119 protein-coding genes, 1 tRNA gene and 3 pseudogenes (2 of these 123 only partly in view) are annotated in these 112,126 nt (G+C 63.0%); 88 read left to right on the forward strand and 35 right to left on the reverse strand.

Annotated elements, in window-relative coordinates; translation table 11 throughout:
• Positions 1-135 carry the 5' portion of a chemotaxis protein CheB gene (locus F1609_RS14195; RefSeq protein ID WP_196785438.1) on the reverse strand. It extends 903 nt beyond the left edge of the window, so the window shows 135 of its 1,038 coding nt (coding positions 1-135); its start codon is at positions 133-135; its stop codon lies beyond the left edge, outside the window.
• A 168-nt stretch (positions 136-303) separates the two neighbouring features.
• Here F1609_RS14195 and F1609_RS14200 point away from each other — a divergent pair, with 168 nt between their 5' ends.
• Entirely contained in the window at positions 304-1,845 is a 1,542-nt protein-coding gene (locus F1609_RS14200; protein WP_167077076.1) for a cryptochrome/photolyase family protein, read from the forward strand.
• Positions 1,846-1,882: 37 nt separating this feature from the next.
• Positions 1,883-2,809, forward strand: a complete 927-nt coding sequence (locus F1609_RS14205; RefSeq protein ID WP_167077077.1) for a pyridoxal-phosphate dependent enzyme — start codon at positions 1,883-1,885, stop codon at positions 2,807-2,809.
• Between the two features lie 22 nt (positions 2,810-2,831).
• Here F1609_RS14205 and F1609_RS14210 read toward each other — a convergent pair whose 3' ends face one another.
• Positions 2,832-4,166, reverse strand: coding sequence for an esterase/lipase family protein (locus F1609_RS14210; RefSeq protein WP_167077078.1), 1,335 nt, complete (start codon positions 4,164-4,166; stop codon positions 2,832-2,834).
• A 95-nt stretch (positions 4,167-4,261) separates the two neighbouring features.
• Positions 4,262-5,461 carry a dienelactone hydrolase family protein gene (locus tag F1609_RS14215; RefSeq protein ID WP_370661628.1) on the reverse strand — a complete coding sequence of 400 codons (1,200 nt, stop codon included), beginning with the start codon at positions 5,459-5,461 and terminating at the stop codon, positions 4,262-4,264.
• Positions 5,462-5,812: 351 nt separating this feature from the next.
• On the opposite strand from F1609_RS14215, the gene F1609_RS14220 reads away from it, so the two are divergent.
• The 3 genes from F1609_RS14220 to F1609_RS14230 all read left to right on the forward strand — a co-directional run bounded on the left by F1609_RS14220 (position 5,813) and on the right by F1609_RS14230 (position 9,459).
• On the forward strand, positions 5,813-7,393 hold the full coding sequence (locus F1609_RS14220) for a methyl-accepting chemotaxis protein (RefSeq protein ID WP_167077079.1): 1,581 nt from the start codon (positions 5,813-5,815) through the stop codon (positions 7,391-7,393).
• A 230-nt stretch (positions 7,394-7,623) separates the two neighbouring features.
• On the forward strand, positions 7,624-8,220 hold the full coding sequence (locus tag F1609_RS14225) for a tRNA-uridine aminocarboxypropyltransferase (protein WP_370661629.1): 597 nt from the start codon (positions 7,624-7,626) through the stop codon (positions 8,218-8,220).
• Between the two features lie 105 nt (positions 8,221-8,325).
• Entirely contained in the window at positions 8,326-9,459 is a 1,134-nt protein-coding gene (locus tag F1609_RS14230; RefSeq protein WP_167077081.1) for a PA0069 family radical SAM protein, read from the forward strand.
• A gap of 416 nt (positions 9,460-9,875) precedes the next feature.
• Here the strand turns inward: F1609_RS14230 and F1609_RS14235 are convergent, their stop codons facing one another.
• Entirely contained in the window at positions 9,876-10,283 is a 408-nt protein-coding gene (locus tag F1609_RS14235; protein WP_167077082.1) for a PaaI family thioesterase, read from the reverse strand.
• 294 nt (positions 10,284-10,577) lie between these two features.
• On the opposite strand from F1609_RS14235, the gene F1609_RS14240 reads away from it, so the two are divergent.
• Positions 10,578-10,814 carry a radical SAM domain protein gene (locus tag F1609_RS14240; protein WP_187363026.1) on the forward strand — a complete coding sequence of 79 codons (237 nt, stop codon included), beginning with the start codon at positions 10,578-10,580 and terminating at the stop codon, positions 10,812-10,814.
• 58 nt (positions 10,815-10,872) lie between these two features.
• Here F1609_RS14240 and F1609_RS14245 read toward each other — a convergent pair whose 3' ends face one another.
• Positions 10,873-11,439, reverse strand: a complete 567-nt coding sequence (locus tag F1609_RS14245; protein ID WP_167077083.1) for a gamma-glutamylcyclotransferase — start codon at positions 11,437-11,439, stop codon at positions 10,873-10,875.
• 127 nt (positions 11,440-11,566) lie between these two features.
• Complete coding sequence (locus tag F1609_RS14250; protein ID WP_167077084.1) at positions 11,567-12,499, reverse strand: LysR family transcriptional regulator; 933 nt, start codon at positions 12,497-12,499, stop codon at positions 11,567-11,569.
• 88 nt (positions 12,500-12,587) lie between these two features.
• On the opposite strand from F1609_RS14250, the gene F1609_RS14255 reads away from it, so the two are divergent.
• The 3 genes from F1609_RS14255 to maiA are packed head-to-tail and all read left to right on the forward strand — an operon-like array spanning position 12,588 to position 14,804.
• The gene (locus tag F1609_RS14255; RefSeq protein ID WP_167077085.1) at positions 12,588-13,130 is read left to right on the forward strand and encodes a VOC family protein; all 543 of its coding nucleotides are present in this window, start codon (positions 12,588-12,590) and stop codon (positions 13,128-13,130) included.
• A gap of 7 nt (positions 13,131-13,137) precedes the next feature.
• Positions 13,138-14,163, forward strand: a complete 1,026-nt coding sequence (locus tag F1609_RS14260; protein ID WP_167077086.1) for a fumarylacetoacetate hydrolase family protein — start codon at positions 13,138-13,140, stop codon at positions 14,161-14,163.
• Complete coding sequence (gene maiA / locus F1609_RS14265) at positions 14,160-14,804, forward strand: maleylacetoacetate isomerase (protein WP_167077087.1); 645 nt, start codon at positions 14,160-14,162, stop codon at positions 14,802-14,804. Before F1609_RS14260 ends, maiA begins: the two co-directional genes overlap by 4 nt.
• 7 nt (positions 14,805-14,811) lie before the next feature.
• Here maiA and F1609_RS14270 read toward each other — a convergent pair whose 3' ends face one another.
• Positions 14,812-15,024, reverse strand: a complete 213-nt coding sequence (locus F1609_RS14270) for a DUF2970 domain-containing protein (protein ID WP_167077088.1) — start codon at positions 15,022-15,024, stop codon at positions 14,812-14,814.
• A gap of 311 nt (positions 15,025-15,335) precedes the next feature.
• Here F1609_RS14270 and F1609_RS14275 point away from each other — a divergent pair, with 311 nt between their 5' ends.
• Complete coding sequence (locus F1609_RS14275; protein WP_167077089.1) at positions 15,336-15,923, forward strand: NAD(P)H-dependent oxidoreductase; 588 nt, start codon at positions 15,336-15,338, stop codon at positions 15,921-15,923.
• Between the two features lie 183 nt (positions 15,924-16,106).
• On the opposite strand, the gene F1609_RS14280 is transcribed toward F1609_RS14275, so the two are convergent.
• Positions 16,107-16,541 (reverse strand): CBS domain-containing protein, encoded by a 435-nt coding sequence (locus F1609_RS14280; protein ID WP_167077090.1) that lies wholly within the window; start codon positions 16,539-16,541, stop codon positions 16,107-16,109.
• Positions 16,542-16,706: 165 nt separating this feature from the next.
• On the opposite strand from F1609_RS14280, the gene F1609_RS14285 reads away from it, so the two are divergent.
• The 13 genes from F1609_RS14285 to F1609_RS14345 all read left to right on the forward strand — a co-directional run bounded on the left by F1609_RS14285 (position 16,707) and on the right by F1609_RS14345 (position 26,766).
• Entirely contained in the window at positions 16,707-17,489 is a 783-nt protein-coding gene (locus F1609_RS14285; protein WP_167077091.1) for a uracil-DNA glycosylase family protein, read from the forward strand.
• A gap of 42 nt (positions 17,490-17,531) precedes the next feature.
• Positions 17,532-18,158 (forward strand): hypothetical protein, encoded by a 627-nt coding sequence (locus tag F1609_RS14290; protein ID WP_167077092.1) that lies wholly within the window; start codon positions 17,532-17,534, stop codon positions 18,156-18,158.
• A gap of 212 nt (positions 18,159-18,370) precedes the next feature.
• Positions 18,371-18,853 (forward strand): Fe-S cluster assembly transcriptional regulator IscR, encoded by a 483-nt coding sequence (gene iscR / locus F1609_RS14295; protein ID WP_166876672.1) that lies wholly within the window; start codon positions 18,371-18,373, stop codon positions 18,851-18,853.
• 19 nt (positions 18,854-18,872) lie between these two features.
• Positions 18,873-20,129 (forward strand): IscS subfamily cysteine desulfurase, encoded by a 1,257-nt coding sequence (locus F1609_RS14300; RefSeq protein ID WP_167077093.1) that lies wholly within the window; start codon positions 18,873-18,875, stop codon positions 20,127-20,129.
• Positions 20,130-20,156: 27 nt separating this feature from the next.
• The gene (gene iscU, locus F1609_RS14305) at positions 20,157-20,546 is read left to right on the forward strand and encodes a Fe-S cluster assembly scaffold IscU (protein WP_099876445.1); all 390 of its coding nucleotides are present in this window, start codon (positions 20,157-20,159) and stop codon (positions 20,544-20,546) included.
• 34 nt (positions 20,547-20,580) lie between these two features.
• Positions 20,581-20,904 (forward strand): iron-sulfur cluster assembly protein IscA, encoded by a 324-nt coding sequence (gene iscA / locus F1609_RS14310; protein WP_166876663.1) that lies wholly within the window; start codon positions 20,581-20,583, stop codon positions 20,902-20,904.
• Between the two features lie 22 nt (positions 20,905-20,926).
• Positions 20,927-21,442, forward strand: coding sequence for a Fe-S protein assembly co-chaperone HscB (gene hscB, locus F1609_RS14315; RefSeq protein ID WP_167077094.1), 516 nt, complete (start codon positions 20,927-20,929; stop codon positions 21,440-21,442).
• Positions 21,443-21,614: 172 nt separating this feature from the next.
• Positions 21,615-23,504 carry a Fe-S protein assembly chaperone HscA gene (gene hscA, locus F1609_RS14320; RefSeq protein WP_167077095.1) on the forward strand — a complete coding sequence of 630 codons (1,890 nt, stop codon included), beginning with the start codon at positions 21,615-21,617 and terminating at the stop codon, positions 23,502-23,504.
• 55 nt (positions 23,505-23,559) lie between these two features.
• Positions 23,560-23,901 (forward strand): ISC system 2Fe-2S type ferredoxin, encoded by a 342-nt coding sequence (gene fdx / locus F1609_RS14325; protein WP_166876655.1) that lies wholly within the window; start codon positions 23,560-23,562, stop codon positions 23,899-23,901.
• A gap of 13 nt (positions 23,902-23,914) precedes the next feature.
• The gene (gene iscX / locus F1609_RS14330; protein ID WP_167077096.1) at positions 23,915-24,109 is read left to right on the forward strand and encodes a Fe-S cluster assembly protein IscX; all 195 of its coding nucleotides are present in this window, start codon (positions 23,915-23,917) and stop codon (positions 24,107-24,109) included.
• Positions 24,096-24,998: a class I SAM-dependent methyltransferase gene (locus tag F1609_RS14335; protein WP_167077097.1), complete on the forward strand. Its 903-nt coding sequence runs from the start codon at positions 24,096-24,098 to the stop codon at positions 24,996-24,998. Before iscX ends, F1609_RS14335 begins: the two co-directional genes overlap by 14 nt.
• On the forward strand, positions 24,995-26,035 hold the full coding sequence (ltaE, locus tag F1609_RS14340; protein WP_167077098.1) for a low-specificity L-threonine aldolase: 1,041 nt from the start codon (positions 24,995-24,997) through the stop codon (positions 26,033-26,035). Before F1609_RS14335 ends, ltaE begins: the two co-directional genes overlap by 4 nt.
• Complete coding sequence (locus tag F1609_RS14345; protein WP_167077099.1) at positions 26,032-26,766, forward strand: rRNA pseudouridine synthase; 735 nt, start codon at positions 26,032-26,034, stop codon at positions 26,764-26,766. Before ltaE ends, F1609_RS14345 begins: the two co-directional genes overlap by 4 nt.
• 9 nt (positions 26,767-26,775) lie before the next feature.
• Here the strand turns inward: F1609_RS14345 and F1609_RS14350 are convergent, their stop codons facing one another.
• The 6 genes from F1609_RS14350 to F1609_RS14375 form a co-directional block, all read right to left on the reverse strand.
• Complete coding sequence (locus tag F1609_RS14350) at positions 26,776-29,367, reverse strand: MXAN_6230/SCO0854 family RING domain-containing protein (RefSeq protein WP_167077100.1); 2,592 nt, start codon at positions 29,365-29,367, stop codon at positions 26,776-26,778.
• Between the two features lie 164 nt (positions 29,368-29,531).
• Entirely contained in the window at positions 29,532-29,822 is a 291-nt protein-coding gene (locus F1609_RS14355; protein WP_167077101.1) for a hypothetical protein, read from the reverse strand.
• A 13-nt stretch (positions 29,823-29,835) separates the two neighbouring features.
• Positions 29,836-30,375 carry an RDD family protein gene (locus tag F1609_RS14360; protein ID WP_167077102.1) on the reverse strand — a complete coding sequence of 180 codons (540 nt, stop codon included), beginning with the start codon at positions 30,373-30,375 and terminating at the stop codon, positions 29,836-29,838.
• On the reverse strand, positions 30,365-31,105 hold the full coding sequence (locus F1609_RS14365) for a DUF3106 domain-containing protein (protein ID WP_229421887.1): 741 nt from the start codon (positions 31,103-31,105) through the stop codon (positions 30,365-30,367). The genes F1609_RS14360 and F1609_RS14365 overlap by 11 nt, the downstream gene beginning before the upstream one ends.
• 50 nt (positions 31,106-31,155) lie before the next feature.
• Positions 31,156-31,548: a DUF3619 family protein gene (locus tag F1609_RS14370; protein WP_167077104.1), complete on the reverse strand. Its 393-nt coding sequence runs from the start codon at positions 31,546-31,548 to the stop codon at positions 31,156-31,158.
• Entirely contained in the window at positions 31,545-32,114 is a 570-nt protein-coding gene (locus F1609_RS14375) for an RNA polymerase sigma factor (RefSeq protein WP_099876475.1), read from the reverse strand. Before F1609_RS14375 ends, F1609_RS14370 begins: the two co-directional genes overlap by 4 nt.
• Before the next feature lie 500 nt (positions 32,115-32,614).
• Between F1609_RS14375 and F1609_RS14380 the strand changes: the two genes are divergently transcribed.
• From F1609_RS14380 to F1609_RS14425, 10 genes are all read left to right on the forward strand, one after another.
• The gene (locus F1609_RS14380) at positions 32,615-34,342 is read left to right on the forward strand and encodes an acetolactate synthase 3 catalytic subunit (RefSeq protein ID WP_167077105.1); all 1,728 of its coding nucleotides are present in this window, start codon (positions 32,615-32,617) and stop codon (positions 34,340-34,342) included.
• Positions 34,342-34,833 (forward strand): acetolactate synthase small subunit, encoded by a 492-nt coding sequence (ilvN, locus tag F1609_RS14385; protein ID WP_054263691.1) that lies wholly within the window; start codon positions 34,342-34,344, stop codon positions 34,831-34,833. Before F1609_RS14380 ends, ilvN begins: the two co-directional genes overlap by 1 nt.
• A 59-nt stretch (positions 34,834-34,892) precedes the next feature.
• Entirely contained in the window at positions 34,893-35,909 is a 1,017-nt protein-coding gene (gene ilvC, locus F1609_RS14390) for a ketol-acid reductoisomerase (protein WP_166876601.1), read from the forward strand.
• A 290-nt stretch (positions 35,910-36,199) separates the two neighbouring features.
• Positions 36,200-36,949 carry an SIMPL domain-containing protein gene (locus F1609_RS14395; protein WP_187363028.1) on the forward strand — a complete coding sequence of 250 codons (750 nt, stop codon included), beginning with the start codon at positions 36,200-36,202 and terminating at the stop codon, positions 36,947-36,949.
• A 113-nt stretch (positions 36,950-37,062) separates the two neighbouring features.
• Positions 37,063-37,929, forward strand: coding sequence for a CDP-diacylglycerol--serine O-phosphatidyltransferase (pssA, locus tag F1609_RS14400; RefSeq protein ID WP_167077106.1), 867 nt, complete (start codon positions 37,063-37,065; stop codon positions 37,927-37,929).
• A gap of 65 nt (positions 37,930-37,994) precedes the next feature.
• Positions 37,995-39,539, forward strand: a complete 1,545-nt coding sequence (locus F1609_RS14405) for a 2-isopropylmalate synthase (RefSeq protein WP_167077107.1) — start codon at positions 37,995-37,997, stop codon at positions 39,537-39,539.
• A 377-nt stretch (positions 39,540-39,916) separates the two neighbouring features.
• The gene (locus F1609_RS14410) at positions 39,917-40,990 is read left to right on the forward strand and encodes a sialidase family protein (protein WP_167077108.1); all 1,074 of its coding nucleotides are present in this window, start codon (positions 39,917-39,919) and stop codon (positions 40,988-40,990) included.
• Positions 40,987-42,345 carry an SWIM zinc finger family protein gene (locus tag F1609_RS14415; protein ID WP_167077109.1) on the forward strand — a complete coding sequence of 453 codons (1,359 nt, stop codon included), beginning with the start codon at positions 40,987-40,989 and terminating at the stop codon, positions 42,343-42,345. Before F1609_RS14410 ends, F1609_RS14415 begins: the two co-directional genes overlap by 4 nt.
• Positions 42,342-43,736, forward strand: a complete 1,395-nt coding sequence (locus F1609_RS14420) for a DUF6493 family protein (RefSeq protein WP_167077110.1) — start codon at positions 42,342-42,344, stop codon at positions 43,734-43,736. Before F1609_RS14415 ends, F1609_RS14420 begins: the two co-directional genes overlap by 4 nt.
• Before the next feature lie 24 nt (positions 43,737-43,760).
• Positions 43,761-45,050, forward strand: a complete 1,290-nt coding sequence (locus F1609_RS14425) for a DUF6493 family protein (RefSeq protein ID WP_167077111.1) — start codon at positions 43,761-43,763, stop codon at positions 45,048-45,050.
• Positions 45,051-45,059: 9 nt separating this feature from the next.
• Here the strand turns inward: F1609_RS14425 and F1609_RS14430 are convergent, their stop codons facing one another.
• Complete coding sequence (locus F1609_RS14430) at positions 45,060-45,776, reverse strand: hypothetical protein (RefSeq protein WP_167077112.1); 717 nt, start codon at positions 45,774-45,776, stop codon at positions 45,060-45,062.
• Positions 45,777-45,969: 193 nt separating this feature from the next.
• On the opposite strand from F1609_RS14430, the gene F1609_RS14435 reads away from it, so the two are divergent.
• Positions 45,970-46,731, forward strand: a complete 762-nt coding sequence (locus F1609_RS14435; protein WP_167077113.1) for a substrate-binding periplasmic protein — start codon at positions 45,970-45,972, stop codon at positions 46,729-46,731.
• Between the two features lie 84 nt (positions 46,732-46,815).
• On the forward strand, positions 46,816-47,439 hold the full coding sequence (locus F1609_RS14440) for a hypothetical protein (RefSeq protein WP_167077114.1): 624 nt from the start codon (positions 46,816-46,818) through the stop codon (positions 47,437-47,439).
• Here the strand turns inward: F1609_RS14440 and F1609_RS14445 are convergent.
• Positions 47,429-47,932, reverse strand: a complete 504-nt coding sequence (locus tag F1609_RS14445; RefSeq protein ID WP_167077115.1) for a hypothetical protein — start codon at positions 47,930-47,932, stop codon at positions 47,429-47,431. The genes F1609_RS14440 and F1609_RS14445 overlap by 11 nt on opposite strands.
• A gap of 140 nt (positions 47,933-48,072) precedes the next feature.
• On the opposite strand from F1609_RS14445, the gene F1609_RS14450 reads away from it, so the two are divergent.
• From F1609_RS14450 to F1609_RS14465, 4 genes are all read left to right on the forward strand, one after another.
• Positions 48,073-49,044 carry a hypothetical protein gene (locus tag F1609_RS14450; protein ID WP_167077116.1) on the forward strand — a complete coding sequence of 324 codons (972 nt, stop codon included), beginning with the start codon at positions 48,073-48,075 and terminating at the stop codon, positions 49,042-49,044.
• Between the two features lie 225 nt (positions 49,045-49,269).
• The gene (gene rpsO, locus F1609_RS14455) at positions 49,270-49,539 is read left to right on the forward strand and encodes a 30S ribosomal protein S15 (RefSeq protein ID WP_054263682.1); all 270 of its coding nucleotides are present in this window, start codon (positions 49,270-49,272) and stop codon (positions 49,537-49,539) included.
• 166 nt (positions 49,540-49,705) lie between these two features.
• Positions 49,706-51,823, forward strand: coding sequence for a polyribonucleotide nucleotidyltransferase (gene pnp, locus F1609_RS14460; RefSeq protein ID WP_166876583.1), 2,118 nt, complete (start codon positions 49,706-49,708; stop codon positions 51,821-51,823).
• Positions 51,824-51,915: 92 nt separating this feature from the next.
• The gene (locus F1609_RS14465; protein ID WP_167077117.1) at positions 51,916-52,311 is read left to right on the forward strand and encodes a DOPA 4,5-dioxygenase family protein; all 396 of its coding nucleotides are present in this window, start codon (positions 51,916-51,918) and stop codon (positions 52,309-52,311) included.
• Positions 52,312-52,330: 19 nt separating this feature from the next.
• Here the strand turns inward: F1609_RS14465 and F1609_RS14470 are convergent, their stop codons facing one another.
• The 5 genes from F1609_RS14470 to F1609_RS14490 form a co-directional block, all read right to left on the reverse strand.
• Positions 52,331-52,633 carry a hypothetical protein gene (locus F1609_RS14470; RefSeq protein WP_167077118.1) on the reverse strand — a complete coding sequence of 101 codons (303 nt, stop codon included), beginning with the start codon at positions 52,631-52,633 and terminating at the stop codon, positions 52,331-52,333.
• Positions 52,634-52,968: 335 nt separating this feature from the next.
• A complete protein-coding gene (locus tag F1609_RS14475) occupies positions 52,969-53,310 on the reverse strand; it encodes a CCDC90 family protein (protein ID WP_167077119.1) in 342 nt (113 codons plus the stop codon).
• A gap of 239 nt (positions 53,311-53,549) precedes the next feature.
• Entirely contained in the window at positions 53,550-53,873 is a 324-nt protein-coding gene (locus tag F1609_RS14480) for a CCDC90 family protein (RefSeq protein ID WP_167077120.1), read from the reverse strand.
• A gap of 85 nt (positions 53,874-53,958) precedes the next feature.
• The gene (locus tag F1609_RS14485) at positions 53,959-54,756 is read right to left on the reverse strand and encodes an isocitrate lyase/PEP mutase family protein (protein WP_167077121.1); all 798 of its coding nucleotides are present in this window, start codon (positions 54,754-54,756) and stop codon (positions 53,959-53,961) included.
• Between the two features lie 68 nt (positions 54,757-54,824).
• Complete coding sequence (locus tag F1609_RS14490; RefSeq protein ID WP_167077122.1) at positions 54,825-55,634, reverse strand: DUF6624 domain-containing protein; 810 nt, start codon at positions 55,632-55,634, stop codon at positions 54,825-54,827.
• Positions 55,635-55,679: 45 nt separating this feature from the next.
• Here F1609_RS14490 and F1609_RS14495 point away from each other — a divergent pair, with 45 nt between their 5' ends.
• The 12 genes from F1609_RS14495 (at position 55,680) to F1609_RS14550 (ending at position 66,621) form a co-directional block, all read left to right on the forward strand.
• Positions 55,680-56,282, forward strand: coding sequence for a hypothetical protein (locus F1609_RS14495; protein WP_167077123.1), 603 nt, complete (start codon positions 55,680-55,682; stop codon positions 56,280-56,282).
• Positions 56,283-56,353: 71 nt separating this feature from the next.
• The gene (locus tag F1609_RS14500) at positions 56,354-57,055 is read left to right on the forward strand and encodes a hypothetical protein (RefSeq protein WP_167077124.1); all 702 of its coding nucleotides are present in this window, start codon (positions 56,354-56,356) and stop codon (positions 57,053-57,055) included.
• Positions 57,056-57,060: 5 nt separating this feature from the next.
• A complete protein-coding gene (locus F1609_RS14505) occupies positions 57,061-58,380 on the forward strand; it encodes a hypothetical protein (RefSeq protein ID WP_167077125.1) in 1,320 nt (439 codons plus the stop codon).
• A 10-nt stretch (positions 58,381-58,390) separates the two neighbouring features.
• Positions 58,391-60,499: a carboxypeptidase-like regulatory domain-containing protein gene (locus F1609_RS14510; RefSeq protein ID WP_167077126.1), complete on the forward strand. Its 2,109-nt coding sequence runs from the start codon at positions 58,391-58,393 to the stop codon at positions 60,497-60,499.
• A gap of 3 nt (positions 60,500-60,502) precedes the next feature.
• Positions 60,503-61,576 (forward strand): aminotransferase class I/II-fold pyridoxal phosphate-dependent enzyme, encoded by a 1,074-nt coding sequence (locus F1609_RS14515; protein WP_167077127.1) that lies wholly within the window; start codon positions 60,503-60,505, stop codon positions 61,574-61,576.
• Entirely contained in the window at positions 61,560-62,180 is a 621-nt protein-coding gene (locus F1609_RS14520) for a GIY-YIG nuclease family protein (protein WP_167077128.1), read from the forward strand. Before F1609_RS14515 ends, F1609_RS14520 begins: the two co-directional genes overlap by 17 nt.
• A 26-nt stretch (positions 62,181-62,206) precedes the next feature.
• Positions 62,207-62,851 carry a hypothetical protein gene (locus tag F1609_RS14525; protein WP_167077129.1) on the forward strand — a complete coding sequence of 215 codons (645 nt, stop codon included), beginning with the start codon at positions 62,207-62,209 and terminating at the stop codon, positions 62,849-62,851.
• Complete coding sequence (locus F1609_RS14530; RefSeq protein WP_167077130.1) at positions 62,848-63,573, forward strand: amidohydrolase family protein; 726 nt, start codon at positions 62,848-62,850, stop codon at positions 63,571-63,573. The genes F1609_RS14525 and F1609_RS14530 overlap by 4 nt, the downstream gene beginning before the upstream one ends.
• A 210-nt stretch (positions 63,574-63,783) precedes the next feature.
• The gene (locus tag F1609_RS14535) at positions 63,784-64,356 is read left to right on the forward strand and encodes a hypothetical protein (RefSeq protein ID WP_167077036.1); all 573 of its coding nucleotides are present in this window, start codon (positions 63,784-63,786) and stop codon (positions 64,354-64,356) included.
• A gap of 67 nt (positions 64,357-64,423) precedes the next feature.
• The gene (locus tag F1609_RS14540) at positions 64,424-64,942 is read left to right on the forward strand and encodes a hypothetical protein (RefSeq protein WP_167077131.1); all 519 of its coding nucleotides are present in this window, start codon (positions 64,424-64,426) and stop codon (positions 64,940-64,942) included.
• A gap of 84 nt (positions 64,943-65,026) precedes the next feature.
• The gene (locus F1609_RS14545; RefSeq protein WP_167077132.1) at positions 65,027-66,139 is read left to right on the forward strand and encodes a SagB/ThcOx family dehydrogenase; all 1,113 of its coding nucleotides are present in this window, start codon (positions 65,027-65,029) and stop codon (positions 66,137-66,139) included.
• On the forward strand, positions 66,136-66,621 hold the full coding sequence (locus F1609_RS14550; RefSeq protein ID WP_167077133.1) for a GNAT family N-acetyltransferase: 486 nt from the start codon (positions 66,136-66,138) through the stop codon (positions 66,619-66,621). Before F1609_RS14545 ends, F1609_RS14550 begins: the two co-directional genes overlap by 4 nt.
• Positions 66,622-66,625: 4 nt before the next feature.
• Here F1609_RS14550 and F1609_RS14555 read toward each other — a convergent pair whose 3' ends face one another.
• The 7 genes from F1609_RS14555 to F1609_RS14585 form a co-directional block, all read right to left on the reverse strand.
• The gene (locus tag F1609_RS14555) at positions 66,626-67,987 is read right to left on the reverse strand and encodes a sigma-54-dependent transcriptional regulator (RefSeq protein ID WP_167077134.1); all 1,362 of its coding nucleotides are present in this window, start codon (positions 67,985-67,987) and stop codon (positions 66,626-66,628) included.
• Between the two features lie 190 nt (positions 67,988-68,177).
• Complete coding sequence (locus tag F1609_RS14560; RefSeq protein WP_167077135.1) at positions 68,178-68,618, reverse strand: hypothetical protein; 441 nt, start codon at positions 68,616-68,618, stop codon at positions 68,178-68,180.
• A complete protein-coding gene (locus F1609_RS14565) occupies positions 68,615-69,049 on the reverse strand; it encodes a CC0125/CC1285 family lipoprotein (RefSeq protein ID WP_167077136.1) in 435 nt (144 codons plus the stop codon). Before F1609_RS14565 ends, F1609_RS14560 begins: the two co-directional genes overlap by 4 nt.
• A gap of 33 nt (positions 69,050-69,082) precedes the next feature.
• On the reverse strand, positions 69,083-69,622 hold the full coding sequence (locus tag F1609_RS14570) for a hypothetical protein (RefSeq protein WP_167077137.1): 540 nt from the start codon (positions 69,620-69,622) through the stop codon (positions 69,083-69,085).
• 312 nt (positions 69,623-69,934) lie between these two features.
• Positions 69,935-71,359, reverse strand: coding sequence for a M16 family metallopeptidase (locus tag F1609_RS14575; protein WP_167077138.1), 1,425 nt, complete (start codon positions 71,357-71,359; stop codon positions 69,935-69,937).
• An 11-nt stretch (positions 71,360-71,370) separates the two neighbouring features.
• Positions 71,371-72,771 carry a M16 family metallopeptidase gene (locus F1609_RS14580; RefSeq protein WP_229421888.1) on the reverse strand — a complete coding sequence of 467 codons (1,401 nt, stop codon included), beginning with the start codon at positions 72,769-72,771 and terminating at the stop codon, positions 71,371-71,373.
• Between the two features lie 183 nt (positions 72,772-72,954).
• Positions 72,955-73,509 (reverse strand): FxDxF family PEP-CTERM protein, encoded by a 555-nt coding sequence (locus tag F1609_RS14585; protein WP_167077140.1) that lies wholly within the window; start codon positions 73,507-73,509, stop codon positions 72,955-72,957.
• A 521-nt stretch (positions 73,510-74,030) separates the two neighbouring features.
• Between F1609_RS14585 and F1609_RS14590 the strand changes: the two genes are divergently transcribed.
• Entirely contained in the window at positions 74,031-74,717 is a 687-nt protein-coding gene (locus F1609_RS14590) for a methyl-accepting chemotaxis protein (RefSeq protein WP_167077141.1), read from the forward strand.
• Between the two features lie 17 nt (positions 74,718-74,734).
• Here the strand turns inward: F1609_RS14590 and F1609_RS14595 are convergent, their stop codons facing one another.
• Complete coding sequence (locus F1609_RS14595) at positions 74,735-76,030, reverse strand: GMC family oxidoreductase N-terminal domain-containing protein (protein ID WP_167077142.1); 1,296 nt, start codon at positions 76,028-76,030, stop codon at positions 74,735-74,737.
• Positions 76,031-76,220: 190 nt separating this feature from the next.
• Here F1609_RS14595 and F1609_RS14600 point away from each other — a divergent pair, with 190 nt between their 5' ends.
• From F1609_RS14600 to F1609_RS14635, 8 genes and pseudogenes are all read left to right on the forward strand, one after another.
• Complete coding sequence (locus tag F1609_RS14600; protein ID WP_167077143.1) at positions 76,221-76,427, forward strand: hypothetical protein; 207 nt, start codon at positions 76,221-76,223, stop codon at positions 76,425-76,427.
• 28 nt (positions 76,428-76,455) lie between these two features.
• Positions 76,456-77,208 (forward strand): GIN domain-containing protein, encoded by a 753-nt coding sequence (locus F1609_RS14605; RefSeq protein WP_167077144.1) that lies wholly within the window; start codon positions 76,456-76,458, stop codon positions 77,206-77,208.
• Positions 77,205-77,855 carry a tetratricopeptide repeat protein gene (locus F1609_RS14610; protein ID WP_307730470.1) on the forward strand — a complete coding sequence of 217 codons (651 nt, stop codon included), beginning with the start codon at positions 77,205-77,207 and terminating at the stop codon, positions 77,853-77,855. The genes F1609_RS14605 and F1609_RS14610 overlap by 4 nt, the downstream gene beginning before the upstream one ends.
• Positions 77,856-78,095: 240 nt before the next feature.
• Positions 78,096-78,368, forward strand: a complete 273-nt coding sequence (locus F1609_RS14615) for a hypothetical protein (protein ID WP_167077145.1) — start codon at positions 78,096-78,098, stop codon at positions 78,366-78,368.
• Positions 78,369-78,658: 290 nt separating this feature from the next.
• A pseudogene (locus F1609_RS14620) lies at positions 78,659-79,605 on the forward strand (IS5 family transposase).
• Positions 79,606-80,237: 632 nt separating this feature from the next.
• A complete protein-coding gene (locus F1609_RS34590; protein WP_167077146.1) occupies positions 80,238-81,776 on the forward strand; it encodes an ATP-dependent nuclease in 1,539 nt (512 codons plus the stop codon).
• Between the two features lie 11 nt (positions 81,777-81,787).
• Positions 81,788-82,642: an HNH endonuclease gene (locus F1609_RS14630; RefSeq protein ID WP_167077147.1), complete on the forward strand. Its 855-nt coding sequence runs from the start codon at positions 81,788-81,790 to the stop codon at positions 82,640-82,642.
• 218 nt (positions 82,643-82,860) lie between these two features.
• A complete protein-coding gene (locus F1609_RS14635; protein WP_502572659.1) occupies positions 82,861-83,232 on the forward strand; it encodes a transposase in 372 nt (123 codons plus the stop codon).
• A gap of 130 nt (positions 83,233-83,362) precedes the next feature.
• Here the strand turns inward: F1609_RS14635 and F1609_RS14640 are convergent, their stop codons facing one another.
• From F1609_RS14640 to F1609_RS14650, 3 genes and pseudogenes are all read right to left on the reverse strand, one after another.
• A complete protein-coding gene (locus F1609_RS14640) occupies positions 83,363-83,980 on the reverse strand; it encodes an IS630 family transposase (RefSeq protein ID WP_167077148.1) in 618 nt (205 codons plus the stop codon).
• 188 nt (positions 83,981-84,168) lie between these two features.
• A pseudogene (locus F1609_RS14645) lies at positions 84,169-85,352 on the reverse strand (IS3 family transposase); the annotation flags it as partial.
• A gap of 96 nt (positions 85,353-85,448) precedes the next feature.
• Positions 85,449-85,826: a helix-turn-helix domain-containing protein gene (locus F1609_RS14650; protein WP_267876797.1), complete on the reverse strand. Its 378-nt coding sequence runs from the start codon at positions 85,824-85,826 to the stop codon at positions 85,449-85,451.
• Positions 85,827-86,020: 194 nt separating this feature from the next.
• Between F1609_RS14650 and F1609_RS34595 the strand changes: the two are divergent.
• The 25 genes and pseudogenes from F1609_RS34595 to F1609_RS14775 all read left to right on the forward strand — a co-directional run.
• Positions 86,021-86,476: pseudogene (locus F1609_RS34595) on the forward strand (transposase); the annotation flags it as partial.
• Between the two features lie 271 nt (positions 86,477-86,747).
• Positions 86,748-87,728 (forward strand): NAD(P)H-quinone oxidoreductase, encoded by a 981-nt coding sequence (locus F1609_RS14660; protein ID WP_167077151.1) that lies wholly within the window; start codon positions 86,748-86,750, stop codon positions 87,726-87,728.
• An 83-nt stretch (positions 87,729-87,811) separates the two neighbouring features.
• Positions 87,812-88,567, forward strand: coding sequence for a triose-phosphate isomerase (gene tpiA / locus F1609_RS14665; protein ID WP_167077152.1), 756 nt, complete (start codon positions 87,812-87,814; stop codon positions 88,565-88,567).
• Between the two features lie 36 nt (positions 88,568-88,603).
• A complete protein-coding gene (gene secG / locus F1609_RS14670) occupies positions 88,604-89,077 on the forward strand; it encodes a preprotein translocase subunit SecG (RefSeq protein ID WP_167077153.1) in 474 nt (157 codons plus the stop codon).
• 166 nt (positions 89,078-89,243) lie between these two features.
• Positions 89,244-89,330: transfer RNA gene (locus tag F1609_RS14675), tRNA-Leu, on the forward strand.
• A gap of 172 nt (positions 89,331-89,502) precedes the next feature.
• Positions 89,503-89,862: an NADH-quinone oxidoreductase subunit A gene (locus tag F1609_RS14680; RefSeq protein WP_099876556.1), complete on the forward strand. Its 360-nt coding sequence runs from the start codon at positions 89,503-89,505 to the stop codon at positions 89,860-89,862.
• Between the two features lie 3 nt (positions 89,863-89,865).
• Positions 89,866-90,342, forward strand: coding sequence for a NuoB/complex I 20 kDa subunit family protein (locus F1609_RS14685; RefSeq protein ID WP_054263649.1), 477 nt, complete (start codon positions 89,866-89,868; stop codon positions 90,340-90,342).
• A gap of 15 nt (positions 90,343-90,357) precedes the next feature.
• Positions 90,358-90,951, forward strand: coding sequence for an NADH-quinone oxidoreductase subunit C (locus F1609_RS14690; RefSeq protein ID WP_167077154.1), 594 nt, complete (start codon positions 90,358-90,360; stop codon positions 90,949-90,951).
• The gene (locus F1609_RS14695; protein ID WP_167077155.1) at positions 90,951-92,204 is read left to right on the forward strand and encodes an NADH-quinone oxidoreductase subunit D; all 1,254 of its coding nucleotides are present in this window, start codon (positions 90,951-90,953) and stop codon (positions 92,202-92,204) included. The genes F1609_RS14690 and F1609_RS14695 overlap by 1 nt, the downstream gene beginning before the upstream one ends.
• A 25-nt stretch (positions 92,205-92,229) precedes the next feature.
• Positions 92,230-92,709: an NADH-quinone oxidoreductase subunit NuoE gene (gene nuoE, locus F1609_RS14700; protein ID WP_166886563.1), complete on the forward strand. Its 480-nt coding sequence runs from the start codon at positions 92,230-92,232 to the stop codon at positions 92,707-92,709.
• The gene (gene nuoF / locus F1609_RS14705) at positions 92,706-94,001 is read left to right on the forward strand and encodes an NADH-quinone oxidoreductase subunit NuoF (RefSeq protein WP_167077156.1); all 1,296 of its coding nucleotides are present in this window, start codon (positions 92,706-92,708) and stop codon (positions 93,999-94,001) included. The genes nuoE and nuoF overlap by 4 nt, the downstream gene beginning before the upstream one ends.
• A 15-nt stretch (positions 94,002-94,016) precedes the next feature.
• Complete coding sequence (gene nuoG, locus F1609_RS14710) at positions 94,017-96,356, forward strand: NADH-quinone oxidoreductase subunit NuoG (RefSeq protein ID WP_167077157.1); 2,340 nt, start codon at positions 94,017-94,019, stop codon at positions 96,354-96,356.
• Positions 96,356-97,447: an NADH-quinone oxidoreductase subunit NuoH gene (nuoH, locus tag F1609_RS14715; protein WP_167077158.1), complete on the forward strand. Its 1,092-nt coding sequence runs from the start codon at positions 96,356-96,358 to the stop codon at positions 97,445-97,447. The genes nuoG and nuoH overlap by 1 nt, the downstream gene beginning before the upstream one ends.
• A gap of 10 nt (positions 97,448-97,457) precedes the next feature.
• Positions 97,458-97,946, forward strand: coding sequence for an NADH-quinone oxidoreductase subunit NuoI (nuoI, locus tag F1609_RS14720; protein ID WP_099876575.1), 489 nt, complete (start codon positions 97,458-97,460; stop codon positions 97,944-97,946).
• Between the two features lie 54 nt (positions 97,947-98,000).
• On the forward strand, positions 98,001-98,702 hold the full coding sequence (locus F1609_RS14725; protein WP_167077159.1) for an NADH-quinone oxidoreductase subunit J: 702 nt from the start codon (positions 98,001-98,003) through the stop codon (positions 98,700-98,702).
• Complete coding sequence (nuoK, locus tag F1609_RS14730) at positions 98,699-99,007, forward strand: NADH-quinone oxidoreductase subunit NuoK (protein WP_126075091.1); 309 nt, start codon at positions 98,699-98,701, stop codon at positions 99,005-99,007. The genes F1609_RS14725 and nuoK overlap by 4 nt, the downstream gene beginning before the upstream one ends.
• Positions 99,008-99,061: 54 nt before the next feature.
• A complete protein-coding gene (gene nuoL / locus F1609_RS14735; RefSeq protein ID WP_167077160.1) occupies positions 99,062-101,191 on the forward strand; it encodes an NADH-quinone oxidoreductase subunit L in 2,130 nt (709 codons plus the stop codon).
• A gap of 24 nt (positions 101,192-101,215) precedes the next feature.
• Complete coding sequence (locus F1609_RS14740) at positions 101,216-102,718, forward strand: NADH-quinone oxidoreductase subunit M (protein WP_167077161.1); 1,503 nt, start codon at positions 101,216-101,218, stop codon at positions 102,716-102,718.
• Positions 102,719-102,726: 8 nt separating this feature from the next.
• The gene (gene nuoN, locus F1609_RS14745) at positions 102,727-104,244 is read left to right on the forward strand and encodes an NADH-quinone oxidoreductase subunit NuoN (RefSeq protein ID WP_167077162.1); all 1,518 of its coding nucleotides are present in this window, start codon (positions 102,727-102,729) and stop codon (positions 104,242-104,244) included.
• A gap of 5 nt (positions 104,245-104,249) precedes the next feature.
• On the forward strand, positions 104,250-104,564 hold the full coding sequence (locus F1609_RS14750; RefSeq protein WP_167077272.1) for a DUF2818 family protein: 315 nt from the start codon (positions 104,250-104,252) through the stop codon (positions 104,562-104,564).
• Between the two features lie 16 nt (positions 104,565-104,580).
• A complete protein-coding gene (locus tag F1609_RS14755; RefSeq protein WP_167077163.1) occupies positions 104,581-105,138 on the forward strand; it encodes an NUDIX domain-containing protein in 558 nt (185 codons plus the stop codon).
• A gap of 6 nt (positions 105,139-105,144) precedes the next feature.
• Complete coding sequence (locus F1609_RS14760) at positions 105,145-105,843, forward strand: hypothetical protein (RefSeq protein WP_229421889.1); 699 nt, start codon at positions 105,145-105,147, stop codon at positions 105,841-105,843.
• An 11-nt stretch (positions 105,844-105,854) separates the two neighbouring features.
• On the forward strand, positions 105,855-106,550 hold the full coding sequence (gene ispD, locus F1609_RS14765; protein ID WP_167077164.1) for a 2-C-methyl-D-erythritol 4-phosphate cytidylyltransferase: 696 nt from the start codon (positions 105,855-105,857) through the stop codon (positions 106,548-106,550).
• 18 nt (positions 106,551-106,568) lie between these two features.
• Positions 106,569-107,084 (forward strand): 2-C-methyl-D-erythritol 2,4-cyclodiphosphate synthase, encoded by a 516-nt coding sequence (gene ispF, locus F1609_RS14770; RefSeq protein ID WP_166876468.1) that lies wholly within the window; start codon positions 106,569-106,571, stop codon positions 107,082-107,084.
• Between the two features lie 124 nt (positions 107,085-107,208).
• A complete protein-coding gene (locus F1609_RS14775) occupies positions 107,209-108,165 on the forward strand; it encodes a hypothetical protein (RefSeq protein WP_167077165.1) in 957 nt (318 codons plus the stop codon).
• Here the strand turns inward: F1609_RS14775 and F1609_RS14780 are convergent.
• A complete protein-coding gene (locus tag F1609_RS14780) occupies positions 108,152-108,685 on the reverse strand; it encodes a PaaI family thioesterase (protein WP_167077166.1) in 534 nt (177 codons plus the stop codon). The genes F1609_RS14775 and F1609_RS14780 overlap by 14 nt on opposite strands.
• Before the next feature lie 78 nt (positions 108,686-108,763).
• Here F1609_RS14780 and F1609_RS14785 point away from each other — a divergent pair, with 78 nt between their 5' ends.
• The 3 genes from F1609_RS14785 to F1609_RS14795 are packed head-to-tail and all read left to right on the forward strand — an operon-like array spanning position 108,764 to position 110,818.
• A complete protein-coding gene (locus F1609_RS14785; protein ID WP_370661630.1) occupies positions 108,764-109,255 on the forward strand; it encodes a MarR family winged helix-turn-helix transcriptional regulator in 492 nt (163 codons plus the stop codon).
• Complete coding sequence (locus tag F1609_RS14790; protein ID WP_196785439.1) at positions 109,239-110,513, forward strand: MFS transporter; 1,275 nt, start codon at positions 109,239-109,241, stop codon at positions 110,511-110,513. Before F1609_RS14785 ends, F1609_RS14790 begins: the two co-directional genes overlap by 17 nt.
• Positions 110,510-110,818 (forward strand): hypothetical protein, encoded by a 309-nt coding sequence (locus F1609_RS14795; protein WP_167077167.1) that lies wholly within the window; start codon positions 110,510-110,512, stop codon positions 110,816-110,818. Before F1609_RS14790 ends, F1609_RS14795 begins: the two co-directional genes overlap by 4 nt.
• Here the strand turns inward: F1609_RS14795 and F1609_RS14800 are convergent.
• Both F1609_RS14800 and F1609_RS14805 read right to left on the reverse strand, forming a co-directional pair.
• Positions 110,815-111,723, reverse strand: coding sequence for a LysR family transcriptional regulator (locus F1609_RS14800; protein WP_196785440.1), 909 nt, complete (start codon positions 111,721-111,723; stop codon positions 110,815-110,817). The two genes, F1609_RS14795 and F1609_RS14800, sit on opposite strands and share 4 nt — an antisense overlap.
• Before the next feature lie 48 nt (positions 111,724-111,771).
• A protein-coding gene (locus F1609_RS14805) for a S8 family peptidase (protein WP_167077168.1) crosses the window boundary here: on the reverse strand, positions 111,772-112,126 show its 3' portion. Its footprint extends 1,994 nt past the window's final position; only the last 355 of its 2,349 coding nucleotides appear in the window; its start codon lies off the right edge, out of view; it ends in the stop codon at positions 111,772-111,774.

Here is a 112,126-nt window from a genome sequence, read left to right on the forward strand (position 1 = left end):
GGCCGGCAGTTGCGCCACCAGGGCGCCCAGCGCCGCCAGCCCGCCAGCGGAGGCGCCGATCACGATGACCGGAAAGTCGCTGCGCCGCGTCGTGGAACCCGCCTTCGCCATCTTTTTCGTCGTTGCTGCCGTCATACGATTCCGATCTTTGCCAAGGCAGGTGCGCCGTTGGCAATCATGCCACACAAGCGGTCCCGGTAGCGCGCACGAGCGCGCTGACAAGTACGCGCCCGTACCATGTTGCCGGGCGCATGATAGACTCGCTTCCTCTCACCGGACCGGTTTCCCGACCATGTATTTCCCATGCCGCCATCGACGACGACACTGCGCCTGATCCTGGGCGACCAGCTCAATCCCCTGCACAGCTGGTTTGCCGAGCTCCGCGCCGATGTGCTCTACGTGCTCATGGAAGTGCGCCAGGAAACCGACTACGTGCATCACCACGCGCAGAAGATCATCGCCATCTTCGCCGCCATGCGCGCCATGGCGCGCCAGCTCGAACAGGGCGGCCACCGCGTGCATTACCTGCGCATCGACGACCCTGCCAACCTGCAATCGATCCCCGCCAACATCGACGCGCTACTGGCGCATTACGGCGCCAGCGGCTTCGCATACCAGGAGCCGGACGAATACCGGCTCGATGCGCAACTGGCCGAGTACGCGGCGCAGTTGCCGGCGCCCGGCAGCATGGCCGGCAGCGAACATTTTTTAACGGCGCGCGACGAGGCCGGCCGCATCTTCGCCAAGCGCGCGCAGTGGCTGATGGAGTATTTCTACCGCCAGATGCGGCTGGTGCACGGGGTGCTGGTCGAACCGGGCGGCAAGCCGGCCGGCGGCCAGTGGAACTTCGACCACGACAACCGCAAGCCGTGGCGCGGCACGCCGCCGGAGCCGCTTGATGCGCGCGCGCAGCACGACCACTCGGCGCTGTGGGAGAGCATCAAGGCCGCCGGCGTGGCCAGCTTCGGCCGTCCCGATGCCGCCCGCATCGTCTGGCCGCAGGACCGCGCCGAAGCGCTGACCCACCTGGACGCCTTTATCCAGCATGGCCTGCCGCATTTCGGCGACTACCAGGACGCGATGCACACGACGGCCACGCGCCTGTTCCATTCGATGCTCTCGTTCGCCCTCAACACCAAGATGCTGCACCCGCGCGAAGTGATCGCCGAAGCCGAAGACGCCTGGCGCGCCGGCCACGCGCCGCTGCACGCGGTGGAAGGCTTCATCCGCCAGATCCTCGGCTGGCGCGAGTACGTGCGCGGCGTGTACTGGGCCAATATGCCGGGGTACGAACGGCACAATGTGTTCGGCCACGACACGCCGCTGCCGTCCTGGTTCTGGGACGGCAAAACAAAGATGCGCTGCCTCGGCCACGCCATCGGCCAGTCGCTCGACGACGCGCACGCCCACCATATCCAGCGCCTGATGATCATCGGGAATTTCTCGCTGCTGGCGGGCCTCGACCCGCACCAGGTCCATGAGTGGTACCTTGGCGTGTATGTCGACGCCTTCGAGTGGGTGGAGATGCCCAACACGATCGGCATGAGCCAGTTCGCCGACGGCGGCCTGCTGGCGACCAAGCCGTACGTCTCGAGCGCGGCCTACATCGACCGCATGAGCGACTACTGCAAGGGCTGCCACTACGACAAAAAAGCGCGCCTGGGCCAGACGGCCTGCCCGTTCAATGCGCTGTACTGGGATTTTTTCGAGCGCAACGCGGAGCGCCTGGCGGGCAACCAGCGCCTGGGCATGGTGTACCGCAACCTGTTCAAGATGGACGATGAGGCGCGCGCGGCCTGCGCCGAGCAGGCGGCGTCGCTGCGGGCGCGGCTGGAACAACTTTGACTGTCGGTTTACAACTTTACGGGACCTTGAATCAAGCATGACATTACATATCGAAACCCCGCTGATCGCCTCGTCGGCCATGGGCGGCAAGAACGGCCAGACGGTCTGGCTCAAGATGGAAGCGCTGCAGCCGAGCGGCTCGTTCAAGTTGCGCGGCATCGGACACGCCTGTGAAGAATACGCGCGGCGCGGTGCCAAACGCTTCATCTCTTCGTCGGGCGGCAATGCCGGCCTGGCGGTCGCGTGCGCGGGGCGCCAGCTTGGCGTGCCGGTGGTGGTGGTGGCACCCGAAACAACCAGCGAGCGGGCGCGCGAACTGATGCGGCGCGAACAGGCCGAGGTCTTCGTGCACGGCGCCTCGTTTACCGAAGCGAACGCGCTGGCGCTGTCGATGGTGGGCGAGCGCGACGCCTTCATCCACCCCTTCGACGATCCTCTGCTGTGGACCGGGCACGCCACCATGATCGACGAAGTGGCGCATGCGGGCGTGACGCCCGACGCGGTGGTGCTGTCGGTCGGCGGCGGCGGCCTGATGTGCGGCGTGATCGAAGGCCTGCGCCGCAACGGCTGGGACAAGGTGCCGGTGATCGCCGTCGAAACCGACGGCGCCGATTCGCTGGCGCAGTCGATCGAGGCCGACACGCGCATCGAACTGCCGCGCATCGCCAGCATCGCCACCTCGCTCGGCGCGCGCCAGGTGGCGCAGGCGGCGTTCGACTGGACCCACAAGCATCCGATGAACAGCATGGTGGTGACCGACCAGGCGGCGGTGGCGGCCTGCATCCGCTTCATGGACGAGCACCGGGTGGTGGTGGAGCCTGCCTGCGGCGCCTCGCTGGCGGTGGTCTACGCCGGCCACCCCGAACTGGCCGGTTTCAAGAACCTGCTGGTGATCGTGTGCGGCGGCGTGACCGCCACCGTGGCCCAGTTGCAGGACTGGGAACGCACGCTGGCCGCGTCATAGTCAGTACCTTATCGTCCGTACCTCATAGTCCGTACAAAATGGCCGCCACCGCATCGTAGATCGGATACACGCGCGGCCCCGCCTTGGGCCAGCCGATCATGTCGAAGTGGTCGTAGCCCTTGTAGTTTTGCAGGAAGTTCCAGCTGCCGCGCACCGGCGTGCCGTTGTAGTCGCGTACCGGGTGCCCGTTCGGGGCGCGCATGCTGACTGTGTTGACCACGCCATCGTTGCCGAACCAGCTGGCGTCGACCGGCACCCGGCCAAAGCCCGCCATGGTGTACGAGCCCATGCCGCGCCGCCCGGCCGAGGGAATCACCCATTCGCCCGCATACGGGCGCGTGAGCGACGCCATGTCGGCGCGCGGATACTGGAAGGCCGGGTTCTGCAACGGGAACAGCAGGCGGTCGGTGTTGTTGCAGCATGCGCTGCCGGCCTCGGTCGCCTGGTTGCTGATCGAGAAGTAGTACACCGACGGCGAGGTCTTGGCCCAGGCGTTGAAGGTACGCGCGCCGTCTGGCGTCATTTCGGCCTGGGCCGAGTCGAAATTATCCTGGTCCCAGAAGGGCGCCGCCATCACGCGCTGGTGGTAGGCCGCCGACGGCTCGGCCGCGCCGCTGCGCAGGCCGAACTGTTCGAGCCCGAGGTCGTGCGCCGCTTGCGTGACGTTGCCGCCGTTGGCGATGGCCGCGATGCCGGTCGCCAGCTGGGTGAGCGCCGCGCCGCTTTCACCCATGGCGTCGCGCAGGCTGGTGCCGTCGTTGGGCGACGAGATGGTGGTGGCGCTGACCACCCAGCCTTTCTTGCCGCCTTTATACAGTTCGGCGCCGCCTTCGTCGCCGTTGGGCGAACCGTTCTCCAGCAGTTCGATCAGGGCGCGGATGGTCTGGCCGCCCTGGCTGTGGCCGATCAGGTGGATCGGGTGGTTCGCATCCCAGGCCGGATACAGCGCGGCCGGGTAGCCGTTGGGATTATTGGCCGGGTCCGCAGCCCAGCATTTGCCCGCCGGCTGGCGCAGCGCGCCGAACCTGGCCGCGCTGCCGGTATGGGTGGTGCCGTAATCGACGCAGCCCCCTTTGATCTGATAGTACAGTTCGGCGGCGCGGTCCCAGTTGGAACTGATCGCGCCGACCGACGCGGCCCAGACCTGGTGCTGGCCTTTGTGCGTGCGCATGTGGCCGACAATGTCGTCGAAACCGCCCCAGTATTTGAAACCGGTGCGGGTGTACTGCTCCGGCCCGAAGCCGAGGAAGCCGTGGACCAGGACGATCGGATGGTTGTTTGCGGCTGAGGCCGCTTGGAAGGCGCAGGACAGGAACAGGGCGGGGGCGAGGACTGCGCGGAAGATACGTGGCGACATGAAATTCTCTCCATCTGAGAAAAGCGTCGGCACATTGTATAGGCATTTTATGCGCGCACGCGCCCGCTTTTTTGCGGTGTTGCCAAGACATTAAATCAGAGGCTGCCGCTGCCCGCGCCGCCAGTGGCGCTGCTGGCGCTGACGGCCAGCTTGTCGTCAGCCACACCTTGCCACACCACGTAATCGTCGACCGAATACAACTGGCACGTCTGGCCGCTGCTGCGCGCGCAGGCGGCCAGGGCGCGCGCGTGCGGGTCTTCGCCTTCCTCGGCCCAGCACCAGGCGCCGCTGGGCGAGACGGCAAACGCGCGCGGGGTCAGCTTGTGCAGGTACTCGCGGTAAGCGGCGCGCCCGTTCTCGCTCAGGTAAGGCACGGCGGCGATGTCGTCGACGCGCGCGAAGTCGGTGCGCGGCACGCTCGGAGCGTCGGCCACGGCCACGGTTTCGCGGGTCGGCATGCCGATCTGTTCAAGAAAACGTTCGGTTTCGCGCCACCAGATGCGGGCGCCGTCGCGGCTGGCCGCCATGCCGTGCGCGTCGCGCTTGAAGGCGCCGAATTCGACCAGGCGCGCGCTGCCGCCGGCGCGCTCGAAGGCGCTGTGCATGCGCGCCACCAGCTCCGGTCCGAACAGCGAATCGTTGACGCCGTACATCCACAGGCTGGGAATCTTGTTGGCCGCGCCGTAGTTGCCAAAGGCTTGCACCAGTTGCGCGCGCCAGTCGCAGCGCTCGCCATCGTCGCGCAGGCCGCCGGCGAAATTGATCAGGCCGCGCACGCCGGGCACGGCGCGGGTGCCGAGGGCGATCGCGGCCAGGCCACCGTACGATTGTCCGGCCACCACGATGCGCTCGGGATCGGCCCAGCGCTGGCGGCGCGCGAACTCGATGGCGTCCTGCACGTCGCTGGCCTGGGCGTAGCCGTTGGCCGTCATGTTGCAGCCGTGGTCGGCGTAGGCGCCGGTCGAGCCGGCGAACCCGCGCCGCATCGGCACCAGCACCGCGTAGCCGCGCTTCACAAAAGCGGTGGCCATGTAAATGAAACGCTCGCGCGGCTGCTTGCGCGGTTCGCCCGATTCCTTGCCATGGTTGATGATCAGCAGCGGAAACGGGCCGGGGCCGTTCGGCCGGAACAGGGTCGTCTGCAATTCGGACTGCTTGCCGGGACCGGCGGGAATGGCGATCACCGTTTCGTTCAGGCGGAAGTCGACGGGCAATTCTTGCTCGACCGCTATCGAGGGCAGCAGGGTCAGGCCGGACACCAGGGCGGCGAACAGCCGGCGCAGGGCGCGTCGCACTTGCGGGAAAACGGTAGCGATGATGGGCTCCCGGTGAAGAGAATTGCCGAAAAGAATAATTCGATTCTAGGCAGAGAGATTTTCGTGAGCAATACCGGAATGTCAATTCGACCGGCGCCGCGTGAAAAAAAGTTACCGAATGCACGCTTTCTTGCCTTAACGTTCATGCCGATAACGCAATCCGGGTTCATGTCGCAACGCAATGTGGCGTTTTAGCGACGTTGCGGAGGTGGTTTCATCATTCTGTCTACACGAGAAATATTTCCTATAGGAAAAATTGTACTCGCAATACCAGATCGCCGGTGTTAGCATTGGCTTGCCGTCAAATTCAGGCCTCGTGCCCTCGTTCACATGAAAAATCTCAGTATCGGAACCCGTCTGACGCTCGGTTTTGCCGTCGTTCTGTTGTTCCTGGTGGCCCTGACCGGCATCGGCGTATGGCGCATGCAGCAGGCCAGTGTGATGACCGACAACATGGTCAAACAAATCGTGCGCAACGAGCGCCTGATCGACGAGTGGGCCAAGGTGATTGAAGTGAACGCCGCGCGCACCACCACCGCCTGGAAGGTGACCGATCCGGCCGACCAGAAAACGGTGGAAGCGCAGATGAAGCTCTCGTCCGCGCGCGCCACCGAAATCCAGACCGTCCTCGGCGAGAGCGTCAAGCACCCGCGCGCCAGGGCGCTGCTGGAGCAGGTGCTGGAAACGCGCAAGGCTTACACGGCGGCGCGGGCCACGGTGTTCAAACTCAAGGCGGCCGGCGACATGGCCGGCGCGGCCGCCACGTTCGAGACCGACATGGCGCAACGACGCGAAACCTACCTGGCCGCGCTGGCGGCCCTGTCCAGCGAGCAGCGCGGCGTGCTCGACACCACCGCAGCGGCGATTGCCGCCCAGTACGAGAGCGGGCGCAGCATGCTCATCGGCCTGGGCGTGCTGGCCATTGTGATGGGGATTGCCTGCGCGGTATGGATCACCGGCACCATCACGCGCCCGATCCGCGCCGCCGTGCGGGTTGCCGAAACGGTGGCCTCGGGCGACCTGACCAGCCGCATTGAAGTCGACAGCCGCGACGAAACGGGGCAACTGATGCAGTCGCTCAAGCGCATGAACGACAGTCTGGTCGACATCGTCGGCGAGGTACGCGGCGGCACCGACGCCATCGGCACGGCCTCGCGCGAAATTGCCAGCGGCAACCTGGACCTGTCGTCGCGTACCGAAAACCAGGCCAGTTCGCTGCAAGAAACCGCCTCGGCCATGGACCAGCTGACCTCCACCGTCAAACTCAACGCCGACAACGCGCGCGAAGCGAACCAACTGGCCATCAGCGCGGCCGCCGTGGCGATCCGTGGCGGCGCGGTGGTGTCGGACGTGGTCGCGACGATGAGCTCGATCAATGCCTCGTCGACCAAGATTGTCGACATCATCGGCGTGATCGACGGGATTGCCTTCCAGACCAATATTCTCGCGCTCAACGCGGCGGTGGAAGCGGCGCGGGCCGGCGAGCAGGGGCGCGGGTTTGCGGTGGTGGCGTCCGAAGTGCGCACCCTGGCGCAGCGCTCGGCGGCCGCTGCCAAGGAGATCAAGGAACTGATCAGCGATTCGGTCGGCAAGGTCGACAACGGCACGCGCCTGGTGGACCAGGCCGGCAAGACGATGGAAGAAGTCGTGACCAGCATCAACCGCGTCACGCGCATCATGAACGACATCACCAGCGCCAGCGACGAGCAGCGCGACGGCATTGAACAGGTCAACCTGGCGGTGACGCAAATGGACCAGGTGACCCAGCAGAACGCGGCGCTGGTCGAGCAGGCCGCGGCGGCCGCGGCGGCGATGCAGGAGCAGGCGGCGCAACTGTCTCAGGTGGTCGGGGTGTTCAAGCTCGGCCAGATGACGGCCGGGCGGCGCGAGCTGGCGCTGCTGGGGCAGTGAGCGTAGGTTCGCCGCCATGCAATGCTGCTGACGCGGCGGTCGCGCCTGTGCCGCCCGTGCCTGTGCACGAGCAAGCCGGGCCTGCACCGCACCCGGAACACACCGCATCCGCGCCTAAGCCGGGACCAGCCGCGCCCATGACTGCGCCGGTGCAAGCCGCGTCGGCACCTCTGCCGCGAAAAGCCGCGCCTGAACCTGCGCAGGCGCAATCCGCACCGGCGCGGCGTAGCGTGTGCGCCCTGTGCGCGCGCCCGGCGGCGGCGTGCATCTGCCGCTGGATTCGCCCGGTCGCCAGCGACGTGCGCGTGCTGATCCTGCAGCATCCGCTGGAGGTGAGCAACGCCAAGGGCAGCGCGCGCCTGCTGCACCTGAGCGTGGCCGGCAGCACCCTGGTCGCCGGCGAGGTGTTCGACCCGGCGCAGCTATCCACCCTGCTGGCCGTGAAGGGTCGGCAGCCCGTTCTGCTGTACCCGGACACGCCGGACGACCGGTCGCTGGGCATGCCGGCTCCGCCGCCACTGCCGTCTGAGCTGTTGCGCGCGCCTGACAAACTGCTGCTGGTCGTGCTCGACGGCACCTGGCGCAAGAGCCGCAAGATGCTGTACCTCAATCCATTGCTGCATGCCTTGCCGCGCCTGCCGCTGAACGACATGCCGCCCTCGCGCTACCGCATCCGCAAGGCGCATGCACCCGACCAGCTCTCTACGCTGGAAGCGACCTGTTACGCCTTGGGTGAGATCGACGGCGACCACGATAAGTTCCTGCCGCTGAGCCGCGCTTTCGATGATTTGATCGACACCTTTGTGCTGCATCAAGGCCGCCTTTGAACGGTGCTTGAAAAAGCGGCATCGTCGACGTAGTATACTGTATGTTTATACAGTTAAATGGGTGTTCCGGTGACCGATCGCGACAAGGAATTTGAAGAAAGCGTCATGCTCCCGCCGCGTCCGCTTGCGGCGCACAAGGGGCGCGGCGCCGTCACCAACCTGCAGGGCCGCTTCGAGGTCAATGCGCGCGAGCGCTTCGACGATGGCTGGGTGCATGCCGACGACGAGGACGACACCCCGGCGCCGTTCCGCACCCAGGTCACCGACGAATTCGCCAGGACCATCCTGAGCCGCAACAGCTCGCCCGACATTCCCTTCAATGTGTCGCTCAATCCCTACCGCGGTTGCGAGCACGGCTGCATTTACTGCTTTGCACGGCCAAGCCACAGCTATCTGGGCCTGTCGCCGGGGCTGGACTTCGAAAGCCGCCTGTTCGCCAAGGTCAACGCGCCCGAACTGCTGCGGCGCGAGCTGGCCAGGCCGTCCTACGTGCCCGAACCGATCGCGGTAGGCGTCAATACCGACGCCTACCAGCCGTGCGAGCGCGGACTGGGCATTACGCGGCGCGTGCTGGAAGTGCTGCACGACTGCGAGCATCCCGTCGCGCTGATCAGCAAGTCCTCGCTGATCGAGCGCGACATCGACCTGATCGCCGCCATGGCCGCCAAAAACCAGGCGATTGCGGCAGTCACGGTAACCACGCTCGACCCCGCCATCTCGCGCACCTTGGAGCCGCGCGCGGCAACCCCGGCGCGGCGCCTGCGCACGATCCGGCGGCTGACAGACGCCGGCATCCCGGTGCGGGTCAGCGTGGCGCCGGTGATTCCCTTCGTCACCGAGCCCGACCTCGAACGCGTGCTGGAAGCTGCGCGCGACGCCGGGGCAGTGAGCGCGCACTACGTCGTGCTGCGCCTGCCATGGGAGGTCAACCCCCTGTTTCAGGAATGGCTGCGGGCACACTTTCCCGAGCGGGCGCAGCGGGTAATGAACCGGGTGCGCGAGATGCGCGCAGGCAAAGACTACGACAGCGACTTCAGCAAGCGCATGCACGGGGAGGGCGTCTGGGCCGACCTGATCCGGCAACGCTTCATCAAGGCGGTAGACCGGCTGGGCATGAACCTGACCAGCGGGCGGTTTGGCGAGCTGGACACGTCACGCTTCAAGAAGCCGATCATCGTTCCCCCGGCCACGCCCAAACAATGCGGCAACGCCACCGGCCAGCTGGATTTGTTTTCCTGAGCTGCGCTATCAGCAGCACAACAACGCCAACAGGCGTGCAGGGCGTAAAAGACCGACGGCCGCATTGCGCCATGCGTGCGTCAACCTGGCGCATGCAGGGCAACACGGCGCACGCGTGGCGCAATGCGCCCGGCGCCGCCACCGTCGCCTGTCCCGGAGAATATCGAATTCGTTGCAGCTTGATTTTTCCACCGGCCCGTATAGCTGTGCGAACGCGGGGATCGGATCAAGTCCCGCGGCCACGAGAAATTGCTAGCTTAAGTAAGTGCGAATAAATTCTTGCGATTTCTAGCTTCCATAAGTGGCGCCTTGCCGCGTTGCCCACCGCTAGCAGTGCTCGCGCTGCGTCGCGGCGTGCCCCTTGCAATGCATCCGCTTCTGTTCGCTATAAATCACAATAATTTCTGCACACTTACTTAGTCACTGCGCACCACGGTGCCTTGTGCGATAGCACAGATTTTCTCCACCCCGTCTTGCACCGCATAGATCTCCGCCGAGCAAACGGCCTGGCGCTTCCCGACGCTCTTTGCCTGGGCACGAGCGATCAGATGCGTTCCCGTGGCGGGTCTGACGTAGTTGATCTTGTACTCGGATGTCAGGGCATTGCCGCCGAGCGCTACGCCACCAGCGAAGGTAATGGAGTTGTCGGCGAGGTAGCTGACCACCCCGCCATGAACGAAACCATGCTGCTGTTTCAGATTGTCAGTGATGTCGATGCGGATTTCCGCTTCGGTCGGCCCGGTGCTGACGAGCTTGGCCGCCAGGAATTGGCTGAACGGCTGGGCTTCAAAGATTTCGCGTGCAATGTCGTGAATGTCGGGCATGTCAATCTCTTAAAGAAAACGGTAAGAATCGTGGAAATCGTGGGGGCATGCGTTGGCGTACGAGCGGAATTTCAAGCTTGATGTTTTTGCAATATTAGCAAACAATATTCCATGTGGGTGATCATATTTTGTGTGCATCCTCTAGAATATTCCGTGACGATGCACCCCCGCATCGCGCGGTCAATGAAGGGCAAAAACCTCCCAGTGGCAAACCCCGTCAGGGGAAGCTGCGAAAACAAATCCAACTGCCCCGTCGCCTAGTGTGCGCAGCGGGTAAGGAACCGGGTGCGCAAGATGCGCGCAGGCAAAGACTACGACAGCCACTTCAGCAAGCGCATGCACGAGGAGGGCGTCTGGGCCGATCTGGTACGCCAGCGTTTTGTCAAGGCCGTGGAGCGGCTGGGCATGAATGCGACGAGCGGGCGCTTTGCGCAACTTGACGCCTCGCGCTTCAAGCGGCTGCGGGTGGTACCGACGGCGCCGGTCAAGCAGTGCGGCAGTGGGACCAGGCAGCTTGATTTTTTTGGATAGTACCGGTGGTCCGGGGCTTTTGTTGTTGGACCTTTTTGTCGCGACCTTGTTTGTCCGGCTATTCACTCATCTCGATCAAATGCCGCTCAATGTCAAACACATGCGCGTCTTCCATGCCCAGTTCGCGCAGCGCGTGCGCCAGATCGATCAGGTAGTCGCGGTTGGCGCCGCTGGGGCCGTGCGAGCGCGCGATCTGAAGGGCGATATCGAATTCGCTGGCTTCGCCGAGGAAGGCTTCATTGTCTTCGGTCGCAATGTAGACCAGGCCCAGCTCGCTGCTGCCATCGTCGAAGCGGATGTCGATCGCCAGGCGCAGGTAGCCGTTTTTTTCGCGGTGGTCCAGGTGGGTGAACACTTCGGGCGTGATCAGGTACGCCATGCCGGCGGTAACCGCCCCCGCCTGGGCCACCAGGGTGGCGACGCGCCCCGGCGCCGTTTCAGTGCCGCGGTGATCGTGCGAACCTTGCCAGAAGCGCCGGGTCCAATTGCTAATGGTCGCCGGCCGGCGCTCGATGTACGGAAAGTCCGCCTTGAAGATCAGCGAGCCGTAGCCGAACAGCCACACGCGATGGTGACCGTCGAATTGATCCATGCGCTGGTTGATGGCGATGGTGTTAAAGGACATGGGCAGGTTCCGTTGGAAGCGAGCATCAATTATAGGGGCGCTGCGCCATCGGTGCAGCGGCCGGCATCCGGGGCGCCTGCGTTACTGCCGGCTCGCGCGCGGCCCGCGCGCGGCGCCCATCCACTGTCTACGATGCTGGCTGAGCGTGTACCAGCGGAATGTTCCAGTCGTGCGACTCGACGAACTTGAACAGGAAGGCAATAAAACTCTCGGCCGCCGGCGAGAGCGAGCGCTTGTCGCGCGTGTACACAAAAAAGCGCCGCGTCAGTTCCGGCTCGTGCAACTGGCGCATGTGCAGCTGATGCAGGCGCACCAGCGGTTCCGCATATGGCAGGCACACGGTCACGCCCAGGCCGGCGCTGACCATCGCCAGCGCGGTGGTCATGAAGGTGACTTCATTGACCGGGTTGAGCGGCACGTCGCGCAGCGAATGGTGCATGTCGCTCAGCAGGCGCTCGGTGAACTGCCCCTGCAGCGCAATGAACGGGTGCGCCGCCAGGTCCGACCACGTTACCCGTTCGCGCTGCTCCAGCGCGTGCTGCTGCGGAAACACCAGCACGAAGGGCATGTCAAACAGCACTGTCGCCTCGATCTGCGCGGTCGGATCGCGCTCCGGTCCGATGCCGCAGTCGACCTCGCCGCTGAACACGCGCGCCGTCACGTTCTCGACCGCGCAATCGACCAGGCGCACCTGGATTTCCGGATACAGCTTGCGGTAAGCGGCAATCACTTGCGGCAGCAAAGTGCACGACATCAATTGCGGCGCGGCGATCCGCACCACGCCTTTTTTCAGGCGCGTCTGGCTGGCGATGTCGAGCAGCGCGCCGTCGAGGTCGTCTATCATCTTGGAAAACAGGGGCGTCAGTTCGCGTCCGACGTCGGTCAGGGCAATGCGGCGTGTGCTGCGGTCGACCACGCGTACGCCCAGCGTCAGTTCCAGCTCCTTGATCAGGCCCGACAGCGCGGCCTGGGTCACGTGCAAATACTCGGCCGCCAGGGTAAAACTGCCCGTTTTGGCAAGCGCGACAAGGGCGCGCATCTGGCGCAAGGTGGGATTCATAGGATAATCTGATAAATCGCGTTGAAAATATTGTTTGAATGATAGTTCGTTTTGCACTCTAATAGAAGAATCAACAGGGGAGCACAGCATGAAAATCACCAGGATTCACCACGTAGCCTACCGCTGCAAGGATGCCAAAGTAACAGTCGAGTGGTACGTCAAGTACCTCAACATGGAGTTCGTACTGGCGATTGCCGAAGACCAGGTGCCGTCGACCGGCGCGCCCGACCCGTACATGCACGTTTTCCTCGATGCCGGCATGGGCAATGTGCTGGCCTTTTTCGAGCTGCCGAGCCAGGCGCCGATGGGACGCGACGAAAACACCCCGGCCTGGGTCCAGCACCTGGCCCTGGAAGTCGGTTCGATGGACGAGTTGCTCGCTGCCAAGGCGCGCCTTGAAGCGGACGGCATCGAGGTCATCGGCCCGACCAACCACACCATCTTCAAGTCGATTTATTTTTTCGATCCGAACGGGCACCGCCTGGAGCTGGCCGTCAATACCGCCACACCCGAGATGCAACAGAAGCTCGACGCCGTCAAATGGGACATGCTCAACGAGTGGTCGCAGACCCGCAAGGCGCCGAAACATGCGGCCTGGATGCACGAAAAAACTCCAGCGGACCAACACTAAGGCACACATGAAACTTGCAACACTGAAAACAGGCGGGCGTGATGGCTCGCTGGTGGTCGTCAGCCGCGACCTGTCGCGCTACCAAAAAGTACCCAAGATCGCCGCTACCTTGCAGTTCGCGCTCGATCACTGGGATGATGTGCTCGAGCGCCTGCAGGGCGTCTACACCGCGCTGAACGATAACGCGACCTGGGACGCGCAACCCTTCGACGAGGCGCTGTGCCACTCGCCATTGCCGCGCGCCTATCAGTGGGCTGACGGTTCAGCCTATATCAACCACGTCGAACTGGTGCGAAAAGCCCGTAACGCCGAGGTTCCTGCCTCGTTCTACACCGATCCGCTGATGTACCAGGGCGGTTCGGATTCCTTCATCGGCCCGCGCGACCCGATTTATGCCCTGTCCGAGGAGTGGGGCATCGACCTGGAAGCGGAAGTGGCTGTCATCACTGGCGACGTGCCGATGGGCGCCAGCGTCGAGCGTAGCGCGGCTGCCGTGCGTCTGGTGATGCTGGTCAACGATGTGTCGCTGCGCAACCTGATTCCGAACGAGCTGCTCAAGGGTTTTGGCTTTTTCCAGTCGAAAGCGGCCAGCGCATTTTCGCCGGTGTGCGTCACGCCGGATGAACTCGGTGACGCATGGCAGGACACCAAGCTGCGCCTGCCGCTCAACGTGCAGATCAACGACAAGCCTTTCGGCAAGCCGAACGCGGGCAACGACATGACCTTCAACTTCGCGCAACTGGTGGCACATGCGGCCAAAACGCGCGAGCTGGCGGCCGGCACCATCATCGGTTCGGGTACGGTGTCGAACAAGCAGGGCAATCTGCACGGGTCGAGCATCGACAACGGCGGCGTTGGCTACTGCTGCCTGGCCGAAGTGCGCATGTACGAAACCATCGAGCATGGCGCACCCAAAACATCGTTCCTCAAATTCGGCGACAGCGTGCGCATCGAGATGTTCGATGCCGCCGGGGCCAGCATCTTTGGCGCCATCGACCAGACCGTGGCCGTGTACGAGGAGCGCCGGCCATGAAGCTGTACACCTATTTCCGCAGTTCGGCGGCGTACCGCGTACGCATCGCGCTGAATCTGAAAGGCGTCGGTTACGAGGCGGTGCCGGTGCATCTGCTGCGCAATGGCGGCGAGCAACTGGCCCCTGAGTATCTGGCCATCAATCCGAGCGGGCTGGTGCCGAGCCTGCAGGACAAGGGCGCCACCCTGACGCAGTCGATTGCAATCCTGGAATACCTGGAAGAAGTGCATCCGCAAGTGGCCCTGCTGCCGCGCGATGCGCTGGGACGGGCAAGGGTGCGTTCGCTGGCGCTGATGGTGGCCTGCGACATTCATCCGCTGACCAACCTGCGCGTGCTGCGCCATCTGGTGCACCAGGTCGGCTTGCCGGAAGAAGCCAAGACCGAGTGGTACGTGCACTGGTTGCGCGAGGGCATGGCCGCGATTGAGGCGCATCTGGCCAATTCGCCGGACACGGGGCGTTTTTGCCACGGCGATACGCCGACCATGGCCGACTGCTGCCTGGTGCCGCAAGTGTTCAATGCGCGCCGTTTTCACGTGGATCTGGCGCCGTATCCCACCATTGCCCGCATCGACGCCATGTGTGCGGCGCTGCCGGCGTTTGCCGAGGCGCATCCTTCGCGCCAGCCCGACGCCGAGTAAGGCGGAGTCAGCGGGTGGCGAAGGCCACCACGCCGACCAGGGTGGCGATGAACAGCGCCACGCCGATCAGGCCGGCCAGAATCACATACACGGGATTGAGGGCCGTCACGTCGCGGTCGAAGTCCGCCTTGCGGCGCAGGCCCACGAACGACCAGGCGATTGCCGCCAGGGTCGCGAGAAAAGACCGTTCGGTGGCCGGGCCAAGATTCTTGTCAAGCATGTTGCTCTCCTTTCGATGCAGCGCGCGGGGCACGCGCCCCGATTCCTTCGAGCATAGCTGCTGCGCCGCGCGCGCAACAGGAGCAGATCGGTACGCAAGACCATATCAAAAATCCGGGAACCAAGCTGGCGCTGGTGCGGTCATATAAACAGGCCAGCAAACAGGCCAGCAAACAGGCCAGCAAACAGGCCAGCAAACAGGCCAGCCGATTGTTTGCCGTGCCGGGAAGGCAAATATGATCAAGCAGGTTCAATTCACTGCGCCGGGGCAGGGCACTGCCCCCGTGGGCGGTCGCATGCGGGGGTGGCGCCGTGCCTAAGCGCATCCTGCTCATCCAGGGCCATCCCGATATTGCGCAAGGCCATCTGTGCCACGCACTCGCGGGCGCCTACCGGCAGGGCGCGGCCAGGGGCGGGCACGAGGTGCGGCAGACGCAGGTGGCCGCGCTCGACTTCCCCCTCCTGCGCAGCCAGGACGAGTGGGAGCACGGCCCGCTGCCGCCCGGATTGCAACAGGCGCAGGATGACATCCGCTGGGCCCAGCACATGGTGTTGTTCTTCCCGCTATGGCTGGGAGACATGCCCGCCTTGCTCAAAGGCTTTCTGGAGCAGGTGGCGCGGCCTAGTTTCGCGTTTCCGGGCGAGCGCACGCATCCGTTGGGGGCAAAGGGCTTGTCCGGGCGATCGGCGCGGGTGGTAGTGACGATGGGCATGCCGGCGATGCTGTATCGCTGGTATTTTCGGGCGCACAGCGTCAAGTCGCTCAAACGTAATATTCTGGGATTGGTGGGCGTGGCGCCGGTACGCGATACCCTGATCGGCATGGTGGGCGATCCGGAGCGGCAGGCGGTGGACAAATGGGTCGGCGCGCTCGAAGCGATGGGGCGCAGTGCGGCATGATGCTGGGGAGGGACTTGCAACAGCAAACGCGGCGTCGTGCGGCAGGATGGCCGTAGCGGGTGTAACGGTGAACATGGCTGGCGCTGAAGCTATCTGGCTGCGGCGGCCATGCGTATGATGCGCCAGCGATCACCTTGCAGGAGGCGAGGCGCATGGCCCGCCTGCTGCAAGCGTCAAGCTGACTTATTTGGCGGCAGCGTCGGTTGGCGACGAGATTTCCTGCAGCGCCTGGCCGATGCCGCTCGTTTGCTTGGTTGCCATGTCGCCCAGCGAGACGATGCCGACCAGCGAGTGCGATTGCTGGTCCACGACCGGTACGCGGCGAATCTGCACGTCGCCCATCTGGGTCAGCACGTCGTCGACCGACTGGGTCGCGTAGCAGGTGCGCACTTCGGTGCTCATGGAATCGCCAACGCTGCTCGTTTCCGGCGCTTTACCGGCTGCGGTGGAGCGCACGGTGATGTCGCGGTCGGTGATCATGCCGACCAGCTTGTCGCCGTCCACCACCGGCACGGAGCCGATATTGAATTCTTTCATGATCTGCGCGGCGCGGTGAACGCTGTCTTCCGGCGAAACGTGTTGAACATCGCGGGTCATGACGTCTTGAATGGTTTGCATGTAAGTCTCCAAAGCTAAAATTGTTAAGTTGCTATTCATCCCGATTGGGTTGGCAGCATCATGCACGTTTTCGCAAAAAAGGGCCGCGTGGTTGAAATTGCATCTTTCGGAGCGGTGCCGGAAGCGCTGTCGGCTACAATCCTCCCTTTTACCGGCAGGTTCCCGATGTCCGTCCAACCCATTCCTCCCGCCATCCTCGACGCCGTCTCGCGTGCCGACCTGTCCTGGCAGCCGATCCTGCGCCAGGGGCTCGACGCGGTCATGCGCGCCGAACCCCTGTACCTGCCGACCCTGGCCGCCGACAACTACTTGCCCACAGAACAGCGCCTGTTCGCCGCCTTTGCCTTGCCGCTCGACCAGGTGCGCTACGTGCTGGTGGGCGAGGGGCCGTATCCGCGCGCCGAAAGCGCCACCGGCGTCTGCTTCATGGATGGTGCCGTCGGCAAGCTGTGGGCCGAGAGCGGGCTGTCCAAGCCGGTCAACAAGGCAACCTCGCTGCGCAATTTCATGAAGCTGCTGCTGGTGGCCGATGGCCAGCTGGACCCAGCCGACACCGGGGGCGCCGCGCTGGCGCCAGTGGCGGCCGCAGCGGCGGCGCCAGAGAGCGGCAGCATCCAGACCCTGGCCGAGTTGCAGCAGAATCTGACGCGCCAGGGCTTTCTGCTGCTCAACGCGTCACTGGTGTTCCGCGCGCACGTGCCGCCGGTCGTCGATGCGCGCGCCTGGCTGCCGTTCCTGCAAACCGTCATGGCGGCGCTGGCGGGCCGCGAACCCAAGCCAACCCTGGTTTTGTGGGGGAAAATTGCAGAACAACTACAAAAATTGCCAGAGACTAAGAATTTTCCGCAATTGAGTTCTGAGCATCCGTATAATTTGTCATTCATCCAGCACGCTGGCATGCAGGAGCTGTTCGGGCCGATGCAGTTGCTGCGCGCCGACGCCCAGTGACCCGCAGCGCTTGCCCCAGCCTGCCTGTAAGGAATGCATGACATGAACAAACTTCTGCTCGCGATGGGCTTGTTGACTTTGGGCAGCGCCGGCCTGGCCAGCGCGGCCCAGGATGCGCCGGCGCCGACCGAGCAGGCGACGCCAGCCGGGCAAGCCGCTCCCACGGCCCGCGCCGCCCGCAAAGCACGGGTGCACACGCGCCTGCGCATCATTGACGACGCCAGGGTGGACGTGCGCTTCTACCGTAACAGCACCTGCCCGCACGGTGATGGTGTGATTGCGACCAACAATGCCAGCAGGCAGGCTGGCATGTTCCGCAGCAACGCTGCGGTGTCGATCGGCATCCCCGAAACGCCAAGCCTCGAAGCCATGAAGGCGCGCATGGGGCCGTTGTTGAGCAAGGCGGCCTACAGGGAATTTGTGTTGACGCCAGGCCAGCCAGTCGCCCTCCAGGCCGGTTATATGTCCGTTACGCGCGTCAACGATTTCACCTGCCCTTTTCCAAGCTATACCTTCGTTCCCGACCAGGGCATCGACTATGAGATGTCAACCGGGGTGGCAGATGGTCTCTGCTGGGTGGCGCTGGGCCGGATCGACATGTCGGAGGGGAGGGCGAAAGTGGTACCCATGACGCTCGACAAGAGCGCCAACTGCGCAGCGGCCAGGTAAGCGCGGCTGAACCTGGGCAGGCGCAGCCACCGCCAGCCCGGCGCGCCATGCCGCGCCGGCACCGGTGGGCAAAAAGGGCGTCCCAAGACAAGATGTCCCATCTTTGGTATACTTGACTAATTCGATCAACTAATCAGGTCTTTGATGGCAGTCCGCGTCAAGTTGTGTTGATTGAAACGAGGCAATATTTTACCACTGTGACCGGGGTTGTGATGCGTCTGACCACAAAAGGCCGTTTTGCTGTAACTGCGATGATCGATCTTGCCCTGCGACAGGGCAAGGGTCCCGTCACGCTGTCGGGCATCAGCCAGCGCCAGGCCATTTCGCTCTCGTACCTGGAGCAATTGTTTGGCAAGCTGCGCCGTCACGAGATCGTCGAGTCGATCCGCGGTCCGGGCGGCGGCTACAGCCTGGCCCGCCGCGCCGACAAGGTGACCGTGGCCGACATCATCATCGCCGTCGATGAGCCGCTCGACGCGACCCAGTGCGGCGGCAAAGAAAATTGCCACGGCGCCGATGCGGCCACCGGCACCCGCTGCATGACCCACGAACTGTGGGCCACGCTCAACGAAAAGATGGTCGACTATCTCGATTCGGTCTCGCTGCAAGACCTGGTCGACCAGCAGAAACAAAAGAATTCTGAACAAAACGTCGTGCACGTACACCGCCCGCACGCCGCCGTCGGACAAAATTGAAGCATATTGGAGTGATTTGATGAACGCGCCTTTGGACAAAAACCTCGAGCAGGCTTTCGTGACTGCCCCGCATTTCCCGATCTACATGGATTACTCGGCGACCACGCCGATCGATCCGCGCGTCGCGGACAAAATGATTCCTTACCTGCGCGAGCAGTTCGGCAATCCGGCTTCGCGCAGCCATATGTACGGCTGGACCGCGGAAGCGGCGGTCGAGGAAGCGCGCGTGCACGTCGCCGCGCTGGTCGGCGCCGATCCGCGCGAGATCATCTGGACTTCCGGCGCGACCGAAAGCAACAACCTGGCGATCAAGGGCGCGGCCCAGTTCTACAAGACCAAGGGCAAGCACATCATCACCGTCAAGACCGAGCATAAAGCCGTGCTCGACACCGTGCGCGAGCTGGAACGCGTCGGTTTCGACGCCACCTACCTTGAGCCGCAAGACAACGGCCTGATCACGGTCGCCCAGCTCGAAGCGGCCATCCGTCCAGACACGATCCTGGTCTCGGTCATGCTGGTCAACAACGAAATCGGCGTGATCCAGCCGATCGAAGAACTGGCCGCCCTGTGCCGCTCGAAAGGCATCATTTTCCACTGCGACGCCGCGCAAGCGACCGGCAAGGTGCAGATCGACCTGGCCAACAGCAAGGTCGACCTGATGACCTTTACCGCGCACAAGACCTACGGTCCGAAAGGCATCGGCGCCCTGTACGTGCGCCGCAAGCCGCGCGTGCGCCTCGAAGCGCAGATGCACGGTGGCGGTCATGAGCGCGGCCTGCGTTCGGGCACCCTGGCCACCCACCAGATCGTCGGCATGGGCGAAGCGTTCCGCATCGCCAAGGAAGAGATGGACAGCGAACTGGCGCGCGTGACCGCCCTGCGCGATCGTCTCGCCAAAGGCCTGCAAGAGATCGAAGAAACCTATATCAATGGCGACATGGAACACCGCGTGCCGCACAACCTGAACGTGAGCTTCAACTACGTCGAGGGCGAGTCGCTGATCATGGCGATCAAGGATATCGCCGTCTCGTCCGGTTCGGCCTGTACGTCGGCCAGCCTGGAGCCATCGTATGTGCTGCGCGCCCTGGGCCGTAGCGACGAGCTCGCGCACAGCTCGATCCGTTTTACCATCGGCCGTTTTTCGACCGAAGCCGACATCGACTTCGCAGTGGACCTGCTCAAGTCGAAAGTCCACAAGCTGCGCGAACTGTCGCCGCTGTGGGACATGTTCAAAGAAGGCATCGACATCAGTTCGATCCAATGGGCAGCCCACTAACCGTATTGAATATTCAGGAGTTTTACCATGGCATACTCGGACAAAGTGTTGGACCACTACGAAAATCCACGTAACGTCGGCGCCTTCGACAAGGGCGACGAAACGATCGGCACCGGCATGGTCGGCGCCCCGGCCTGCGGCGACGTGATGAAATTGCAGATCAAGGTCGGCGCCGATGGCCTGATCGAAGACGCAAAATTCAAGACCTACGGCTGCGGCTCGGCGATTGCCTCGTCGTCGCTGGTGACCGAATGGGTCAAGGGCAAGACCCTGGACCAGGCGCTGTCGATCAAGAACACCCAGATCGCCGAAGAACTGGCGCTGCCGCCGGTCAAGATTCACTGCTCGATCCTGGCGGAAGACGCGATCAAGGCGGCCGTACTGGACTACAAGACCAAGCATCCGGCCGTCGCCTGAGGTTGAATTACAAGTTGTACTCGCGGAGGGAAACATGGCAATCACACTGACCGAAAAAGCAGCCAAGCACATCAACCGCTTCATTGAACGTCGCGGCAAGGGTGTTGGATTGCGTTTTGGCGTGCGCACCACGGGCTGCTCGGGCCTGGCCTACAAGCTCGAATATGTCGATGAAGCGGCGGCCGAAGACAATGTCTTCGAGTCGCATGGCGTGAAGGTCTTCGTCGACCCGAAAAGCCTGCCGTACATCGACGGCACCGAGCTCGACTTCACGCGCGAGGGCTTGAACGAAGGCTTCCGCTTCAACAATCCGCACGTCAAGGACGAGTGCGGTTGCGGCGAAAGCTTCCGCATCTGACCTCGGTCAGGTAGCCGCACCCATGCAGAATCACTTCGACCTCTTCAACCTGCCGCCCCGTTTCTCGCTCGACACGGGCGCCCTCGATGCCGCCTACCGCGACGTCCAGGGCCAGGTGCACCCCGACCGCTTCGTCAATGCCACCGACGCTGAAAAACGTGTCGCCATGCAATGGGCCACCCGCGCCAACGAGGCTTACCAGACCCTGAAAAACCCGCAGAAGCGCGCCCAGTATCTGTGCGAGCAGAACGGCGTTGATTTGCAGACGGAATCGAACACGGCCATGCCGATGGCGTTCCTGATGCAGCAGATGGAATGGCGCGAAGCGCTCGGCGACGCGCGCGCGGGCAAGGATCTCGGCGCGCTGGAAGAACTCGACGAGCAGGTCAAACAGGAGCGCAAAGCGCGCCTGGTCCAGATCGGCGGGCAGCTCGACACGGGCGATTACGAGCAGGCGGCGCAGGGGGTGAGGGCGCTGATGTTTCTGGAAAAATTCGGTGAAGAACTCAGCTTTGCCTTTGACGCGCTGGAGCAATAGTCAGGTCGTTGGACGCTTGCGCAAGGCATACGCTTGCTTTTCCATGCTCCGCGTCTACCTCGTCTTTCCCGCGCAGGCGGGAACCCATAGCACCTCTGCTCAGAGGTAACAGGGTTCCGAGCTTGCAAGCTGAAGACGGGGCATTTGCACATAAAAAGAAATCGGTAATCACATGGCACTTTTGCAAATCTCAGAACCCGGCATGTCGACCGCGCCGCACCAGCATCGGCTGGCCATCGGCATCGACCTGGGCACCACCAATTCGCTGGTCGCCACTGTGCGCAGCGGCAGTCCCGAAGTGTTGAGCGACGAAGAAGGCCGTCCGCTCCTGCCTTCCATCGTGCGCTACCTGCCGAACGGCCACGCCAACATCGGCTACAAGGCCCAGGCCCACCAGACCACCGATCCGAAGAACACCATCGTCTCGGTCAAGCGCTTCATGGGGCGCGGCTTGGCCGACATCGCCTACGCCGAAAACCTGCCTTACGATTTCCAGGATTCGCCCGGCATGGTGCAGCTCAAGACCGTGGCCGGCGTCAAAAGCCCGGTTGAAATCTCGGCCCAGATCCTCGCCACCCTGCGCCAGCGCGCCGAAGACTCGCTCGGCGACGAACTCGTTGGCGCAGTCATCACCGTGCCCGCCTACTTCGACGACGCCCAGCGCCAGGCCACCAAGGATGCGGCCCAGCTGGCCGGCCTGAACGTGCTGCGCCTGCTCAGCGAGCCGACCGCCGCCGCCATCGCCTATGGGCTCGACCACGGCTCCGAAGGCGTGTTCGCCGTCTACGACCTTGGCGGCGGCACCTTCGACATCTCGATCCTCAAATTGTCCAAGGGCGTGTTCGAAGTGCTCTCCACCGGTGGCGATTCGGCCCTGGGCGGCGACGACTTCGACCACCGCCTGTTCTGCTGGATCTGCGAGCAGGCCAAGCTGGCCCCCTTGTCGGACGAAGACACGGCCACCCTGATGGTCAAGGCGCGCCAGGCCAAGGAACTGCTGTCGACCAACGCCGTGACCACCGTCGACGCCATGCTCAATTCCGGCGAGATGGTGCACGTCAAGGTCAGCGCCGAAGTCTTCACCGACATCACCAAGCACCTGGTCAACAAGACCATGACCGCGATCAAAAAAGCCATGCGCGACGCCTCCGTGTCGGTCGACGATGTCGATGGCGTGGTCATGGTCGGCGGCGCCACCCGCATGCCGCACGTACGGCGCGCGGTCACCGAGTTTTTCAAGACCATCCCGCACGCGAACATCGATCCGGACAAGGTGGTCGCCCTGGGCGCCGCCATCCAGGCCAATCTGCTGGCCGGCAACCGCGCCGCCGGCGACGACTGGCTGCTGCTCGACGTGATCCCGCTTTCGCTTGGCATCGAAACCATGGGCGGCTTGGTCGAAAAGATCATCCCGCGCAATTCGACCATTCCATGCGCCCGCGCCCAGGAATTCACCACCTTCAAGGATGGCCAGACCGCGCTGGCGGTGCACGTGCTGCAGGGCGAGCGCGAACTGGTGTCGGACTGCCGTTCGCTGGCGCGCTTCGAGCTGCGCGGCATTCCGCCGATGGTGGCGGGCGCGGCGCGCATCCGCATCACCTACCAGGTCGATGCCGATGGCCTGCTGTCGGTGTCGGCGCGTGAAACGCGTTCCGGCGTCGAAGCGTCGATCACCGTCAAGCCATCGTACGGCCTGGCCGACGATGAAGTGGCGCGCATGCTGCAGGATTCGTACACCTCCGCCGAGGGCGACATGGTGCGCCGCGCGCTGCGTGAGGAACAGGTCGAGGCCGAGCGCATCATCCTGGCCACGCAGTCGGCCCTGGACGGCGACGCCGCGCTGCTCTCGACCGAAGAACGCGCCTCGGTCGACGCGCTGATGGCCGGCGTGCGCGCCGCGCTGGCCGCGTCCAGCGTGGAAGAGGGCGATATCGCCGCCAGGCAGGCTGCCCTGCATGGCGCCGTCGACGCGCTGGCCCACGGCACCGAAGAATTCGCGTCGCGCCGCATGGACCAGAGCGTGCGTAGCGCGCTGGCTGGCAAAACGCTCGACGAAGTCTGAACACCCCGGACCCGGCAAGCCCGGGTCCCATGAACACACTACCAGGACAATCACCGTGCCCCAAATCGTATTCCTTCCCCATCCCGTCTTCTGCCCTGAAGGCGCCGTCATCGAGGCGCCGGCCGGCAAGTCGGTATGCGACATCATGCTCGAAAACGATATCGAAATCGAGCATGCCTGCGACCGCGTCTGCGCCTGCACCACTTGCCACGTGCTGGTACGCGAAGGCTACGCCTCGCTCAACGAGCCGGAAGAAAAAGAAGAAGACCTGCTCGACCGCGCATGGGGCCTGGAGCCAGTCTCGCGCCTGTCGTGCCAGGCGATCGTGGGAACCGAAGACCTGGTGGTCGAGATTCCGAAGTACACGATCAATCATGCGGCCGAAAAGAACCATTGATCGGGAGAGTGCCATGAAATGGAGCGACATTACGGCGATTGCCGAAGCGCTGTTCGACAAATACCCCGAGGTCGATCCGGCCGCAGTGCGTTTCGTCGACCTGCACAACTGGGTGCTTGAACTCGACGGCTTCGACGACGACCGCACGCGCGGCGGCGAGAAGGTACTTGAAGCGATACAGGGGGCGTGGATCGATGAAGCGCGCTGAAAATACGGCTGCGGCAGACAAGGCCAGGCCGGCTGAAACGCTGGCGCCCGAGATCCGGCCGGGCCAATCGATCGCGCTGCTGCAGGAACTGCACATCCTCACGCGCGACGGCAAACTCAATCAGGACAGCCGCCGCAAACTCAAGCAGGTGAACCACCTGTACCAGTTCATCGAGCCGCTGCTCAAGGAAATCCAGCAAGACCACGCCGCCATTTCGCTGGTCGACCATGGTGCCGGCAAGTCCTACCTCGGCTTCATCCTGTACGACCTGTTCTTCAAGGGGCTGGACGACGGCTCGCGCATCTACGGCATCGAGACGCGCGAAGAGCTGGTCCAGAAGTCGACTGCGCTGGCGCAAAAACTCGGCTTTCCAGGCATGTCGTTCCTGAACCTGTCGGTGGCCGAATCGACCCGTTCCGACCAGCTGCCGGAACAGATCGACATCGTCACCGCGCTCCACGCCTGCAATACCGCCACCGACGACGCGATCGACTTCGCGCTCAAGAAGCGCGCCAAATTCATGGTGCTGGTACCGTGCTGCCAGGCCGAAGTGGCCACGGTCCTCAAGAAGAACAAGGGCAAGGACCTGGGCAAGAGCGCGCTGACCGAAATCTGGCGCCACCCGCTGCACACGCGCGAATTCGGCAGCCAGGTCACCAACGTGCTGCGCTGCCTGCAGCTCGAAGCGCACGGCTACCAGGTCAACGTGACGGAGCTGGTGGGCTGGGAACACTCGATGAAAAATGAGTTGATCATCGCCAGCTACAAGAACCTGCCGCGCAAGCGTCCCACCGAGCGCTTGCAGGAAGTCCTCGCCACGCTCGGCCTCGAAGAAATGGGCGAGCGTTTCTACACGCAGCATTTAGCCGAAGCCGAATCGACGACATGAGCCACGACGCCACCTCCTGGATTGACCTGCGCAGCGACACCGTAACCCAGCCCAGTGAAGCCATGCGCGACGCCATGCACGGCGCGCCTGTGGGCGACGACGTGTACGGCGACGACCCCACCGTCAACCGCCTGCAGGATACGGCCGCCGAACTATTCGGCTTCGAGGCCGGGCTGTACGCGCCGTCCGGCACGCAGAGCAACCTGATCGCGCTGCTGCTGCACTGCGCGCGCGGCGACGAGTACCTGGTCGGCCAGGAGGCGCACACCTATAAATACGAAGGCGGCGGCGCCGCGGTCCTGGGCAGCATCCAGCCGCAGCCAATCGCCAACCAGCCGGACGGCAGCATCGCACTGGCCGACATCGCCGCCTACATCAAGCCGGACGACATGCACTTCGCGCGCACCCGCGTGCTGGCGCTGGAAAACACCATCGGCGGGCGCGTGCTCGGCGCCGATTACATGGCGGCCGCCACCTCGCTGGCACACGCGCGCGGCCTGGCCACGCACCTCGACGGCGCGCGCATCTGCAACGCCGCGGTCAAGCAGGGCATCAGCCTGCGCGACGCCTGCGCCGGTTTCGACAGCGTCTCGGTGTGCCTGTCCAAGGGCCTCGGCGCGCCGGTCGGCTCGGTCCTGCTGGGGAACAAGACCTTTATCGAACAGGGCAAACGCTGGCGCAAGATGCTTGGCGGGGGCATGCGCCAGGCCGGCATGATCGCCGCCGCTGGCCTGTACGCGCTCGAGCACAACGTACAGCGCCTGGCCGATGACCACAGCAACGCGGCTAATCTGTCCGCCGGACTGGCGCGGATCGCCCAGCTCAAGGTGGCCACGCCGCAGACCAATATTTTCTACATCGAGGTGCCACCCGCCGCGTGCGACGGCTTGCGCGCGACGCTCGCGCGCGAGCGTATCCGCGCCACCGTCGGCCAGCATACGCGCCTGGTCACGCACCTCAATACCACGGCCGCCGACGTCGAGCGCGTCGTCGCCGTATTCACCACATTTTTTAAAGACTGGCACCCAGCTTCATGACCGATTCCACCATCCGCCTCGCCAAGCGCGTTTCCGAAATGATGCCGTGCTCGCGCGCGGAAGCCGACAAGTACATCGCCGGAGGATGGATCAGCGTTGACGGCGTGGTCGTCGAAGAAGCCGGCGCGCGCGTGGCCGACGAGCAGGACGTCGTCATCCATCCCGAGGCCACGCTGGTCGAACTGGCGCCGGTGACCATCCTGTTCCACAAGCCGGCCGGTTACAGCGCCGGGGCGGACTCGGATGCCGAAGCGGCCCTGAACCTGCTCTCGCAAGAGAACCTGCTGGTGGCCGAACACGGCAAGCAGCGTTTTCTCAAGCGCCACCTGGCCAACCTGACGTTGACGTCGCCGCTGGAGACCAAGGCCAGCGGCCTGGTGGTGTACACCCAGGACTTCCGCGTGGCGCGCAAACTCATTGACGAAGGCGCGCGCGTCGAGCAGGAGTTCGTGGTCGAAGTCAAAGGCGATATCCGCGAAGGCGGCCTGGCGCTGCTCAATCACGGGCTTACCTTCAACGGCAAGGAAATCGCGCCGATGAAGGTCAGCTGGCAGAACGAAACGCGCCTGCGTTTCGCGCTCAAGGGCGTCAAGCCCGGCCAGCTGATGCACATGTGCCGCCTGGTGGGCCTCTCCATCGTCAGCATCAAGCGCCTGCGCATCGGCCGCGTGCCGATGGCCAGCCTGCCGTCCGGGCAGTGGCGCTACCTGCACGACTACGAGCGCTTCTGACCCCAGGCGCTAGGAAATCAGGTCGCTGGCGGCGATGTTGGCCGCCGTCACACCCGGCCTGAGCGCATACACGATGCTGTTCTCCGGCAGCGCAATGTCGGCGTCGAGCAGCGCGGCGAACAGCGGCGCCTCGCCCAGCACCGGCGCCGTATCGACATCGTCCGGCCCGAATCTGCGCAGGCGCGTGAGGAAGCTGGCGTTGTCTTCCCCGGTATGGCGCGCCAGCGCGCGCAGGCTTCCATCCTCGTCCCGCAAGACCACCCGCTGCGCCCGCGCCGCAGCATGCAGCAGCGCCAGGTGGTACATCGACATGCGGATGCCGCTGCCGAAATAGGCGATCATCGCCGGGCATACCGCTTTGACGGCTTCGCTCGACGTGGCCACGCTATTGAACTCGAATTCGCCCGACGTGTACAGGTCGAGCCAGTGCAGCTGGTTCTCGCCCAGGTCGAACACCATCGGCAGGAACACGCCGTTGGCCCCGGCCAGGTCGAAGCGCAGCGCGACCGTGCGCGGGTCGAAGTGCTCGCCTTCGGCGTCGTCGCGCAGCATCAGGCCGGCGAAAGCGCGTTCCAGGTTTTCGAAGGCCATGCCTGAATAATTGTTCAACACCGCCACCGCGTAGCGCACGCCGTTCCGGCGCGCCAGGTCGCCATCGATGTCGACAAATTCGCTGGCGCCGTCGGGGTAGGGCGCATCGGTCAGGTCGCCGGCGCTGGTGGCAATCACGCTGCCATCGCGCCCGGTGCAGGTGAGCTGGTAGTAGGAACACACGCCCACGTAGCGCCACTGGTCGTCGTAGAACGCGACCGACAGATCCAGGTCGGTCGTCTCGCCGTTTTTCGGTTCGCACCAGTGCAGGAACAGGCGCACCTTTTTCGCTGGCGGCACGGCGACTACCGAGCCGCGCGGCAGCTGAATGGCCGAGCGGCTTGCGGTGCGTTCGTTAAATGGCACGATGATGTCGCCCAGGGCGCTGTCGATCAAGAAGTCGCCCACCTGCGGCTTGCCTGAAAAGCGCGCCAGCAGCTCGCGTTCGATCAGGGCCACTGCGTCGCCGACCGCCTGTTGCGGCAGCGCTGCCCGGCGCTCGCGCACCATGTACCCGGTCGCCACGCTCCCCTTGGGCCAGTAGATGCGCCGCCCCGCTGGGTGCAGGCGCGTCGGCAGCAGGGCGCGCAAGGTGAGCAGGACGGGCGTTGCAAACTGCGCCACGCAGTGCGCAAAGGCGTCCAGCACGGCGCTGCTGGCGCTGCTGTCGTCGCCGGCCACGCTCAGGGCGTGATCGAAGCGGCGCGCCAGTTCGCCCGGCCGTTTGCGCAGCAGGGCCGCCATGGCGGCGGCGTCCTTGCGCATGATGGCTTTTTCCAGGCCGGCGTAAAAGGTCTCGAACTGCGGACCACGCGTGCCGTCCGGGCCCTTCTTGCGCACCACGCTGAACGCAAACGCCACCTTCGGATAGCGCTGGTGATATTCGTGCGGGTGCAGGAATTCGCCCAGCCAGACCCAGTACGCGCGGTGGCGCAGCATGTCTTCGGTCAGCGAATCGGGGTGAAAGCGCTCGAGCAGGGCGAGCAGCGCGCGCCGCAGCGGACGACTCAGTTTGGCCATCTTGAAGCGCTTGATGGTCATCGGCAGCGGAAAATGCTCGCGCCTGTTCCAGTACGACCCTGGCGTGAACAAGGTCTTGAAGCGCGCCATGCCGCGTATTTTTTCAATCGGCACCTGGCGGTATATCAGTTGCCCTTGCAGCGACGGGTCGGCGCCGGAATACACGGCCACCAGGCGGATCACGTCGGTGGCGGTGCCGATGTGCGCAGCGGCGGCGTCCAGCACGGCGGCCGGCTCGCAGTGCTTGAGCAGGGTGCCGAACAGCAGGGCGATATTTTCGCGTACCGGAATCTGTTCGGGCACCCAGGCCAGCAGGCGCAGGCCGTGTTCGGCGGCCAGCGCCTTGAAGTCGTCGGTGTCGACCGGCGACATGGCCTGCTTGCGCGCGCACAGCGCGCCCACCAGTGCCTGGGCCGCGTCGTCCATATTGGCGCCAAGGTCGATCAGCTTGAGCGGCGCCGGCACTTCACCCTGCGGCAGCGCAGGGTTGGGCAGGAAAAACGGCGAATCGCGGTCGGCGTGGCGGTGGCAGATCGGGCAAGCGCTGTAATTGCTGCCGTCGAAGCAGGCGTCGCAGACCACGTGCTGGCACGGCTTGAGCACATGCGTGGTGCCTTGCTGGCCGCAATGCAGGCAGGGCTGGTCGGGTGCTTGCATGAAGTGGGTCAGGACCCGGTCCATCCACAACGCTGCGGTGTTGTGCGGCACCCTCTCGGGGAAGCGCCGGAACAGCGGCGTGTGCTGGACATTACCGCCGAGCTGGGCTGCCAGGGTGCGCCAGACAAGCTCGCGCGTAGCATTGAGCGTGGGCAAGTCCAAGGTCTGCAGGTGCGCGCGCAGGCGCTGCGTCAGCGCGTAGCCGAGCTTGGCCAGGTCGATATCGAACAGCTGCATGCAATCGTCGGGCTGCTGGCCGGCGCCCGGCTCGACGAATACGCTGGCCTGGCGGCGCAGCAGCAGCGCCCGGGTTTCTTTAAAATCGACAGACATGGTGGGTCCCATAACAAAAAAACGGATACAGGCGCAGGCCTTGATCCGTTTTTGAAAGGTGAGAAGGGAATCGGTCAGACTGAATCAGGGTAGAAGGAAGCCCAACCTGAGCCTTCTCAAGCAAAATATAACCGATTATCAAATCTTAATCAATACAGCCGGTGTTATCGCTTGTTCTTGTTATTCGAGCGCACATTGCGCGAGAAATAGGACGGGTCTTTCTTGCTCACCCAGGCGATAAACGCGCGGATATCCTCATGCTGCTGCAAGGCCTCCCAGGTATGGAAGGACTTGAACAATTCATGCTCGGTGAAAGTCGAATGGATTTTCTGGTGGCAGATCTTATGAATATCGAACTGCTCGCGCCCCTTGTAAGTCTTGGGGATCAGGTGATGGCGGTCGACATTGCGCGTGCCGAGGGGCCGGCCGCACAGGGGACACAAGGCGTCGCTCATGTTGCCCCCGTGATCAAGCCTGGGCCGGCCTGGCTGCCTTGTCGGCCTTGACCGGCTTGGGCAGCGAAATGAGGCGGGTGCCGGCCAGCCTGTCGTGCAGGAACTGGCGGTCCTTGTCGAGAAACACGGTCATGCCCCACGCCACGATATTGATCGCCAGCGCGCTCGCCACCTGGGTCTTGCTGGTCAGGTGAAAGCGCCAGCAGATCACCAGGGCCGGCAGTACCCAGCCCCAGCCCAAGAGGTAGCGCACGGTGGCGGCCTTGAGCGGCACGCTCGCATAGCCGACCTTGACCAGCTTGATGCGCCACGTTTTCATGGCCAGCGTATGGCCGCTGCCGGTCCAGGAATAAATGAAATAGATGCCCGGCACCAGGAACAGCACCACCGTGCGGCCATGCTCAATCACGCCCTGGCTCATTTTCTGGGTAATCAACAGGAAAATGAGCAGGCCGAACATGACCACGGCGGTCAGCAGGAACAGCTCGTACACCAGGCAGATCAGACGGCGTTTCAGGGTGGGTGTGGCAACCGGGGACTTACTATTTTGCATTGGAAAGGGGGATGGCCGGCGCAGGAGCGGCCGGCGCCGTGGTAGGTGGAGCGGTAACAGCCGGTGGCGTCGCCGGCACAGCCAGCGGTGCGCCTGCCGACGGGCTGACGATGCAGCGCGGCACGGCAGCCGGGGCGTTGCGGATCGTGCCCGGCGGGCAGCCGGCCGGCGGCGGCTTGCTTGGCGCGAGCGGCTTGGTCTGGGTGGCCGGCGGCAGGTTGGTCACCTGTTTTTTGACGGCGGCAGCGTCCAGCGCCAGCTTTTTCTTTTGTTCTTCGGGCAACTGCTGGTATTTCTCCCATTCGGCCGATTTCTGGCTCTTGTCGATCTTCTTGCTCAGCGTGTAGTTCTCTCGGGCCACGCGCCGTTCCTCGGGCGTGAGCCGGGTCCAGGCGCGCATGCGTTCCTGCATGCGTACTTGCTCATCGGGCTTCATGGACGCATAACGGTTGGCGATATCGAGCCATTTTTGCTTGCGCACCGATTCCATGCGGTCCCATTCGCCCTTGAGCGGGTTGAGCGCAATTTGCTGCGGCGGCGACAGGTCTTTCCACATCGGCTTGCCGGCAACCGCTGCTTGTGCGGCGGCGACAGCTGGCGATGGCTTGGAGACCGGTGCGATCACCTTTGTTGCCGGCTGGCCAGGGACGGCGGCAGGCGCGGGCAGGGGGGCGCCGCCGGGCGCCGGTGCGGCACCCTGGGCTGCGGCGATGCCGCTTGTTGTCAACAATGCAAGCGCAAGCGCCAGGAAATGCCGGGACGAAGCTGCGCGTGTCATCCTTATTGCGCGCGCTGGGCGAGGTAGGCGTTAAAACCCTGGTCCAGGTAGGCCGTCAGCGGCAACTCGTCGGACAGCACAGCCGCGTCGAGCTCGGCGATTTCTTCGAGGCGCTGCTGTTCTTCGTATTGATAGATGCCGGCAAGCCCGGCCACCAGCGCCATGAGCGGAATGGCCACGCTCATGCGGCCGAGCGAGGAAAACGAGAACAGGGCGCCGATATTGCCGGCCAGCTGGGTTTGCGCAGCCTGCACCGGGACGTGCGGCTTCTTGCGTGCCATGGCGGCCTTGCGCGCGGCCGACAAGCGCTCGGTCGTCGCAGCAGGGAGCCCGTCGAGATGGTCGTTCAGGGCGTGGCGTACCTTGTACGCAAAGTTCAGATCGTCGGTGTTCATAATTTTATTCCCTTGGCTTTCAGCGATTCGGCGAGGGTATGAGTTGCTCGCGAGCAGTGCGTTTTGACACTTCCCTCGGAACATCCCATCGCTTCGGCTGTTTCAGCCACGTCCATGTCCTGCCAGTAACGCATGAGGAAGGCTTCCCGTTGACGCGCCGGCAGTTTTTGTACTTCGGCGTCGATCAGGCTCAAGGTCTGCTGGCGCTCGACCTGGTCCGCGCTCGACTCCGCCGAGGCCGAACCTTGTTCCGCCTCTAAGGATTCAAGTATATCAAATTCTTCGTCTTCTCCCTCGCGTTTACCCATGCCCGAGAAGAGGCTGACCCAGGTATTCCGTACCTTTTCGCGGCGGAAGTAATCGAGGATGGTGTTTTGCAGGATGCGCTGGAACAGCATCGGCAATTCGGCGGCCGGCTTGTCTCCGTATTTTTCGGCGAGCTTGATCATCGCGTCCTGCACGATATCGAGCGCAGCTTCATCCTTGCGCACGGCGTACACGGCTTGCTTGAAAGCGCGCCGCTCGACATTCTCAAGAAAATCGGATAACTCTTTGTCTGTGGCCATGCGAACCGGAGTGGGGTAGGGAGCACCCCTGGTACATAGCCTGGGGGCATTCGAGAAAACTGACGCATGCTAGCAAAGAATGGGCGTTTTTGCTTGGTATTTGCTGCGATCGGGCCGCAAAACGCCACGAAAGCAGCCGGCCCCGCCTGATTTAACTTGACCGCAATGGTGCGACGCAGTAAGGTATATGACGCTTTGCAACCCCGAAGCTGTATGGTCAAGTCGAAAACGCCACACAAGGCCAACATCGACGTGACGCGCTTTCATATGTAGGCAGTTTGCTCTAACCCGCGCCACAAGCGCGAGAGGTTCGCAGTAATCGCTACAGAAACTCACGCCAAACGAGTTGCGTTTAGCGCCGGTTCGTAACGTATCTATGGGTACGTGAAAGATCGCCGTGACCGCAGAAAGAAGGGAAGCCTGAGCACTGTCGCGCCACGCGAATTTCGTTAGGAAAGAGCATCCGATCACCTCCCAATGGGTCTTGAAAGGAATGTATCATGAACAACGAAGCATCGGCCACCATCACGGGGTCCGAAATACTTGTCCGTTGTCTGGCGGAAGAAGGCGTTAAACACGTTTTCGGTTATCCAGGCGGCGCCGTACTGTATATCTACGACGCCATCTTCAAGCAAGACAAATTCCAGCACGTCCTGGTACGCCACGAACAGGCCGCCGTGCATGCGGCAGATGCCTACTCGCGCAGCTCGAACACCGTCGGCGTGGCCCTGGTCACTTCCGGTCCCGGTGTCACCAATGCCGTCACGGGTCTCGCCACGGCGTACATGGATTCGATTCCGATGGTCGTCATTTCCGGCCAGGTGCCCAGCACCGCGATTGGCCAGGATGCCTTCCAGGAATGCGACACGGTCGGCATCACGCGGCCCTGCGTCAAGCACAACTTCCTCGTCAAAGATGTGAAAGACCTGGCCGCCACGATCAAGAAAGCGTTCTTCATTGCGCGCACCGGCCGTCCCGGTCCGGTCCTGGTCGATATCCCTAAAGACATCAGCATGCACAAGTGCGCCTACGACTATCCGAAGGATATCGAAATGCGCTCGTACAAGCCGATCGACAAGGGCCATTCGGGCCAGATCCGCAAGGCCGTGCAACTGCTGCTGCAAGCCGAACGGCCGATGATCTATACCGGCGGCGGCGTGATCCTGGCCAATGCCTCGCCCGAGCTGAACCGGCTGGTTGACAAGCTTGGTTTTCCGGTCACCAATACCCTGATGGGCCTGGGCGCCTACCGCGCCTCGAGCGACAACTTCCTGGGCATGCCCGGCATGCACGGCACGTATGAAGCGAACATGGCGATGCAGCACTGCGACGTCCTGATCGCCATCGGCGCGCGCTTCGACGACCGCGTGATCGGCAACCCGAAACACTTCGCCTCGAACCCGCGCAAGATTATCCACGTGGACATCGATCCATCGTCGATTTCCAAGCGCGTCAAGGTCGATATTCCCATCGTCGGCAACGTCAAGGACGTGCTGATCGAATTCCTGGCGCAGCTCGACGCCGCCGACGCCAAGGTCAACGCCGCGCCGCTCAAGGACTGGTGGAAGCAGATCGGCGAATGGCGCGGGCGCGAGTGCCTGAAATACGCCGATTCCGACCTGGTCATCAAGCCGCAGTCGGTCGTGCAAAAGGTGTGGGAAATCACCAAGGGCGACGCTTTCATTACCTCCGACGTCGGCCAGCACCAGATGTGGGCGGCCCAGTACTACCCGTTCGACAAGCCGCGCCGCTGGATCAATTCCGGCGGACTGGGCACCATGGGCGTGGGCTTGCCGTACGCCATGGGCGTGCAGATGGCCAATCCGGACGCCACCGTGGCCTGCATCACCGGCGAAGGCTCGATCCAGATGTGCATCCAGGAACTGGCTACCTGCAAGCAATATCACCTGACGCCGAAAATCATTTTGCTCAACAACCGCTTCCTCGGCATGGTGCGCCAGTGGCAACAGATCGACTACGGTTCGCGCTATTCCGAGTCGTACATGGATTCGCTGCCGGACTTTTCGATGCTGGCCGAGTCGTTCGGCCACGTCGGCATGAAGATCGAGAAACCGGGCGACGTCGACGGCGCGCTGAAAGAAGCCTTTGGCATGAAAGACCGCCTTGTGTTCATGAACTTCATCACTGACCAGTCCGAAAACGTCTGGCCGATGGTCAAGGCCGGCAAGGGCTTGTCCGAAATGCTGCTCGGATCGGAGGATCTGTAATGCGCCATATTATTTCTGTCCTGCTCGAAAACGAAGCCGGTGCGCTCTCGCGCGTGGTCGGCCTGTTCTCGGCGCGCGGCTACAACATTGAAACCCTGACCGTCGCCCCGACTGAAGACGCCACCCTGTCGCGCATGACCATCGTCACCAGCGGCTCGGACGATGTGATCGAACAGATCACCAAGCACCTGAACCGCCTGATCGAGGTGGTCAAGGTGGTCGACCTGACCGAAGGCGCGCACATCGAGCGCGAGCTCATGCTGATCAAGGTGCGCGCGGTCGGCAAGGAACGCGAAGAGATGAAACGCACTGCCGACATCTTCCGCGGCCGCATCATCGACGTCACGGAAAAGACGTACACGATCGAGCTGACCGGCAACAAGGGCAAGCTCGACGCGTTCATCGATTCCATCGACCGCGCCTCCATCCTCGAAACGGTGCGTACCGGTGGATCGGGTATCGGCCGCGGCGAACGCATCCTCAAAGTTTAATCCGTACCTGCGGGCACGTCCCGGGCACGTCCCACACCAAAAATTATAGGAAAATTATCATGAACGTTTTTTACGACAAAGATTGCGACCTCTCCCTCGTTAAAGGCAAGAACGTTGCCATCATCGGCTACGGTTCGCAAGGCCACGCGCACGCACAGAACCTGAACGATTCGGGCGTCAACGTCACCGTCGGCCTGCGCAAGGGCGGCGCTTCCTGGACCAAGGTCGAGCAGGCCGGCCTGAAAGTTGCCGAAGTCAACGACGCGATCAAAGCCGCCGACATCATCATGATCCTGCTGCCTGACGAAAACATCGCCCAGGTTTACACCGAGAATGTTGCTCCGCACGCCAAGCAGGGCGCGGTACTGGCCTTCGCGCACGGCTTCAACGTGCACTATGGCCAGGTCGTGCCACGCGCCGACCTCGACGTGATCATGATCGCGCCAAAAGCGCCAGGCCACACCGTGCGCGGTACCTACGCAGCCGGTGGCGGCGTGCCGCACCTGATCGCCGTCTACCAGGACAAGTCCGGTTCGGCGCGCGATATTGCCATGTCGTACGCCATGGCCAACGGCGGCGGCCGCGCCGGCATCATCGAAACCAACTTCCGTGAAGAAACCGAAACCGATCTGTTCGGCGAGCAGGCAGTCCTGTGCGGCGGCGCGGTCGAGCTGATCAAGGCCGGCTTCGAAACCCTGACCGAAGCGGGCTACGCGCCCGAAATGGCGTACTTCGAGTGCCTGCACGAACTGAAGCTGATCGTCGACCTGATCTACGAAGGCGGCATCGCCAACATGAACTACTCGATCTCGAACAATGCCGAGTACGGCGAGTATGTGACCGGTCCGAAGGTCGTGACCTCGGCCACCAAGGAGGCGATGCGCCAGTGCCTGAAAGACATCCAGACCGGTGAATACGCAAAAAGCTTCATCCTGGAAAACAAGGCCGGCGCCCCGACCCTGATTTCGCGCCGCCGCCTGACGGCCGAGCATCCGATCGAAGAAGTCGGCGCCAAGCTGCGCGCGATGATGCCGTGGATCGCCAAGAACAAGCTGGTTGATCAGTCGAAGAACTAATTGTTGTCGTAACGATAGCCGCTACTGTCACCGTTACCCGCCAACTCGTCATTCCCGCGTAGGCGGGAATCCATAGCACTTTCGCTGGGCCAATGTGCTATGGATTCCCGCCTACGCGGGAACGACGGTTTCGAGGCTAATGGCATTGTCCAGATGTAAGCAATCATCCCAAATTTGCAAATTTTGATTACAACGGTACGTGGTTCGTCCGATTCCGGGTATCGTCCGGGTTAACCAAGCTGATGAGGTAGCGATACCTCCTCATGTTTGCCATTTACCTGGAGAAAATCATGTCACTCAAAAAAATTGCACTCATCGCCGCCGTGGCTTTTGCCATGCCCGCATTCGCCCAGAACACGCTGGCGACCGCCGGCGCGCTGGTGATCGTTCCCGCCTACGGTGAAGTCACCCATCCGAACGACCAGGTCGTCGCCACCTTCTTTATCGAAGAAACCGACAAGGACAAGGCCGCCGCCGCTTCGCGCGTCAATACAAAAATGAAGCAGGGCACCGAGATCGTGCGCCGCGAAGATCCGAAAGCGATCCTGAAAACGGTCGGCTACTACACCTATCCGGTCTATCCTGAAGTGGCGCCGCGCCCGGACGGCCAACCACAGCCGCGCCCGCTCGTGCCGACCGGCTGGCGCGTGGGCCAGTATCTGGAAGTAAAAACCACCAACCTGGCCAACCTGCCGAAGATGACCGCCGCCGTGCAAAAAGTGCTGGCCCTGAACGGCCTCAATTTCGGGCTGTCGCCGGAAACCACCCGCAAGCTCGACGACCAGCGCCTGATCGCCACCTACAAGAACCTGAACGAGCGCGTCGCCGCGATCGCCAGTGCCATGGGCCGCAAGATGAGCGAAGCGGTGATCGATACGCTCGACTATGAAGGCTCGGGCAACTATGCCGGCCAGCAAGATGCTGCACCGCAATTCATGCGAGCCGCCAAGGCTGAAACCGCCGAAGTGGCCGAACCAAGCTTCGAGCCGGGCGAAACCACGCTGCAGATGCGTCTTGTAGGAAAGGTGAAATTCAAGTAAAAGTATCTGATCGCTAAGTTCACGGTGCTCCCACTATAATAAGTGTGAAACCAGCCGCGCCCACTTTCGGGCGCGGCCAGACCCAGCGATCCTGTTACTTGAAACGGAAATCTATGCCGACCTTCCCACGCCGCAGAAAGCCCTCCATCCCGAAAGCCAAGGGCGGCAAACTGTCCCGCTTCAGCAAGATTGGCCGCCGGGTCGATGCCGACGGCAACCCGATGCGGCGCCGTGGAATCTACCTGTTACCGAATGCCTTCACCACCGCCGCGCTGTTCTGCGGCTTTTACGCCATCGTCATGGCCATGAACCAGCGCTTCGAGCATGCTGGCTGGGCCATTTTCATCGCCATGATCTTAGATGGCCTGGACGGGCGCATCGCCCGCCTGACCAACACCCAATCCGAATTCGGCGCCCAGTACGACAGCCTGGCCGACATGGTCTCCTTCGGCGCCGCGCCGGCGTTGGTGATCTATGAATGGTCGCTGCGCGGCCTCGGCAAATTCGGCTGGCTGGCCGCCTTTGTCTACTGCGCCGGCGCCGCCTTGCGCCTGGCGCGCTTCAACACCAATATCGAAGTGGTCGACAAGCGCTTCTTCCAGGGCTTGCCCAGCCCGGCCGCCGCCGCCATGGTGGCCGGTTTCGTGCTGATGATGACCGATCTGGGTTATTCCGGCGTCCAGCTGCCGTGGATCTCGTGGGGCATCGCCCTGTTCGCCGGCCTGACCATGGTCACCAATGTCCCGTTCTACAGCTTCAAGGACGTCAATTTCCGCAAGTCGGTGCCGTTCATCGTCGTGTTCCTGATCGCGCTGGCGCTGGCGCTGGTCTCGCTCGACCCGCCCAAAGTGCTGATGCCGCTGTTTGTACTGTATGGTTTGTCCGGCTACGCGGTGTACGCATGGCGCCTTGCCAAGGGCAAGCCGGTGAGCATTGTGCAAACCGACGACGAAGCTCTGGACCCGAGCGAACGCCGCTGACCATCGACCGATGCGATGGCGGCCGGCGCAAGCTCGCCTTTTCTACCTAGCCCAATGGAGCCGCCATGACGAATTCGAATCGCCTGATCATTTTTGACACCACCCTGCGCGACGGCGAGCAATCGCCCGGCGCCTCGATGACCAAGGATGAAAAGGTGCGCATCGCGCGCCAGTTGGAGCGCATGCGCGTCGACGTCATCGAAGCCGGCTTCGCGGCCGCGTCGCCGGGCGACTTCGAAGCCATCCGCGCCATCGCCAGCGCGGTGCGCGAATCGACCATCTGCTCACTCTCGCGCGCCAACGACCGCGACATCGCGCGCGCCGCCGAAGCGCTGGCCCCGGCCGAACGCAAACGCATCCACACCTTTATTGCCACCTCGCCCCTGCACATGCAGATGAAGCTGCGCATGGAGCCGGAACAGGTGCTCGAACAGGCGAAGATTGCGATCCGTTGCGCGCGCCAGTACACCGACGACATCGAATTTTCGCCCGAAGACGGCAGCCGCTCCGACGAAGACTTCTTGTGCCGCGTGCTTGAAGCGGTGATCGCCGAAGGCGCCACCACCATCAATTTTCCCGACACGGTCGGCTACGCCGTGCCCGAGGTGTTTGGGGCCACCATCTTGCGCCTGCGCGAGCGCATTCCCAATTCCGACAAGGCCGTCTGGTCGGTTCACTGCCACAACGACCTTGGGCTGGCGGTCGCCAATTCGCTGGCCGGCGTGATGATCGGCGGCGCGCGCCAGATCGAATGCACCATCAACGGCCTGGGTGAACGCGCCGGCAACACCGCGCTGGAAGAAGTGGTGATGGCGCTGCGCACCCGCAGCGACCACTTCGGGCTCGAACTGGGCATCGACACCACGCAGATCGTGGCCGCCTCCAAAATGGTCTCGCAGATTACCGGCTTTGCGGTGCAGCCGAACAAGGCGGTGGTGGGCGCGAACGCCTTTGCGCACGCGTCGGGCATCCACCAGGACGGCATCCTGAAGGCGCGCGAAACCTACGAGATCATGCGCGCCGAAGACGTGGGCTGGGCCGCCAACAAGATCGTGCTGGGCAAACTGTCGGGCCGCAACGCCTTCAAGGAACGCTTGCGCGAACTGGGCATCGTGCTCGAATCCGAGGCCGAAGTGAACGCCGCCTTCGCCCGCTTCAAGGAGCTGGCCGATCGCAAGTCCGAGATTTTTGATGAAGACATCATGGCCCTGGTGTCCGATGAAGAGCACGCGCAGGAAGGCGAGCATTACCGCTTCGTGTCGCTCGCGCAGCGCTCCGAAACCGGCGAAATCCCGAGCGCCAAGGTGGTGTTCGCGATCGACGGCAAGGAATTTACCTGCGAAGGCGACGGCGATGGCCCGGTCGACGCCACCGTCAACGCCATCGAAAAAGAAGCGGCCAGCGGCGCCGAACTGGTGCTGTTTTCGATCAACGCGATCAGCAACGGCACCCAGTCACAGGGCGAGGTCACGATGCGCCTGTCGCGCTCGGGGAGGATTGTCAACGGCGTCGGTTCGGACCCGGACATCATCGTCGCCTCGGCCAAGGCTTATTTATCGGGCCTGAACAAGCTGCACTCGAAGATCGAGCGCGTCAACCCGCAGCAGTAGGCGCCTGCGTGGCACCGGCTTGCACCACGCCGGTGCGGTCTTGCCGCCGGCGCCAGCCGGGCCGTGTAAAATCCAGCCTTCGTCGCGCTTGCGTGCATCGCCTTTGTTGGGCCTGCCACCGCAGGCGACGGCTTTCTTGCGGAGACCGACTCCGCATCCTATCGCAGCAGCGATTTCGGACTGACATGGACGTTTATCAGCAAAGACCGGCGCCCGCCAGCCTTCGGCCGGGAAGTGGTACACGACGCCGTGGCTGGCGTATAACGGCCGGGTACCGGGAAGCTAGCTCGATGTGCCTTCCCCGCTTGGCTATGATTGCTTACCCACGCGCCATCCAATATGCTGGCTATTGCAATTTCACCTGAAGGATCAGCAACGTGTACCCCTTTCGACGACCCATCGCCGCTTACGGCTTATTGGCCTGCATGTTGGCCGGCAACGTGCAGGCGACTGCCTGCTACGGGGAGCGCATTTACTGGGCGCGCACCAGCAGCGAAGGAAAGATCTTGCTATATACGACGTTCGGCTTGCTCCTGAGCAGCGACCACGGCAAGACCTGGAGCATGGTCGAGGGCCCGGTCGACGGTTCCCCTCCGGTCGAGGCCGGTCCGGCCCTTGTGACCGCATTCAGCAATAGGGACAGGCCGCGCAACTCCCCGGACGCTGGGCTGTACCGCTCCATCGATTTCGGTCTCACCTGGAGCCGGATCGGTGACGCGCGTGGTGCGTTTGCCGCCGGCCCGGCCGGCACGGTGTACGCATGCGATGAGCGCCGGGCGCAGGTGGAGAGATACACCCCCTCCACGGGAAGCTGGAGCAAAACCGCCCTGCTGGAGCAGGACGCACATGACAGTTCAACTTGCCGGGAAGTTCGGGTCGACGGGAGCAATGTCTGGGTGCGCGGCAGCAGCCGCATGTTTCATAGCACGAACAATGGCGCCAGCTGGACCGCCACGATCCCACCGCAGTACTTGGGCAAAAGCGTGGCCTCTGCGATGCACGCCGACGGCGCCGGCCTTCTCTACGCCACCGGCGGGTTTGCGGAAGAATCTCATCTCATTCGCAGCGATGATGCTGGCGCAACGTGGACAAGCAGTCGTCCGAGCTATCCGCCAGGCATGGCGCCTAAGTACGAACGGCTGGTGGGCGGTCAGGATCGCACACTGTACGTGCTCGGCGGGCATCGCGTTCCCGCCACCAGCACAGAGATCACTACCTTGTACCGCGTGAGCGGCGATAAAACGGAAACGCTGTTCGATATCCCCACGCCGCTCTTGAGTACGCCGAAAGCGCCCTTGCATATCGCCGCCGACGGCAGCATGAGTTATGCCACTTACTCCAGCGTGTGGGTCAGTCTCGCCGGCGGCAAGAACTGGCGTGAAATACCCGGCCACACCTTGACCAAAAAGCCGTGGCTGGTCTGTGACGGCCGTATCCAGCCTGTGCAATGACGGCCCATCAACACGCCTACCATTACCTGGCGCCGTCGTCGCTCGACGCGGGCGCCCAGCCGCGCCTGCAACTGGCCACGTCCGATCCGCAAGGCGCACACCCGCACTTCTTCGAAGGCCGCCTGGTCGCGCCGCGCCTGGCGGCCGAACTGCTTTCCGCCGTCCACGTCATCGTCGGGTCGCGCTTTTTCACGCCATCGAACACGCTGGCGCGCGCCCTCGCGCTGGCCGACCCGGTCGTCACCTCCGGCGGCGGGCGGCTGCGCTTTGAAGGCTTTTCGTCCTGCTGCAGCGCCTACATCCGGGTAGACATGCTGCCTGGCGCCTATGACGGCGACGTGGTTGGAAAAGGCACCACCAACGTCGACTTCAACGCCCCCATGCGCGCTGCGCTGGCTTGCGTGCGCGACGCCGATGGCCTGATTCTTGCGATCGGCCAGGACGCGCTGCGCCTGCGCTCGGGCAGCGCCGACATCGTCGAGAAAAAGGTCACGCTGCCGCTGCGCTGGCTGCGCGGCATGCTCGAAGTGCAGTCCTACCAGGCCTCGATGCACAAAAAGCTCGAAGCGCGCGGCATCGAAGCGCTGCGCTTTTTCCGCTCGCTGCCAAAAGCGTCGACCAGCAGGACGCCGCTGTGGGTGGTGGGTGGCCCTGGCGGCCTGCGCACCACCACCCGCGCCGAATCGCTTGGCGTGCGCGTGGCCGATACCAGCCGCCTGCGCGTGCTTGAACCCTTGCTGCCGAAGGCGCTGTCGCTGACGGTGTATGCCGACGACGCGCAGCAGGCCAGCGCCTGGGTGCTCGACTTCGGCAGCATGCGCCTGACGCTCGCGCTCAGCGCCGAAACCTGGCGCGGCTTCTCCGGCGAAGGCCAGGCCCTGCGCGCGCTGATGCGCTCCGGCGACAATGCCGCGCTGGCGCAAGTGCGCGCGCAACTGCAATGGCAGCCGCACTTGGACAGCGCCGTGCTGGCGCGCGAGCTGGCGCTGGAACGGCCGCAGGTGGACGACGCCCTGCGCGTGCTGGGCGTATCCGGCCTGGCCGGCTACGACGTGGCCGAAGGCAGTTATTTTCACCGCGTGCTGCCGTTCGACCTGACCCTGGCCGAGGACATGCATCCGCGCCTGGCCGGCGCGCGCGCCCTGGTCGACGCCGGCGCGGTGCGCCTGCTGCGCCAGGCGCCGCTGGAGGCGAGCGTGCAGGGCAGCGCCGTACTGCACCGCGTGCGCGAGGTCGGCGGCGAACTGGTATGCACCTGCCCATGGTTCGGCAAGCACCAGGGCCAGCGCGGACCGTGCAAGCACGTGCTGGCGGCCGAAGCGGCCCACTCCATGCAAGCATCAAGGACATCATGATCAACACCGATCAACGCTTCATCCCGGCCAATCCGGTCGAAGCGGCCATCCACGCCGGCGATTTTGAGGCCATGGCCGCTGCGCTGCGGGCAATCTCGCCCGCGCAGCGCGCCAAACTGCGCGGCTCCCTGCGCGCGCTCGATAAAACCCTGCGCGACATCTATTGGGACAAGTCGCGCAAGTTGCCGCGCTGGTGGGGCGGGCAGGCGTCGACCGAGCAATTCGCGTGCGCCGCCGCCGCCGTGTTCGTGTGCGGCACCGCCAGGGATCATGCCGATGTCTATCTCTGGACCGACAAGGTGTTCGGTTGCCTCGACCTGCTGGAAGCGGGTGCGCTGCGGCGCCTGGCCGGGGTGATGGTGCGCAGCGCGCCGCACCAGTTCCACCGCGCCCAGCGCCTGATCGTGGAGGGCCGCTCGGACCGTCCCGATGGCGAGGAATACATCATCGGCCTGATCGGCGCGCCCGACTTCGCCCCGTTGGGCATGTCATTGCCGGAGCTGGTGCAGGCCGATCCCGCGCTGCTGGCCGGGCCGGTACTGCGCGTGTTCGAGGTCCAGGGGGCCGGCTTGAAGAATCTGGCGTCGGTCGACAGCCAGGCCCGCGAATCGGGCAACACCTGGAGCGCCGCCTTTTTGGAGTGGATCAGGCTCGGTCATTTCACACGCGTGCAGCTGCTTGGCTGCACGCTCGGCACGCTGGAACAGGACTGGCCGCAGGCGCGGGCCGGCTGGTTCTCGCGCTTTCACGAGACGCTGGCCCCCACGCCTGCCGAGATGGCGCCGTTCGCCACGCGCTATCTGGGCCTGTGCCAGAGCCGCATCGCGCCGACCGTCACCATGGCCATGGGTGCGCTGGCAGCGCTGTTCAAGAGTGGCCACGTCGACGCCGGCCAGGTGCTGGGGGCGCTGGCGCCGGTGATGTCGGCACCCGTCAAGAGCCAGATCGACAGGGCGCTCAAGCTGGCCGACCAGGTGGTCCGGCAGCATCCTGCCAGCGCCCACGCCGCGTCGGCGCTGGTGCAGCTGGCGCTGGCGCACGAGGCCCCCGAGGTGCACAAGAAGGTCATCGGGCGCCTGGCTGCCTGGGGCTTCGACCTGGATACCCGCAGCGATCTCGAAGCGGTCCTGCAGCTGGTGTCGGCCTCGAATCGCGATGCGCTCGCCGCGCTGGTCGGCGTGGGCGCAGCAGCGCCCGAGGCGCCGCCGCTGGTGACGCCCCATGCGCCGCGCGTGCGGCCGTCGCCGCTGGACCCGGCGCGCGCACTGGCGCCGCTCGACGACATCGACGAACTGGTGCAAACCATGGCGTCCATCTTCGAGAACGAAGGCCACCCCGACCAGTTCGAGCGCGCCCTGGACGGGCTGGCGCGCCAGTTGCCGTTGACCTAACAAGCGCGCGAGCGTCTGCAACCGGTGTTTGCGCGCGCGCAGAATGTACTCGCATCGGGTCCGTGGCATGCGCGCTGGTATTTGCAGCCGCTGGCCACCGCGCTGGCGCGCTTTGCAGCCGTTGCCGCCGGCCCGGTCATGCTGGCGCCGGGGAAAATCAAGCAATCGGCCAGCGCCGAGCTGTCGCGCCGGATCGACGACCTGATCGTCTTCGCGGGGCGGCACAGCGGCTTGTCGTCCCTGTGCACGCCGACCCACCGGGGCGGCTTCATTGCGCCCGACGCGCTGGTGGCGCGCCTGGCCGCGCACCTTGGGGCCGGGGTGCCATCGTCGCAGGACGAGCAGGTGCGCGCGCTGCTGCGCCTTGCCAGCGGCGACTGGCCCGCTGCGCGGGCCGCCGCGCGCGCACTGCCGCAAGGCCCGTTCGTGCAGGCGCTGCGCTACGCGCTCGGCGACGATGTCGCCATCGGCAGCGAGCGCGCCTTGTTCGCCGCTGCCGCGCGCATCCGCCACCCCGGCGGGGACGATGCCGCGCTGCTGGCAGCCTACGGCATCGCGGGGCCGGACGGCGCCTGCGCGGCGCGCTATGCGTGGGATGTCTATCCGGAGCTCGAATACGGGGAACCGGTTGTCAGGCTGCGCGTGACGGTCACGCCGGCGCACTCCGATGCCGACCTGCCGTACATGGCCATGCGCTGGCGCGGCGAGTTTTCCGACCGCCTGGAGAGCGAATTGCTGTACGGCGCCACCATCCTGCCGTCCTGCCTCGATGCGTTCTTTGCCTGCGGCGTGAGCCGGATCGGCTCGAACATCGACTGGCGTATCGCGCAATGGGATGACCGGGCGTTTCTCGGCGTGCTGCTTGACGCGGCCACGCCGGTCACGCCCATCGCCACCAGCCTGCTGGCGCTTGCGCTGGGCGGCAAGGAGCCGGGCCAGAGCGCGATGGCGGTCGACGCCCTGGTGGCGGTGGTGCTCGAAGCGCGCTGCGACATCGCTCTGCTGGCCGGCGAGATCCGCAAGATCCTGTTGTCCAGACTGGGCAAGGCGGCGCGCTACGCCAGGAGCCTGGCCAGCGCGGCGCGCGCCGATGCGGCCATGCCGGGCGCTGTTTGCGCGCTGCTGTGCGCAGTGCTCGATAGCGGCGAAGAGGCGCCGCCCAAGGATACCGGCGCCCTGCTCGAACTGCTGCTGGAACTGTCGCTCGGCCACGGGGTTGTGCTGGCGCCGGAGACGGCCGCCATGATCGGGAGCCTCAAGCTGTCTGGCAAAGGCAAGGCTGCGCAGAAGGCCTTGCTGGCGCATCTGGGCTGACGCGCGCGGTTACCACTTTTGCCTGGTGGCGGCTTGCTCGCTTTTTTCGCAATTGGTCTTTTTGTGCTGGATGCCTTTGCTTCCAATATCGAGCCCGTCCGGCGCGTGGTTCGATTCGACCGTGATGCAGTAGGTGCCATCGGCTCCCACCACGCGGTAGCGGCGCCGGTCGTACTGGCCGGGGTCGATGATCTCGGTGACCTTGGGCGCCTCGTACCAGCGGTTGGGGGCGGCGTCGGCGGCCGCCTGCAAGCCCTGCGCCAGACGTGTTGCGCCATTGCTGACCGGTGCGCTGATCGGCTGACCCGGATGGGCCTTGCGCAAGTCCTGGTCGATTTTGCCGATGCTGCGCCGGGCTAGCCGCATGATCTCGTCCGCGTTCGGCGACGCCGGGGGCGCGTCTTGCACGATCGTGTCGGGTGGCGCTTCGCTTATCGGCGCAACTGGCGCCGCCGCCGGCGTGGCCGGAACCGGCCGAACCGCCGGAGCATCGGCGCGCGCCGCCTGCCGGGCAGCCGGCTGTGACACCGGCTTCGGCGGCGGTGGCGGCGGCGCCATGGGTGGCGTGATCTTGACCCATTGAATGCTGTGGCCGGGATCGTTGTCCACGGCCGGAAGGCGGCGTGCATATTGCCAGCCCAATACCAGCAAAGCGTGCGCGAGCAATGTCAGCGCGATGGCGGCATAGCGGCGCTTGGCGGCAGGTGGCGTATAGGCGGGGAGCATGGCATCGAGTATATCGGTAGTTTCGTGCCCGTAACAGAATTGGTCTGGCCACTTTTGATCGTTTGACAAAAGAGGCGCCTGGCGGTACGAATGGTGCCGCCGCACGCGCCCTGATCATGCTTAAATAGGGGGTGCTCGGTTCCTCTGATCCGGCCTGGGAGTGCTCATGCGTTTCAGATCGTTTCTGATAGCGATGCTGTTACCGTTGCTGGCGTTGCGCCTTGCGCCAGCGGCCGAGACGGTGCAACTGGTGACCTACTACGACTACGTGCCGTGGTTCGTGCCGGGCCAGCCTGCGCTCGGCCTCAACGCGCGTCTGGCCAGCCGGTTGAGCGAGATGTCCGGCGGACGCTACCGCTTTGAATCGGTCTACATTCCGCGCCGCCGGCTCGACGTGCTGCTGCAGGAAGGGAAGCTGGCGATGGTCGTTGCCTGGGTCCATCCGCGTTTTTTCGGCGACCCGGAGCGCACCCGCTATTCCTGGACCGGGCCGCTGATGAACGATGAATCGCTGGTGGTGTCGCCGCGCTCGGCGCCGCTCGAGTACGACGGGCCGGACTCGTTGCGCGGCAAGCGCTTCGGCGCGCCGGGCGGGCACCGCTTTCCCGACCTGGAGCCGCTGATCGCCGCCGGCGAGATCACGCGCATCGATGTGCCACAAATCAAGAACGCCTTGCAAATGATCGGCGCGCACCGGCGCCTCGACTTTACCGTGGTCGACCGTTCCACCCTCAATGCGCTCAAGCACGAGCAACTCATCGACCTGGCGCAGCTGCACGTGGCCAGCCGGCCGCGCACGGCATCATACGAGCGCAGCATCCTGGTGCCGCTCGGCCGGCCCGAGCTGTATCGGTTTTTGCAGGGCGCGGTGGACGTGCTCGGAAGCGACAGTAGCTTGCTCGCGCCGCTTTCACGCCCACCGGACAAGCAGGCCGGCAAGCGCCCTGCGCAATAGCTGGTCGTGGGCATCGGCGCAAGCCGGCCGCAACGCGGCAATGATATAGTCGCGGCGCAACTTAACTCTCTCGGATAAACATTCATGGCTTCTGGCTATCGCAGGCAATTTCTTACCATCGCGTTGTGTTTGCTGGCGCTCGGCAGTTCCGCCGCCCGCGCGGACAGCATCGGCTACCAGGATGTCGTTGAGCTGACTGCCAAGTCCGCGGCCTTGCGGGTGGAGCACTACCATGACTGGAGCGACGCGACCCGTCCTGCGCGCTTCAAGATGATGACAAGCGGCGAAGACCCGTTCAGCGCCGCAAATACGTTTTCCACCCTGCGCGTGCTGGACAACAAGTCCGGCGCGGAACTGTTCCGCCGTCCGGTGCCCGCGCTGACCTATTTGTGGATCGATCCGGCATCAAAGTACATTGTCGGCGTGTCCCAGGTAAAGCGGGACAATCCATATCATCTGGTTGTGTTCAACAAGAAAGGCGAGCGCCTGCTTGAGCGCAGCCTGCTCGGCACCAAGTGGCCGGAAACATTCGAGAGCGTCACCAACTGGATCTACTGGTACAAGCAACCATCGCCCAGGATCGAACTTGTCGAAGGGGAAACCACGGCGGTGCTGTCGGTCGAGGACCGGGCAGGGGTGATGCGCAGTGTCGAGTTCGCCCTGACGCGTCCCAAGGAAGTCTTGAGCGCTGCGCCCGTCAATCCCTGAAAAAGCCGCGCTTTTCCTCGTACATGGGGTCCGGTCCGCTGATCATCTTGCGCACGATGCCGTTGCGGTCGAAGTGCACGTGCATCATCGAGTTCCACACGCCGCTTTCTTTATAGCGATAGGACCACACTTCCAGGTCCGACAGCGACAGGTAGGAACGCTCGGCCGGACGCCCGACAGTGATCATCACGTCGGCCCTGGTCGCCTTGTCGATCTTGATGCGCCCGAAGCCGACATCGCCCAGCACCTGCTCGAACGCGGCCAGCTTGCCGTCCGGCCCCATGCGCGCCATCCAGGTGAACTGGCCGAACGGGCCGGTTGCGTATTCCAGCACCTGGCCCGAGGGCAGGGCGTGGATCGCGGTGGGCTCGCCGAACTTGGCGCGCACCACGTCGAGCGTGTCGCCCGGCACCGGCGGGGTGCGCATCATCGCCGCGCAGCCGGCCAGGCTCAGCACCACGCCCAGGATTGCCATTTTTGCTCGTGTTTGCATAAAAACCACCTTGGGATCGCTCAAAACCCCATCATGCACCAGCTCGATGAAATCTTCACGACATGCGGTTCCGGCCGCGCTGGCGCCGATCAGGCAAAATGACTGGAGGTAACAGATAAACGCGTGTTGAGGAATGCATCATGGAGACAGTCGAGGGTCCGGGTATCGACCCGAAGTGGGAAAAATCGTGGAAAATGCATTGGCGTTTTATCGAGGACATGCGGCGCAATGATGCGTCGGCCTATCGCAGCGAGCTGATGCATTTCGCTTCCCGCGGCACGACCATCGTGCAGCCCCTGTTTCCGCCCGAGCCAACCGATCCGCCGCGGCAAGCGTGGGAGTCCTCTTTTCTCAGCTCGACATTGAGCACGTGCGCCATGGTGACGCTGGGCTGGTTCGAGATCAGCAGCATCAAACAAAAACGCTGGGCGTCAAGCACCGGTGTTCATGCATTTGCCGCCAGTTACACGAAGCAAATGATCGATATGGCCAACCATGGGAAGTTTGAACGCCGTCACCCAGGCAGAACCTTGCAATCCCTGAGCCCCGAAAGCGTCCTGTTGACGGCATTGGGGCTGGTGCTCGGCTGCAAGGAGCAGGCGGTCACGCTCGCGCGCATGCAACTGTCTGCGCATCGGCGCGGGTATGTCGGAAATGCGGATCGTTTCCCGGTTTGTCATTTCATGTTTCGCTTGTTGGCAGACTTCCTTGGGGAAGCGGCGCCGCAGGGCAGCGGCGATGCCGTATCCGAACCCATCCTCAGCGCCTTGTTCGACGCCTGGCGTACGCCGGACCCGGCCTTGCTGGTGCCGCTGTGCCTCGGCGCTTGCGATATTCATACGTTTCGCTCCCGGCCGCAGAGCCCCAGACAGATCTTTTCCGATTTTGGCGGCTTGAAGCGCACGCCGATTGAAATCCTGCTGTTGTTCAAGCTGCGCCAATCGCTCGGCCTTGACAATCCGGTGCTTGAGCATCCAATGATGGCCACCGCGCTGGGCAAGTTGCCCGACGAAGTGCCATTCGAGCCCGACAGCCTGGTCACGGCGGTACGCGCCCGCATGGTGGCGCAAGGGTACGACGAGCAAGCGATTGTTGCCATGTACGCGTCCTGAGCCGGCGCGTCGCCGTGAAAGCACAGCGGTTTTGCCCGGTTTTTGCGCCATCGCCACCGTTGGGAAGCTCAAATCTCCCTTGGACACCGTTCCGGCGCAAGCTTTTCTGGCAGCCCCGGCGCTTTTCGCATATACTTGCGGGTCTGGCCGTTTTGGCCGGTTCATCAATCGAAGTTCACGGTGTGTCGGGTTGCGACTCGTGCACCGCATGTGAAAGGTACTATCATGACCGTAGAAAACATCAACAAAGCCGCGATTATCGCGGACAACGCCCGTGCGCAAAACGACACCGGCTCCCCTGAAGTTCAGGTCGCTCTGCTGACCGCACGCATCAACGAACTGAACGGCCACTTCAAAGCCCACGCGAAAGATCACCACTCGCGCCGTGGTCTGATCATGATGGTCAATCGTCGTAAGAGCCTGCTGTCCTACCTGAAAAGCAAAGACGCTACCCGTTATCGCGATCTGATCGCTAAACTCGGTCTGCGCAAGTAATTTTTGCCGATTCAAAGTTGATCAAGAAATGCCTGCACAGCTTGCTGTCGCGGGCATTTTTGCATTTTTAGTCCCGAAAAAGTAGTAAAGGCAGCAAGCAATGTTGCCTGTGGTGAGGTGGACGACAGCGCCTGAAAATCTGTCGGCAAATAGAAAGGGATTACCCATGTTTAATAAAGTTACGAAAACCTTCCAGTACGGCCAACATCAAGTTACGCTGGAAACCGGCGAAATCGCCCGTCAAGCCTCCGGCGCCGTCATGGTGTCGATCGAAGACACCGTTGTCCTGGCTACCGTGGTTGCGCGCAAAGACGCCAAGCCAGGCCAGGATTTCTTCCCGCTGACGGTCGACTATGTCGAGAAAACGTACGCAGCCGGTAAAATCCCAGGCGGTTTCTTCAAGCGCGAAGGCCGTCCTTCCGAAAAAGAAACCCTGACCAGCCGCCTGATCGACCGTCCGATCCGCCCGCTGTTCCCAGAAGGCTACCTGAACGAAGTTCAGATCATCATCCACGTGCTGTCGGTCAATCCTGAGATCGATCCGGACATCGCCGCCATGATCGGCGCTTCCGCCGCCCTGTGCGTTTCCGGCATCCCGTTCAGCGGCCCGATCGGCGCCGCGCGCGTCGGCTACGCCAACGGCCAGTTCATCCTGAACCCGACCACCACCCAGCTCAAGACGTCCGAGATGGACCTGGTTGTCGCCGGTACCGAAACGGCCGTGCTGATGGTCGAATCGGAAGCCAAGCAACTGTCCGAAGAAATCATGCTCGGCGCCGTTGTCTACGGCCACGACCAGATGAAAGTCGTGATCGATGCGATCCACGAACTGGTGCGCGACGGCGGCAAGCCGGAAGTTGAGTGGACCGCTCCCGCCAAGAACGAAGCGCTGATCGCCCGCGTGAAAGAACTGGCCGAAACGAACATCAACGAAACCTACCAGATCAAGGACAAGGTCGCCCGTACCGCCAAGCTGAAGGCATCGTTCCAGGAAGTCTACGCCGCCCTGGCCGCCGACGCTGCCGCCACCGGCATCGCCCAGCCGGACAATGTCGACGTCGGCAACGTGCTGTTCGACATCGAAGCCAAAGTCGTGCGTTCGCAGATCTTGAACGGCGAGCCGCGCATCGACGGCCGCGATACCCGCACCGTGCGTCCGATCGCAATCCGCACCAGCATCCTGCCACGCACCCACGGTTCGGCCCTGTTCACCCGCGGCGAAACGCAAGCGCTGGTCGTGGCCACCCTCGGCACCGCGCGCGACAGCCAGAAGATCGACGCGCTAATGGGCGAGTACACCGACGACTTCATGATGCACTACAACATGCCTCCGTTCGCCACCGGCGAAACCGGCCGTGTAGGCACCCCGAAGCGCCGCGAAATCGGCCACGGCCGCCTGGCCAAGCGTGCGCTGATCGCCGCCTTGCCCAACCCTGAAGACTTCAGCTACTCGGTGCGCCTGGTGTCCGAAATCACCGAATCGAACGGTTCTTCGTCGATGGCTTCCGTCTGCGGCGGCTGCCTGGCGCTGATGGATGCCGGCGTGCCGATGAAAGCGCACGTGGCCGGTATTGCCATGGGCCTGATCAAGGAAGGCGGCAAGTTCGCGGTGTTGTCCGACATTCTGGGCGACGAAGATCACCTGGGCGACATGGACTTCAAGGTAGCCGGTACCGCCAATGGCATTACCGCGCTGCAGATGGACATCAAGATCATGGGCATCACCAAGGAAATCATGCAAGTGGCTCTGGCGCAAGCCAAAGAAGGCCGCCAGCACATCCTCGGCGAAATGCAGAAGGCCATGCCGCACGTGAAAACCGAACTGTCGGATTTCGCACCGCGCCTGATCACCATCAAGATCAATCCTGAGAAAATCCGTGATGTCATCGGCAAGGGCGGCGCTGTCATCCGCGCGCTGACCGAAGAAACCGGCACCCAGATCGACATCAGCGATGAAGGTATCGTCACCATCGCATCGGTTGACGCTGCTGCCGGCCAGGAAGCCAAGCGCCGCATCGAAGAACTAACCGCCTCGGTCGAAGTGGGCAAGACCTACGACGGCGTTGTGCTCAAATTGCTCGACTTCGGCGCGATCGTCCAGGTCATGCCGGGCAAGGATGGCCTGCTGCACATCTCGCAGATCGCCAACGAGCGTGTGAACGCGGTTGCCGACTACCTGAAAGAAGGCCAGCAAGTGCGCGTCAAGGTGTTGGAAACCGACGACCGCGGCCGTCTGAAGCTGTCGATGAAAGCTGCTGAAGGCGCGGAAGCGGCTCCTCAGTAATCGTTTATCGGGCCATGCCTGTAAAGAACCGTCAGCGCGCAAGCCCTGGCGGTTTTTTTCGGGCTGAACCCATTATGGAAAGGATGAATTTCATGGACGAGCTTAACGCCCCGTACCACGCACATATTTATTACGACGATGCATCGCGCGCGCAGGCGCAGGCCTTGCGCGCACGCCTGCTCGACGCCAAGGAGAGCGGCGCGCTGCCGGAACTGTTTTTTGTCGGCGAGCTGGGCGGGCATGCGGTTGGGCCGCATCCGCTGCCCGAGTACGAGATTCACTACAGCCTGGCGATGCTGCCGGCGGTCGTTGCGCTGCTTAAAGCGTCCGGGCTGCGCGCTCTGGTGCATCCGTTGACCGATGACGACGTGGCCGACCACACCACCCTGGCGCACTGGATCGGCGAGCCGTTGCCGCTCAAGCTCGAAACCTTGGACCCGCCCGGAGTGAACCAGGGCGTGGCGCGGTTTGGGAAGTCGGCGTTTTAAGAAAGCACTGACGGGTAGATTAGCACGAGATATTGAGATGGGCCTTGGCGGCGGTGCAGTTCATGGCAAGCTCCATGGTCTTGTTATCTTTCGGATTCACGGCTGTGAAGACCAGGAATTCGACGCCGCTGCACGTCGCCTTGATCGAACCGTCCGCCTTGCGCGTCGTCGCTCCCATTTTTTTGCAGGAAGGGAAATTCTTCTTGATGATTTTCTCTGCCACTTTGCTTGTGTCGCCCTTGGGGGCAGCACCAATGGCGAGCGCCGCCGCCGACACCACGTTGACCATCGAGAGGGCGACCCAGACTGCGGTGATGCTCACTACGTGCTTTCGTAACATGCTCATTTTTAACCTTAAAGTGTGCTGCCAGTTGTCGGCCGGAAGAATGCCTTGTGAGCGCTTCCTTTTCCCGGCGGGAAAGTGTTCTCTTGTTCGTGGTTTGTATTGCTCAGGCAATGTTGTCACAACATAAGATATATGTAAATGCGCGTCACATTATTTCTTTTGATGCTGGGCTTAAGGTGAAGTGACTGTGCCGGGCGGCCTTGGCAAGCAGGCATTTTTTAAGAACGTGTGTTTGGGAAGCGCGAGATTGCGGCACGGTGATAAAGCCAGGATGGTGATTGCAGCTGCGTACGCATTTGCCAGGTCAGCGCTCACCGCACGAGCTTCAAAACGAGCCCGGCAATGAACGCTATTTGCAGAAATCCCACCCCGACGACCCATCGCACCAGCTCAGCTTTGGCCTCGGCGATGCTGGCTTTTGCTTCGGCCCCAGTGCGCTCTATTTTAGAGTCCAGTTTTTCGACCGAGGTGCGAATGACAGTCAATTCTTGGGAGAAGTCTTGTCTGCTCGCAAGCTGCTCGACGATACTGGCATCTTCCGCGGTAATGATTTCCGCAAGCATGGCCGCTTGCAACTTCGCTTGGTCGATTGAGAACCCTGCACGCTCCAGGCGCTCCGCCATTTTCAAGGTATCGAACGGTATTGTTGGCATGAAATCCTCTAATCATGGCGCGCCAAGAGCATCCGCCATGTGGATTAGACTGATTGAAGGATTAGCCGCTGCCTAATCCGCCACTACTCGCCTTTTACAGGCCGACCGTGCCTACGCGGGTCTCGTCTGGATTTATAGAGCGCGGAGACTTACTCACACTCTATGTTTCAGGAGCAGGTGATTGTGTGGCGCATGGGACTGGCGCCTACCATTTCCGAACTCCCGTTCTCGTGCGTCGGCTATGCGGGAAGCAGCTTGAGGACCAGTCCGGCGATCAGGGCCATCTGAAGCAGCCCCACGCCAACGACCCAGCGCACCAGTTCAGCTTTGGCCTCGGACACTGTCCGGTCTATTTTAGCGTCCAATTTCTCGATGGATGAGCGAATCTCAGTTAATTCCCGTAATACGTCGTGTTTGCTCGAAAAGCGCTCCACGATACTGGCATCTTCCGCGCTGATTATTTCAGCAAGCATGGCGGCTTGTACCTTCGCCTGCTCCAAGGAAAAGCCTGCCCGCTCCAGACGCTCCGCCATTTTCAAGGTGTCGAACGGAATCGCAGCCATCACCTTCTCCCATCATGCCCAATATTACTTTGACATATTGTGGCCGATCTGGTTCCGTGCCAGGCGCGCTGTTTTTTTCGACGTTTTAGCCCATCAGGCTGTTCAACGCACCGTACCCCATCCGCGGAAACCCGGCCTGGTTGACCGTGCCGCTGTCCAAAAATTGCCGGGTCAGCGCATCAATGCACCCGAACGTCGCCTCCGAAATGGCCGAGCCGGCGCTCAGGCGGCGCACGCCCAGTTGCAGCAGCCGCGCCAGCGGCGGGACGCCATCCCGCACCATGACGTTCAGCGGCAGGGGCGTCGCTTTGATCACTGCGCTAATGTCATCCTCCAATACCATGCCGGGCACGAACAGGCCGCTGGCCCCGGCTTCCTGGTACAGGGCGGCGCGGCGTATCGTTTCTTCCACCCGCGCGCCAGGCTCAACCCCGCGCAGATACACATCGGTCCGCGCATTGATGAACAGGTTCACCCCGCGCGCATCGGCAAGCGCGCGGATCGCCCGGATCTTGTCCGCCAGCAGCGCCAGCGTGCCGGCGCCATCCTCGATATTGATTCCCACCACGCCCGCGTCGATCAGTTCGCCCGCCAGCGCGGCCGCCTGCGCCGGATCGTCGCTGTAGCCATCTTCCGCATCGACCGTGAGGGGCAGGGCACTGACGCGCAAGATACCTTTCACCGAGGCCATCAACAGCTCGCGCGGCAAGGTGCTGCCGTCCGCGAAGCCGTGCGACCAGGCGACAGCGGCGCTGCTGGTCGCCAGCGCCCTGGCGCCGGCCGCTTGCGCAATGCGCGCACTGCCTGCATCCCAGCAATTGGCCAGCATCAGCAAGCCGTCGGCATGCAGCGAGTGGAACAGAATATCGTTACGGACTTGCATGGTTTCTCCATGGTGGACAGTGATTGGGGCCGCCCCTTTGGCAGCCATGCGTTCTTTACTATACCGCGTCAGGGCGCTTCGAACCGGCGCAGGTAGGCGGCGATGGGTTCCAGGCCGACACTCGCCCGGCGTTCGTCGAGCCGGCTTTCATCCTCGACCGGACGCAATTCCAGCTTGCCCGCAGCGTTCTTGATCAGCTGGCTGCCGTAGAGCTGCTTCTTGCCATCGTTGAGCAAGTCGCGGTCGATGCTCAGCGCGACGGTCGACCATGGCAGCTCACCTTTTTGCGCCGCCGCCTTCATCGCCGGCAGCGATCGCTTGATCAACTCCGGTGACGCATGCTGAACCAATAGCCACATCGCCTGATTCGCCTCCGGGCCCACCCCGTCAACACCCGGCCATCCAATTTCAGCGAGGATGGCGATGATCCTCGGCTCGTGCCTGGCGTCGAGCGCCATCACCTCGGCGGCAACGGTCTCTGAATAATTCGAGCTGGTCAGGCGCGCGCGCACTTCCTGGTCGATTTTCACCATCGCCAACAGCTCGGCCGCAATGCGCGGATGCCTGCCGAGCTGCGGCTGGGGCGCCGCCTTCACCACGGTTGCCGCTGCGGTTGCCTGAGCGCGCGCCTGATCCGTAGTCTCACCCGCGTGGACTGACGCTGCAAGCACCATCGCCCCGATTGCGCACATCCATTTCTGCATAGGTTCCTCTCCATTGGGCCGGCGCCATCGCGAAATGCTTTTCGCCGTGCCGGTATGACTATACCGCTTTCCCGAAACGCGTTTCGCCGCCGCTCCCGCCACATCGCGGATTTGCCCCGCGCGCGCGCGCTGGCACAGCCCTTGCAATGGATGGAGCAGGACGCGCAGCAGCATCCCCCTTTTTTTTCGCGCATCCACCACTTGTTAAAGGGGCTGTCCGTGAACCGTCGCCTGCTTGAATACAGTCCGGTGTTCGACATCTTCACCAACGCCGCGCCGCGCCCGGGCGAACAGGAGTTCGATACCGCGCCGCTGCCGGACGACAGCGCCGACCTGGCGCTGGCCGCCGAACTGCTCGAAGCGGCCGAGCCGGTTGCGCTGCGGCGGGTGCTGAACCGCGCCATCGCCGGCGCCGGTGTGCTCGGTGCGCGCGTGGCCCGGTCGCCGATGGGACCCTTGCTGGTGACCGAACTTGAGCGCGCCTTGCAGCCGATCCTGTCGCCGCAGCGCCGCGCGGCGTCTGGCGCCAGCGCAAAAACGGTGAGCATCCATCTCGGTGCGCGCATGTTCGGCCTCGAACTCGAAGGCCTGAGCGCCGAAGACAAGGAATTCGTGCTGGCGCGCCAGCTGGTGCGCCTGGCCGACGCCGCCGCGCGCCACGCCGGCAATGCACGCAGCGCGTCGCCGCGATCCGCGCGCGCCGCTGTGCAAGCGGCCGCGCGCCGCTACGCACCGGGCCTGCTGCCGCACGTGCACGCGCGTCCGGCCACGCAAGGCCGCTGGACCCGCCAGGCGGGCCAACTGATTCTTCACGATTGCTGATCCGGAAGGATTGTCCATCCGGGCACTGTGTTGTTTTACTTCGTTGTTTCACTTTTCTAAAGGAGCGCATCATGCATGACATCGACCGTACGACAATGGAATATGGCCAGGAAACCTCCAGCTTCGAGGGCGAACAGTTCGAATTCGGGCAGGGCGAGTGGAGCGGCGAATCCGGCCTGAACGAACAGCAGGAAGCCGAATACGCACAGGAACTGCTGAACGTGAACAGCGAAGCGGAACTCGACCAGTTCCTGGGCGACTTCATTCGCAAGGTCGGCGCCACCGCCGGGCGCGTGATCCGCTCGCCGGTCGGGCAGGCCGTTGGCGGCGTGCTCAAAGGCGTGGCCAAAAAAGCGCTGCCGCTGGCCGGTGGCGCCATCGGCGGCTACTTCGGCGGACCGCTGGGCGCCAAGATCGGCAGCGGCCTGGCTTCGGCCGCCGGCGGCGCGCTCGGACTGGAAGCCGAAATGAGCGGCGAAGACCGCGAGTACGAAGGCGCGCGCCAGTTCGTGCGCCTGGCCGCCGACACGGTGCAGAAAGCGTCGCAGGCATCCGGCTCGGGCGACCCGCGCGCGATCGCCCAGAATGCGGCCATGGCGGCGGCGCGCCAGCACGCACCGGGCCTGCTCAAGCGCGGCGCCTCCGGTGGCGGCTGCGGCAGCTGCGGCGGTGGCATGGCGCAGCAGGGCGGCGGCATGGGTGCCGGCGGCGGGCGTGGCGCCAGCGGACGCTGGAGCCGCCAGGGCAACAAGATCGTCATCTACGGCGCTTGAACACCATGAGCCCGTATGCCGCGTCGCTGCTCGAACAGGAAGCGCGTTCCCTGCAAACCAGGCTGGCGCGGGTCCGCCCCTTTGCCCTGATCGAGCCCATGGTGCCGGCGGCCGCGCTGCTGCCGTCGGCCCAGTCGGCGCTCGAGCACTACCTGGTTACGGGGCGGCGCGAGCTGCAGGCGCTGGTGGCAGCCTTCCAGCACTGGCTGGCCGGCGCGCGCGAGAACGCCACGGCGGCCGAGGCGCAGCGCCGGTTCACCTTCCTGCGCCTCAAATTCAATGCCACGCTGACCCAGTTCGACCTGTTCAACGACGTCATCACCCAGCGCAGCGAGCACGAAAACGGGGTCTGGCTGTCGGGTCTCGACGCGGTCGCGGCCGACGCCCTGGCGCTGCCGGGCAGCTACTACCGCATGCCGCCCGTGGTCTGCTATCTGGACCGGGGGCCGGGTGCGGCGATCCGGCGCGCGCGCACCCGCTTGCCGGGCGGCGGCGAGAACCCGGTGGCGGTGGTGCGGGTGCCGCGCGAACGCATGATCGGCAGCGGCATCGCATCCTCGCTGATCCACGAGGTCGGGCACCAGGGCGCGGCCCTGCTCGACCTGGTCAACTCGCTGCGCCCCGAACTGCAGGCGATGCAGCAAAGCGACGCGGCCCAGCGCGACACGTGGCAGTGGTGGAAACGCTGGATTTCCGAAATCGTGGCCGACTTCTGGTCGGTGGCGCGGGTCGGCGTGGTCTCCACCCTGGGCCTGATCGGGGTGGTCAGCCTGCCGCGCGTGTTCGTGTTTCGCCTCAGTCCCGACGACCCGCATCCGATTCCCTGGATCCGCGTGATGCTCAGTTGCGCGATGGGGCAGGCCTTGTACCCGCATCCGCAGTGGGAGCGCCTGGCCAACGTGTGGCACGACTACTACCCGAGCGCCACCCTGGCGCCGGAGACGATCGATCTGTTGGGGCGGCTGCGGCGCGGCATGCCGGCCTTCGTGCAGCTGCTGGTGCGCCACAAGCCGGCGGCGCTGCGCGGCAAGACCCTGCCCGAGGTACTCGACGTGGCGTCTCGCCAGCCGGCGCTGCTGTCGTCGCTGTACCGGCGCTGGGAAAACGCGCCGGCGCAGATGTACCGCGCCCCGCCATCGCTGGTGTTCGCGGTGCTGGGCCAGGCGCGCGCCGATGGCCTGGTCGGGCCGGAAGACGAAAACGTCCTGCTGGCCAAACTGCTGACCCACTGGGCGCTGCGCAGCACGCTCGACACCAGCTTCCTGTGCGCCTCGCTGGACGCGCCAGCGCAGGCGCTTCCCCGGGCACCTTTGACTTTCCACTGAGGAGAATGACATGAGCAGCAAGAACCATCTGAAGGAAGCCCGTAGCGGGTCGCTCGAGGTGACCGTGCACGAGGCCCAGACCGGCGCGCCGGTGTCGAATGGCGCGGTCAGCGTGTACCGCCACCCGGAGGGCATCGACAGTTTCGAAGCGGCCCGCTGGACGCCGTCGTACGACCAGCTCGAAGCGAGCGCCGTCACCGGCAGCGGCGGCGAGGCCACGGTGGCCAACCTGGCGCCGGGCAGCTACGTGGTGGTGTACGAACACTACCCGCTGACCGAACCGCGCTGCGTGAAGGTCGACGGCGGCTGCCGCGCCGTGGTCTGCTTCCAGCTGGCGCTGGAACTGCGCGCCGAACTCAGTTACGAAACCGTCGATTGCCAGGCCAATACCTGCAGCGTGGCGCGGGTGGCGGACCGGGTGGTGGCGACCATCCGTTTTTCCGGTAACCAGTCCGACCTCAAGCCGCATGTGCGGGTCATGCCCACCCCCGGCTGGATCGCGCGCGAGGACGATCCGTACGTGCTCTCGCGCGTGGTGCGCCACGCCGGGCCGCAGCAGTTCGAGGCGGTGCTGGCGTTCGAGCGCCGGCCCTCGGCGGGGGCGCTGGCGCCGGGCATCAACATGGCGCCGCTGGCCGCGCCGGCCATGATCGGCATCCGCCAGGGCTTCGTGGCCGACGAGCGCACGCCCAGTCCGATCTCGGGCAATATCGGCGTGTCGATGACGCGCACCGAGACCGAGCCGACCGACGACCTGCCGCTATGGACCCTGATCCGCAACAGCACCGATGCGATGTCGTTTACGAACTACCTGAACTTCATGGATGCGCTGTTCTGCACCCCGGCCAACCGCGGCCCGGCGTTCGAGGCCAAGAGCCAGCTGTTCGAGCAGCTGCGCCAGCGCCGCGCCTTGCCCTTCAACGATTCGGAAGCTTATCGCGTGCTGAAGGTGGCGACCGAGGCGTTCGTGATGGTCAACTGCGGGGTCCTGAGCCAGCCGAACATGTTCAATCCGGCCGAAGACCAGGCCTATCTGGACCGGCGCGACATTCCGGCCACGCGCGACCTGGAAACCACCTTCAACGCCGACTATCTGGAGACCACGGTGGACGGCACCAAGGTGTTGCCGTACCTGGCGATCATCAGGCGCAAGCTGCCCGACGTGCCGATCCACCTGCTGCGCGGGATCGAGGGCGAAGCCGACATGTGCTTCGGCATCGTCCAGCAAAAGCTGGCCAATCCCTGCCTGCTGGAGCTGATCTGGTCCTACTGGCACGAAGAGGGCATGCTGGTGCAGACCATGAACGCGATCACCCAGCGCTTCCAGAACGTGCGTGCGCCGGGCCGCGACGACCCGCTGGCGAACCTCGAGATCGATCCGCTGCGGCCCTTGAATAACCTGATCTGGGGCTACACGCAGGACGAACAGCATCGCCTCACCGTGGTGCGCCGCAATTACGAGTACGACCACCACTACGGCGTGCGGCTCGATGGCAAGGCGGTCCAGCATTTCCGCCCGGCCGACACGCGCTCCAAGTTCCTCGAAGCGTTCCACTACCTGCTGCGCCTGTGCACCGCGTTCTACCGCCAGGATGACGACACCACCGTCAAGGCCGACGCCTTCCCGGTCTTGAACGGACTGAAAGAAGTGCACCTGATCCTGTCGCAGGGCGCGCACAACCAGTTCGGCGACCTGCCGTCGACGGCGCGCATCGAAATGCTGATGCAGCAGTGGATGCTGGCGCGGCCCGAGTTCCGCGAATTCCTGCCGACCCGCATCATGGTCGCCTATCCCGAGCCGTGGATGGACCGGGTCGACGCCATGAAAAAGCTGCAGGGATGGTCCGATACCAGCGTGATGCATTTCCGCAGCCTGGCCATGTTCGGCGAACAGGTGCTGCTGTCGGTGCGCTACGGCGCCTGGAGCGACATCTACGAGCCCACCCAGGCCTTCAACTGGGCGCGCTTCTGGCGCCCGCAGATCCAGGGCTACATCCACGCCTACCGCGCCGCCACCGGCGTGGACCTCACGGTGGACGCGCGCGATCCGAAAGCGGAAGGCACCTTGCCCTCGATCCTGCTGCGCCGCCGCCTCGAGCAGCAAGCGCGGATGGCCTAGGCCATGCTCGACTTTTCCAGCGCCCTGTATCTCGGCATGCGCCATCCCAGCGCGGAGCTGGGCGGCTGGGACGCGCTGACCCTGGGCCGGCCGGCGGCCAGCAGGGAGCCGCCCGGCGCCGCGCAATTGGCGCAAGCGCTGGCGCTGCTGTGCGGCTGCCAGGCGGCGACCCTGCTGCCATCGACCCTGCACCTGTTCTGCGACCTGTTCGAGCTGCTGGCGCGCGAGCCGCTGGCGATCCTGGTCGACGGCGCCAGCTACCCGATCGCGCGCTCCGGCGCCGAACGCGCGGCGGCGCGCGGCACGCCGCTGACGGTGTTCGCGCATGCCGACGTGGACGGCGCGCGCAGGCTGGCCACGGCGGCGCGCAGGCAGGGCCGGCGCCCGCTGATCCTGGCCGACGGCCATGTGCCCGGCGCGCCACGGCCACCGCCGCTGGCCGCCTACGCGGCCTTGATGCGCGAGGCGGGCGGCTGGCTGGTGCTCGACGACACCCAGGTCATCGGCCTGTGCGGCGAGGACGGGGGCGGTTCGCTGCGGCGGCATGGCGTGGCGGGGCCGCATGTGGTGGCCGGCAGTTCGCTCTCGAAAGCGTTCGGCGCGCCGCTGGCGGTGCTGTGCGCCAGCGCGCAGCTGGTGCGCCGTTTCGGGCAGGCGAGCCAGTCGCGCGTGCATGCCAGTCCGCCATCGGTGGCGGCGATCCGGGCCGCGCTGGCGGCGCTGCGCATCAACCGCGCGCAGGGCGACCGGCTGCGGCGGCGCTTGTGGCGCCGCGTGGCGCAGTGGCGCCTTGGAGCGGTCAGGCATGGCATTGCGCTGCGTGCGGGTGCGTTTCCGGTGCAGACGCTCGCGCCCCGGCGCGGCATCGACAGTGTGGCGCTGCACGCCTGCCTGCGCCACGCCGGGGTCGACGCGGTGCTGCAACGCGCGGGCGCGCAGGCCGCGCTCAGTTTCATCGTCACGGCGCGCCATGCGCCGCACGAGATCGAACGCGCACTGGCGCTGCTGGCGGCCTGCCTGCGCGCGCAGGCGCCGTCAGGCAGGCAGACAAGGAGGGAATATGCATACGGAATTTGAGATGGTGGCTTTCGAGATGGAACAAGAGCGAGGCGGGCGCCGCGCTGGAGCGGGGCGAGGGCCACGGCCGTCGCCGGGCCGCGCCTTTCCGGCCAGGCCGCGCCGGCCGGCGTGGGGCGGCTGGCGCTATCCGGTGCTGGCGCCGTGGCCCGAACCGGCGTATTACCCGGACGAGGATGACGAACCGCAGGATGAACAGCCCACCAGCATCGCGCCCGCGCTGGCCAGGATGAGCGCTGCGCCAGCGTACCAGTCCTACGGCCCGCTGCGCGACGCGGTAGCCAGGGTGGGAGCGAAGCTCGCTGGCCTGTATCTGATCGAGTTCGATGGCCCGGCGGGCAAGCGTGCTTACAGCGGCCAGAGCGACGACGTGGGGCGGCGCCTGCGCCAGCATCTGCTGTGCGCCACCATGCTGGGGCTTGACGTGGGCAAGCACCGGGTGTTCGTGGCGCCGGCGCCGTCGGCGGCCGCGCGCCGCAAGACCGAGAAGGACCTGCACACGAAGATGGATGTCAAAAAACGCAAGCCGGGCGATCCGCCGGGCGTGCTGACCAACCAGCGCAAGGAACTGGAGGCCGAACTGCTCGGCGAGTTCTGGGGCTAACGCTTCATCAACCGAAGGAGATCATCATGCAAGAATCAGGATGTGGATGCGCCAAATGCCGCCAGGCTGCGTCGGGCGAACTGGAAGTGATGGAGTTCGAAGCGCCCGGCCCCTTCGGGGAGCAGGAGGAAATCGCGCTGGCGATGGAGTTGATGTCGGTCGCCAGCGAGGAAGAACTGGAGCAGTTCCTCGGCAAGATGTTCAAGGGGATCTGGAAGGGCGTGAAAAAGGTCGGCTCCGTCATCGGCAAGGTCGCCAAGCCGCTCGGCGGGGTGCTCAAGGGCCTGGCCAAGACCGCGCTGCCGTTCGTGGGCAAGGCGCTCGGTTCCTTCATTCCGATTCCGGGTGTCGGCACGATGCTTGGCGGGGCGCTCGGGAGTGCCGTCGCCAAGGCGCTGGAGATGGAGGCGGCCGGTCTCGATGGCGAAGAACGCGAGCTGGACATGGCGCGCCGCTTCGTGCGCATCGCCGGCACCGCCGCCCAGCAGGCCGGCATGGCGGGGCAGGGCATGGACCCGCAGCGCGCCGCGCGCGACGCGGTCGACGCTGCGCTGCGCTGCCACCTGCCGCGCATGCGCCAGCCGGGATCGGCCAGCGCCAGCGCCATTGATCGCGCCAACAGCGGCACCTGGCGCCGCCAGGGGCGCGGCCAGATCGTGCTCGATCTATGATCATCGATTGCCACTGTCACGCGGGCCAGGGCGACGGCTTTTCCGGCCCGTGGGACAGCGACGCCGGCCTCGAACGCTATCTGGCGCGGGCGCGCCGGGCCGGTATTGCGCGCACCGTGCTGCTGGCCGCGTTCCACTCCGACTACGCGCAGGCCAACCGCAGCGTGGCGCGCATCGTGGCGGCCGATCCGGGGCGCTTCTACGGCTTCGCGTTTGTGCATGCGCAGCGCGACCGCGGGCGCGTGCGCGCGCTGGTGCGGGTGGCCGTCGAGGAGTACGGTTTCGTAGGCATCAAGCTGCACCGGCACGATGCCCGCATCTCGCGCGAGGTGTGCGAGACGGCGCGCTTCTTTCGCTTGCCGGTGCTGTACGACGTGACCGGCGAGGTGGCGGTGGCCGAACTGCTGGCCAGCCAGTTCCCGGACGTGAATTTCATTTTGCCGCACCTGGGCAGCTTCGCCGACGACTGGAGTGCGCAGCTGGCGCTGGTGGACCATCTGGCGCGCCACCGCAATATTTATGCAGACAGCGCCGGCGTGCGCCGCTTCGACCTGCTGGAGATGGCAGTGCGCCGCGCCGGCGCGCACAAGCTGCTGTTCGGATCCGACGGGCCGTGGCTGCATCCGGGCGTGGAGCTGGCCAAGATCGGCATGCTTGGCCTGGCGCCGGACGACGAGGCGCTGGTGCTGGGGCAAAACCTGCTGCGCCTGATCGGGCACTGAGCGATCCGGCGCGCTTCCAAGCCCGGTGGTCAGGATATCAAGCTCATTGTTCAGACAGGTACCTCGACCGATCAAGCGTGGAAGAATGACGTGGCGCTTCGGAGTTGATCGAGATTATGACGCTGAAAATCAGCTTCGGATAGCTGCACTGATTACCAACAGGTTGGCGGCTCGTTTCAGAACGACTCATCTCTTCGACAGGAAATCATCATGGCAGACTTCGCTCAACACCATCCCGCTTTTGCTTCGCACCATCCTTCCTTGGCCGTACATCATCCATCGCTCGCCGTACATCACCCATCGCTGGCGCTGCACCATCCTTCGCTGGCTGCGCACCATCCATCCGTGGCGGCCCATCATCCGTCGCTGGCGGTGCAAGATCCATCCCAGGCCTTGGCGGCGCACCATCCTTCACTGGCCGCGCACCATCCATCCCAGGCCGTGGCGGTGCACCATCCCTCGCTGGCGATGCACCATCCATCCGTGGCGGCACATCATCCATCGCTGGCGGTGCAAGATCCATCCCAGGCCTTGGCGGTACACCATCCTTCGCTGGCGGCGCATCATCCATCGGTGGCGGCACACCATCCTTCGCTGGCGGCGCACCATCCATCCGTGGCGGCGCACCATCCATCGCTGGCGGCGCACCATCCATCGGTGGCGGCGCACCATCCATCGCTGGCCGTGCATCATCCATCGCTGGCTACCCCACTACCCGCGCTGGCAACCCATCATCCGTCGCTGGCCTATCATCATCCATCGCTGACCGGGATCGTGTACTGATCCGGTCATCCAGCACGCCCGCCGCTGCCGGGGCGGGCCGATTGCCGCTTTTTCAGGAGTCAGTTTCATGCCAAATCCAAAAGACCCGACAGATAAGAAAATCCCCGATCCCGAAACATCCTCCGCGCCGACCGACGCGCCGATCAGCGAAGAGACGAGCGCTGCCATCCGCAACGCGGTGCATGAATTTTCCGAACTCGTCAAAAACTACGGCGGCACCAGCGGCGACCGCTTTGTATTGAGCGCACTGCTGCACCCCGAGGTCCAGCAGTGTTTTGCGCGCCGCATGCAGGCGAAGGATATGTTCATCGCCGTCCAGTGCATGCCTTCGATTGCCGAAGAAGTGCATGTCATGTTCGATTTCCGCTGCACTCCGCCGCGGATCAGCTTGATTCCTGTCCGCTTTCTCGCCGTGCTCGATGCCTATACCGGCCGCCTGGTTCGCGTCGTCGATCCCTACAATGCCCTGATCGCCCAGCAAGAGGCAGGCGCGCGTCCCGTCAATGCGGGCGCGCCCGGCCAGGCGCCGCCATCGCCTTTTTCCACGTTTGTCGGGAACGGCTTGTACCCGGACCTGCGCCGCTGACGGCCGCGCCAGCTCTTACGCTGTTCCAGGTGTTGCGACTCTTGCAGCACATCGATTCACAGTTCCCGCCAGAAGGAAACGTTGATGATCAGACGCGCACGCAGCATCATATTGCGATATTCGAACGCTGCCCTCATTGCCGAAAATTACGTCGCTAAAACCGAGATCGCGCTGTCCGAGCTGGGTCGCTGGATACTCGCCTCCTGCGACCAGTGGAGTCATCCCTACGCCCTGTACAGTGCATTGCCCGAGGCGATGCATGCGGCGCTCGGGCGCGAAATCGCCTTGTTGACGTCGGCTTCCTTGCTGGTCTGCCTGCACAGCCCGGCGGCCGCGCAGGACCAGGAATACGAAGAGCGCTTCGCCTGGGGGGCGGTGGCCGGCTACTATCATTTTTCGATTCGCGGCACCGAGTACATGGATCCCGCCCAGAGCGCCTCGCGCCTGGTCGAGAAATCGATCACGACCGATGCGGTCGCGCTGCACCAGGATAATCAGGGCTACGCGGCAATCACCAGTTTGCCGCGCCCCGAGCTGGAGTCGGACGCGCTCTCGCTCATGTGCCGGCGGCGCAGTTATCGCGGCTTCTCGGACCAGCCGCTGCGGCTCGATCATCTGTCCGAATGCCTGTTCGCCGGGCTTGGCATCACCGGCTTCGTCAAGCCGTTTGCGCAATCGCCGGAACAACTGCCCTTCAAGCTGACTCCCTCCGGCGGCGGACGCAATCCCTACGAGGCGTTCGTGTATGCCCGCCGCGTCGATGGGCTGGCGCCCGGGGTCTATCATTACAGTGCCAGCGAGCACTCGCTCGGGCTGGTGAACGACCAGGATCTTCCCTCGGTCGCGGAGGTGCTGGCGGGGCAGCGCTGGTTCGAGCACACGGCCGCGCTGGTGGTGCTGGTGGCGCATTTCGAGCGGACGATGTGGAAGTATCCGCACCCAACCGGCTATCGTGTGGTCTTGCTGGAAGCGGGACACATCGCGCAAAACATCCTGCTGGCGGCGACCGCGCGCGGCCTGGCCTGTACGCCAACCTGCGCCATCGATGACCGCCAGGCGGTCCGCTTGACCAAGTGTGCGCAGCTGACCCAAAGCCACGTCTATACTATCGCCCTGGGCAACCGTTCGATCATTCCCACCGTGATGGATCCACTCCATATTGAACCCAACAGCAGTTCGCCGGTAGTGCCGGGATGACGGCGGCAGTCGTCCTGCGTCCGATGTCGGGCGCCAGTTTCGATGCCTACGCCGTGCGCGCCATCCCCCTGCTTGCCGAGGCACAGTCGCGTGCCTACGGCAGCAGCGCCGAGGCTGCCCGTGCCAGTGCCGAGGCCGCCTTTTTCAAGATCTGCGCGGATGCGGAGCCGGAAGCGAGCGGGCAGCACCTGTACGTCATCGAGGCCGCCGGTGTGGACGTTGGCGCGCTCTGGTTCGAACTGCGCCAGGCCGCGCGGGACCCCTATGTGTACCTGTACGACTGGGTGATCTGGCCGGAGTATCGCGGCCAGGGCTCGGGCAGCGCGGCCATGCGTCTGCTCGAACAGCGCGCGCGCGCGCTCGGGGCGCGCAGGATCATGCTCAATGTGTTCAACGACAACCGGTTCGCTGCCGATCTTTACCGGCGGTACGGCTTCGGACCCGCGTCCAGCATCCTGGTCAAGCCGATTCCGAACGACTAAGAATTCAGTGAGCGTCGGCCCAGGCCTTGCGGCGGATCTGCAAGGCGCGGTCGGTTACGCCCAGGCGCAGCGCGGCGCGCTGGTTGTTGTCGCCTTCCTGTTCCAGCACCAGCTGGATCGCGATGTCGGCGGCGGCCTGGCTGATGCGCGCCAGGCCGATGCGCAGGTCGATCGCGGCGCGGATCGCGCTTTCGAAGCGGATATCGGGCCAGCAGGCCGGCGCGCCCTGCGCGGGCCGCTCGTCGGGCGCCAGGTCGCCGATGGTGATCGGACCGGGGCCGCTGTGGCGGTACCACAGCCGCGCCACGGTCTGGCGCAGTTCGCGCACGTTGCCGGGGTAGTCGCGCAGCAGCAGGTATTCGCGCACGGCGTCGTCGAATCCGCAGGCCGCGCCGGGGCCGGCCAGCAGCGCCAGGAAGTGCTGCGCCAGTGGCAGCACGTCGTCGCCGCGTTCGCGCAGGGGCGGGGTGCGGCAGCGCCAGGCGGCGATGCGGTGGTACAGGTCGGCCCTGAAGCGCCCGTTCGCCACCTCGTCTTCCAGGCTGCGGTTGGTGGCGCACACCAGCCGGAAGCGCGAGCGCTGCCAGGTATTGCTGCCGACCCGTTTATAGGTGTGCTCCTGCAGCACGCGCAGCAGCTGCGCTTGCAGCGGCAGGGGCAGCTCGCCCACTTCGTCGAGGAACAGCACGCCGCCGTCGGCCAGCGCAAAAGCGCCGTCGCGCGCGTTGGCGGCGCCGGTGAACGCGCCGCGCTCATGACCGAACAGTTCGCTGCCGGCCAGTTCGGGCGTGAGCGTGGTGCAGTCGAGTACGACGAGCTCGCCGCGCCCGCCGAGGCGGTGGATCAGTTGCGCGACCTGGTCCTTGCCGGTGCCGGTTTCGCCAGTGATCAGGACCGGCGACTCGGTAAAAGCCGCCACCTCGACCACGCTGTGCACCAGCGCGCGCCAGGCCGGGCTGGCGCCGACCAGGGTGCTGCGCACCTCGGGCGAGCCGGCCAGGCGCTGGAGGGCGTCGCGCCGCTCCAGCCGGGCCTGGATGCGGGCGGCGTCGGCGGCGGCGTCGGTCCAGTTGAGCACGTCGAAAGCGCCGGCCTCGAGCAAGGCCCACATGTCGGCCGTGGCCGGGGGGCGCGCGCCGACGGCGATGGCCAGCACGCTGGCGCCGGCGGCCAGGCTGCGCACCCGCTCCAGCACGGCGGCGTCGACGCCGTCAAGCAGGGCCAGGCCGAAGCCGGAGGGGCGGGCGCCGCCGGGAGCCGGCTGCAATCCGGCCTGTTCCAGCGCCGCCGTGACCTTGGCGCACAGGGCGGCGCTGACGTGTTCGAAAGCGTGGATCCAGAGCGGGAGGTGCAGTCGGGCTTGCATGCGCGTCGTTCCCTCGGTCAAAGAAAGTTGCACAATGTTTGACAAGGCTCAAAGGTTGGTTGAGCCCCGCTTGCTACAAACAACTATACGTGCTTCTTTCTGCACAAACTTTGATCTGGCTCAATCCCCATTTTGTTGCGCAGAAGTTCGCAACATGGCATGGAATATGCCATCGTTGAGGACGGCCGGTTCAGAGATCGCAGCTGCGCGCTGGCTGCACGCCGGGCGCCAGCCGGACGCCGATGACGGCGCCGGGATCGTCGATGTAAATGGCGGGTTTGCAACGCTCAGCGGCAATTTGCAGGTCGATGCGGTAGCGTTGTCCGGCTTGGGGGATGAAGCTCGCCGCTGCCAGGCATCGTAGTCTGTCTTGATTGTAATAGGCGCCGACGGTCACGCGCGCGCCGGCGGGGATCTGCGCATTGCCGTTGGCGTCGCCCACCAGGCGGTGTCGCTCGCCCTTGGCGCAAATCCATTTGACGATCGTGCCGGAGGCGTCGACCAGCGCCGAGGCATCGGCCGCCATGGGAGCCGAACGGTAGATCGGGGCTTCGCCGCAGCCCGCCGTGCCCGACAGCGCCAGGACAGCCAGGATCGCGCGCCACTTCATCAGCACGGATGTGGGCGTCATCTTGGCTTGCCTTTGACCTTGATCTCGAGCCGGGCGATGACTTCCGCAGCCGACAGCAGGCCGGGCGCATCGTCCTGGAAGGGCACGATGTAGGCGTATGAAAAGGCGCGGCCGCCCACGGTTGAATAGATGGCTTTATCGCTGCGTCGGTCTTTCAACGCCGATGGCAGGTCGTTGTACAGCGCAAAATAGGATTTTCCTTCGCGCTGGGCAATTTCGGCGCTTCTGTAGAGTACCGAGTTGGCGGCCATGTACACGTTGACCCCGCGCGGCCCGATATAGCTGACCTTGATCAGCTTGCCCGGGCCCTGTTCTTCCTGGTAGCCGCCGTCCGACGCGAACAGCACGTGGTTGGTACGTGGGTGGTAGTCGGCGGCACACGCGGCCAGCATCAGCATGAGGGCGAGAGAAAGCGGTTTGATGAGTTTCATGATGAATATTCCAGATATCGCGCTGCGCATACCTTACCTGACCCCGACTCTGATCGACCGGTACCAGCCCTGGCCATTTTTGCTAATGCCGTTCAACGTGTGCATGCAGGAATACGCCGGCCTGGTGGATGGAACCTCGTGGTTGTCCTGATCTACGATGATCATCTCGCAACGTTGCGAGTTGCCGCGTATGTACATGCGGGCATCATAAGTCTGGCCCGCCTTGGGCGTGAAGGTGGCGGTGACGGAACAGCCCGAATTGCCGCCCCACAGAACGTGCGAGGCTCCCATGGCGAAGGTGAATTCCTGCTCAGCTGCAATCTGCTTGCGCGGTATTTCATCGACATCCTCCATCGAAATGGCGCTGTTGATGACATGGCTGGTGCTCGGAGTTCCGCATTCGCTATCGGCGTAAGCAACGGCCATGCCGACGCGCATGCGCGGGGTGGGGGTTTCGTTTTCCATGTACATGACCAGGGTCGCGGTCGGCTTGCTTGGTGGCGGCACGTAGGTGCTACAGGCGGACAGGGACGCGAGCAGCAAGGGCGCGATGACAAGGCGGGTGTTGGGCATGATGATCCGGACGGGCAGTGCGCCTTCAGGTAGTCGATAGGGCGGCATGAAATGAAAACCGCCAGCGCTTGCACGCCGGCGGACCTAGTAATGTGCTCAAGCATGTGGCATGGCGCGCAAGCGGCGCGCCTGATGTAGTTGCCTGACATTATCTCTTACCAAGATAACCAATTGCAACTATTGCTCGAATAAAACGACGTTTGCCTCTAGATGCCAGCGTGATGTGATGCGGCAGGCAAAAAAACGCCGCCGGTGCTTGCGCACAGGCGGCGTTCGGCCCGGCCGGTGAAGCGGCGGCGCGCCCCTGCCGGCTTACTTTTGCTGGACCGTGAATTCGCCGTATTTTTTCAGCTGCTCGGCCACGGCGGCATTGTCGCCCACCACCACCACCGATTGCAGTTCCGGCGCAAAGTACTTCTTGCCCATCTCGCGCACCTGTTGCGGCGTGACTTTCTGGATCAGCGGCACGTACTGGCCGAGGAATTCCGGCGGCAGGCCGATCAGCCAGTTATTGGCCAGCGTCCTGGCCACGGCGGCCTGCATCTGGTTGCTGATCAGGTAGCCGCCCGCCACGTAGCGCTTGTTCATGCTCATTTCCGCTTCCGGCACCAGCTCGGTGCCGATGCGCGTGTACTCGTGCAGGTATTCCTTGAGCGCCTCGCCGGTGACCTCGTTGCGCACATCGGCGCCGCCGACGATGCTGCCGCCGTTGCGGAAGATGCGCGCCCCGGCCGAGGCGCCGTAGGTGTAGCCCTTTTCTTCGCGCAGGTTGAGGTTCACGCGGCTGCTGAAACCGCCGCCGAGGATGGTGCTGGTCAGGCGCAGCGGCACGAAGTCGCTGGCGCTGGCGGCCATGCCCGGGCTGCCCAGGCGCATGGTCGACTGCACGCTGCCGTCGCGCTGGAGGATGATGCGCACCGGCTTGGCGGCCAGGCTGGCGCCCGGCGTCTCGGGCAGGGCCGCGCCCTCGGCCTTCCAGTCGCCGAACGCGGCAGTGGCCAGCTTGAGCGCTTCGGCTTCGTCGATGCGGCCGGTGATCACCAGCAGGCTGCGGTCGGGACGGAAGCGCTTGCCGTGCTCGGCGCGCAGCAATTCCGGCGTGACCGCGCTGATCGATTCCACGCTCGGGCTGGTATTGCCGTATGGGTGCTCGCCGAAGACCACTTTGTTCAGCGCGCGCTCGGCGCGGAAACCCGGGCTGGTCTCGGATACTTTCAGGCCTTCCAGCGCGTTGCCCTTGCCCAGTTCGACTTCCTGCGGCGGGAAGGCCGGCATGCGCGCCACTTCGGCCAGCAGGTCGAGCATCGGGCCGGCGTTCGAGGTCAGCGCGTTGGCCGAGACCACCACGCCGTCGTGGCTGGCGCCGGCGCCGACTTCGCCGCCCAGGCCCTGGGCGGTTTCGGCGATGGCGCGCGAGTCGCGCCTGGTGCTGCCTTCATTGAGCAGGCCGGCCATCAGGTTGGCAAAGCCGGGCAGCTTGCGGTCGTCGGCCGCCAGGCCGGCGCCGCGCACGGCCAGCACGTAGTCCACGCGCGGCAAGCCCTGGCGCGGCACGACCCACACCTGCAGGCCGTTGGCCAGGGTTTTCTTGATGATCCTGGGCGCCGGAATCGGCTTGTCCTTGCCGTACGGCGGCAGCTTGCTGGCGGCCGGGGCCGAGGTTGTTGCAGCGGCGGCGGCTTGCGCGGCGGCAGTGAACAGCAGGGAAATACTCATTGCCAGCATCAGTTTTTTCATGGCGGCTCTCCTTAGTTCTTCACGGGCGTTGGGGCGGCAGGGGCGGCGGCGGGCGCGGCCACGGCGGCGGTCTTGGCGACCGGCTTGCGGTCGATCACGGTACGGTTGGCGCGGGTCAGGTAGGTCCTGGCGACGCGCTGGATGTCTTCCGAGGTCACGCCTTCGATCCAGCCGGGAATCTGGTTGGCCACGTTGGCGTCGCCCCACAGGGTTTGCAGCTTGGCCAGGGTGTCGGCGCGGTCCATGAAGCTTTCCAGGGTGTTGTACCAGTTGGCCAGCATGCGCGTCTTGATGCGCTTGAGCGTGGCCGGGTCGACTCCGCCGGCAGCGACCTTGGCGATTTCTTCATCGATGCCCTTGAGCACGGTGTCGGCGTTGCCGGTCGGCTTGTACAGCGCGAACACGGTAAACAAGGTCGGGCCGTCGAATTCCCACGGGCTGGTCAGCCCGTACAGGTTCTCGATGTTGAGCGCCACTTCGCGCCCCTTGACCAAGCCCTGGTACAGCAGCGAGGCGTCGCCGCCGGCCAGCAGCTCGCCCAGCACCGCCATCGGTGCGAGGTCGTGGCTGCCGCGCGCCGGCATTTTCCAGCCGGCGGCAATGGCCGGCACCTGGGCCAGCGCGTCGCTTTGCTCGATGCGCTTTTCGGCCGTGTTCAGCGGTTCGGAAAAATCGGTCGGCGGCGGGGTCGGGCGTTTCGGGATGGCGGCGAAGTATTTCTGCGCCAGCGCAAAACCCTGGGCCGGGGTCACGTCGCCGGAAATGGCCAGCACCGCATTGTTGGGGCCGTAGTAATCGCGGTGGAAATTGCGCACGTCGTCCAGGCTGGCGCCTTCCAGGTCTTCGAAGCTGCCGTAGCCGTCGTGGTTGTTTTCCCACTTCTGGAACGCTTGCTGGTTGATGTCGATCCACATGAAGCCGCCGTACGGCTGGTTTTTCACGTTGACGCGGATTTCTTCCTTGACCACGTCCTGCTGGTTCTTCAGGGTCTTTTGGTTGAAGTCGAGCGTCTTCATGCGGTCCGCTTCGAGCCACAGGATCGACTCGATCGACGATACCGGCGCGGTCTCTATATAGTTGGTGAAGTCGGGCCGGGTTGATCTGTTGTTGCGCCCGCCGCCGCCGGTGATGGTCTTGTCGAACACGCCCTTCGGTGCATTCGGCGTGCCCTGGAACATCAGGTGCTCGAACAGGTGGGCGAAGCCGGTGCGGTTTCTCGGTTCGAGCCGCATGCCGACGTGGTACACCACGCTCACGCCAACGGTGGGCGAGGTGTGGTCGGGCGAGACGATCACGGTCAGGCCGTTGTCGAGCTTCTTGACGTTGACGGGAACGTTCCAGCTGTCGCTGGTGGCCGCGAATGCGGACAGGGACAGGGAAAGTCCGGCGATGAGAACGGGGAGTTGGCGCATGCGCATGAAAAACCTCACGATAAGTACCTGGGAAACCAGCTCGGCCGCAGTGGCGGTGCCGCTGCATGGCGGAGTATCTTAACGTACGTTGGTTTTTAAGCAAACATATGCATGTGAAAAAAACCCCGCATAGCGACCTCGCGTCACTGGGAGGCGAGGGTTTCTATGCAGGGCGCGTGAAGCTTAGGCTGCCAGTGCGGCTGCTGCTGCTTTTTTGTTGCGGCGGCGAGCGGTGAAGCCCAGCAGGCCGAGGCCGGCGAGCATCATTGCGTAGGTTTCTGGCTCAGGTACTGGTGCCAGAGCGATGTTGGTCGAGTAACGGCCCGATGCGTTCGACAGGATGCTGCCTTTGACTTGCAGCGTGTAGGTGCCGGCGCTCAGGCTCGAGGTCGACAGCGACCATTGGTCGGTTGCACCGGTCGACAGCAGGGTGCCGCCGAACAGGGCGCCGGCGCTGTCGATCAGGTTGAACGCGGTAATGTCCAGGCCGTTTTTAGCGTTGCCGGTGACCGAGAAAATACCAGCGGCGAATTCGCCAGCCTGGCTCAGGTTGAAACTGTAGTTGTCGACGAAGGTGTTGCCTTTTTGGCCGCCCGCGAAGAAGCCGTCGGCTTCAGCGAAGTTGTCTACCAGTTCCAGGGTCGTGTTGTTGATGATTTCGACAGCGGATGCCTGGCTCGACACCAGAGCGGCGGATGCCAGCGCGATGGCCGACAGGAAAACTTTAGATTTTTTCATCATATTGCACCTATTAAAGTTGCCTTTTGTTAAGGCCGGGTTGTGGCTTGGATCACGTATGTGTACGCGAGAGGCCAATCTAACATTGGCTTGTGACCGTGGTAAGGATGAGCTTGCTTCTTTACATCTCGTTGCAATTTTCTACAGAGAACGCTTAGTTGATATGGAAATACTATTACAAACCCATCTTCATAGTGAAGAGCTCGCTTTAGGTCTGTTGCAGAGCACCATTGGTGTCCATATCATTTCTGTCTGTAGTCCCAATCCTACAAAGAGACGAGAAATTATGGAAGCTGGGCTTTAAGTTATTCATAAGTTATTGCCCAATTGACGGATGTCAATACGACACTTTCGCATCATGATGGGGTGTGCCGGACCGCTTTCGTGCTCGCTCTGTGTTGCAATGCGCCAATTTGGTGAAGTGGAGGGAAAAAAGCCCCGTTGCGCCCTGGCACGGAACCTGCAATGGCTTCCTTTGTCCGGCCGGCGAAGTCGCCGCCGGCACTGAGAAGGAGAGCACCATGGTGGAAGATGCGAGCACATTGGAACGCCCGCGCGACGATGGATTTGCCGGGGTCAAGCTGTCCGGCGACGTCTTTGGCGCACTGATCAACCTGTCCGGCCGGCGCCGCTTCACCTCGCAGCGGGTGGTGCTGTACGCGGTACTGGCCTCGATGGGGCACGAGGGCGCCGCCGGCACCGCGCGCGAGACACTGGCGCAGTTTCGCGAAGCGCACCTGACCCTGGTCGAAGGCAAGGGCGGCTTGCCGGGCGTGTTCTGCGCCCAGCTGCGCGACGCCTATTTCGGGGTGCTGCAGGGCGACCGCGTGATCCGCGACTTCATCGCGCTGGCCGAAGCGACGCTCGACGCCATCGTCGGCGAAGGGCGCGGCGCGCCCGCGCTGCTGGACGAGCTGGTGCGCAGCGCGACGGCCCTGTTGAGCGTGCTCAACGGGCTGACCCTGGTGTATGAAGAACAATCGAAGCGCCACGCCCAGCTCCAGAAGCGCCAGCTGCAAGTGATGATGGGCGACATCAAGACCATCGCCAAGCAGGCCCGCATGGTCGCTTTCAATGCCCAGATCGTCGCCGCGCGCGCCGGCCAGGCCGGCAAGGAGTTTTCGGTGGTGGCCAGCTCGATGACCCTGATCACCGGCGAAATCGACGACCTGGTGCATGAAGCCCTGAACGGCGCGCTGGCCGCCTGATGGGCTGAGCCGCAGCGTCAGCGCGCCAGGCGCTGGCCCAGCCAGGTACCCAGGCACAGCAGGGTCAAGGTCGGCGGCAGCCCCCACGGCCCCGGAATGACCGAGGCGTCGCACACATACAGGCCGGCCGCGCCGGCTTGCAGATTGGCGTCGACGCCATCGCCGATGCGCACGCTGCCGCCCGGATGCGCGGCGAAATGGCAGCTTTTGAAGACATGGGTGGCGCCGCAACTGGCCAGGATGGCGCGCGCCATCGCTTCGCCTGCGGCCAATTTGTCGCGGTCAAGCCGGTGCAAGGTCTTGTCGACCCAGCGCGGCCCGACCGTGCCGCCGGCCTGGTCGGCAATCTTGACCATGACCGAGAGTGTGCGCCGGTGCGCGAACAGGCGGTCGAAACGCCCCGCCTGGGCCGTGAAAGCCTGGTACATCGGACCGGGCAAGGTCATGTCGGCCAGCGAGATGCCGGCCTCATCCAGACGCAGGCCGGCCGCCATCGGCACCTCGGCGCCACCGTCGAGCCCGTCAACGGTCCCCATCAGCGCCACCACCGGATCGGTAAACAGGCTGCTGGAGTTGGCGCGCAAGCCGCTGGCGTGCAGCAGGCGCGGACTGCCGACGCCGCCGCCGGCCAGGATCACCAGCGGCGCCAGCGCCTGTTTAAGCTTGCCTCCCCGCATGTATTCAACCCCGGTTGCCTTGCCGTTGTGCACCAGCACACGCGTGGCGCGGGCCTGGTCGAGCAAGATGGCGCCGTGGCCGCGGGCCTGGTCTAAAAGATCGCGCGCGCTCCACTTGGCGCCGAACGGGCAGCCATAGACGCAACGCCAGCAGCTTGGGCGGCACAGTTGCGGGCGGATCATCTTGTCGAGCTTGCGCCAGTCCAGGCCCAGCGCCAGGGCGCCCTGCATGATGCGGCGCGCCGCCGGCCCGACCAGCGCATCCGGAAGCGGGCCGATCGGCAGTTCGGCGCGCAAGGCTTGTAAGGCCGGCGCCAGGTCGATGCCGAAGGCGGCGAAGCGGGTCAGGGGCGGATCGGCGGCGGTGGCGAAATTGATGCTGGAGCTGCCGCCAGCGTTGATGCCCTGCACCAGCAGCGAGGCGTCGCGGTGGAGAAAGGCGCCCTTGCCGGGAACCGCGCCGATGCGCGCCATCTGGACCAGCGTGCCCTTGAGCGGGGCGGCGCTGCCCTGTTCCAGGATCAGCACGCGCAGGCCGCGTGCGGCCAGTTCGCGCGCCACGCTGGCGCCGCCGGGCCCGCTGCCGACGACAATCGCGTCGGGCGCGGGGGAGCTGGGGGAGGTGGGCGCTGGCATGGTGCACGAGTATCGGCCGCCGTGGCGGGCCCGTCAACTGGCACAAGCGCGCTTGACGCCTCATCGCGCATTTTTGCTGGCCCAGGTGGCGAAAAATGCAGTTCGTCGCAATCGGCTGGAGAGTCGGGCGCCGTGTGGTTAAAGTCACACCATACCGCCACGCCACCGAACCCCACACGAGGAGCGCATCATGAACATCGCCAAGCACATGGAAGCCATTTTTCTTGCCGTCGTCGCCGTCATCGGCGCCAGCACCTTTGCCTCTGCGGGCGCGCCGGCGCCGGTCCAGCGCCACGCGCCGCTGGCCGCCAGCGCCATGCCCGACGCCGCCATGCCGGTGGTCGTGGTCAGCGCGCGCCGCCTGAGCGCCGCCGAAAAAGCCCGTCTGCCGCAGTAATCAAACAACAATCAGCGAAAGACGCACCATGATGGAATTTTTCCAAGCCGGCGCGCTGGCGGCGGCGCTGGCCCTGGCCCCGCTCGCCACGGCTGCCCCGGCCGACGACAGCGCAAGCGAAACCCGCGCGGTCGACGCCAGCGCGCAGCGCGTCCGGCTCGACGGCGCGATCGACCTGTACCTGCGCCAGGGCGCCGTGCCCAGGCTGGTCATCAGTGGCGCCCGGCGCGCCCTGGGCGGCATCACCACCGAACAGCACGGCGACACCATCAGCATTGGCGGCGCCGCGCGCGGCAGCCGTGCGCGCGCCGAGCTGACCCTGCCGAGCCTGCGCGAAGTGGCGTCCGACAGCGTCGGTTCGACCGAGGTCAGCGGCTTCGCGGGCGACGAGCTCGACCTGTCGCTGGAAGGGGCCGGTTCGATGAAGGTCAACTGCACCTACCGCGTGGTCAGCGCCAGCCTTGGTGGAGTCGGCAGCCTGGACTTGCAGGGCGTAGCCAGCGAGGGCGTCGAGCTCGATCTGCGCGGAGCGGGATATGCCCGGCTGAACGGTCGCGCCAAGTGGCTCAGGGCCAATCTGGGCGGGCTGGGCGGTCTCGATGCGCAGCACTTCCAGGTCGACAGCGTGAACCTCGACCTGAACGGCCTGGGCAACGCCACGGTGATGGCGCGCCAGAGCGCCAACCTGCGCGTGAATGGCATGGGTTCGGTGACGGTGTACGGCAAGCCGGCCAGCCGCAACGTCAGCGTCGACGGTCTTGGCAAGGTCACCTGGAAATGAGCGGCATGCACGCGCGCCAGGCCGTCCACGCCCTGCATACCTTGTTCTGTGCGATGCTGTTCGCCGCCAGCCTGCACGGCAACGCGTTCGCCGGTTTTGCCGAGGGCGCCAACGCCTACAACGCGCGCGACTATGCGCGCGCGCTGAAAGAAGTCGCGCCGCTGGCCAGGGCTGGGCATGTGGACGCGCAGCATTTGCTCGGGCTCATGTATTACATGGGACGCGGCGTCGCGCGCGACTACAAGCAGGCCATGCAGTGGCACCGCAAGGCGGCCGAGCAGGGCAAGGCCGATGCGCAGTATGTGGTGGGCGCCATGTATTACACCGGCACGGCGGTGCCGCTCGATCACAAGGCGGCGATCGGCTGGTTCCGCAAGGCCGCCGAGCAGGGCCATGCCGAGGCGCAGCATGCGCTGGGCTTGATGTACCGCTATCACGCTGCCGGGATGCCGCAGGACAAGGTGCTGGCGTATATGTTGTGGAACCTGGCGGCGGCCAGCGGCAACGCCAACGCCGTGGAGCAGCGCGCGGCGATCGCCAGGCGCATGACGCAGGAGCAGATCGACGAGGCGCAGGCCATGTCGCGCGCGTGGAAGCCGGGGACGGCGCTGCCGACGCAGTCGCGCAGCGGGGGCGGCGCGGGGTAGGATGGCGCAATTGGGCGCTTTGCTGGACATCACTAGCCAGTGCCAAAGCCAGTCTCGCACGGGCAAAATTTTTTTGAGGTGACAGGTTGTGCGCGGACTGGGAGGAAAATCAGGCGTTCAAATGAGCTTGATAGTTGCGTATCAATCGCTACAAATGTAAATAGTAGGATTTGCTGTTCTGATGCTACTGCGAATGCGATTGTCCCGGTGCATCCCTTAACAATGCGTGAAGGAAATTACATGTCGAAAACTATGCAATTACTTGAAGATCTGGATTATCTGCAAAATGCAGGTATGACGGAGGATCATTTGCGCTCTCTACATCATTGGGCCGGGCGTCCAGGGGCAGAAGAGCGAGTCACATTTGAATCCGCGCGCGACTACTTCGGACAAGGGCGCGAAATGAGAGAGAACAATACCGCTTTCGCGGAAAGACTGCATTTCGTGGCTGATGCACATAAGCGCGACATGTCGACACTCGTGGAATTAGCTCTTCGCATTCACCCGATGTGAATGGGTGGCGGTTGCGGCGGCAGATCTTCATCTCATCATATTCGCTCTGTTGTCCTCAATAATAGGGATTCGATATGGCTGTGTTTGGAAGCCGTTTTAGTTGCGGTGGCGCTTGGTCAGCTGAGCGTCCTGTTTTAATCCCCATCGCTTACGCGAATCAAGAAGTGATTAAACAGTTATAGGTTGCATGGAAACAGCTAGGGACGCGCTGATTTATTCCACCACCGATGCCCCCGACGAGACGACGACCTGAGACAATATCGAGGTATCCAACCGCCTCGCTACCGATCATGCAAAAGAGTTTTTCTGACCTCGAATACGCTGCCAAGAAGAAGCTGACACGGCGCGACTGTTTTCTCGCCGAGTCCGCAGAGTAACCCCATGGAGCACGCTGCACAATCTGATTGGACCGTTCTATCCAAAGGTGGTGGGCGACGGCCGTACGCCGATCGGACTGGCGCGCATGTTGTGCATGTACGTGGCCTAGCAGTGCTTCGGTCTGTCTGACGAAGGCATCGAAGATGCGATCTATGACAGTCAGCCCATTCGCGCATTTGTCGGTATCGATCTTGGCCTGGAAACCGCGCCCGATTCAACCATGCTGCTCAAGTTCCCCATCTGCTGAATGCCAACGGCCTGACTCGGCAGACCTTTAACACGATCAACGGTCGTTTGGCCGAGAAGGGCCTGATGATACGAAGGGACCATCGCGGACGCGACGCTGATCGCCGCGCCACCATCGACCAAGAACGAGGATGGCAAGCGCGATTCCGAGATGCATCAGTCGAAGAAAGGCAATGACTGGCACTTCGGTATGACGGCTTACATTGGTGTTGATGCGGCATCGGGCCCTATTCATACGGTCGTCGGCACTGCCGGCAACGTTTCCGACGTGGCGCAGTCACGTGCGCTGCTGCAGGGCGGCTAGACGGCAGTGCCGGGCGACGCCGGTTACCAGGGCGTCGAAAAACGGCTAGAAACGTGGGCAAATCGGTGACATGGCACCTCGCCACGAAGCGCGCCAAGCGCAAGGCACTTGGCGCGGAATCGACTGGGTCGCAAGCTGGAAAAGCTGGAGCACTTGAAGGCCCGCGTCCGCGCGAAAGTGGAGCATCCGTTCCACATCGTCAAAAACCTGTTTCTCCATTGGAAGACGCGCTATCGCGGCTTGGACAAGAACACCGCTCAGCTGTTCACGCTGTCCGGCTTTGCCAACTTGGTACTGGCCGGCAGGTAATTGACGAGAACTGAAACCCGAAGTGCGTCCTGAGCGCTAAAAGACGCAAAGAATACTGCCAATTCGCTGAAAAACCGGCTTTAGCGGGGTCACGAAAGGCGCTTCAAGGTGCCGGCGCAACAGCGCGGAAAAAAGACGTCGCTGCACCGAAAATCGTTAATTGATCACCGCCTCCCTAAGCCGAAGCAACTCGCATGCTGACCAGTCAAACGGGTTCACGTCCGTGTCGTGGCGCGTGATTGGGGGTAACGTCGGAGGCACTGGACATATTCGTATCTAACGAATTTCGATGTGTCGCGAGCTTCGTTCAACGAGGCCACCGTAATGACCGTGCGATTACTGCTCAGATGTTATTTTTGCACGTATGTACGCCGATGCCCATGAATGAATTCTTTGAAGTATTACTTCTGCGAGACCAAACTGTGTTAATGCCGAAAGAGCAAAATAAGCATCGAGTGTGTGAAGTTTTTTCTGATTTTATTGAGGTTGGCGCTGACGAAGAAGTATTCCCCTGTGGTATACTTGTGGGGTGGCAGCGTACGAAAAGCGAGTCGAATATCTAAAAAGCTCCACTCCTCAATGTGGTCGCTGTAGTTTCACAAAAATTAATTTCTAAAGAGGAGTATAAACTCGTGCCTATCACAATCCAAAAATCTTCGAGTGGAGGTCGGACTGCTCCCGGCCACATTGTTTCACTGAATAGTAACAATTGGGATGATTACAGCTTCAAGACGCTTTTTCGTCTTAGCATTATTGATGAAGTTGGAGGTTGGACTGAAATTGGCGATGTCAAGATTGGTTTTGTCGCTCAACCTCCAAATAGCTGGACTCTTGAATCGCTAGAAAATTCACAACCAATGCTTGCCGACGGATTTTTCTCGATTGGTCAAGACGAAAGCTATTACGAAAATATCAGTGCGCTTCCTCCGTTAATTCGGGATGAGTTGTTGGTTGCGATGAGAGATGTTGTATTCGACCCAGAAATAATGAGAATCGCGAAAACGTCTGATGTATTTGGAACATCTTTGCTTAGGACTGTCTCGTTATCAACCGCGCTAGAGCAGTTTTCCCGTATCTTAGAAGGGGGAGCAGCACTAACGCCATTTCATTTTGGTTACTACAAAGCTCAAACTCATACTAGCGCCGGTGTTGCTCTAAGGTTTGAGGTTTTGCCAGGCTCCCTGCCATCTACCAATATACATGTTCTAATTGGCCGAAATGGCATCGGGAAGACGACCCTTCTTAATAATATGATTTCAAGGTTGGTAGACATGCCTATCTCTGGTGCGGATTTCGGGGATTTTTATGATCTTCAGCTAGAAGATACGCCTATCAATAATCAATATTTTACAAGCGTTATTTCTGCCTCGTTCAGTGCCTTTGACCCTTTCACACCGCCCATCGATAAAATAGGCGACAGTGACACTGTGAAATATACCTATATTGGTTTAAAGGAGGTGCATCAGGGAGCCACTGGTCGAGTATCTCGCCACAAAGATATTCATGAATTAGCCAAAGACTTCGTATCTAGCCTGAACGCATGTTTGAGCTTGCAGAAAAAAAGTGAGCGATGGGTCAAGGCTGTAGAAAGTCTGGAGTCAGATTTAAACTTTGCAGATATGGACTTGACTCGGTTAGCTCACTCCGAACCGGGTGACTCTCGAAATGCACTCGCGCATCAGTTCTTTGCGAGAATGAGCTCCGGTCACGCTGTTGTGCTGCTTACGCTAACTAAATTGGTAGAGCGGACGGAAGAGAAAACATTAATTTTGATGGATGAACCAGAGAGTCACTTACATCCCCCATTGCTTTCCGCTTTCGTTAGAGCACTTTCGGCCCTTCTAAAAAATCGTAATGGCGTCGCTATTATTGCTACGCACTCGCCCGTAATTTTGCAGGAAGTCCCAAAGGTTTGTGTGTGGAAACTGCGGCGAAATCGCCTAGAGTTAAACGCAGACCGCCCTGATGATGAAACATTTGGTGAAAACGTCGGTACACTGACTCGTGATGTATTTGGCTTAGAGGTAACTAGTTCTGGTTACCACAGTATTTTGAAGGAAGCAGTCGATTCCGGGGAGTCGATGGACGAGATTATTGAGCGCTTTGCTGGGCAGATTGGCTATGAAGGTAGAGCACTGTTGCGTGCGCTCATCAAGAATCGAGGTAATTAAATATGAGGGTGATGGCTAATCCAACCGATAACGGCGGTGACGTATATGTTCTTTGTGTAAGCTCTATTGATAACCTTGGATTGAGAGCCAATCTGATAAGCGTAACAAATAAAATTGGAGACATGTGTACCGCATATGTGCAAATAGCTACGCGGGGAAATTTGTACCAGCTTCCACAGGATCATTCAGACAAAGAAGCGACATACCTCGGGAGCGCACGAAAAAAAGACTTTACGAATGTTTATAGCAACCAAATGGTTGCAGCAAACAAGCCAGGACGTGCTATTTATGATAGGATTCTAGGCTCTGCACCAGGTGGGAAATGTCCTTTGTGTGGCTTTGGGCAAGCAAAAACGTTAGACCACTATTTGCCAAAGTCTAAATACCCGCAATTCGCGGTGTTTCCATCGAATCTGGTCCCCGCATGTTATGAGTGCAATGTCGGTAAGCGTAATGGCGTCGCGATTGACCGAGTTGGTCAAAGCATCCACCCATATTTTGACCATTTACTTATCAATGAGCAATGGCTATTTGCTCGCGTGGTTCCAGACCCTTTTACAATTGAATTTTCCGTCGAGCCGCCGCGACACTGGGAGCGGGATGATGGAGACCGGGTGCGCTCGCATTTTTCGCTTATGGACCTGGAAAAAAGGTTCAATACGGAAGCGACTGATGAACTTGCCGCTATTCACGGCATCGTTAAGCGTAACGTGTTGCAATATGGATTCACTGCGCAAGACATCAGAGAGGATTTACTAGCAACAGCTGCTGAACGGCATGCTATTCAAAAAAACTCCTGGCAAACCGCGCTTTATCAAGCTCTCGGAAATAGCGATTGGTATTGCCGGGAGGGATACCAGGCGTGAGTAGAGAATTTTATTTGTTAACAATTAGGATTTTTTTTCGGCGAGCTTAGAAAACTATGGCAGATTAAGGATTTTTACATATTGGGGCAAACTATGACTTTGTATGCTAAACTGCATGGGCAGATTGCAGAACTAGAAAAGTGCTGATTTAATCGCTTCTGGTCGCTCGCGCCGGGCCAAGCTCGCACAATAGCCTATCCCATTTTCCCGCAGTCACGATGAACCACTCGAGTTTTTCCGACGCCGAATTCGCCAGCAAGAAGAAGCTGACGCGGCGTGATCGTTTCCTGGCAGAGATCGAGGCAGCGGCACCTTGGCCTGCACTGATTGCAGCTCTGCTGCCTTACTATCTAAAGGGCGATGGACGTGGACGTCCGCCGCTTGGCTTGGAACGGATGCTGCGCATGTATATCCCAGCAATGCTTCGGCCTGTCGGACGAAGACATCGAAGATGCGATTTACGACAGCCAGGCAATCCGCGCCTTTGTTGGGGCGACCTCACGCATGAGTCGGCACCTGATGCGACCACGATGTCGAAGTTCCGACTACTGCTGGAGAACAACAACCTGGCACGCCGCATCTTCGATTAAATCAACGGATACCTTGTCAGCAAAGGCTTGCTGATGCGCGAGGGAACCATCATTGATGTCACGTTGATCGCGGCGCCACCTTCTATCAAGAACAAGGACGGCGAGCGTGATCCGGAAATGCACTAGTAGATCATCCAGTTGATTGTGATGGATAGCAACGCGCCATCGTCGCTCTTGCGTGGCGCGACATGAATTGGCAACGGATCGGCGTGCCGCACTGATTGCGCGCATCTTGACAAGCGTTGACCAGTCTCGCCAGAGTGGTGATGGCTGAGGTACGGCGATCCAGGCACTGACGCGACAGGGCAGCAAACTCAATTTCAGCCATGTTCAGCCAACTCCCATGCTTGGGCGTGTAGTGAAATTCAAGCTTTTTCAACAGGGAGTTCGCCTTTTCGGGAGGGAACGTGTCATATAACGATCCCGGTTTGTGCGTGTTCAAATTGTCCATGACTACCCGAATCACCTCGGCATGCGGATAGGTTTCCACAAGGAGCTCCATAGCGCGTGCAAAATCGGCCTTGGTACGTCGCTCGGTAACCCATGCTTCGCGCCGACCGGTCGCCGGTTCGCAAAACAGCATGATGTCGGCCACGCCGCAACGTACATATTCCGTATCTTCCCGCGCTGGCTGGCCTGGCTGCATTGGTTGAGCCGGTCTGGCGTCATCAATCAACTGCCGTGGCGTTTCATCGAAACAGGTCACCGGTCGTTGGGCATCGTACGGGGCGTCATACAGGTCAAGCACTAAAGTGGACCCCACCGTCAAGACAATTCGCTCAATAATTTAAGCTATGGTCATGCCACTGTGTACAGCGGAACAGCGCTGTCCTGCCTTGCTTAATTTCCCACTCCAACGGCAGCGGAATTGACTGCGGCTTGCTCCCGGCAGGGCGGGGTTTGGGGCGGAGCCCCATGCCGCACCGTTGCACCCGAAGTTGCCACCGCCACCGCCAAGCCGCTGCTGTATTTGTCCACGATCATCGCGCCACCGCCTTTGCCACTGGCATATACCACGTCCGGCGTTTGGTAGTTCAACGACTGGTGCGGCCGTTCCTCGTTGTAGAAGGCAAAGTAGCGCGTGAGCCCGACCGTTAGGTCGCCCATCGTCGCGTACCCGTTGAGGTATACGTCCTCGTGCTTGACATTGCGCCACAGGCGCTCAACGAAGATGTTGTCCAGTGCCCGACCCCGCCCGTCCATGCTGATCGCCACGCCTTCCCGCAGCAACACGCCGGTGAATGCCTGGCTCGTGAACTGGACGCCTTGATCGGTGTTGAAGATGTCCGGCTTGCCGTGACCAATCAACGCCTCTTCCAGGCAGTCCACGCAGAACGAAGCATCCATGCTGTTACTGATACGCCAGGACAGCACGCGCCGCGAATACCAGTCGATCACCGCCACCAAGTAAGCGAAGCCCCGCGCCAGCCTGATGTACGTGATGTCGGTACTCCACACGTGGTTGGGCCGGACCACCGCCACGCCGCGCAGCAAGTACGGATACACCTTGTGCCCCGGATGTCGGACCGTCGTGCTTGGACCGGGCGCCATCCCCGCCAGACCCGTCACGCGCATCAGGCGCTGCACCCGCTTGCGGTTCACCAACCAGCCCTGTCGCAGCAGGATCACCACCATCCGCCGGCTGCCGTAGAACGGGTGCTGGGTGTACTCCTCGTCGATCAACCCGCACAGCACCAGATCGTTCTCGTCGGCGGCCAGCTCAGCGCGCGGCCGATACACCGTCGCCCGCGACACGCCGGCCAGGTCGCACTGGCGTACCAGCGGCACCTCGCTCTCACGCTCAATCCAGCCCAACCGCACAGCGCCGCTTACAGGCCTGACTTTTTTTTAAGCCAATCAAGCTCCATCTTCAGGCGCCCGATCTCGCCGTACAAACGGTCCTCGCTCTCGTGCTCCAGCTCCACCTTGGGGCCGCGCTTGCCTTCGAACAGCGAGCCGGCGTTGGCCAGAATCTCCTTCTTCCACTGACTCACCATCACTGGATGAACGCCATGCAGTTGCGCTATCTCGTTGACCGTCTTGACCCCGCGTACTGCCTCCAAACCCACCTTCGCTTTAAACTCCGCGCTGTGCACTTTCCGCTTCTTTGCTTCCGTCATTACCGGCCATCCTCCGTTGAGGACCATAGCTTAAACTGCTGTCTCAAATCGTGGGTCCACTATACACATCTTCCATGGCAGCGACAAAATCGCCACTTACTTCGGGTGTGCACCATTCCCGTTTTTGCTATGGCTTGAGGTCGTTTTTTTGAGGTAGGATCGCACCGTCTCCGGTGAAATCGAATCGGCCAGTCCCAGCTCCACCACTCGCCCGGCTAGCAATTTGAGTATCCAGCGCGCATGCTTCTCGTCGGGGGTACTGCACGCTTCGGCAATCAATCGGGCTTGCGTGTGCTCGTCGAGCTTCAATTGCGCGCCTGGTCGCGGCCTATCCACCAGCGCCGCCTCCACGCCTTCCTCCGCGCAATGCTTGCGCACACGATCCACCGTCGCGCTGCCAACGCCGAGCGCATCAACAATTTCGGCGTTCGTCCGACCTTCGTGGCTCAACAACAGAATGCGTGCACGCGTCAGCTTACGCGCGGCATGTTTCCCCCTTGCTCAACAACTCTGTTAATTGCTCACGTTCCGATTCTGTCAGGATAATTCGATATTTCAACATGACGTCACTCCAGTAAAAATGCACACGGAGCTTAGACATCAAAATATTGACTCTGTTTAGTCGGGTCTGCTGGCAAACTATCACATCCAGTTAGACGATCTACTAGTCCAAAAAGGGGAATGACTGGCGCTTCGGCATGAACGCTCATGTCGAAATAGACATGGCCACCGGACTGGTTCATTCGGTCGTCGGCACGGCTGGTAACGCGTCCGACGTAACTCAGGCGCATGCGCTGTTGCATGGCGGCGAGATGGCTGTGCTGGGCGATGCGGGCTATCAAGGCGTGGCCAAGCCTCCTGAGAATACCGGCAAAGCGATTGACTGGCACTCGGCAATGCGGTCTGGATTGCGCAAGGCGCTCAAGAAAAACCGGCCGGGTGTGTAAAAGAAAAACTGGAACATACGAAGGCAAGTGTGCGCGCCAAAGTTGAGCATTGCTTCCACGTGATCAGGTGCCTGTCTGAGCATTGCAAGACACGCTATCGCGGCTTGGCAAAGAACACAGCAACAGCTGTTCTCACTGTTTGCCGTCACCAACCTTGTGTTGAGCCGCAGGTTCTTTGGCCGACAGCACACTCAAGTTGCGTCCTATGCGCGGCGCATGGGGGAAATCCGTTCGAATCAGTCAATTTCGCGCTTTCGGCGAATTTCATTCTGAAAGTTGGCGCCGAAAAGTCGTGCCGAAAAACACGTCTCTGATTGTCTTAGAAACCGATTAAATCAGCACTTTCCTACCTGCGTAATCGTTGGTATCGCGTATGGCGGCGCCGTGCAAAAACACGCATCCCGCACATCCCGTACAATCGCCTTTTGCCCCAAGCGAGCCCTATCCCATGCGTGCCATCGATATCAAGCAGCCCGGTCCTCCCGATGTATTGCAACTGTGCGAGCGTCCCGTTCCTGAGCTGAAAGCCGGCGAAGTGCTGATCCGCGTGCACGCGGCCGGCATCAACCGCCCCGACGTGCTGCAACGCCTCGGCCATTATCCGGTCCCGCCCGGCGCGTCCGACATCCCCGGCCTCGAAGTGGCGGGCGAGATCGTCGGCGGCGACCTGTCCGGCAGCGATTTCAATAAAGGCGACATGGTCTGCGCCCTGGTCCAGGGCGGCGGCTACGCCGAATACTGCGCCGCGCCGCTGCAACAGTGCCTGCCGGTGCCGGCCGGCCTGTCCGCGCTCGAAGCGGCGTCGCTGCCGGAAAACTTCTTTACGGTCTGGAGCAATGTGTTCGACCGCGCCAAGCTGTCCGGCAACGAGACCTTGCTGGTGCAGGGCGGCACTTCCGGCATCGGCGTGAGCGCGATCCAGCTCGCCGCCGCGCTCGGCCACCGCGTGTTCGCCACCGCCGGCAGCGCCGACAAGTGCCGCGCCACCGAGTCGCTCGGCGCCGAACGCGGCATCGACTATAAAACCGAGGATTTCGGCGCGGTCGTCAAGTCGCTCACCGACAACAAGGGCGTCGACGTGATCCTCGACATGGTCGGCGGCGACTACCTCCCGCGCGAAATCGATTGCCTGGCCGACGATGGGCGCATCGCCCTGATCGCGCTGCTGGGCGGCGCCAAGGCCAATATCGACCTCGGCCAGGTGCTGCGCCGGCGCCTCTCCATCTCCGGCTCGACCCTGCGCCCGCGTCCGGTCGCCTTTAAAGGCGCCATCGCCGCCAGGCTGCGCGACAAGGTCTGGCCGCTGATAGAAGCAGGCAAGATCCGCCCGGTGATTTTCAAGACTTTTCCACTCGAACAGGCCGCCCAGGCGCACGCCCTGATGGAGAGTTCTACCCATATCGGGAAGATCATGTTGCAAGTGCTGTGATCGCCTGGCAACTGACCCCGGCCTTTGTTTGACCGACATCGGATCGGGGGTTAAAATAGCGGGTTAATTAAATCTGGGCTACTATGCGTCGCAAACTCGTCGTAGGAAATTGGAAGATGAACGGCAGCCGTGCCGCGAATGCCAGCCTGTTGGCCGGCATCGTCGCGGGCGTGAATGCCGCCGCCATCCCGAACGCCGCTTGCGCCGTGTGCGCGCCGGCCCCTTATCTGGCCCAGTGCCAGGACGTGCTGGCCGGCGGCCCGGTGGCGTGGGGCGCGCAGGATGTCTCGGCCCAGCCGGGCGGCGCCTACACCGGCGAAGTCGCGGCCTCGATGCTGGCCGATTTCGCCTGCACCTACGTCATCGTCGGCCACTCCGAGCGGCGCGCCTATCATGGCGAAAGCAGCGGGCTGGTGGCTAAAAAGGCTGTCGCCGTGCTCGACGCGGGCATGACCCCGATCGTGTGCGTCGGTGAAACGCTGGCCGAACGCGATGCCGGCCAGACCGTGGCTGTGGTATCAAGCCAGCTCGGCGCCGTGCTCGACCTGGTGGGCGAGCGCGTGGCGAATATCGTCGTCGCCTACGAGCCGGTATGGGCGATCGGCACCGGCAAGACCGCCACGCCGGCCATGGCCCAGGAAGTCCACGCCCAGCTGCGCGCGCAGCTGACGGCAAAGAATGCAGTAGCGGCCGAGACAGTGCAGATTTTGTACGGCGGCAGCATGAAGCCCGATAACGCCCTTGAATTGATGGCCCAGCCAGATATCGACGGCGGCCTGATCGGCGGGGCGGCATTGAAGGCGGCGGATTTCCTCGCCATTCTTCATGCGGCCAATTGAACTATTATTGTTGTTAAACTTGGAATGGAATAAGCAATGAACACGTTGTTCAATCTGGTAGTTGTTGTACAGGTTCTTTCCGCTCTGGCGATCATCGGCCTGGTATTGCTGCAGCATGGCAAGGGCGCCGATATGGGCGCGGCCTTCGGTTCCGGCGCATCCGGCAGCCTGTTCGGCGCCACCGGCTCGTCGAACTTCATGTCGAAGTCGACCGGCGTTGCCGCCGCGGTGTTTTTCGGCGCCACCCTGGGCCTGGCGTATTTCGCCAAGGGCCACACCGCCGTCAATGGCGGCCTGATGGACCGCGCTGCCGTGACCGCACCAGCCCCGGTGACCGGTTCGGCCGCCATCCCGACCGCAGCACCCGTGGTCACGCCAGCAGCACCGGCAGCACCGGCAGCAGCGCCTGCGCCAGCCCCGGCGCCTGCCACTCCGGCGGCTGATGCAGCCGCCCCGGCAGCCGCTCCGGCAAATGTTCCTGTGACCCCTGCTAATCAGCTGCCAAAGTAAACGTTTTCTGTTAGAATACTGCCCTCGCACAGAGTATTAGTGCAGGCAGTAAGGCTGCATATTGGCCTGTATCAAATGGTTGTAAAGTTTTTCTGTTTTATCCTTGTTTTCGCGCAATTTTGCATTGAATACTGTGATGTAACAATGTTAGAATAGCGGACTCAATGCCGACGTGGTGAAATTGGTAGACACGCTATCTTGAGGGGGTAGTGGGCGAAAGCCTGTGCGAGTTCGAGTCTCGCCGTCGGCACCAAGAATATAAAAGCCAGCAAGGTTGCATAAGCGAACATGTTTATGCCTAAGCTGGCTTTTTTGCGAGGATCAGTCGTACGGTCCTGGTGGCAAGGTTCAAGCCAGGTTCGTGCGGTAGGGCGCTGCGACACGCAGTGTTTCATTAACCGATCGTTCAAGATAGGCTCCATCAAGTGAACCTCGATAATTACTTCCCCGTCCTGTTGTTCATCCTGGTTGGCATCGGTGTCGGTGTCGTCCCGCAGGTCCTGGGATATCTGCTCTCTCCCCATAAGCCCGATTCCGCCAAGCTGTCGCCTTACGAGTGCGGCTTCGAAGCGTTCGAAGACGCGCGCATGAAGTTCGACGTCCGCTACTATCTGGTGGCAATCCTGTTTATTTTGTTTGATCTGGAAACGGCATTCTTCTTCCCATGGGGCGTTTCCATGCGTGAACTGGGCTGGTCCGGCTTCGTGACGATGATGGTCTTCATCGCCGAGTTTGTGGTCGGTTTTTGGTATATCTGGAAGAAAGGTGCCCTTGATTGGGAATAAGCCATGTCAATTGAAGGCGTATTAAACGAAGGTTTCATCACCACGACAGCAGACAAGCTGATCAACTGGGCGCGTACCGGGTCGATGTTCCCGATGACGTTCGGCCTGGCTTGCTGCGCAGTCGAAATGATGCACACGGGCGCGGCCCGCTACGACATGGACCGCTTCGGCGTCGTGTTCCGTCCCTCGCCGCGCCAGTCCGACGTGATGATCGTCGCCGGCACGCTGTGCAATAAAATGGCGCCGGCCCTGCGCAAGGTCTACGACCAGATGCCGGAACCGCGCTGGGTCATCTCGATGGGCTCGTGCGCCAACGGCGGCGGCTACTATCACTATTCGTATTCGGTGGTGCGCGGTTGCGACCGCATCGTGCCGGTCGATGTCTACGTGCCGGGCTGTCCGCCGACCGCTGAAGCGCTGCTGTACGGGATTCTGCAACTGCAGAACAAGATCAAGCGCACCAATACCATCGCACGTTAAGAAGCGGTTTCCACCATGACGACAAAACTCGAAGCCCTTGAACTCGCCCTGCGCACAGCACTGGGTGAGGGCGCCGCTATTACGGTGGCGCTGGGCGAAGTGACCGTAGTGGTCAAGGCCGCCGGCTATTACGCCGCGATGCAGACCCTGCGCGACGATCCCGCGCTCCATTTCGAACAATTGCTCGACCTGTGCGGCGTGGATTACTCCACCTACGGCGAAGGCACCTGGGATGGCGCGCGTTTCGCGGCCGTCTCGCACCTGCTGTCGATCGAACACAACTGGCGCGTGCGCGTGCGCGTGTTTGCCGAAGACGACGATACCCCGGTACTCGCTTCCGTAGTCGAACTGTGGCGCGCCGCCAACTGGTACGAGCGCGAAGCGTTCGACCTGTACGGCATCCTGTTCGAAGGCCACAACGACCTGCGCCGCATCCTGACCGACTACGGCTTCATCGGCCATCCGTTCCGCAAGGACTTCCCGGTTTCCGGTTACGTCGAAATGCGCTACGACCCGGAACAGAAGCGCGTGATCTACCAAGCCGTGACGATCGAGCCGCGTGAAATCATTCCGCGCGTGATCCGCGAAGAAACCTACGGGATGAAATAATGGCCGAAATTAAGAACTACACCCTCAACTTTGGCCCGCAGCACCCGGCCGCGCACGGCGTGCTGCGCCTGGTGCTCGAGCTCGATGGCGAAGTCATCCAGCGCGCCGATCCGCACATCGGCCTGTTGCACCGCGCCACCGAAAAACTGGCCGAAACCCGCACTTACCTGCAAACCGTGCCGTACATGGACCGTCTCGACTATGTGTCGATGATGAGCAATGAGCACGGCTACGTGATGGCGATCGAACGCCTGCTGGGGATTGAAGTGCCGGTGCGCGCCCAATACATCCGCGTCATGTTCGACGAAATCACGCGCTTGCTGAACCACCTGATGTGGCTCGGCACGCACGCGCTCGACGTCGGCGCCATGGGCCCGTTCCTGTACGCCTTCCGCGACCGCGAAGACTTGTTCGACTGCTACGAAGCGGTGTCCGGCGCGCGCATGCACGCGGCCTACTACCGTCCGGGCGGCGTGTACCGCGACCTGCCGGATGCGATGCCGAAGCATAAAGCCTCGATCATCCGCAGCGCCAAGGCCATCGACGAGCTGAACGAACACCGCCAGGGCTCGCTGCTCGACTTCCTGGACGACTTCTGCAAGCGTTTCGTTACCTATGTGGACGAGTACGAGACCCTGCTGACCGACAACCGTATCTGGAAACAGCGTACCGTCGGCATCGGCGTGGTCAGCCCGGAAGCGGCGAAAGCCATGGGCTTTACCGGCGCCATGCTGCGCGGCTCGGGCGTGGAGTGGGACCTGCGCAAGAAGCAGCCTTACGCCGTCTACGACAAGATGGATTTCGACGTGCCGGTCGGCACCAACGGCGATTGCTACGACCGCTACCTGGTGCGCGTCGAAGAAATGCGCCAGTCGAACCGCATCATCCAGCAGGCTTCCGCCTGGCTGCGCGCCAATCCGGGTCCGGTCATGACCGACAACCACAAGGTTGCGCCGCCACGCCGCACCGAGATGAAGTCGAACATGGAGTCGCTCATTCACCACTTCAAGCTGTTTACCGAAGGCTTCCACGTGCCGCCGGGCGAGGCGTATGCCGCGGTCGAGCATCCGAAGGGCGAGTTCGGTATCTACATCGTGTCGGACGGCGCCAACAAGCCGTACCGCCTGAAGATCCGTACCCCGGACTATGCGCACTTGCAAAGCCTTGACGAAATGGCGCGCGGCCACATGCTGGCCGACGCCGTCACCATCATCGGCACCCAGGACATCGTATTCGGCAGTATCGACCGCTAAGCAGTCGATTAATTGAGGCACAACCATGTTGTTATCAGAGCAGTCATACAAAAAAATCGACCGTGAAGTCGCCAAGTATCCGCCCGACCATAAAGAGTCCGCGGTCATGGCGGCGCTCGCCATTGCGCAGGATGAAAAAGGCTGGCTCCCGCCGGAAGTGATGCAGGACGTTGCCGACTACCTCGGCATGCCCGCCATCGCCGTGCAGGAAGTGGCCACCTTCTACAATATGTACAACGTCAAGCCGGTCGGCAAGTACAAGATTTCCGTGTGCACCAATCTGCCGTGCGCCCTGTCGGGCGGCGAGCACGCCGGTCACTACCTGCAAGAAAAACTCGGCATCGGCTACCGCGCCACCTCGGCCGACGGCCAGTTCACGCTGGTCGAAGGCGAATGCATGGGCGCCTGCGCCGATGCGCCGGTGATGCTGGTTAATAACAAGCGCATGTGCAGCCTGATGTCGGACAGCAAAATCGATGCACTGGTCGAGGAACTCAAGAAATGACATCGCTCCATTCACGTCACATCGACCCGGTCATCCTGGCCGGCCTCGACGGCCAGAACTGGCACTTGCAGGATTACGTGAACCGTGGCGGCTATTCCGCGCTGCGCCGCATCCTGGAAGAAAAGATCACCCCGGAAGCGATCATCGCCGAACTGAAAGCCGGTTCCCTGCGCGGCCGTGGCGGCGCCGGTTTCCCGACCGGCCTGAAGTGGAGCTTCATGCCACGCCAGTTCCCGGGTCAGAAATACCTCGTCTGCAACACCGACGAAGGCGAGCCGGGCACGTTCAAGGACCGCGACATCATTCGCTACAATCCGCACGCGCTGATCGAAGGCATGGCCATCGGCGCCTACGCGATGGGCATCACGGTCGGCTACAACTACATCCACGGCGAAATCTGGGCCGAATACGCGCGCTTTGAAGACGCACTGGACGAGGCGCGTGCCGCCGGCTTCCTGGGCGACAAGATCATGGGCAGCGAATTTTCATTCCAGCTGCACGCCGCGCACGGCTACGGCGCCTACATCTGCGGCGAAGAAACCGCCTTGCTGGAGTCGCTCGAAGGCAAGAAGGGCCAGCCGCGCTTCAAGCCGCCGTTCCCGGCTTCGTTCGGCCTGTATGGCAAGCCGACCACGATCAACAACACCGAAACCTTTGCGGCCGTGCCGTTCCTGCTGAACATGGGTGGCGAAAAGTATGCCGCCATCGGCAAGCCGAACAATGGCGGCAGCAAGATTTTCTCGATCTCGGGCGACGTCAACCTGCCGGGCAACTACGAAGTGCCGCTCGGCACGCCGTTCGCCAAGCTGCTGGAACTGGCTGGCGGCATGCGCGGCGGTAAAAAGATCAAGGCGGTCATTCCCGGCGGTTCGTCCGCCCCGGTGATTCGCGGCGAGCTCATGATGAACACCGATCTCGACTACGATTCGATCGCCAAGGCCGGCTCGATGCTCGGTTCGGGCGCCGTGATCGTCATGGACGAGACGCGCTGCATGGTCAAGTCGCTGCTGCGCCTGTCGTATTTTTATTATGAAGAGTCTTGCGGCCAGTGCACGCCGTGCCGCGAGGGCACGGGCTGGATGTACCGCATGGTCCACCGCATCGAGAACGGCCAGGGCCGTCCCGACGACCTGGACATGCTCAACTCGATCGCCGACAACATCCAGGGCCGCACCATTTGCGCCCTTGGTGATGCGGCGGCGATGCCGGTACGCGCTTTCGTGAAGAACTTCCGCGAAGAATTTGAATATCACATCGAGCACAAGCACTGTCTGGTGCCTGCTTATATCTAAGGCCAGAGAACTCTCATGGTTGAAATTGAAATTGACGGTAAGAAGGTAGAAGTTCCACCGGGTAGCATGGTGATGGACGCGGCCAACAAGCTGGGCACCTACATTCCGCACTTCTGCTATCACAAGAAATTGTCGATCGCAGCCAACTGCCGCATGTGCCTGGTCGAAGTCGAGAAGGCGCCGAAGCCTTTGCCGGCCTGCGCCACGCCGGTGTCGGCGGGCATGATCGTGCGTTCGAACAGCGAAAAGGCGGTACAGGCACAGAAATCCGTGATGGAATTCTTGCTGATCAACCACCCGCTCGACTGCCCGATCTGCGACCAGGGCGGCGAATGCCAGTTGCAAGACCTGGCGGTCGGCTACGGCAAATCGAACTCGCGCTACGAAGAAGAAAAACGCGTGGTTCCGCCGAAAGATGCCGGCCCGCTGATCTCGATGCAAGAGATGACCCGTTGCATCCACTGCACCCGTTGCGTACGTTTCGGCCAGGAAGTGGCCGGCGTCATGGAACTGGGCATGCTGGGCCGCGGCGAACACGCCGAAATCACCTCCTTCGTCGGCAAGACCGTCGACTCGGAAGTGTCGGGCAACATGATCGACCTGTGCCCGGTCGGCGCACTGACCTCGAAACCGTTCCGCTACAGCGCCCGTACCTGGGAACTGTCGCGCCGCAAATCGGTCAGCCCGCACGATTCGCTCGGCACCAACCTGATCGTCCAGGTCAAGGGCGGCAAAGTCATGCGCGTCTTGCCGCTGGAAAACGACAGCATCAATGAATGCTGGATTTCCGACAAAGACCGTTTCTCGTACGAAGCGCTGGACAACCAGTCGCGCCTGACCAAGCCGATGATCAAGCAGGGCGGCCAATGGGCCGAGACCGACTGGCAGACCGCGCTCGAATACCTGGCGCACGGCTTGCGCAATATCAAGCATGAGCATGGCGCCGACAGCATCGCCGCCGTCGCCACCGCCCATTCGACGGTCGAAGAGCTGCACCTGCTCCAAAAAGCCATGCGCGGCATCGGTTCCGAGAACATCGACTTCCGCCTGCGCCAGAGCGACTTCGCGCTGGACGGCCAGGTCACGCCTTGGCTGGGCATGCCGATCGCCGAATTGTCGACGGTCAAGCGCGCACTGGTCATCGGCTCGTTCGTGCGCAAGGATCACCCGCTGGTCGCCACCCGCCTGCGCGCCGCCGTCAAGGGCGGCGCCAAGCTGTCCCTGGTGCACGCCTCGGATGACGAACTCCTGATCCCGACCGCCAACAAGATCATTGCCGCGCCGTCCGACTGGCTCGCCGCCTTGTCAGGCATCGTGGCCGCTGTCGCCGCCGCCAAGGGCGTTGGCGCGCCAGCCGGTTTCGAAGGCATTGAAGCGAGCGACGCCGCCAAGGCCATCGCCGCCAGCCTGAACACCGGCGACGAGAACCTGCCGGGCGTGGTCCTGATGGGCAACGCCGCCGCGCACCATCCGCAAGCGTCCGCGCTGCATGCGGCTGCGCAGTGGATTGCCGAACAGACCGGCGCCAAATTCGGCTACCTGACCGAGGCGGCCAACACGGTCGGCGGTTATCTGGTCGGCGCGTTCGCCAAGAACGCCGTGCCAGTGTTTTCGGTACCGAAAAAAGCGTACGTGCTGCTGGGCGCCGAACCGGAACTCGATGCGGCCAATCCGCAGCAAGCCCGCGCCGCCTTGGATGGCGCCGAGATGGTCGTCGTCATGTCGGCCTTCCAGCATGGTTTCGAATACGCCGACGTGCTGCTGCCGATTTCGCCATTCAGCGAAACCTCGGGCACCTTCGTCAATTGCGAAGGCCGCGCGCAAAGTTTCAACGGCACCGTCAAGCCGCTCGGCGACACCCGTCCGGCATGGAAAGTGCTGCGCGTGCTGGGCAACTTGCTTGGCCTGTCCGGCTTTGAATACGATACCTCGGAAGCGATCCGCGACGAGCTGTTCGGCAAAGGCGTGACCGACCTGTCGGCCAAGCTGAACAACACCGGCAAGGCGGCGCTGAAAAGCGCCGCCTACGGCACCAGCGCTGCGCTGGAACGCGTCACCGACGTGCCGATCTACTTCGCCGACGCCATCGCGCGCCGTTCCGAGCCGCTGCTGCGCACCGCCGACGCCAACGCGCCGCTGGTGACCTTGCCGGCCGATCTGGCCGCCCGGCTGGGCGTGCAGGCCGGCGCCAAGGTCAAAGTGTCGCAGGGTCTTGGCTCGGCCATCCTGGTGGCCGGCATCGATGCCCGCCTGCCGGCCAACACCGTGCGTGTCGCTTCGGCGCACCCGCTGACCGCCACCCTGGGCGCGATGTTCGGTGCGATCACAGTTGAAAAAGCAGGGGAGGGTGTCTGATGGCGCTGCCTGAAATGATTGATGGCGTCAACGCCTGGGGTGCCACCAATATCGGCTACGTCTGGCCGCTGATCTGGACCATGGTCAAGATCATGTGCGTCCTGCTGCCGCTGATGGGCCTGGTTGCCTACGCGACCCTGTGGGAACGCAAGCTGATCGGCTGGATCCAGATCCGTATCGGCCCCAACCGCGTGGGGCCCATGGGTCTGCTGCAGCCGATCGCCGATGCGCTGAAACTCTTGTTCAAAGAGATCGTGGTGCCGACCAAGGCGTCGAGCGGCCTGTTCATTCTCGGTCCGATCATGACCATCATGCCGGCGCTGGCCGCCTGGGTAGTGGTGCCGTTCGGTCCTGGCGTGGCCCTGGCCAACGTCAACGCCGGCCTCTTGCTGCTGATGGCGATCACCTCGATCGAGGTGTACGGCATCATCATCGCCGGCTGGGCGTCGAACTCGAAATACTCGTTCATGGGCGCGATGCGCGCCTCGGCCCAGATGATTTCGTACGAAATTCCGATCGGCTTCGTGCTGGTGGTGATCCTGATGGTCTCGGGCAGCCTGAATTTTTCCGACATCGTCGCCGGCCAGAACATGGGCTGGGGCGTGGCGCATGGGGTGTCGATGCTGTCGTGGAACGTGTGGCCGCTGCTGCCGCTGTTCGTGGTCTATTTGACGTCCGGTCTTGCGGAATGCAACCGTTCGCCGTTCGACGTGGTCGAAGGCGAGTCGGAAATCGTGGCCGGCCACATGGTCGAGTACTCGGGCATGTCGTACGCCATGTTCATGCTGGCCGAATACGCCAACATGATCCTGATCGGCACCCTGGCTTCGATCATGTTCCTGGGCGGCTGGCACGCACCGTTCGCCTTCCTCGAAGTTGGCGGCGTACTGGGCGGTTTTCTCGGCTTCTTCTGGCTGTTCGCCAAGGCCTTTGTGATTGTCTCGCTGTTCATCTGGGTTCGCGGCACCTTCCCGCGCTATCGCTATGACCAGATCATGCGCCTCGGCTGGAAGATTTTCATTCCGATTTGCCTGGTGTGGCTGGTCCTGGTCGCAGGCTGGATGCAGACCTCCTGGAATATTTGGAAGTAAGGAAGAGATAATGGAACGAGTGAAAGATTTTTTCAGCAGCATGCTGCTGACCGAACTGATCAAGGGATTGGCGCTGACCGGACGCTACGCGTTCTCGCGCAAGATCACCGTGCAGTATCCGGAAGAGAAAACCCCGATGTCGCCGCGTTTCCGCGGCCTGCATGCGCTGCGCCGCTACCCCAACGGGGAAGAGCGCTGCATCGCCTGCAAGCTGTGCGAAGCGGTGTGCCCGGCCATGGCGATCACGATCGAATCGGAACAGCGTGACGACGGTTCGCGCCGCACCACGCGTTACGACATCGACCTGACCAAGTGCATTTTCTGCGGCTTCTGCGAAGAATCCTGCCCGGTCGACTCGATTGTCGAGACGCACGTGCTGGAATACCACGGCGAAAAACGCGGCGATCTGTACTATACGAAAGAGATGTTGCTGGCTGTTGGCGATCGCTACGAGGGCGACATTGCCGCCGCGCGCGCGGCCGATGCCCCTTACCGCTAATTATTGAGCTAACGCTGTATTTAGCATATTCAACTGCAAGACTCTGGGTTAGTTATGGAATTTAAAACTGTGTTGTTCTACGTGTTCTCGGCGATTATGCTCATCGCCGCGACCCGCGTTATCACTGCCCGCAATCCGGTCCACGCGGCACTGTTCCTGGTGCTGGCGTTCTTCAACGCCGCCGGCATCTGGATGCTGCTCAAAGCCGAGTTCCTGGCGATCGTGCTGGTGCTCGTGTATGTGGGCGCGGTGATGGTGCTGTTCCTGTTCGTGGTCATGATGCTCGATATTAATATGGACCGCATGCGGGAGGGCTTCTGGTCCTACCTGCCGCTGGCCACCGGTATCGGCGTGGTCATCGTGCTGGAAATGGCGGCGGTGCTGTGGCGCGGCTTCATGAAGTTCGAGCAGGAGGCCGAGGCCTTGGGCGCGAACATCGGCGGCACCAAGGAATTGGGCCTGTTGATCTACACCAAGTACATCCTTGGTTTCGAGATCGCCGCCGCCATCCTGCTGGTGGCCATTATCGCCGCCGTGGCGCTGACGCTGCGCCGCCGCAAGGACACCAAGGCCTTCCATCCGGGCGACGCCGTGCGCGTCAAGCGTAACGACCGCCTGCGCATCGTGAAGATGGCAACGGTCGACCAGCCCGCCATCGACGCGGCCGCCAAAGCGGCCGCGCTGGCCGCCGCCGAAGCCCAGGCCGGTTCGCCAGAAGCGACCCCGCCGGTGGCAGTACCCAAGGAGACGAAATGACTTTATCGCTTGCACATTACCTGATCCTGGGCGCACTGCTGTTTGCGATCTCGATTGTCGGTATCTTTTTGAACCGCAAGAACGTCATCGTGCTGCTGATGGCGATTGAATTGATGCTGCTGGCCGTGAATTTGAACTTCATCGCGTTTTCGCATTACCTGGGCGACGCGGCGGGGCAGATCTTTGTCTTCTTCATCCTGACCGTCGCCGCTGCCGAATCGGCAATTGGCCTCGCGATTCTGGTGGTCATGTTCCGTAACTTGGACACGATCAACGTGGAAGACCTCGATACCCTCAAAGGTTAATCCGGTCCGTTCGGCTTACATTCATACTCGAATACATAACGATTAAGGTTCAACATGGCGGGGCAACTTCTTAACCCTAACGTCCTTCTTGCCGTACCACTGGCGCCGCTGGCTGGTGCGGTGATTGCGGGCTTGTTCGGAACAAAATTCTTCGGTAACCTGGTCGGCCGTAAAACGTCGCATACCGTCACGATTTTGGGCGTGCTGATCGCGCTGGTCCTGTCGGTGCAGACCTTGATGGCCGTGCTCGATGGCGCCACCTTCAACGGCACCATCTATAACTGGATGACCGTCGGCACCCTGAAAATGGAAGTCGGCTTCCAGATCGACTCGCTCTCGGCGATGATGATGTGCGTCGTCACCTTCGTCTCGCTGATGGTGCACATCTACACCATCGGCTACATGGCCGAAGACGAAGGCTATAACCGCTTCTTCGCGTACATCTCGCTGTTTACGTTCTCGATGCTGATGCTGGTCATGGCCAATAACTTCCTGCAGCTGTTCTTTGGCTGGGAAGCGGTGGGCCTGGTCTCCTATCTGTTGATCGGTTTCTGGTACACCCGCCCGACCGCGATCTTTGCGAACATGAAAGCGTTCCTGGTTAACCGCGTCGGCGACTTTGGCTTCATCCTCGGTATTGGACTGCTGCTGGCGTACGCCGGTTCCATGAATTACACCGAAGTCTTCGCCAAAAAAGAAGCGCTGGCCCTGATGACCCTGCCGGGTTCGGACTGGATGCTGCTGTCGGTTGCCTGTATCTGCCTGTTCATCGGCGCCATGGGCAAGTCGGCCCAGTTCCCGCTGCACGTCTGGCTGCCTGATTCGATGGAAGGCCCGACCCCGATTTCGGCCCTGATCCACGCTGCCACCATGGTCACCGCCGGTATCTTCATGGTGGCGCGCATGTCGCCGCTGTTCGAACTGTCCGACACCGCGCTGTCCTTCGTGCTGGTGATCGGTTCGATTACCGCGCTGTTCATGGGCTTCCTTGGCATCATTCAAAACGACATCAAGCGCGTGGTCGCTTACTCGACCCTGTCGCAGCTCGGCTACATGACGGTTGCGCTCGGTTCGTCGGCCTACTCGGTTGCCGTGTTCCACCTGATGACCCACGCCTTCTTCAAGGCGCTGCTGTTCCTCGGCGCCGGTTCGGTCATCATCGGCATGCACCACGACCAGGACATCCGCAACATGGGCGGCCTGCGCAAGTACATGCCAATCACCTGGATCACCGCGCTGCTCGGCTCCCTGGCGCTGATCGGTACGCCGTTCTTCTCGGGTTTCTACTCGAAGGACAGCATCATCGAAGCGGTCCACGCGAGCACCATCTGGGGTTCGGGCTTCGCCTACTTCGCGGTCATGGCCGGCGTGTTCGTCACGGCGTTCTACTCGTTCCGCATGTACTTCCTGGTATTCCACGGCGAAGAGCGTTTCGGCAAGGCGCATGCGCATGAGCATCATGCCCACGACGCCAAGCACGATGCGAAGCACGCCAAGAAGCACGACGCCAAGCACGCCGATGTGCACGCTCACGATTCCGACGCACACCATGAAGAGGACGATCACGACGACCACGCGCACCACGGCCTGGCCCCGGGCCAGAAGCCGCACGAGTCGCCGCTGGTGGTGACCCTGCCGCTGATCCTGCTGGCGATTCCGTCGGTGATCATCGGCTACCTGACCATCGGTCCGATGTTGTTCGGTAAATTCTTCGACAAGGTCATTACCGTCGGCGAGAACCACAAGGCGATGGAAAAGCTGGCCGAAGAATTCCACGGTCCGCTGGCCATGGTCACGCACAGCCTGACTTCGCCGGTGCTGTGGCTGGCCATTTCCGGCGTGGCTGCGGCCTACTACTGCTACATGATCAATCAGCGTGTACCGGCCTGGTTCTACCGCCACTTCAAGGCTGTTCATACGCTGCTGGACAACAAGTACTACATGGACAAGTTCAACGACGTGGTGTTCGCCGGTGGCGCGCGCCTGCTGGGCAACGGCCTGTGGAATATCGGCGACAAGGGCATCATCGATGGCCTGGTCGTCAACGGAAGCGCGAAACTGGTTGGCTGGTTCTCGTCCATCGTCCGTCTCGGACAGACCGGCTATATCTACCACTACGCGTTTGTGATGATCATCGGGGTGCTCGGCGCGCTGATGTACTTCCTCCCGTTCTGGCACGCTTAATCAGACACGCAAAGACAACAAAACATGATGCAGTCTACGATTTCTAACTTCCCTCCGTATCTGAGCCTGGCGATCTGGCTCCCGATCGTCCTTGGCGCGGCCATCCTTGCGGTCGGCCGCGACGACAAGCCGGGCATGACCCGGTGGATGGCGCTGATCGCGTCCATCGCCAGCTTCGTGGTCACGCTGCCGCTGATCCAGCACTTCGACAATGCCTTCCACGGCATGCAGTTCGTCGAAAGCACGCCGTGGATCGGCCGCTTCAATATCATGTACTCGCTGGCGATCGACGGCCTGTCGCTGTGGTTCGTGCCGCTGACGGCTTTCATCACCGTGATCGTCGTGATCTCGGCGTGGGAAGTGATCGAAAAGCGCGTGGCCCAGTACATGGGTTCCTTCCTGATCCTGTCAGGTCTCATGATCGGCGTGTTCTGCGCCATGGACGGCTTGCTGTTCTACTTCTTCTTCGAAGCCACCCTGATCCCGATGTTCATCATCATCGGCGTGTTCGGTGGCGAGAACCGCGTGTACGCCTCCTTCAAGTTCTTCCTGTACACCTTCATGGGTTCCCTGCTCACGCTGGTCGCGATCGTCTACCTGTACAACGTGTCGGGCACCTTCGACATCCTGACGTGGCATAAACTGCCGCTGTCGATGAAAGAGCAGATCTTCATCTTCCTGGCCTTCCTGATGGCGTTTGCCGTCAAGGTGCCGATGTTCCCGGTCCACACCTGGCTGCCGGACGTCCACGTCGAAGCGCCAACGGGCGGCTCGGCGGTGCTGGCCGCGATCATGCTCAAACTGGGCGCCTACGGTTTCCTGCGTTTCTCGCTGCCGATCACCCCTGACGCATCGCACTACATGGGAGGCTTCATCATCACCCTGTCGCTGATCGCGGTGATCTACATCGGCCTCGTTGCACTGGTCCAGAAGGACATGAAAAAACTGGTCGCCTATTCGTCGATCGCGCACATGGGTTTCGTCACCCTGGGCTTTTTCATGTTCAACCAGATGTCGGTTTCGGGCGGCATCGTGCAAATGATCTCGCACGGTTTCATTTCGGGCGCCATGTTCCTGTGTATCGGCGTGCTGTACGACCGCATGCACTCGCGCCAGATCGCCGACTACGGAGGGGTGGTCAACCGCATGCCGAAGTTCGCCGCCTTTATCGTGCTGTTCTCGATGGCCAACTGCGGCTTGCCGGCCACCTCCGGTTTCGTCGGCGAGTTCATGGTGATCCTGGGCGCGGTCGAATTCAATTTCTGGATCGGCATGCTGGCCGCCACCGCCCTGATCTTCGGCGCCGCGTACTCGCTGTGGATGGTCAAGCGCGTCGTCTTCGGCAAGGTCGCCAACAAGCACGTGGCCGAACTGACGGACCTGAACACCCGTGAATTCGTCATGCTCGGTATCCTGGCCATCGCCGTGATCGCCATGGGCCTGTACCCAGCGCCGTTCACCGACACGATGCAAACCTCGGTCGCCGACCTGCTCAAGCATGTCGCCGTGTCGAAACTGCCGCACTAAAGAAGACTATGATCCAGACTACGAATCCCAACCTGATCCCGGTTTACGCCGAAATCTTCCTGCTGGTCGCCGCCTCGGGCATCCTGCTGATCGACATGTTCCTCAAGGACGAGAAGCGCGTCGTGACGTACCTGCTCTCGCTTGCCGCGCTGCTCGGCTGCGCCGTCCTGAGCTACGCCGACTACGCGGCCGGCACCACGGTCTACACCTTCAATAACATGTTCGTGTCGGACCCGATGTCGAACCTGCTCAAGCTGTTTACCTACCTGGCCATCGGCATCACCCTGGTCTACTCGCGTGCCTACGCCACCGCGCGCGGCATGTTGTCGGGGAACCTGGGCGGCGAATTCTATGTGCTCGCGCTGTTCTCGCTGCTCGGCCAGATGATCATGATCTCCGGTAACAACATGCTGATCATTTACCTGGGCCTGGAACTGATGTCGCTGTCGCTGTACGCACTCGTCGCGCTGCGCCGCGATCACGCGGTATCGACCGAAGCGTCGATGAAGTACTTCATCCTCGGCGCGCTGGCTTCCGGCTTCCTGCTGTATGGTATTTCGATGCTGTACGGCGCCACCGGTTCGCTCGACATCGGCGAAATCTCGAAAGCGGCGGCGTCGGCCAAAGCCAATACCCATATCCTGGTGTTCGGTCTGGTGTTCCTGGTGGCTGGCCTGGCGTTCAAGCTTGGCGTGGTGCCATTCCATATGTGGGTGCCCGACGTGTACCAGGGTTCGCCGACCGCGGTGACCCTGCTGCTGGGCGGCGCGCCGAAGCTGGCCGCCTTTGCAATCTGCATCCGCCTGCTGGTGGAAGGCTTGCTGCCGATGGCGATCGACTGGCAGCAAATGCTGATGGTGCTGGCCGTGCTGTCGCTGGCCATCGGTAACCTGACCGCCATCGCCCAGACCAACATCAAGCGCATGCTGGCGTATTCGACCATCGCGCAGATGGGCTTCGTGCTGCTGGGCCTGCTGGCCGGCGTGGTGGCCAATCCGGTCGACCCGAAAGCCATGGCCGACGCCAGCAATGCCGCGTCAAGCTACAGCGCCGCGATGTACTACTCGATCACCTACGTCTTGACCACCCTCGGCAGTTTTGGTGTGATCATGCTGCTGGCGCGCAGCGGCTTCGAAGCCGAAGAACTGAACGACTTCAAAGGCCTGGCCAAGCGCAGCCCGTGGTTCGCGATCGTCATGGCCATCCTGCTGTTCTCGCTGGCCGGCGTGCCGCCGATGATGGGCTTCGCCGCCAAGTTCGCGGTGCTCGAAGCGGTGCTGTCGACCGGCGCCGTGTGGCTGACCGTGGTCGCGGTGATGTTCTCGCTGATCGGCGCGTTCTACTACCTGCGCGTGGTCAAGGTCATGTACTTCGACGAGCCGACGGACACCACCCCGATCGTGGCGCCGTTCGACATGCGCGCGGTCCTGTCCCTGAACGGTATCGCTACCGTGCTGCTCGGCGTCTTCGCCGGTCCGCTGCTGGCCGCTTGCCTGAACGCGATGACGAAGACTATCGGTTCCTGATGGACGTGTCGTCATCGAGTTGGTTGGCCATCGCCATTGCCCTGGCGGCGGCCAACCTGCCGTTCATCAATGAGCGGCTGTTCGGCTTCATCCCGCTGAAAAGCGTGCCCGGTGAGCCGCCGAATAAATCGGGCTGGCTGCGCGTCCTGGAACTGATCGTGCTGTATTTCGTGGTGGGCGTGATCGCCTACCTGCTGGAGTCGCGCATCGGCAACGTCTTCGTGCAGGTCAAGGAGTTCTACATGATCACCGTGCCGCTGTTCGTGGTACTGGCGTTCCCGGGCTTCGTGATGCGCTATCTGCGCAAGCGCAAATATTAACCGCAAGGAGCCGGGCATGGACTCGAACCTCAAGGAAACCCGCATCGACGGCGGCGTCGCCTACGATGGCAGCTTTCTCAAGGTGTCGCACGACCGCGTGACGCTCCCCAACGGCGCCGTCGCCACCCGCGAATACATCCACCATCCGGGCGCGGTGGTGATCCTGCCGATCCTGGACGATGGCCGCGTGCTGCTCGAGCGCCAGTTCCGCTACCCGCTCGGCCGCGTGTTCATCGAATTTCCGGCCGGGAAAATCGATGCGGGCGAGGAGACCCTGGCTTGCGCCAAGCGCGAACTGCGGGAAGAAACCGGCTACACGGCGACCGACTGGCAATTCATTAGCACCATCCACAACGCGATTGCCTACTCGGACGAGCACCTCGAACTGTTCGTCGCGCGCGGCCTCACGGCCGGCCCGGCAAAACTGGACGACGGCGAATTCCTCGAAACCTTCAGCGCGACCGTGCCCGAACTGCTGGAGATGGTGCGCACCGGCCAGGTGACCGACGTGAAAACCATCATCGGCGCCTTCTGGCTCGAAAAACTGGCCGCCGGAAGCTGGACGCCAGGCTGACCCGCCATGAAGATCCTGGCGTCCGCGTTCGCGTTCGCGCTGGCCCTGGTTTGCTCGCACAGCTGCTGGGCCGCGCGCACGCCGTTCCAGGTGCGCTGCGAGGATTCGATCGACAAGGCGGTGTCGGTATTGACGTCCGCGCAGAACGGCTACACCATCAATAACAGCGTGTCCTTCCACGGCCTGACCGCCATGAAACCGGGCGGCTCTCGCAACTCTTTCGTGCTCGGACTGACCCGCACCGAGTCGCGCATGTCGATTGGCCTGAACGGCGCCATGCTCAAGGACCCGGTGAGCGGCTACGAGTGCGTGGCCCCGAAAATCACGGTGTCGCTGTTCTACAGCCCCATCGTGGTCTACGTCGGACGCGAGTTTTCTCCTGGTTCTTGCGCGTATCAGGAAATTCTTGCGCATGAGATGCGCCACCTCAAGACCTATCTCGACCATTTGCCGAAAGTGGAAGTCACGGTGCGCGCGGCGCTGTCCAAACGGTTCGATAACAAACCGCTCTACGCGCCGGCGGGCAGGGCGCGCGCCCTGTTGCAACAGGAAATCAATACTGGCTGGATGACGTACATAAAGAACGAGATGGCGAAAGTAGAGATTTTGCAGGCCGCCATCGATACGCCGCAAGAGTATGCGCGCCTGAGCAAAGTTTGCAAAGGTGAGGTACAGTCCCTTATAAGACCGGCTAAACGACATTGACGACAACAGCCATGAAGCATTCCGCACCGCGCTATTTTGCCCTGATCCCCGCCGCCGGCATTGGCGCGCGGATGGCATCCGGCAGCCCCAAGCAATACCTGCCCATCGGCGCCAAGCCGATGCTGCGTCACACCCTCGATGCATTCTTGTCGAGCGGGTTGATCGCCCATACCTACGTCGTGGTCAGCGCGCGCGACGAGTATATCGACGCCATCGTGCCCCCCGGCGCAGCCACCGTGCTGCGCTGCGGCGGCGCCAGTCGCATGGAGTCGGTCCGCAACGCCCTGCGGGCGTTGGAGGGCGAGCTGCACGAGCACGACTGGGTGCTGGTGCACGACGCGGCGCGGCCTGGCCTCAATGCCGCGCTGATCGACAAGCTGATCGCCACGGTGGGCGACCATCCGGTCGGGGGCCTCCTGGCCCTGCCGGTGGTCGACACCGTCAAGCGCAGCGGCGCGAATGCCACCAGCGTCAGCACCGTCGCGCGCGACGGCCTGTGGCTCGCGCAGACGCCGCAGATGTTTCGCTACAAGCTGCTGTGCGACGCACTCGCCGCGGCCACCGACGCCAGCGTCATTACCGATGACGCCAGTGCGGTCGAGGCCCTGGGCCTGTCGCCCAAGCTGGTCGAAGGACATCCCCGTAATTTAAAAGTAACGCTGCCGGCGGACATCCGGATCGCCGAGATGTACCTGGCCGCGCCTTAACCTGAAATGAGTGAGACCATGGCACTGGCATCCTACAATCCCGCACCGCCGTTCCGCATCGGAACCGGCTACGACTGCCACGCCCTCGTCGAGGGCCGCAAACTGATTATCGGCGGGGTCGCAATCCCGCACCGCATGGGCCTGTTGGGCCATTCGGACGCCGACGTCCTGCTGCATGCGATCATCGATTCGATGCTCGGCGCGGCCGGCCTGGGCGACATCGGCAAGCACTTCCCGGACACCGACCCGATGTTCGCCGGCGCCGATTCGCGCACCCTGCTGCGCGAAGTGGCGCACCGCGTGGTCGCCACCGGCTACACGATCGGCAATATCGACGCCACCATCATCGCCCAGGCGCCGAAGATGGCGCCGCATATCGCGCAGATGGTGTCGCGCATCGCCGAAGACATTGGCGTGTCTCCGCAGCAAGTCAACATCAAGGCCAAGACCAACGAGAAGCTCGGCTACCTGGGCCGCGAAGAAGGCATGGCCGCCGAGGCGATCTGTCTGTTGATCAAGTCCGCCGCCGCATAAGGAGCGCTGGCATACAACCGCCTGGCCCGGCGGCCGGGAAGCTTGAGCGCCGTCAGGCGGACCTGAAAACCTGCCCCCTACACTTGAACCTGATTCGTCAGGTTCAACCACAGGGAGAGAGATCATGAAATCCGCATTATCGGCACTGGCCGTCGCCACCGGACTGGCCTTGGCCAGCGTCCCGGCGCTGGCGCAAGTGTTCGTCAACACCATCCAGAAGGGCAGCGGCAACAAGAGCCTGGTCGAGCAGCGCGAGAGCAGCGACTATGTCCAGGTCGACGTGGTGCAAATCGGCACCAACAACCGCATCGGCGACCCTGGCACGGGCGCCAGCGGCATTGTCCAGATCGCCACCGTAGCGCGCGTGCATGTGCGCCAGGAAGGCAGCGCGAATGTCGGCAACATCGTGCAGGACCACACCGACCGCAGCGACAACAATATGTTCCAGACCGGCCAGGGCAATGTGGCCGTGTTCAGGCAGGACAATGTGAACAGCTCGACACTGACCCTCGAACAGCGCGGCAGCGCCAACTACACCTTCATCAACCAGAAGGACATTCCGACCTTCTCGGTAGGGGCGCGCCAGACCGGTTCGGACAACCGGATCGTGGTGCAACATTACTTTTCGGGTTACGGCGGGCCGGAAATCGACCAGGTCGGCCGCGCCAACAAGGTGCTCCTCGAGCAGTCCGACGCTGCCTATTCTTTTGTGCGGGTCGAGCAGGCCGGCAACCTGAACGACGCCTATGTGCGCCAGAACGGCACCACGTTCACCGAAGACCAGTCGATCGTGCAACGGGGCGAGCGCAACGTGGCCCGCGCCGATGAAAGCGGACAGGTCAATGGCTCGACCATCGTCCAGACCGGCAACGACAACTTTGCCTCGGCCACAGCGACCTTGAACGCCAGTGTGTCGGAAATCATCCAGACGGGCAGCTACAACCGTGCCAGCGCCGTGCAGATTGGCGTGCTCAACTGGACGACCGGCAATTTTTCCAGCATCACCCAAACCGGCAATGCCTTCAGCGCCAGCGTGCTGCAAAACGGCAGCGGCAATGTCTCCCTCGTCACCCAGCGCTGATATCGAACACCAGGCAAGTTGTTGTCGCAAAGGCGTACAGCTTGCCATTCGCATCGGTGATGCGCGCTTCGGCCACGCCGACCTGTCCACCCACGCTGACCACCGTCGCCTCGGCCCGCACCGGCCCGGTCTTGTCGGTCATGGCGCGCAGGTAGTTCACCTTCAACTCCAGGGTCGTGTAGCCCTTGCCGGCCGGGAGCATCGTATGGATCGCGCAGCCCAGTGCGGTGTCGAGCATGGTGGCCGCGTAGCCGCCGTGCACCACGCCGCTCGGATTGTAATGCGCCAGCTCCGGCGTGCCCTGGAACACCGTGCGGCCGGGCTCTACCGAAATCGGCACGATCCCCATCAGGTGCGCGATCGGGGCCGGGGGCAGGGCGCCGCTGCCGATCGCTTCCAGAAAGTCGATCCCGCTACGGCCGCGCAAGTCGGCGCGGTCCGCCACGCCCGGCGCGGCCATGTTTGCGCGCATCGCCGCGGCATCGTCCAGCCATTGCTGGCGTTTATCTGCTTGTTCCATCATCATCCTTTGATTGCTGATTAAAAAGTCGGTCCATGCACACAAGGCAGATTGATTGTAATATACTTCGAGCAATCAGTGTACCTGCACCTATTTCCCGCCGCCATGACCGAACCGATCGACAAGCCCCTGGGCTGCACCTGCTTCAAGCTGCGCAAGCTCACGCGCGCCATGTCGCGCCTGTACGACCAGCACATGGCCGCCGTGGGCCTCAAGACCACCCAATACAGCCTGCTCGCCAACGTCGCGCGCGGCGCGCTGCCGGTGGCCGAACTGGCCGAGCGCCTCGGCATGGAGCGCACCACGCTCACGCGCAACCTCAAGCCGCTGGCGGACGCCGGCTGGGTCGCCACGCGGCCCGGCGCCGACAGCCGCCAGCGCATCGTCACCATCACGGATTCCGGCCAGGTGAAGCTTGGCGAAGCCTACCTGGTCTGGTGCGGCGCCCAGCAAGCCTTCGAACAACTGGTCGGGCGCGACGCCGTGCGCGCCCTGCATACGCAACTGGAATCCACGCTTGTCCAACTAACGCCCCTGATCGAGGACCTGAACCATGCCCACCCAGACTGAGATGACGCCGCGCGCCGCGTGGCTCCTGATCCTCGCCGCTTCGGCGATTTTGATGATCACCATGGGCGCGCGCCTGACCACCGGCTTGTTCATGTCGCCGATTAATACCGCGACCGGGCTCGGGGTGGCCTCGATCAGCTTTGCCATGGCGATCGGCCAGTTCGTGTGGGGCGCCGCGCAGCCGGTGTTCGGCGCGGTGGCCGACAAGTGGGGCTCGGCCAAAGTCATCATCCTCGGTGCCGTCATGCTCGCCGCCGGCATGGCGCTCACGCCCTTCGTCTCGTCGCAGTGGGGTCTGATGCTGACCATGGGATTCCTGAGCGCGGCGGGGGCGGGCGCGGGCAGCTTTTCGATCCTGATCGGCGCCACCGCGCAGCGCCTGCCAGCCGCGCGCCGGCCGTTCGCGGCCGGCTTCATCAACGCTGGCGGCTCGTTCGGGCAGTTCGTGTTCGCCCCGCTGATGCAGGCGATCATTAACAGCGCCGGCTGGGTGATGGCGATGCTGACCATGGCCGCGACCACCTTGCTCACGATTCCGCTGGCCTGGCCGCTGCGCAAAGGGGCGGGGCTGGTCAAAGCCGATCCGGCCGCCGCCGCTACTGTGGCGCTGGCCAAGCCGGCCGAGGCGCCCGGCATCGGGCTCGGTGCGCAGATCAAGATCGCGCTGCGCGACCGCAGCTACCTGTGCCTGCACGCCGGCTTTTTCACCTGCGGCTTTCACATTGCGTTTCTGGTCACGCACCTGCCGGGCGAAGTCGCCTTGTGCAACCTCTCGCCCGGCGTATCGGCCACCGCGCTCGCGCTGATCGGACTATTCAACATCGCTGGCAGCCTGAGCGCCGGTGCGCTCTCGACCCGCTACCGCATGAAGTCCCTGCTGGCCCTGATGTACGCCAGCCGCGCCGTGATCATCGTCATCTACCTGCTGGCGCCGAAAACGGCCATGACCTTCTACGTGTTCGCCGGCGCGCTTGGCTTTACCTGGCTGGCCACCGTGCCGCCCACGGCGGGCCTGGTCGGCAAACTGTTCGGCATGCGCTACCTCTCGACGCTGTTCGGATTGACCCTGCTTTCGCACCAGGTGGGCGGCTTCTTCGGCGCCTGGCTCGGCGGCCTGTCGTTCGTGACCTACGGCGACTACACCTGGATGTGGTACGCCGACATCGTGCTGGCCCTGGCGGCCGCCCTGATCAACCTGCCGATCCGCGAGGCGCATGTGGTGCGCGCGCCGGTCGCTACGACGAAAGCATCAGCATGACCCGTGATACCTGGGCTTACCGCGACGTCGCGGTCGAGTCGTACCAAGACCCCCGCAGCGGCGCCTTGCGCATCCGTCCGATGGCGGGGCAGGCCTTCGCCCCCAGCCTGCGCGTGCAGTGCGCGCGGGCGCTGGTGGACCCGGCACTGCATCCGTCCGGCACCCGCTTCCTGCTGTCGGCCAAGCTGACCGACCGCCTGGGTGGTACACCGTTCCTGTATGCGTACCATGGCGATCCGGTGCTGGTGCTGACAGCGGCGCAAGCGAAAAAATTCCTGGCCGAGTTCAGGCGCGGCAGGATTTAGCGCGCCAGATAATCGCGGTAAAATTCGATGAACGCGCGCACCCGCGCGGGCGCCTGGCGTCCTGGCGGCAGTACGGCGTACATGCCGCCGCGCGGCAGCGACCATTGCGGCAGCAGTGCGACCACCGTGCCGGCCTGGAAGCTCGCTTGCAGGGTTTGCCCTTCCATCACCGTTACCCCGGCGCCCTGTTCGATCAGGGCCAGTAGCGCGGCGGGCGAATCGACTTGCAGGCGCGAGTTGGTTTGTACCGCCACCTCTGCGCCATCGGCGCCGGTAAACGTCCAGGTCAGCGGGGTGCGCATCAAAGACAGCGCCACCCAGTCATGCCGCGCCAGGTCCTGCGGCGTGGCCGGATGACCGCGCCGCGCCAGGTACGCCGGCGCGGCCACCACATGCTGCGTGAACTCGCCCAGCTTGATCGCGCGCTGGGTCGAGTCGCGCAGCCAGCCCATGCGAAACGACAGGTCGATGCCTTCGGCGACCATGTCGGCCACCTTGTCGGCGGTGCGCACATCGACCGTGATGCGCGGATGGCGCGCCATGAAGGCGACTAGCGCCGGACCGATGGAGTGGGCCACCTGCAGCGCCGTGGTGGAGATGCGCAGCATGCCGGACAACTCGCCCTGGTCGCTGCCGGCCTGCGCCAGCGCGTCGGACAGGGCGCGCAGCAAGGGCTGGCACTGCGCATGCAGCGCGCGTCCGGCCTCGGTGGGCGCCACCTGGCGCGTGGTGCGGGTAAACAGCGACACGCCCAGCTGGCGTTCCAGGCGCGCGATCTGCACGCTGATCCTGGCCTTGGCCACGCCCAGCCGCTCGGCCGCCGCCGTAAAACTGCCCGCGTCGGCGACGGCGTCGAAGATGGTCAGGCTGTTGAGGTCAATCTGGTCGAGGGGCGTCATGGACATTGTTAAGGATCGGGTAACAATCCATTATGGTCCATGACGCCTGGCGCATCAATTGCCTTCGCCCCTGGGAGCCAGTTGCCAGGTGACCCTGCCGATTTCCTCGCGTTCGAACAGCTGGCGCGCGTAGACCTGGAAGGTGCGTTCCCGGTACTGCTCCGGAATCTCGACCAGCAGGCGCATGGCCATGCGCGATTTGGCCGGAAACGGCACCTCGCCGAACGCCGTGCGCCCGCTCACATTGACCGCCAAATAGGCCACGCGCCGTTCGCTGTCGATCTTCACCCGCCCGTACTGGCGGCGCTCGCGCAGCATCTCGAAGTACACCAGCGGCACTTCGAGCAAAGCCCGCGCGCCTTCCGGCAGGCGCGCCACCACTTCCAGCGCCATGTTGCGGGCGCGGTCA

Origin of the sequence: Massilia aquatica (genome assembly GCF_011682045.1) — a bacterium.
Classification (GTDB): domain Bacteria; phylum Pseudomonadota; class Gammaproteobacteria; order Burkholderiales; family Burkholderiaceae_D; genus Telluria_A; species Telluria_A aquatica.

Bases quoted from the DNA above. Each gene is read 5' to 3' on its own strand.
- F1609_RS14200 (WP_167077076.1), top strand. From the start codon at position 304: ATGCCGCCATCGACGACGACACTGCGCCTGATCCTGGGCGACCAGCTC.
- F1609_RS14205 (WP_167077077.1), top strand. From the start codon at position 1,883: ATGACATTACATATCGAAACCCCGCTGATCGCCTCGTCGGCCATGGGC.
- F1609_RS14210 (WP_167077078.1), bottom strand. From the start codon at position 4,166: ATGTCGCCACGTATCTTCCGCGCAGTCCTCGCCCCCGCCCTGTTCCTG.
- F1609_RS14220 (WP_167077079.1), top strand. From the start codon at position 5,813: ATGAAAAATCTCAGTATCGGAACCCGTCTGACGCTCGGTTTTGCCGTC.
- F1609_RS14230 (WP_167077081.1), top strand. From the start codon at position 8,326: ATGCTCCCGCCGCGTCCGCTTGCGGCGCACAAGGGGCGCGGCGCCGTC.
- F1609_RS14235 (WP_167077082.1), bottom strand. From the start codon at position 10,283: ATGCCCGACATTCACGACATTGCACGCGAAATCTTTGAAGCCCAGCCG.
- F1609_RS14240 (WP_187363026.1), top strand. From the start codon at position 10,578: ATGCGCGCAGGCAAAGACTACGACAGCCACTTCAGCAAGCGCATGCAC.
- F1609_RS14245 (WP_167077083.1), bottom strand. From the start codon at position 11,439: ATGTCCTTTAACACCATCGCCATCAACCAGCGCATGGATCAATTCGAC.
- F1609_RS14250 (WP_167077084.1), bottom strand. From the start codon at position 12,499: ATGAATCCCACCTTGCGCCAGATGCGCGCCCTTGTCGCGCTTGCCAAA.
- F1609_RS14255 (WP_167077085.1), top strand. From the start codon at position 12,588: ATGAAAATCACCAGGATTCACCACGTAGCCTACCGCTGCAAGGATGCC.
- F1609_RS14260 (WP_167077086.1), top strand. From the start codon at position 13,138: ATGAAACTTGCAACACTGAAAACAGGCGGGCGTGATGGCTCGCTGGTG.
- maiA (WP_167077087.1), top strand. From the start codon at position 14,160: ATGAAGCTGTACACCTATTTCCGCAGTTCGGCGGCGTACCGCGTACGC.
- F1609_RS14270 (WP_167077088.1), bottom strand. From the start codon at position 15,024: ATGCTTGACAAGAATCTTGGCCCGGCCACCGAACGGTCTTTTCTCGCG.
- F1609_RS14280 (WP_167077090.1), bottom strand. From the start codon at position 16,541: ATGCAAACCATTCAAGACGTCATGACCCGCGATGTTCAACACGTTTCG.
- F1609_RS14285 (WP_167077091.1), top strand. From the start codon at position 16,707: ATGTCCGTCCAACCCATTCCTCCCGCCATCCTCGACGCCGTCTCGCGT.
- F1609_RS14290 (WP_167077092.1), top strand. From the start codon at position 17,532: ATGAACAAACTTCTGCTCGCGATGGGCTTGTTGACTTTGGGCAGCGCC.
- iscR (WP_166876672.1), top strand. From the start codon at position 18,371: ATGCGTCTGACCACAAAAGGCCGTTTTGCTGTAACTGCGATGATCGAT.
- F1609_RS14300 (WP_167077093.1), top strand. From the start codon at position 18,873: ATGAACGCGCCTTTGGACAAAAACCTCGAGCAGGCTTTCGTGACTGCC.
- iscU (WP_099876445.1), top strand. From the start codon at position 20,157: ATGGCATACTCGGACAAAGTGTTGGACCACTACGAAAATCCACGTAAC.
- iscA (WP_166876663.1), top strand. From the start codon at position 20,581: ATGGCAATCACACTGACCGAAAAAGCAGCCAAGCACATCAACCGCTTC.
- hscB (WP_167077094.1), top strand. From the start codon at position 20,927: ATGCAGAATCACTTCGACCTCTTCAACCTGCCGCCCCGTTTCTCGCTC.
- hscA (WP_167077095.1), top strand. From the start codon at position 21,615: ATGGCACTTTTGCAAATCTCAGAACCCGGCATGTCGACCGCGCCGCAC.
- iscX (WP_167077096.1), top strand. From the start codon at position 23,915: ATGAAATGGAGCGACATTACGGCGATTGCCGAAGCGCTGTTCGACAAA.
- F1609_RS14335 (WP_167077097.1), top strand. From the start codon at position 24,096: ATGAAGCGCGCTGAAAATACGGCTGCGGCAGACAAGGCCAGGCCGGCT.
- ltaE (WP_167077098.1), top strand. From the start codon at position 24,995: ATGAGCCACGACGCCACCTCCTGGATTGACCTGCGCAGCGACACCGTA.
- F1609_RS14345 (WP_167077099.1), top strand. From the start codon at position 26,032: ATGACCGATTCCACCATCCGCCTCGCCAAGCGCGTTTCCGAAATGATG.
- F1609_RS14350 (WP_167077100.1), bottom strand. From the start codon at position 29,367: ATGTCTGTCGATTTTAAAGAAACCCGGGCGCTGCTGCTGCGCCGCCAG.
- F1609_RS14355 (WP_167077101.1), bottom strand. From the start codon at position 29,822: ATGAGCGACGCCTTGTGTCCCCTGTGCGGCCGGCCCCTCGGCACGCGC.
- F1609_RS14360 (WP_167077102.1), bottom strand. From the start codon at position 30,375: ATGCAAAATAGTAAGTCCCCGGTTGCCACACCCACCCTGAAACGCCGT.
- F1609_RS14370 (WP_167077104.1), bottom strand. From the start codon at position 31,548: ATGAACACCGACGATCTGAACTTTGCGTACAAGGTACGCCACGCCCTG.
- F1609_RS14375 (WP_099876475.1), bottom strand. From the start codon at position 32,114: ATGGCCACAGACAAAGAGTTATCCGATTTTCTTGAGAATGTCGAGCGG.
- F1609_RS14380 (WP_167077105.1), top strand. From the start codon at position 32,615: ATGAACAACGAAGCATCGGCCACCATCACGGGGTCCGAAATACTTGTC.
- ilvN (WP_054263691.1), top strand. From the start codon at position 34,342: ATGCGCCATATTATTTCTGTCCTGCTCGAAAACGAAGCCGGTGCGCTC.
- ilvC (WP_166876601.1), top strand. From the start codon at position 34,893: ATGAACGTTTTTTACGACAAAGATTGCGACCTCTCCCTCGTTAAAGGC.
- F1609_RS14395 (WP_187363028.1), top strand. From the start codon at position 36,200: ATGTCACTCAAAAAAATTGCACTCATCGCCGCCGTGGCTTTTGCCATG.
- pssA (WP_167077106.1), top strand. From the start codon at position 37,063: ATGCCGACCTTCCCACGCCGCAGAAAGCCCTCCATCCCGAAAGCCAAG.
- F1609_RS14405 (WP_167077107.1), top strand. From the start codon at position 37,995: ATGACGAATTCGAATCGCCTGATCATTTTTGACACCACCCTGCGCGAC.
- F1609_RS14415 (WP_167077109.1), top strand. From the start codon at position 40,987: ATGACGGCCCATCAACACGCCTACCATTACCTGGCGCCGTCGTCGCTC.
- F1609_RS14420 (WP_167077110.1), top strand. From the start codon at position 42,342: ATGATCAACACCGATCAACGCTTCATCCCGGCCAATCCGGTCGAAGCG.
- F1609_RS14430 (WP_167077112.1), bottom strand. From the start codon at position 45,776: ATGCTCCCCGCCTATACGCCACCTGCCGCCAAGCGCCGCTATGCCGCC.
- F1609_RS14435 (WP_167077113.1), top strand. From the start codon at position 45,970: ATGCTGTTACCGTTGCTGGCGTTGCGCCTTGCGCCAGCGGCCGAGACG.
- F1609_RS14440 (WP_167077114.1), top strand. From the start codon at position 46,816: ATGGCTTCTGGCTATCGCAGGCAATTTCTTACCATCGCGTTGTGTTTG.
- F1609_RS14445 (WP_167077115.1), bottom strand. From the start codon at position 47,932: ATGCAAACACGAGCAAAAATGGCAATCCTGGGCGTGGTGCTGAGCCTG.
- F1609_RS14450 (WP_167077116.1), top strand. From the start codon at position 48,073: ATGGAGACAGTCGAGGGTCCGGGTATCGACCCGAAGTGGGAAAAATCG.
- rpsO (WP_054263682.1), top strand. From the start codon at position 49,270: ATGACCGTAGAAAACATCAACAAAGCCGCGATTATCGCGGACAACGCC.
- pnp (WP_166876583.1), top strand. From the start codon at position 49,706: ATGTTTAATAAAGTTACGAAAACCTTCCAGTACGGCCAACATCAAGTT.
- F1609_RS14465 (WP_167077117.1), top strand. From the start codon at position 51,916: ATGGACGAGCTTAACGCCCCGTACCACGCACATATTTATTACGACGAT.
- F1609_RS14475 (WP_167077119.1), bottom strand. From the start codon at position 53,310: ATGCCAACAATACCGTTCGATACCTTGAAAATGGCGGAGCGCCTGGAG.
- F1609_RS14480 (WP_167077120.1), bottom strand. From the start codon at position 53,873: ATGGCTGCGATTCCGTTCGACACCTTGAAAATGGCGGAGCGTCTGGAG.
- F1609_RS14485 (WP_167077121.1), bottom strand. From the start codon at position 54,756: ATGCAAGTCCGTAACGATATTCTGTTCCACTCGCTGCATGCCGACGGC.
- F1609_RS14490 (WP_167077122.1), bottom strand. From the start codon at position 55,634: ATGCTGCTGCGCGTCCTGCTCCATCCATTGCAAGGGCTGTGCCAGCGC.
- F1609_RS14500 (WP_167077124.1), top strand. From the start codon at position 56,354: ATGCATGACATCGACCGTACGACAATGGAATATGGCCAGGAAACCTCC.
- F1609_RS14505 (WP_167077125.1), top strand. From the start codon at position 57,061: ATGAGCCCGTATGCCGCGTCGCTGCTCGAACAGGAAGCGCGTTCCCTG.
- F1609_RS14510 (WP_167077126.1), top strand. From the start codon at position 58,391: ATGAGCAGCAAGAACCATCTGAAGGAAGCCCGTAGCGGGTCGCTCGAG.
- F1609_RS14515 (WP_167077127.1), top strand. From the start codon at position 60,503: ATGCTCGACTTTTCCAGCGCCCTGTATCTCGGCATGCGCCATCCCAGC.
- F1609_RS14520 (WP_167077128.1), top strand. From the start codon at position 61,560: ATGCATACGGAATTTGAGATGGTGGCTTTCGAGATGGAACAAGAGCGA.
- F1609_RS14525 (WP_167077129.1), top strand. From the start codon at position 62,207: ATGCAAGAATCAGGATGTGGATGCGCCAAATGCCGCCAGGCTGCGTCG.
- F1609_RS14530 (WP_167077130.1), top strand. From the start codon at position 62,848: ATGATCATCGATTGCCACTGTCACGCGGGCCAGGGCGACGGCTTTTCC.
- F1609_RS14535 (WP_167077036.1), top strand. From the start codon at position 63,784: ATGGCAGACTTCGCTCAACACCATCCCGCTTTTGCTTCGCACCATCCT.
- F1609_RS14540 (WP_167077131.1), top strand. From the start codon at position 64,424: ATGCCAAATCCAAAAGACCCGACAGATAAGAAAATCCCCGATCCCGAA.
- F1609_RS14545 (WP_167077132.1), top strand. From the start codon at position 65,027: ATGATCAGACGCGCACGCAGCATCATATTGCGATATTCGAACGCTGCC.
- F1609_RS14550 (WP_167077133.1), top strand. From the start codon at position 66,136: ATGACGGCGGCAGTCGTCCTGCGTCCGATGTCGGGCGCCAGTTTCGAT.
- F1609_RS14555 (WP_167077134.1), bottom strand. From the start codon at position 67,987: ATGCAAGCCCGACTGCACCTCCCGCTCTGGATCCACGCTTTCGAACAC.
- F1609_RS14560 (WP_167077135.1), bottom strand. From the start codon at position 68,618: ATGACGCCCACATCCGTGCTGATGAAGTGGCGCGCGATCCTGGCTGTC.
- F1609_RS14565 (WP_167077136.1), bottom strand. From the start codon at position 69,049: ATGAAACTCATCAAACCGCTTTCTCTCGCCCTCATGCTGATGCTGGCC.
- F1609_RS14570 (WP_167077137.1), bottom strand. From the start codon at position 69,622: ATGCCCAACACCCGCCTTGTCATCGCGCCCTTGCTGCTCGCGTCCCTG.
- F1609_RS14575 (WP_167077138.1), bottom strand. From the start codon at position 71,359: ATGAAAAAACTGATGCTGGCAATGAGTATTTCCCTGCTGTTCACTGCC.
- F1609_RS14580 (WP_229421888.1), bottom strand. From the start codon at position 72,771: ATGCGCCAACTCCCCGTTCTCATCGCCGGACTTTCCCTGTCCCTGTCC.
- F1609_RS14585 (WP_167077140.1), bottom strand. From the start codon at position 73,509: ATGAAAAAATCTAAAGTTTTCCTGTCGGCCATCGCGCTGGCATCCGCC.
- F1609_RS14590 (WP_167077141.1), top strand. From the start codon at position 74,031: ATGGTGGAAGATGCGAGCACATTGGAACGCCCGCGCGACGATGGATTT.
- F1609_RS14595 (WP_167077142.1), bottom strand. From the start codon at position 76,030: ATGCCAGCGCCCACCTCCCCCAGCTCCCCCGCGCCCGACGCGATTGTC.
- F1609_RS14600 (WP_167077143.1), top strand. From the start codon at position 76,221: ATGAACATCGCCAAGCACATGGAAGCCATTTTTCTTGCCGTCGTCGCC.
- F1609_RS14605 (WP_167077144.1), top strand. From the start codon at position 76,456: ATGATGGAATTTTTCCAAGCCGGCGCGCTGGCGGCGGCGCTGGCCCTG.
- F1609_RS14610 (WP_307730470.1), top strand. From the start codon at position 77,205: ATGAGCGGCATGCACGCGCGCCAGGCCGTCCACGCCCTGCATACCTTG.
- F1609_RS14615 (WP_167077145.1), top strand. From the start codon at position 78,096: ATGTCGAAAACTATGCAATTACTTGAAGATCTGGATTATCTGCAAAAT.
- F1609_RS14630 (WP_167077147.1), top strand. From the start codon at position 81,788: ATGGCTAATCCAACCGATAACGGCGGTGACGTATATGTTCTTTGTGTA.
- F1609_RS14635 (WP_502572659.1), top strand. From the start codon at position 82,861: ATGAACCACTCGAGTTTTTCCGACGCCGAATTCGCCAGCAAGAAGAAG.
- F1609_RS14660 (WP_167077151.1), top strand. From the start codon at position 86,748: ATGCGTGCCATCGATATCAAGCAGCCCGGTCCTCCCGATGTATTGCAA.
- tpiA (WP_167077152.1), top strand. From the start codon at position 87,812: ATGCGTCGCAAACTCGTCGTAGGAAATTGGAAGATGAACGGCAGCCGT.
- secG (WP_167077153.1), top strand. From the start codon at position 88,604: ATGAACACGTTGTTCAATCTGGTAGTTGTTGTACAGGTTCTTTCCGCT.
- F1609_RS14685 (WP_054263649.1), top strand. From the start codon at position 89,866: ATGTCAATTGAAGGCGTATTAAACGAAGGTTTCATCACCACGACAGCA.
- F1609_RS14690 (WP_167077154.1), top strand. From the start codon at position 90,358: ATGACGACAAAACTCGAAGCCCTTGAACTCGCCCTGCGCACAGCACTG.
- F1609_RS14695 (WP_167077155.1), top strand. From the start codon at position 90,951: ATGGCCGAAATTAAGAACTACACCCTCAACTTTGGCCCGCAGCACCCG.
- nuoE (WP_166886563.1), top strand. From the start codon at position 92,230: ATGTTGTTATCAGAGCAGTCATACAAAAAAATCGACCGTGAAGTCGCC.
- nuoF (WP_167077156.1), top strand. From the start codon at position 92,706: ATGACATCGCTCCATTCACGTCACATCGACCCGGTCATCCTGGCCGGC.
- nuoG (WP_167077157.1), top strand. From the start codon at position 94,017: ATGGTTGAAATTGAAATTGACGGTAAGAAGGTAGAAGTTCCACCGGGT.
- nuoH (WP_167077158.1), top strand. From the start codon at position 96,356: ATGGCGCTGCCTGAAATGATTGATGGCGTCAACGCCTGGGGTGCCACC.
- nuoI (WP_099876575.1), top strand. From the start codon at position 97,458: ATGGAACGAGTGAAAGATTTTTTCAGCAGCATGCTGCTGACCGAACTG.
- F1609_RS14725 (WP_167077159.1), top strand. From the start codon at position 98,001: ATGGAATTTAAAACTGTGTTGTTCTACGTGTTCTCGGCGATTATGCTC.
- nuoK (WP_126075091.1), top strand. From the start codon at position 98,699: ATGACTTTATCGCTTGCACATTACCTGATCCTGGGCGCACTGCTGTTT.
- nuoL (WP_167077160.1), top strand. From the start codon at position 99,062: ATGGCGGGGCAACTTCTTAACCCTAACGTCCTTCTTGCCGTACCACTG.
- F1609_RS14740 (WP_167077161.1), top strand. From the start codon at position 101,216: ATGATGCAGTCTACGATTTCTAACTTCCCTCCGTATCTGAGCCTGGCG.
- nuoN (WP_167077162.1), top strand. From the start codon at position 102,727: ATGATCCAGACTACGAATCCCAACCTGATCCCGGTTTACGCCGAAATC.
- F1609_RS14755 (WP_167077163.1), top strand. From the start codon at position 104,581: ATGGACTCGAACCTCAAGGAAACCCGCATCGACGGCGGCGTCGCCTAC.
- F1609_RS14760 (WP_229421889.1), top strand. From the start codon at position 105,145: ATGAAGATCCTGGCGTCCGCGTTCGCGTTCGCGCTGGCCCTGGTTTGC.
- ispD (WP_167077164.1), top strand. From the start codon at position 105,855: ATGAAGCATTCCGCACCGCGCTATTTTGCCCTGATCCCCGCCGCCGGC.
- ispF (WP_166876468.1), top strand. From the start codon at position 106,569: ATGGCACTGGCATCCTACAATCCCGCACCGCCGTTCCGCATCGGAACC.
- F1609_RS14775 (WP_167077165.1), top strand. From the start codon at position 107,209: ATGAAATCCGCATTATCGGCACTGGCCGTCGCCACCGGACTGGCCTTG.
- F1609_RS14780 (WP_167077166.1), bottom strand. From the start codon at position 108,685: ATGGAACAAGCAGATAAACGCCAGCAATGGCTGGACGATGCCGCGGCG.
- F1609_RS14790 (WP_196785439.1), top strand. From the start codon at position 109,239: ATGCCCACCCAGACTGAGATGACGCCGCGCGCCGCGTGGCTCCTGATC.
- F1609_RS14795 (WP_167077167.1), top strand. From the start codon at position 110,510: ATGACCCGTGATACCTGGGCTTACCGCGACGTCGCGGTCGAGTCGTAC.
- F1609_RS14800 (WP_196785440.1), bottom strand. From the start codon at position 111,723: ATGTCCATGACGCCCCTCGACCAGATTGACCTCAACAGCCTGACCATC.